Genomic DNA, 91,047 nt, shown 5'->3' with positions numbered 1-91,047 from the left:
GGAAGGCCTTTTTGCTATGGGCAGATTTTGTCCATTAAACCGCATGTTTGCACACAAAAGCTAACTCTTGCGATTGGGCTTTGTTGTTTCTAGCCGCTGCTGTGATTGATTTTTGTACCATCGATTTTGCTGTTTTCATTGTAATGTTTGCAGCTCGTTCTTTTTTATAGCTATACCAGCGGATTGTTGGTTGCTTAATGATCGATTCTGGTGGTGTACTTTTGGCCAAACGCTGGGGAGGGGGCGTGATTAGGGTTGTATCTCGCTTATAACTCGGTAGAGTAAGGGCATCTTGAGTTTGCCTTCCCTGCTCGGTGTTCGTTGGGATAAAGGTGTAACTTGGCCCGTTTTTATCAACCTTAAGCCAGTGGTATCGATATGGAACAAGTAAACAAATCTACTTTCAGTGATGTACTGGAATATGTGCGAATGTCCCGTCGTCAGAACAAACTCAAGCGTGAAATTACGGACAATGAGAAGAAGATCCGTGACAACCAGAAGCGTGTGCTGCTGCTTGACAACCTGAGCGATTACATCAAGCCAGGCATGAGTATTGATGATGTTCAGGCTATCATCGCCAACATGCGTACCGACTATGAAGAGCGGGTTGATGATCACATCATCAAGAATGCCGAGCTCTCCAAAGAGCGCAAAGAGCTGAGCACCAAGCTGAAGGGCATGAGCTCTCACAAATAAGCATTCAGCTTTCGCTTAAGAAACACCGGCCACTGGCCGGTGTTTTGTTATCAGCTCGGATCTCTGCCACTGCTGCAACAATCGGCTCCCCTTTTTAGAGTCGCCCTGTTACCATCACTACAAAGCGGTCAATAGTTTCAAGCCATTGACTTGAAAAGACTAAGCTTTAAACACAATAAATTGCGCAACCATGGTGGGGCTGATATGGGCGCATCAGAACAGACGGATTTGACACAAGTGGCATCTCAAGATTCATCTGTCCAGACCAAGGACGGGAACCCTAAACGCAAGCGTCGTTCTTGGTGGCGTTGGTTGTTTTGTTTTCTCTTTTTAGCGTGCCTGGGGGTGGTGATCTTCCTGGTGGGCTATGAGATGAAAACCTCAACGCTACAGTCTCAAGAGATATCCCGCTATGCCGCCAAACTGACCTATCAGGTCGAGCCAGGTCAGAGCAAGCAGATCGCTTTTCCCGGTGATGGCCCGTTCGACAAGCGGCTCGGCTATGTGCAACTGCCAATGATGCAGGAGCGTTTGCTGCAGCGGGGTTATGAGGTTAGCAGGCAGGTGCATTTCTCTGATGCCCTCTATGACTACGCTACTCGCGGTTTCTTTGTGCCTTATACCGAAAAGGTTCAGGCCGGACTGACGCTCCACGATTGCCGCGCGGAACCTTTCTACCAGTTCAAATACCCGACCCATCATTATCCTGACTTTGCCTCTATTCCGCCGCTGGTGATCCAGTCGTTGCTGTTTATCGAGAACCGGGAATTGCTGAGCAACGAGGAGCCGCTGGCCAACCCGGCTGTCGACTGGCCCCGGTTCGCCAAAGCAGCACTCTCTCAGGTCGGCAAGGCGCTGGATATGCAGGATCAATCTGCCGGTGGCAGTACCCTGGCAACCCAGGTGGAGAAGTATCGCCACTCGCCGGATGGTCTGACTCTGTCGCCAACCGAGAAGATCCGTCAGATGGCTTCTGCCAGTGTGCGGGCCTATCGTCTCGGGCCTGAAACGCTGGAGGCGCGCAAGCTGGTTGCCTGGGCCTACCTCAACTCAGTGCCGCTCTCGGCTGCGCCGGGATATGGTGAGGTGCATGGTCTGGGTGATGGTCTCTGGGTATGGTTTGGCGCCAATGTCGATGACGTGAACCGTCTGCTTGATCCCGCCCGTAACCAGAACGCGCCACTGGCCGAGCAGGGGCTTGCCCTGCGTCAGGTGGTCTCCCTGATGATTGCCCATCGTCGTCCCTCCTACTATCTGGCTCAGGGTCGCGCGTCCCTCGCAGACCTGACAGACAGCTACCTGCGCCTGTTTGTACAGGAGGGGATGATCACGCCGCCGTTGATGGAGGCCGCCCTCAAAGCCAAGATTAGCTTCCGTGATTTCTTGAAGTCCCCCGCTATCACCCGGGTGAACAATAACAAGGGGTTGCAGGTTGCCCGTACCCGCTTGAGCCGCCAACTCGGGGTGCAGCTCTATGATCTCGATCGGATGGATCTGACAGCAGATACCAGCCTCAACATGCCGTTGCAGAACGAAGTCTCTCGTTATCTGCAACAACTGGCCGACCCTGCGGTTGCAGCGCAAGTCGGGTTGTTTGGTGAGCGCTTGCTCTCCCCCGAGAAGACCGGTGATGTGCGCTATAGCTTCACGCTGTTCGAGAAGTCACCGGAAGGGTTCAAGGTGCGGGTGCAAACCGACAACACTGATCAGCCGTTCGATATCAACGAAGGATCGAAGCTGGAACTGGGCTCCACCGCCAAGTTACGGGTGCTGACCACCTATCTGGAGATTGTGGCTGAGCTGCACGATCACTATGCCAAGATGCCAGCGGAGAGCTTGCGCAAGCTGGCATCGGTCTCTCAGGATAATCTCAGTCGCTGGGCTATCTCCTATCTGATGAGTGCCAAAGACAAGAGCTTGCCGGTGATGCTTGAGGCGGCGCTGGATCGCACATATTCCGCCAGCCCTAATGAAGGCTTCTTTACCGGCGGTGGTATGCACACTTTCAACAACTTCCGCCGCGAGGATAACGGGCGTATTCCCGCCATCCGCGATGCGCTGCGCGAGTCCATCAACCTGCCATTTGTCCGGTTGATGCGCGATATCGTGCGTTACAGCCTCTATAAAGAGGGCAATCGCGCCCAGTTGCTCAAGGATGACAAGGATCCCCGTCGTCAGGAGTATCTGGCCAAATTTGCCGATAAAGAGGGGCAAACCTATCTGCTGCGCTTCTGGCGTAAATATCAAGGCAAGACCCCCGAGGAGCAGCTGGATACCTTCCTCGATGGTCTCAAGCCGAGCGCGGTGCGTCTGGCAGCGGTTCACCGCTACCTGATGCCGGAAGCTGACGAAGCGGCTTTTGCTGCCTTCCTGGCTGAACGGTTGCCGCGGGATAAGCTGAGCGCGAAACGGATCAATCAGCTCTATGTCAGCTATGGCCCGGGCAAGTATTCACTGCCGGATCAGGGCTACATTGCCCGGGTGCACCCGCTGGAGCTGTGGCTGCTGGCCTATCTCAAGGAGTTCGACAAGGCGACCTTTGCCGACGCGGTCGCGGCCAGCCGTGACGAGCGGCAAGAGGTCTACAGCTGGCTGTTCAAGACCCGTCATCGCAGCGCCCGAGACAGCCGGATCCGCACCATGCTGGAGGTTGAGGCCTTCCTCGACATTCACCAGCGTTGGGCCAAGCTGGGCTATCCGTTTGACCATCTGGTGCCATCACTGGCGACCGCCTTGGGCAGCTCAGGTGATCGCCCGGCTGCGTTGGCCGAGTTGATGGGGATTATCCAGAATGGCGGGATCCGCACGCCGACCCTGCGTATTGAGCACCTCTCGTTCGCCAAGGGGACGCCGTTCGAGACTGCGTTTGAGCCCTTGCATACCGAGGGAACCCGGGTGATGCCTGCAGAGGTTGCTGCCGCGCTGCGCAGTGCCCTCTCCAAGGTGGTGGAAGGGGGAACGGCCAGACGTATCGCCGGTGCTTTTGCATTGCCTGACGGCACTGTGCTGCAGATGGGGGGCAAGACAGGGACCGGTGATAACCGGATCGAGACGGTAGGTCGTTATGGCAATGTGACCAGTTCACTGGCGCGCAACCGCACCGCGACCTTTGTCTTTTTCATCGGTGAAGATCACTTCGGCACCCTGACCGCCTATGTGCCGGGCAGCCAGTCTGACAAGTTCCGCTTCACCTCGGCGCTGCCGGTGCAGGTGCTCAAGGGGATGGCTCCCTTGCTGATGCCATACCTGCAACCTGGCTCCCATACCCAGTGTCTGGCGAATCAGTGATACGAACGGATTACAGATAACATAACCAGGCAGATAACAAACGGGGAGGCTAATAGCCTCCCCGTTTTCTTTTCCTCATCGGGCGCAGCGGCGGCGCCCGATGGGATCAGACGTTCAGTACGAACTGCTCGATCAGCTGAGCGACGCCATCTTCATCATTGCGGGCGGTGATGTGCTGGGCCACTCCTTTGATCTCGTCAGTGGCATTGCCCATCGCAACCCCGAGACCTGCGTACTCGATCATGTGGCGGTCGTTGCCAGCATCCCCAACGGTGATCACCTGCTCAGGGGTCAGGCCAAGGTGCTCGGCCAGTGCCGCAACGCCGGTTCCCTTGTTGCTCTGCTTGTTCATGAACTCGAGGAAGAAGGGGGCGCTCTGTACCACGGTATAGCGCTCATAGAGCTCTGCTGGCAGTCGCTCGATAGCGCGGGAGAGCTGGGGCGGCTCGTCGATCATCATCACCTTCATGATCTGCTCGTCGGCAGCCAGGGTGGCGAAGTCGATCAGATTGATCGGCATGCCGATAAGGCGCGATTCATGTTCTGTGTAGGTGCTGACACGGGGACTGATCAGGCCACGGGTAACCGAGAAACCGTGAATGTTCACTTCCAGCTCGGCGGCCAGTTTGGCGATGGCGCTGGCGTCACTGCCACTCAGCAGCTGGCTGCGGATGATGCGCTGATCGGCCACCTGTTGCACCAGGGCGCCGTTGTAGCAGATGACGTAGTCATGCTCGGTGGTGAGGCCGAGCTCTTCCAGATAGCGGCTCATCCCTTCCAGCGGGCGGCCGGAGGCCAGCACCACGGTTACCCCTTTGGCGCGCGCGGCGCTGATGGCGGCGCGGGTGCGGGGAGTAATCTGGCCCTGCGGGTTGAGCAGGGTGCCATCCATATCCAATGCGATCAGCTTGTACATCTCTCACTACCTGAGTCTGGGTGGCCCGCCCGGTGGGGCCAAGGAAGTGGCGAGTGTAGCGAAAATCGGCGGCGGGATCACGAACGGTTCAGCGGTGGATCTGCGCCGGTTGACCTATTTGTGCGCCTCATAAGGGTTCATCAGCAGTTGATCTTCGCGGATGCAGAAGTGGATCGGGCCGTGTTCGATATCGACCCGGTTGTGGTGGTGAGCCATCTCCACCTCGATCCCCGGGAAGAGGTGCTGGGTAGCGATGATGTCCATTTCGGCCATCAGTTTTTGCAACTCTTCATGGTTGGCGGCCAGTTGTTCCTCCAGCTGGCGTAGCTCGAGTTGATGGCGTTCACGAATGGGCTTCAGTTTGCGCAGGGTATCCGGGTTGCGCTTGTCGCTGGGCAGTTGCACCAGCCGCATCACCAGTTCTTTGAGCTTCTCCAGCTGCTCCTGACACGCCTGTTGCTGCTGCTTGAGTTGATGTTCCTGCTCCTTGTGGGTGAAGTAACCACCGAGGATCTGCAGCTTGGTCTGATTACCGGCGGAGGCCCCCAGCACCGGCGAGATGATGAGACGATTGGCAATGCTGGTGCCCCCCAGCAGGTTGCCTTTACGCATCCCGCCGTCACCCACCTTGATATCCTGTCCACTGCGGCTGTAACAGTGGCTGAGCTGGCTCTGGATCTGGATATCGCCTCCTGCCTCCAGCTGGGCATACTGGGCGTAGCTGGCGTGGATCTCTCCTTGGGCATTGAGTTGGCAGAGGTACTCCCCCTGCTCGTTGCGCCTGCCTATGATGCCGTGGCGCACCGTGATGGTGCCCCCCGCCTCGATCCAGCCCCCTTCGATAAAGCCGCCGATGACGATGTCGCCGCTGACCGAGATCTTCATGCCCGGATTGACATCGTCATTGACGATCAAGCCCCCTTCAAAGGTGATATGGCCATGGCGTGCATCAACCCGTTTGACGCTGAGCACCTCGTCTACCTTCATGCCGGACTTCTCCTGACAGGGCAGCCCAGCGCGGCTGGCAACCAGCAGATCGGGATCGTCAGGGGAGAAGCAAGTGCCATCCCCTGCACTCATCGGACTGTCTTTGCCGTTCTTGGCAGGCAGATCCTGACCAGTCACGGTAAAGCCGGGCACCCCGACCGTGGCCGGGTGACGGCGCATCAGCCGGGCGCCCGCCTTGACGGTGACGATGGAGCCGAGATCCCGCAGATCGACCCGGTCATGATCCAGCTCCCTGGGTTTGAGGATCCGCTCGGCAGGGGTCTCCACCAAGCGTTCATAGCGGGTGTCCTGACCATTGACGGCAGGCTGGCCGCGGGCGATGACCAGTTTGAGCTGACTGCCGGGGGTGGCCTCCTTGGCCGACTGGATGGCGGTGGTGAGCAGAGGCTCGCTCACTCCCTGCTTGATTTCACTGAGGGAGATAGCCTCCTTCAACTGTTCGATAGATAGATACTTGCCACCCCAGTCAGCGGTGATCTGGGCGCTGGCGCTCATCCGATCTTTTTCCACCACTATAGTGACTCTGGCATCTTGCCGTTTGGCGATGGGAACCGGGTTGGCGGGTACGGGGGCGGCTGGGTTGGTTAGCAGGGTATTGAGCAGGCTGATGGCCTGTTTGATCCCCTCTGGCAGTGGCTGATAACGGCGACAGTTGGAGGCGAGCAGCAGAGCCTGAATATCCTGTTCCGTGACCGGCTTGGTGAGACCGGCTGCAATCCGCAGGCAAACCAGGTCCATGTCGCTTGATAGCAGCAGCCACTCTTTGCTTAACACCGCATCTCCTTGCCGGGTGAAAGGAGGGGCGATGGTTTCGTCCCTCTACTGTCATTTAATCTCTCAATGATGGATAAAGCGAATCGCAGACTTTGAGAGTGGGCAGTATTCAGATATTTCTGCTGAATGGTCAATGGATTGAGGTCAAATCGGTGATGACGGCCGGATAAATGCGGGAGCTGTTCGGAAATGGTGGGAAATGGTGCGCCGGATCGCAAGGGAACGCGCTGGCCAGCGACATGGATATCGCTGGCAGGAGGGTCACTGTGGTTATCAGCCGCGCTGGGCCGTTCTGGTCAGGGTCAGGTAATCGCCGAGTACCGGCTCCCCCAGCAGATGGCGGCGCAACATGTCGAGCGCGGCAAAGGCGAGGATCTTGCGGCGGCTCTCCGGGTCGGGATGGCTGACCTTGACCGTCTGGCCTATCTGTTTACCATCGGCGCAGAGCAGCAGTGGCACACCTTCTACCCCCTCCCGTCCTATGGTCAGCAGCAGGCCCGTATCGGCAGTCGGCAGCTGCGCCAGCTCATCGGCGAGGTGCGCGCTGAAGCGGGCCTCCAGCCGGGGATAGCCGTGACAAAGCGCCAGTAGCGCGCCGCCACTCTCCCCCTCCAGCAGAGCCAGTGGCCTGCCTTGCAGCAGCGCGAGGATCTGCTGCGCCGGTTCTGTATCCCCGCTGCCGACTAGCCAGGGGCGGATCGTGTTCAGCAGCCGGCTTTCGGCGCTTTCCATGTCAGCGGCGCTGGCGCCGTGACCGATCAGCTTCAGCTCGATAAGGGGCATGGAGGAGCGGTAACCCAGCTCGATGCCGGTGGGCCAGGGGGCGGCATCCAGCAGGTCGGAGAGCGCTGATTCCGAGACACCGAAGGTGTAAAAGCGGCGCAACTCGGTGTCGATCTGTGCCCCGGCTAGCTGTTTGAGGCGCGGCAAGATCTGCTCGCGCACCATCTGCTTGAACTCGAACGGCACGCCCGGGGTGAAGAAGAGCTGGCTCTGGCCACTTTGCACCACAAAGCCGCAGGCGGTGCCCACCGGGTTGTCGAGGATCTCGCACCCCTGCGGCAACCAGGCCTGTTTGGCGTTGCTTTGTGCCATGGGGCGGCCACGGCTGGCGTAGCGGGCCGTGATGGTGGCGAGCCAGTCGGGGAAGAGGGTGAGCGGTTGCTCGAAGGCTTCGGCTGCGGCCTGAGCGGTGAGGTCGTCGGCGGTGGGGCCGAGCCCGCCGCACACCAGCACCACCTCGGCGCGGCTGGCACTCTCTTGCAGCACCGTTTTCAGGTCGGCGAGGTTGTCCCCCACCGTCAGACGGCGGCGCACCTGCCACCCCTGTTCCAGCAGCAGGGCGCTGAGCCAGGCCGCGTTGGTATCTACCACCAGCCCCGTCACTATTTCGTCTCCGGTACTGATGATCTCGATACGCATGGCGGGCTCCTTGGGTTAAACGGGTGACAACGGTTGGCCTCGGGCCAGGGCAATCAGGATTTGGCTTGCTCGAAGTAGTAGCTGATCCGGGTGCGTGGATTGAGGTACTCGAACACAGCAGGTGGCAGCCGTTTGGGGTGGATCACCTTGGCAATCGACAGTTCAACCTGTTGCAGGTCAATGATGGCGGCCTCCTGACGGGGGATGCGTGGATCGTAGACCAGCACCGAAGGGTAGAGCAGGCGGGAGGCGTTGACCGACATCACCAGCCCCACCTGGCCGTTGGATAATTGCACCACGCTGCCGGGGGGGTAGATCCCCATCAACCGGATCAGCATGCTGAGGTACTCCGGATTGAACTGGGCCTTGCGCTGCTTGTAGAGGCCGCTCAGGGCCGAGTAGGGCACCTTGGCCTGCATGTGGCAGAGGTTATCGTACTCGTTGATCAGCGATACCATCTGGGTCAGCGGATCGAGTTGCCCCCCCTTGAGCCCTTCCGGGCCGCTGCCATCCAGATATTCGTGGTGATGCAGCACGATCCCCTTCGCCTCGGCCGGGAAATCCTTGGCCAGATTGAGCAGGTCGAGGCCGTAGCGCGGGTGCTGGGCCATCAGGTTCTGTTCCGGCTTGGTGAGGGGCTCGGTTTTGCGCAGGATCTGGCTCGGGATCTTCAGCTTGCCGATGTCGTGGAACAGCGCCCCCATGCCAATCTGGCGGATCTGGTCGGCCGACATGCCGCACTCCTTGGCCAGCAGCATGCAGAGCACGCTGACATTGAGGGAGTGGAAGTAGAGGTTGTTGTTATCATCGCTGTCGGAGACCAGATGAAGCACCATCTCATCCACGGCGAGCAGTTGCTCGGTCATGGCGTTGATCAGCTCCTGCGCCTCGCCAATGGCGTTGAGGGGGCGGGACTGGAGCTTGCTCATCACGCTGCGCACCTGCGCCAGCGACTGCTGGAACTGCTTCTCGCACTGCTGCAAGTCGCGACGATATTGCTGCAGTTGCTCGATGCGGCGATCTTTCTCCTGCTGCATCTGCGCCTGGCGTTGCGCAGTATCTGACGTTTCGGCCGGTTGCGGTTGCACCTGGCTGAGAGGCTTGGGGGGCGCATCGCTCTTGTCGGGAATGATGGTGACCAGTTTCAGGCCGAGACGGCGGATCAGTTCGATCTCTTCTTCACTTTTGATCTTGAAGCTGGAAAACAGGAACGGGTGTTCGCGCCACCCCAGTGGCAGGGATACAAAGTTGCCGACTTGTAGTCGATCTACGGAAATCTTGATACCAGTCATTATCTTGGAAGCAGGAGGCACACTGAGCCGTATGCTAGTCAAAGGCGAGGATGAATACAAAAGGTATCTGATGACAGGCTGGGGGCTTTATTATAGGCTTCTGGATGTCCAGACACTTTTACCGATGCAGTACAGGGAGTAAGCATGCCGATCAAAATCCCGGATCAGTTACCCGCCGCCGAAGTGCTGGGGCAGGAGAACATCTTCGTGATGACGGAATCCCGGGCCGTCACCCAGAACATCCGCCCGCTGCGGGTGTTGATCCTCAACCTGATGCCAAAGAAGATTGAGACCGAGATCCAGCTGATGCGGATGCTCTCCAACTCGCCATTGCAGGTGGATGTGGATCTGCTGCGCATCGACGATCGGGAGTCGAAGAATACGCCGCAGGCGCACCTCGAGAACTTCTATCACGACTTCGAGCAGGTGCGTGGCAATAACTACGACGGCATGATCATCACAGGGGCGCCGCTCGGGCTGGTGGAGTTCGAAGAGGTGGTCTACTGGCCGCGCATCGTCGAGATCATCGAGTGGTCCCATCAGCATGTCACCTCCACCCTGTTCCTCTGCTGGGCGGTGCAGGCGGCACTCAAGGCGCTCTATGGCATGGAGAAGCAGACCCACGGCGAGAAGCTCTCCGGGGTTTACCGCCATCATCGTCTCGACGAGCACGAGCCGCTGCTGCGCGGTTTTGATGACGAGTTTGTCGCCCCGCACTCCCGCTATGCGGCGTTCGATGGCGATCTGATCCGCGCCCATACCGACCTGCAGATTTTTGCCGAGTCAGCAGAGGCGGGAGTCTATCTGGCGGCGACCAAGGATTGTCGTCAGGTGTTCGTCACCGGTCATCCTGAATACGACACCCTGACCCTGGACGGGGAGTATCAGCGGGATCTGGCGGCAGGGCTCGACCCGGCCATTCCGGTCAACTACTACCCGAATAACGATCCGGGCAACACCCCGCGCGCCAGCTGGCGCAGCCATGGTCACCTGCTGTTTGCCAACTGGCTCAACTACTACGTCTATCAGCTCACCAGTTATCGGGTGGAGGATATCGGCAAGGTCTTTACCTACGGTCAGGGCGGCAAGTAGTCAGCCGCCCTGCTCCAGCCGCTTGGCCAGCTGGTCGAGCCACTGGCGGTGCGCGGCCAGGTTGAACGCTTTGGGTCTGTGGGCTTTGATGGCGGCCATGGCGTCTGTTTGTGGCTGGCCCAGAGTCATCAGCAGCGCGGCGGCGACCAGGCCGGTGCGGCCACTGCCCCCTTTGCAGTGGATGACCAGATGCTTGCCATCCCCAAGCAGCTCGCGCATTGCAGGCAGTGCTTGCTGCCAGGTCAGATCAAAGGCGCTATCGGGGGCCTGGTCATCCTCGATGGGTAGATGGAACCAGCGCATCCCTTCGCGCTCGACCTGCTGACCGAGTTGATCCAGTTCGAGTCGGGCCAACTCGGCAGTCGTCATCAAGGTCACCACGCCGTGGGCACCGGCAAACCTCAGTTGATCGAGCGCCAGGGTCAACGGCACCTGCTGGGTGCCGGGGCAGGGGGTCAGCAGCAGTTGGCCATCGACACGGGGGACTTCCTGGCTCCAGAAGGGATGAGACGAGTACATAAAAGTCCTTATGAGGCAGGTAGGGGCAAGACGAAACGGGCCAGGCCCGGATGCTGAGTGTGACAAAGGATAGGGCGCGTGGTCGCGATGTCAATCTGCGTTGTGTTCGGTCCGGTTTACGGGCAGAGTTTAAAAAAATTGTGTGGTTCAAGGAGTTAAGATGAGAAATCTGGATCAACTGGACCTGGATATCCTGGCCCATCTGTTTCGCGATGCGGGCATGACCAACAAGGATCTGGCCGCGCTGGTGGGGGTTGCTCCCTCCACCTGTCTGGAGCGGGTACGCAAACTGCAGCAGGACGGGGTGCTCAAGGGCGCGCACTGCGAAGTGGACTATCAGGCCCTCGGCGGCCACATTCAGGCCATGGTCTCCCTGCAGCTGGCCCGCCATAGTCGCCAGATCATCGATGCCTTCCGCGATGCCATTCTGGCGCTGCCCGAAGTGATCAGCCTGTTCCACATGGGGGGCAAGGATGATTTTCTGGTGCACCTGTGTGTCTCCGACACCGAGCATCTGCGTAACTTCGTGTTCGACCACTTCACCTCCCGCGAGGAGGTGGTACACCTCGAAACCTCACTGGTATTCGAACACAGATTCAGCCGTTCGCTACCCTGTTTTACCCAGCCATAACGGCGGGCGAGTCGCTCGGTTGAGCAGATAGAACAAACCGCCAGCTGGCGGTTTTTTCTATTCAACATGTTACCTTTTTGGCCTCATTGCTATCCGAAAGGGGACGCTTATTTGGCGACAGTACGCTCATCCTTTGCGGTCTGATAGAGCCCCTGCTGATAGGCCATGCTGCCCCAGAGCACCAGACCAAGCGCATCCTCTTTCATCGCGTCAGGTTGTGCGGCAGAGGTCAACTTTTCACTGGTCTGGTTATAGACAAATCCTTCCGCAGGTCGCTCTGGTTGCAGGATCACCACATCCTTACCGCGCATCAGGGCGAAGTTTTTGTCGTACTGCATGAGGGCGCGTCCCGGCCAGTCGGCGGGCATGCGGGTCAGATCCTTGCCCAGCATGGGGTGGTCGGCACTGATCCCCATCAGGGAGAGCAGGGTCGGTGCCATGTCGATCTGGCTGACGATGCGCGGATCCTTCTTCGGCGCTATGCCGTCACCGACGATGACCCCCGGAATATGGAAGCGGGGGATGGGCACCAGACTGGAGCCGCCGACCCGGCTGTCGTGATCGGCGATCACCAGGAACAGGGTGTCCTTCCAGTATTCGGACTGTTTCGCCTTCTTGAAGAACTCGCCGATGGCGTAATCCGCATACTTGGCCGCGTTGTTACGGGTCTGCTTGGGCTGCTCGAAGAGCTCGATGCGATTGTCCGGGAATTCGAACGGATCGTGGTTGCTGGAGCTGAACACCAGACTGAAGAAGGGTTTGCCCTCCTTGTGCAGCGCCTTGAAGGTCTCGTCGGCTTTGGCCATCAGATCTTCATCGGAAGCGCCCCATGAGCCCTTGCACACCGGATTGTCGAAATCCTTCTGCTCGACGATGGTGGTGAAGCCGTTGCCGAGGAAGAAGCTGCGCATGTTGTCGAAGTGGCTCTCGCCGCCGTAGATAAAGCTGGTGTCATAACCTCGCTGTTTGAGCAGATCGGCGATGGTGAAGAAGTTGGTCTGGCTCTTGCCGAGTTTGACCACTGCCTGCGCCGGGGTCGGCGTAAAGCCGGTCAGCACCGCCTCGATACCGCGCACCGAGCGGGTGCCGGTGGCGTAGAGCTGCTCGAAGGCCCAACCCTGTTGTGACAGGGCATCGATGTTGGGGGTGAGCGGCAGGCCGCCGAGGGAACCGACAAATTGGGCACCCAGGCTCTCTTGCAGCAAGATCACCAGATTCTTTGGTTTGCCCTGAAAGCTCGCTTGGTTGAAGGTCTGGCTGGGCAGCAGATCCGAGCTGAAATCACTGGCCGGACGGCCACTCTCCTGGCGCATGATCTCGAGCACTTTCTGCTCGGACATCTTGCCGTAAAACTGGCTGGCATCCTCTTCGGCACCCATCTGTTTGATGGCAAAGAAGAGGGAGTAGGCAGAGTTGACAGTGAGTGAGTTGATCAGCGGATCATCGGCAAAGGCGACCATGGCCGGGTTCAGGGCGCGATGGCCGAGACTGGATCGAGCGCCGAGAAAACCGATGGCCAGAATAAGCAGGGCAAACGCTGGACGCAGATACCAGCGGGGGAAGCTAAGGCCGCGCACCAGACGGCCACTCAGCCACCAGCCACCGGCCAGTACGGCGCCACTGAAGAGCGCCGCCAGCAACAGCTCGCCCTTGCGGCCCGCCCACAACATGGAGAGCACCTCCTTCGGATAGATGAGGTACTCCACATAGAGGCGATTGGGACGCACGCCATATTCGGTGACAAACGAGGGGGTGGAGATCTCGAGGAACAGCATCAGCCAGAGTCCGACGGTCAGCCACACTCGCATCAGTTGCAGCCAGCCCCGGCCGATGGCGTGGGGGCCTGCCAGCAGCAGGGTGAACATGGCGGGGACACCCCAAACCCAGCAGAGGGTGGCAAAATCGACCCGGATCCCTTGCAGCAGCATCTCCTGCCAACCGGCAACGGCATCCACCCGTTCCAGTTGCCAGAGGCCGAGGGCAATTCGACTGAAGGTGAGAGAGAGCAGGGCGAGCACACAGAAGATAGCGAAAGGCCAAAATGGGCCCAGTCGCTGTTTTAGGTTTGTCATGAATATTCCTGATAGAGCCTGTAAACGTCTGTCCACAGACGTTTTTTTATTTGTTGTGACCTTATGACAGGCAGATGGGGAGAAGGTTGCACTCTAGCTTGCCAAAAGGGGCAATTAACATATCGCCTATCAAAAGGTGTGATGGCGCGCAGCTAATGATTACAGAATAATCTGCTGGGTGAAATGTGAGCCGTGGCGTGTATGGATAGGGCTGCGGGTGTTTATAATTATCGCGAATTATCCCAATCGGAGCCGAGAGGATGCCGGTCTTTATCGATGTGGAGTATGTGCAGGGATGGCGTCTGTTTGTGGTGTTATCGGACGGTATCACAGGGGTGCTGGATCTGAACCCCTGGCGTGGTCAGGCGCTGTTTGCAAAACTGGAGAGTGAGCGCCAGTGCGCCCGGGTCTTCATCAACCGTCACCACCAATTGGAGTGGCCCGTCGGCTGTACCTTGTCAGCCCACGAGATTTATCACCTGATCTCCCCCATCGATGAACGGGAAGCCTTCAGTTAATCCCCACTTTTTGTGAGCAAACGCCAGATTCCTGTTGCTGGAATGTTTGCCCGTTTGCCTTTCTGAATCAACTTGGGTAAAACCTGCGCAACATTTTGCCAACCTGCCTTCAATTTACCTGACAGAGGCTTGCCGCTTTCGTGCCGCAGGCCTTTTTTGCGGCCTGATGGCAAACCTTTCCCCAGCTGAAAGGTTTGATTGGTTGAATGAAAAAAACAAAACAAACAAATACATAAGGAAAATGTATGGCTTGTCATATGCGCACACCCCTTGCCCTGCTGGTTGGCGGACTCGCCTGTCACGGCGCTGCCGGTCAGGAACAGGTTCAACAGCTGGATCCCATGGTGGTGGTGGCAACCCGCCCGGCCAGCACACTTGAAGTGACGCTGGATCCCAAGAAGCCCGGCTCACCCATGCCGGCGGCCGACGGCGCCGGTTATCTGAAGAATGTCACCGGCATGAGCATGGTGCGCAAAGGGGGGCTGGGTGGCGATCCCGTGCTGCGGGGGATGGGGATGTCCCGCCTCAACGTGCAGATGGATGGCGGCATGCTGGCTGGTGGCTGTGGCGGCCGGATGGACCCGCCCACGGCCTATGTGTTCCCCCAATCCTTTGACCGGATCCGGGTGCTGAAAGGGCCGCAATCCCTCGAGCAGGGGGCCACGCTGGCGGGCACCGTGCTGTTCGAGCGGGACAGACCCGAGTTCACCGCGCCGGGTCTCAAGGCCGATGCCTCTGCCCTCTACGGCAGCTTTGGCCGCGATGACCAGATGGTGGATATGACGGCGGGCTCGACCGACGGCTATCTGCGCGGTCAGTTCACCCACTCCGACAGCGATGATTACCGCGATGGTCACGGTAACGAGGTGCGCTCTTTCTATCGTCGCGAAAACGGCACCGCCCAGCTGGGCTGGACGCCGGGGGAACACACCTGGCTGGAACTCACCGCCGAGCGCAGCAATGCCCGCGCCGCCTATGCGGATCGCACCATGGATGGCCCCATGTTTGACCGCGAATCCTTCGGGCTGAAGCTCAAGCAGGAGCAGATCACCACTCACTGGCAGCGCAGCGAGCTGACCCTGTGGGACAACTACATCGACCACATCATGGACAACTTCAGCCTGCGGCAAAACAGCGGCATGAAGATGCTCTCCAACCCGGATCGCCTCAACACCGGCGGGCGCTGGGCCAACGACATCGCCTTACCAGCCGACTGGCTGCTGACCGCCGGATTCGACAGCAACCGGGATCAGCACCGTAGTCGGAGTGGGGTCGACTATGCCACCAAGGATCGCCAGCGCACTCTGCGTTTCGAGCAGCAGGGCGGCTTCGCCGAGCTGGGTCGTCAGCAGGGGGGCCACAGCTACAAGGGCGGTTACCGGCAGGATCGGGTAGAGACCACCCGCTATGGCGCCGGTGAACAGACCCTCTACAGCGATACCCTGAACCTGAACAGCGGGTTTGGCCGCTACGAGTATCAGTGGTCGCCCCGCTGGTCCAGCTATCTGGCGTGGGGGCAGGCTGAGCGGGCGCCGGACTACTGGGAGCGCAGCAAGGACAGCACCCCGTTCACCCTCAACCCGGAGCGCAGCCGTCAGTGGGATGCTGGTTTGGCCCTGCGCAGCCGCGAGCTGGATCTGACCCTCTCCCTCTTTAGCGCCGACATCAAGGAATTCCTGCTCTACAACAGCAAGTCGAACAAGGTGCGCAACATCGATGCCCAGACCCGGGGCGGCGAGCTGGAGGGGCGTTGGCAGTTTGCCGAGCAGTGGCGTCTCGATGGCGGTCTGGCGGTGGTGTATGGGGAAAACCGAAGCGACAACAAGCCGCTGGCCCAGATGCCGCCGCTCGATGGCAAGCTGGCGTTGGGCTGGCAGCCGGACGAGGCGCTGAGCTTCACCCTGCTGGGGCGCGCCGTGGCGGCGCAGGAGCGGGTGGACGTCGGTTCCGGCACGGTGGCCGGTCAGGATCAGGGGGAGACCCCGGGCTTCTTCACCCTGAACCTGAGCGGCGCCTGGCAGTTTGCCAAGGGGTGGCAGCTCTCGGCCGGGGTGGACAACCTGTTCGACACCTTCTACTACGAGCACCTCTCCAAGTCGGTACACAGCAGTCAGGCGGGCCTTGGCTATGAGCAGAGTGGCCGTATCCCCGAGCCGGGTCGCTCATACTGGCTCTCGGTCAACTACCGCTTCGCTTCCGACGGCGTGCTCTGAGCAAGATGAGCGGGTAACGTTTTCAGTCACAGACCCCTCTGCGAGCGCTCGCTATCATGGCGAAAAGCAGGTGCATTCAGACACTTGTGCTCACAGCGGGAACATAACAATGAAACAGGGAACGTTGCGCTATGGCGGCCTGCTCGGGGCCGCCCTGTTACTGGCTGCCTGCGGTGGCAGCAGCAGTTCTTCCGGTGGTGAAGTCATCCCACCGGCTCCCAACCGTACCGATCTGGTCAGCAACCGTGCCTGCTATGGCGATGATCAGCCCGCCTGCAACCTGCGCATCTATCAGGTGATGGTGGAATCCTTTGTCGATGGTGACGGCAGCGCCAACTACGGCGTCGGCTATGGCCCCTCCCGCCACAATGGCGATCTGCAGGGGATCATCGACAGCCTCGACCATATCAAGAGTCTCAACCTCAACGCCATCTGGCTCACCCCGGTGTTCGACTCCTGTGCGGGGCAAGGCGGCGACAACAAGCTCGATGCCACCGGCTACTTCGCCTGCGACTTTTTCACCGTGGACCCCAACTTCGGCAGCAATGCCAAGCTCAAGCAGCTGGTGGATGCGGCCCACCAGCGTGGCCTCTACGTTTTCCTCGACGGTGTGTTTGGCCACGTCAACAAGGTGGGGGTGAGCAAGCCCTCGCCAGAGGGGCGTCTGCCCGCTCTCACCGGCGGCGGTGCCGATTATCCCGGTCAGCTGGTGGATTACAGCAAGCCGGAGAGCCTCGCCTACTTCAAAGAGGTGGCCCGTTACTGGGTCGAGCAGTATGGCATCGACGGCTGGCGCCTCGATCAGGCCTATCAGCTCAATCTGGACGAGTGGCGTGGTATTCGCAGCGAAGTGGAACGGGCCAGTGCGACGCGCAAGGCCGCCGGTCAGCAGTGGGGCACCCTCGGCTACATGGTGGGGGAAGTGTGGAAGGGGGCTGACGATATTCGCGCAGAGGCTTACGGCAGCAGCGACAACCCGGCGCTCGCCTCGGCGTTCGACTTCCCGCTGCGCTACGGCATCGTACAGGCGCTGGCGGTGGAGGAGTCCGGCAAGGGCGGACAGGGAGCCAGCATGCTCGATGCCAGCTGGAACAAGGTGGAGAACTACCCGAATCACGCCATGCCCAACCTGATGCTGGGCAACCACGATCTGGTGCGTTTTGGCGATCTGCTGGAGCGCGGCCACTTCAATCCGGCGGAGTACTGGCAGCGCCACAAGGCGGCCTTCAGCTTCCTCGCTGCCCGCTCCGGCCCCATCACCCTCTACTATGGCGAGGAGTTTGGCGACGAGGTGCCGGGCTTTGCCGCCAAGGTCGGCGGCGACTGTGTGGCACAGGGGCTGTGCGACGATCACGTGGCTCGCAGTGACGGCAAGGTGCCCGCTGTCACCGGCTTTGTGCCGGGCGGCGAACAGGCAGAACTCAAGCAGTGGCTCAGCCAGCTGCTGGCCCTGCGTGCTGCCCACCCCGCCCTCTATCAGGGGGAGCGAGTCAAGCTGGTGGCCGACGGCAGCCTCTATGGCGACATCAAGCAGACGGCGGGGGAGCAAGTTGTCTACCTGCTCAACCTCTCCACCACGGCGCTCAGCTACAACCTGCCAGCGGGCAAGTTGCGCAGCGGCAGTGCGCTGGTGGATCTGCAAAGCGGCGAGAGTCTGGCCATCGGCGGCAGCAGCGTGACGGTGGAGCTTCCCCCCTTGAGCGGGCGTTTCCTGCGTCTGCAATAAGTCAGCGGCAACAAGCAGTGATACGAGAGAGGGCCCCATCGCGGGGCCCTCTCTGTCATTGTGGACGACAAGGTCATGGCGGGTTATGCAGTTGTCTGACCCCGATTCTCCAGCCGCTGGCGGAAGGCGCGGGCCAGCCGTTCGTAGAGATCCTGCGCCTCCTTGTCTTCGATATCACCGCGGATCCAGGGATTGTCGACGATCTCCAGCAGCACGCAGTCACGGCCCTGCTGGCGCAAGTCCAGCCCGTAGAGGCCATTGCCGAGTTGGTGGACGGCGCGACGTGCTGTTTGCAGCACTCGCTCCGGCACCTCGTTCAGCGGCAGCGCTTCGATGCGGCTCATGTCTAGCGGGTGCTTGCGGCGGCGGATGCGGTTGCCGGGCTCGGGCCGGTAGCGGCGACAGGCAAACAGCGGCGAGCCGTCGAGAAAGCCGATGCGCCAGTCAAACTCGGCGGGGATCCGGCTCTGCACCAGCAGCAGGGCGGATCGGCTGAGCCCCTCGTCCAGCAGCCGGGCCAGCTGCTGCTCGTCACTGGCCAGGGCGAGATCGCGCCCCTGCGCGCCATCGGGCACTTTCACCATCAGCGGCAGGCCGAGTCGCTGCACCAGTTCATCGACATGGTGGCGGCCGCGACGGGTCACCACCATGGTCGGCGGCATGGGCACGCCGCTGCGTACCATCAGCTCGTAGAGATAGAGTTTGTTGCTACAGGCGAGGATGGCGCGGGAGCTGTCGATCACCGGCATCTTCAGCTGTTCGGCGCGGCGGGCAAACTCGAAGGTGTAGTGGCCGACCGCGGTTTCGGCACGTAGCCAGAGGGTGTCAAACTCCGGCAGCCGCTCGATGGCGGAGGGGGGCAGGATCTCGGCCCGGATCCCCTGGGCGGCGGCAGCCCGGATAAACCGCTCCAGCGCCAAGCCATCGCTGCTAGCGCGACCATCATCGGGGTCTACCAGAATGGCAAGCTGGTAGAGCGGCGCCGCCTGCTCCTCGTCACCGGTGCCCACCAGTGCCTGAGCATGGTGCTGCATCAGTGCCTGTTCGCTTTGGCTCAGCTCCAGCGGTGACAGGCTCTGCTGCTGGCGCACCGACCAGCCGTGACGGCCGCGTTTCAGGGTCAGCTCCTGCAGCGGCAGCTGGCTCAGGCCGTAGTAGTAGCGGGCCAGCCCCGCCAGCTCGCTCTGTTCACACTGGCCGAAGATGGCGCGCACCCTGATCCGATCCTCGCTCTGCTGGGCCAGCCACCCCTGCGCCTTGCGCCATAGCTTGGCCGGTGGCTGCTGGGGTTGCAGTCGGCTGATGGCTTGCAGACCCGGCAGGCAGTGATGGCCACGAGCCTGGGCCAATAGCGAGCAGTAGTAGCCCGCGCTCAGGTGCTCCAGATTGCGGCAGAGGTTGATGATGCGGGGTCGGCCGCCGGTGGTCGGTACCCCATGTTGCAGGTAGGTGCGGGCGGTCAGCAGATAATCGGCATGGCAAGGCCAGTCGCCCAGCTCTTCGACGATGACGTAGGTACTCATATTTTCGGCTCCACAGATCAGACTGCCTGAACAGGCAGGATCCCCAGTGGGCTTCGATGCACCGACAAGCACGACAATGGCGCGAGGGGAAACAAGAGGTTACAGTGCCTCATATTCTGCTTTGGTCACTTGTGATACAAGTCGCATTTTTGGTGCTGAAGATAAATAACCGAACAAGGACTCCCTGTGTTGACCGTACGAGCGGCCCGAACCGATGATCTGGGCGCCATCGTTAATTTGGAACGCTACTGCTTTCCCCCTGAAGTCGCCTTTGGCCGCAGCCGCTGGCACTATCTGCTGACCCACGCCAAGGGACGTACCCTGCTGCTGCTGGATGAAAAAAATCTGTTGATGGGTTACCTCTGCCTGCTGGAACACAGAGGCTGGGATCGACTGGTCATTCAGGCGCTGGCGATCCGTTGGACGGTGCGCCGTCTGGGTTGGGCTCGTCGCCTGCTGGAGCAGGTGATCCGTGAGGGCAAGGCTGCCGGTTGGGGGGCGGTTCGCCTCGAAGTGGGGGATGCCAATGAAGAGGCGCTGGCACTCTATCAGGGGTTGGGATTTCGTCCCCAGCAGCGGCTGGCGAATTACTATGGCCGCGACCAGCATGCCCACCGGTTGGTGTTGCCGCTGGTGAGTGATGAGGAGATCCTGCTGCGGCGGCAGGCTCGCAAGCGGCTCTCGCAGGCGCGCTAGTTATGTTGAACGAGCAGAATCGAGGTGCAGGATGAGCTGCGACAACTGCCTTGCCACCGCCATCAGGGCCAAACTGGGGCGCTGCCCGGTCTGCGCTGGCCAGACTTTCGTCATCGGCCTGATCGGTTGGCTGGTCTGGTGGTGGTGTGGCGCCGACACTTCGGTCAACGCCCTCACCGGCCTGCTGTTCGCGCTGGGTGGCTCGGGCCTGTTGCTGCTCCATCTGGTGGTATTTGTCTGGCGCAAGGCGACCGGACGTGAATTGAGCGATGAATGAATCTGAATAGATTCAAACAGATAAATAACAATATCGGTGTAGATATGGAGGTTCAGATGATTGCAATGGTAACGGGCGCCTCGTCCGGTTTTGGTGAAGCCATCAGCCGCCAGCTGGTGCAGGCGGGCTACAAGGTGATCGGCACCGGTCGCCGCGCCGAGCGGCTGGCCGCGCTGGCTGACGAGCTGGGCGAGCAGTTCCTGCCGCTGGTGTTCGACGTGCAGGACAAGGCCGCCACTCGTGCCGCCATCGCCGGTCTGCCAGCCGCCTGGAGCGAGGTGGATTTGCTGGTCAACAACGCCGGTCTGGCGCTGGGGCTGGAGCCTGCCCACAAGGCGGATCTCGAGGATTGGGAGCAGATGATCGCCACCAACATCAGCGGTCTGACCCTGCTTACCCGCCTGCTGCTGCCGGGCATGGTGGTGCGCAATCGTGGTCACGTCGTCAACATCGGCTCCATCGCCGGCACCTATCCCTATCCGGGCGGCAACGTCTACGGCGCCACCAAGGCGTTCGTGAAGCAGTTCAGCCTCAACCTGCGCGCCGATCTGGCGGGCACAGCCATTCGCGTTACCAACGTGGAGCCGGGCCTGTGCGGCGGCACCGAGTTCTCCAACGTGCGCTTCCACGGTGACGACGCCAAGGCGGCCACTGTTTATCAGGGGGTGGAGGCGATCCAGCCGGACGATATCGCCAATACCGTGCTCTGGATCAGCCAGCAGCCAGCCCACGTTAACATCAACAGCATCGAGATCATGCCGGTGGCCCAGACCTTCGGCCCGCTCACTATCAGCCGCCGCTGATTGCAGATTTTGATGAAGCCAGCTTGATGAAATGAACAGAGGCACCCCGGGGTGCCTCTGTTCATGCTGTTCTATCAACCGAGCTGGTTACAGGCTCATGATCTTCTTGAACTCCTCCTTCCGAATACTTCTGCTCGCTGCTCTTGGTCAGATCTGTCATCAGCTTGTAGCGCAGCGCTTTGGCCATCTGATAGGTCTGCTCCAGCTGGCCGTAGGAGTAATCGGCGGCCAGCCCGAGCGCAGTGCTCTTGTCGCTGGCGCCAGCAGGCGGCGAAATGTGCCCAAACAGCGTGAGCCGGCAGCAGATGAGTCATGATTCTGACGCCTGTTTGCGTTGCATATCCGGTGAGAGCTGCCAGAGCGCGAGATCCCGCACCATCTGACAAGTTGGCCTGTAACTTGCTGGTTTAATTGATAATGGTGGGGCCTGACGCCCCATGTGACCGGATCAGCCAGTGCGTATTGCCACAGATGCGCAGCGAATTGGAGCCCCCATGGATATCAAACCCTACAGCCAGCAGCTTGCCCAGAGCTCGTCCAACAACCGTGCCCTCGCCACCCTCAACAGTGCCGGTGGCGGCCAGGGTGGTGGTTGGGAGGAGATGGTCAGCCTCTCCACCCAGCGCATGACCGGTCAGGCCCAGCAGGTGCTGACCTACGAACATCTGGCCAAGAACAATAAGCTGCCGCCAGCGCTGGATATGAGCTCCGACAAAGGGGGCGTGATGCAGCAGCTGGTGGACAAGGCGCTGGGCTTCGATCGCAAGCAGTTCAACGAGATAGAGGACAAGCTCAAGACGATCGCCGACAACAAGCAGCTGACCGCCGAAGAGCGGGCGGAGCAGAACAAGCCGCTCAACGAGCAGCGAGAGAAGATGCTCAAAGAGGCGATGGATCGCCTGACCGGCAAGAAGTAGGGGTAGCGATGTGCCGGATTGGCCGGCAAGCCGGGGCGAAGAGGCAAGATCTTGCCCTGAATGGTGGCTCGGGGAGTGAACGGTCTGGGTAAGGAAGGCGGGAGACAATATTGCCTCCCGCTTGATATGGTGGCCGCGCATGTGGCCGCGAGTCGGGCGTCATTACGCTTGCATGGCAGTTTGAGCAGCCCGGTCGGGACTATTCGCTAGCGACGATGCCGATCCCGATGGCTTTGGTCTGAACCGCCTTGAGCTGGTCGCCCTCTGCAATCAGGTTAAACTGCTCCGGGTTGTTGATCTTGATGGTCAGGGTCTCATCCACCCCTCTGACGGTGACCGTCTGCTGTTGTTTGTTCAGTCCGATGACATCGGCATAGATGGTCACCTTCATGCCGACACCGCCACCCGGTTTCTCATCTGCCCCGGCCCGTTCGCCATCCACTTCCACGATCCGTTTTCTGATGCCTGCGGTGCCTTTCAGCAGCTCTACATCGAGTATCTGCAGATACTTGAGCATGACCTTGTCCCCGACCTTGACGTTCGGCAGGTTGGCAACCTGCTCGCCAGCGACGATATCGAAGGTTTCACCCTCTGCGTTTTTCAGACTGACCTGGCGGGTCTCCAGGTCGATGGCGGTCACGGTGGCACTCGCCGTGAGCTCTTGCGCCAGGCTGGCTTGCCCAGGAGCGACGTCGACTCCTGCGATGACCTCGGCGGCTTGTACCAGAGTGGTCGAGAGGGTAAACAGACCAGCAATCCATGCATGCTTCAGTTTCATATTTCAGACCTTCCTGTATGACGAGGGATTGGATGAAAACTGACGGGGGTAGCAGGATGGGAAAGTGATGGGGAGTCTGATCACCTAGGTGCTACCCGCCCTCCTGACAGACCATAGCAGAGCCATACCTGAAAATGCCTCTGCAACGCCCGGCAATCTCCATTCTGATAACCAGCTCCCGTTTTTGACCTGACGTGATCGCAGGCGCACAATGTCCCCGCTCTGTTCAAGTCGAGGATCCCGCCGTGTACAACTTCCAATATGCCAACCCGACCCGCATCTGTTTTGGTGAGGGGCAGATCGCCAGCCTGCCTGAGCTCATCCCGCCCGGCAGTCGCCTGCTGGTGCTCTATGGCGGTGGCAGCATCAAGCAGAACGGCGTTTATGAGCAGCTGACCCGGGCGCTGGCAGGGGTGACGTGGCAGGAGTTCTCCGGCATCGGCGCCAACCCCAGATACGAGCTGTTGATGGAGGCGGTGGCGCTGGTGAAGCGCGAGCGTATCGACTTCCTGCTGGCGGTCGGCGGCGGTTCGGTGGTGGATGGCACCAAGTTTGTCGCGGCGGCGGCCTGCTATGAGGGGAGCGATCCTTGGGATATCTGCGGCAAACAGGCGAGCGTGCACCAGGCGCTGCCGATGGGCTGCGTGCTGACCCTGCCCGCCACCGGATCTGAGAACAACCCCACCTCTGTGGTGAGCCGGGGAGATGTGAAGATCTCCTTCAGAAGCCCGCTGGTGCAGCCGCAATTTGCGGTGCTCGATCCGGCGACCACCTACAGCCTGCCACCCCGTCAGACCGGCAACGGGGTGGTGGATGCCTTCATCCATATCACCGAGCAGTACCTCACCTTCCCGGTGGGGGGCGATGTGCAGGACCGGCTGGCGGAAGGCTTGCTGCAGGTGCTGGTGGAAAACGGCCCCAGAGCGCTGGCGGAGCCTGCCAACTATCAGGTGCGGGCCAATCTGATGTGGGCCGCCAGTCTGGCGCTCAACGGCCTTATCGGTTGCGGGGTGCCGCAGGATTGGGCCGCTCACGCAATCGGTCATCAGCTGACGGCGCTCTACGGGCTGGATCACGGCCAGAGTCTGGCGGTGGTGCTCCCCTCACTGCTCCGTGAGCGGGCGAGCCAGAAGCAGGACAAGCTGGCCCAGTTTGCCGAGCGGGTGTGGCATTCGACCCGCGAGGACAAGGCCCTGCGCATTGAAGAGGCGATCATCCGTACCGAGCAGTTCTTCCAGAAGATGGGATTGGGCACCCGGCTCTCTGACTATGGCCTTAGCGAAAGCTGCATTCCGGCTGTCTGCTCCAACCTCAAGCGGGTGGGGCGTACCGCGATCGGGGAACATCAGGATATCGACCCGGATCGGGTGGCGCGCATTCTCGCCCGGGCGCTATAAGCCGGTGTCGATTGGTTTCCACGAGTGATTCATTTCCCCAATAAAGAGGGCCGCTTGTTGCGGCCATTTTGCATGAGGGGTCAGCGGATCACTCGGTACGCGCCTTGAGATAACCGGCGTAATCCGGGATCTGCACGCTGAACGCCTGCTGCATGTGGGGGCTGTCCATGATGAAGTCGGCGGTCGCTTCATTGGTGGCAACCGGGATATTCCACACCGCCGCCAGCCGCAGCAGCGCCTTCACATCCGGGTCGTGGGGCACCGCATTGAGGGGGTCCCAGAAGAAGATCAGCACGTCGATCTTCCCTTCGGCAATCAGGGCGCCGAGCTGCTGATCGCCCCCCATGGGGCCGGAGAAGAGGCAGGTGATGGGCAGCTGTGCCTTCTTGCCGAGCATGGTGCCGGTGGTGCCGGTCGCATAGAGATGGTGGAGCTTGAGCTCCTCCTTGCGGCGCATCACCCAGTTCAGCAGCGGGGTCTTCATGTTGTCGTGAGCCACCAGCGCCACCCGCTTGTGGGCCGCCATCTCGCGTGCAATCTGTTCCATGGAAATCGTCCGTAGCATTGTTATTGGCAGAGAGCCGTATCCTAATCGAAAGCCATGACAGATGCTGTGTCGGGCGCATTAACTGTGATCTTGTCGAAAAGTTTTCGGGCTATCGTGGTCCAAATATGGCGCCCCAAATGAAGAGACCCGCGCTGGCGGGTCTCTTTGTTTGTTAGCCTGTTGGCTCAGGAGCCGTGGTGCAGTTGCGCCTGCAGGTAGTTCTCCAACCCGATGCGATCGATAAGGTCGAGCTGGGTTTCCAGCCAGTCCACATGCTCCTCCTCATCCTCCAGAATCTTCTGAAACAGGTCACGGCTGATGTAGTCCTGCACCGATTCGGCGTAGGCGATAGCGACTTTCAGGTCGGGGATGGCATCCATCTCCAGCAACAGATCGCAGCGCAGCATCTCCTCCACGGATTCGCCGATGCGCAGCTTGCCGAGATCCTGCAAGTTGGGCAGCCCTTCGAGAAACAGCACCCGCTTGACCAGCTCGTCGGCGTGTTTCATCTCATCGATGGACTCGTGATACTCCTTGTGCCCGAGCGCCTTGAGGCCCCAGTCATCGTAGATGCGGGCGTGCAGGAAGTATTGGTTGATGGCAATCAGCTCATTGGCCAGCACTTTGTTGAGGTGGGCAATGATCTTGGGATCTCCTTTCATCGGCTCTGCTCCTTGGTTCGTGCCTGAGGCTTCGATCGTTAGAGCTTAGTCGAGAAAAGTGACAACAATAGGTCTGGCGAGCCCACTCGCCCGAGAGGAAGGGTGACCCTGTTGGTGGGCAGAGTCAGAACAGGAGCGGTCCGGATCAGGCCACTTCGTAGTAGAGCACGGGTTGCTCCTGCTCCATCTTGTCGAGTTCGGCGGCAATGATCTCCATGGTCATGCGCACGCATTTGCCACATTGGGCGCCCACCTCGAGCGACTGCTTGAGCTGGCGGAATTCGCTTTTACCTGACTGCACCGCTTTGCGGATCTGGGTATCTGTGATGCCGCGGCACAAACAGACGTACATAGGATTTACCTCATGCTGGAGTTGAGTGAAATCTAAATAAGAATGGTTCGTGATGCAAATAACCATTAGTAATAAGATCCCTTGCTTGCCACTGTGCAACCCCTTGGGGACAATGCTGGCAACCAGAGGAGATCACCATGCTCAAGAAACTGTTCAGCGCCCTGTTCGGCGGCGAGCCGGCCAAGGCGCCGGAAGTCACCCCCACCGACTATGCTGGCTATCTCATCTATCCCGAGCCGATGGCGGAAGGGGGCCAATACCGGCTGGCGGGCCGCATCACCAAAGAGCTGGATGGGGTGCTGCAGACTCACCGCTTTATCCGTTCCGATCTGTTTGCCAACCCGGCCGATGCCGAGCGTTTCATGGTGCAGAAGGCCCACACCTTTATCGATCAGATGGGTGATCGCATGTTCGAACCCCGCAAACCGGTTGACCGCGCTGCGTCATGATTCCACAAGAGGTCACCCGGCTGCGCGAGGCGCTGGCCCGCGCCGGTGAACGGCGCCTGATCTGGCTGGAGGGGGAGGAGGCTGACTGTATTGCCCGCGCCCAATCCCTGCTCGGTGAGCGCATCTTCTGGCTGGGCGCAGGTCCCGAGTGCTATGCCCCGCAGCCTGCCGCCAAGGCGCTGCAGCGGCTCGGTCAGGAGTGCGACACGCTCGTCTTCAATGCGTTCAGCGGTTTTCACCCCGACGCCTTCGGTGCGTTGGCTGGTACCTTACGCGCCGGTGGCTTGCTGCTATTGCTGACGCCGCCCAGAGAGATCTGGCCCGCATGGCCGGATCCCGACCGGATCAGACTGGTGGCCCAGCCGGAGGAGGCGAGCCGTGCCGGTCACGGCTTTATCGCCCGGTTGGTGCAGCTGCTGGCGGGGGATCCTGCCCTTTCCCTGGCTCCGCCGGTTTGCCCGCAGCCGTGGCAGCCCATCGGGTCCGAGCGCGCATTGAGCTGCGATCAGGCCCGGGCGCTGCCCGCCATCCACAAGGTGTTGCACGGCCATCGCCGCCGCCCGCTGGTGCTGAGCGCCGACCGCGGCCGTGGCAAGAGTGCGCTGCTGGGGCTGGCTGCCGCCGAGCTGCTGCGTCAGCAGCCCGAGCTGAACATAGTGGTGACGGCCCCCTCGCAGGCGACGGTGGCAACCCTGTTTGCCCACGCCGCTCGCGGGCTCGATAGCACGCTGGAACACAAGCCGGAACAGCTGGCGGGACTGAGCTACTGCTCGCCAGATCGGCTGGTGCACGAAGCATTGCAACCTGACCTGCTGCTGGTGGATGAAGCGGCTGCCATTCCGACCCCGCTGCTTGAAGCCATGCTGGCTCGCCACAGCCGCATCGTGTTTGCCACCACCGAGCACGGTTACGAGGGGACGGGGCGCGGTTTTCACCTGCGCTTCAAGCGGGTACTGGATAGTCAGACGCCAGATTGGCAGGAGATCCACTTGGGTGAACCGATCCGCTGGAGTGAAAGCGATCCGCTGGAGCCGCTGATCTTCCGTCTGCTCGGCCTCAATGCCGAAGTGGCTGCGCCCTTGCCACCGACCAGCCCACGCTGGCGTCTGGTCAGTCAGGAGGCGCTGGCGAGCGACGAGTCACTGCTCAATCAGCTGTTCGGCTTGTTGGTGCTGGCCCACTACCAGACCACGCCGAGCGATCTCAGATCCCTGCTGGAGAGCCCGGATCTCGACATCCATCTGCTGGAGCAGGATGCGAGCTTGCTGGGGGTGGCGCTGGTGGCACGGGAAGGGGAGATAGATCCTGAACTTGCCGAGGCGATCTGGGCCGGGCGCCGCCGCCCGCGCGGCCATCTGCTGCCCCAGTCGCTGCTGGCCCACGCCGGTTTCAAAACGGCGGGGGCGCGCAGTTATGCCCGGGTGATGCGTATCGCCATCCATCCCGAGCTGCATCGCCACGGGTTGGGTTCGCAGCTGCTTGGCAAACTTGAGGAGCATTATCGTCAGGCGGGCATCGACTACCTCGGCTCTGCTTTTTCAGCCAGCGCCGATCTGCTCCCCTTCTGGCGCAAGGCCGGGCTGACGGTGCTGCGCATCGGTTTGCAGCGGGATGCCGCCAGCGGCTGCCACGCTGCCTTGCTGCTAAAGGCGCTGAAACCCGAGCATGAGCCCGAACTGGCCCAGTGGCAGCAGAGATTCGCACGCCAGCTGCCGACCCTGCTGGCGGGCGAGTTGAACGCGTTGGATCCAGAGTTGGTATGGCAATGCCTGCAAGGTTCTATCGTCACCGCGCCGGAGCTTGGCGAGTTTGAGCGCGATGAGATTGAATGTTTTGCCCTGCATCACAAGCCCTTCGAATTGTGCCAATTCAGCTTGCAGTTGTGGCTGGCGCGTCATCTGGCTGTGCTGGCTTCGCTCACCCCTGACGAGCGCCAAATGCTGATCGCCACCATCTGGCAATACGCAGACTGGGGAGTCTTGGCCGCGAGGTTGCAGCTGGCGGGCAAGCCCGCCGTGATCAAGGGATTGCGGGCGCTGCTGGCGCGTCTGTTGAGTTCCCCTACCACTCGATAGGTTTGCCCTGCCAGTCGAGAAAGCTCAGTGCGCCATCCGGTTGCAGCCGGTTCATCAGGTTAACCAGATGGTTGGCTACCTGCTCGGGACTCTGCACGTTTCCCGCCGGTACATTGGCGTGAAACGGGCGGGAGAGCGGGGTATCCGTGGTGCCGGGATGGAAGGCCAGCAATTTGACCCCGGGGGCCCGCCGAGCCAACTCGATGGCGGCAGACTTGAGCAGCATGTTGAGGGCGGCCTTGGATGCGCGATAGCCATACCAGCCGCCAGCGCGGTTGTCGCCAATGCTGCCGACCCGGGCACTGAGAACGGCCAGGGTGCAGGGCTCGCGGCCAAACAGCGGTAACAACTGACTGATCCAGCGCAGCGGTAGCAAGGCGTTGGTCTGGTAGAGCTGGGTCATGGCATCGAGATTGAGTGCTTCGAGCCGCTTCTCTGGCTGGATCTCTCCCTGATGCAGGAGGCCGTTGCAGATCACCAGATGACGCAAGTTGGGGGCCAGGGCGACAATTTGAGTGACGCAGTGGCTAATCTGCTGGTCACTGTAGTCACAAGAGAGCCAATGCAGGCGGGGATCAGCAAACCCGACGGGGGCTTGCTGACGACTGATGCCAATGACCTTGTTGGCTCCTGTGGCCAGCCATTGCGTCACCAGAGCTTGACCTATGCCACCCCCAGCTCCAATCACAACCACGCTTTGCGCCATATTCTGCTCCTGTTTCGACTGAGGTGGTGACCTTCACCATCGCATCTTTGTACTCTCCATCGCTGTTACGTTCCTTTTTGCTCGCGGGATCAAGTAGCTATCAAGGCTAAGTTGTGCGGATCTCTCCGGTCTAGGCGGATCCATTCCTATACTGAGAGAAAACCGCAGCGGTGTGCTGCCCGCGCAACCAGAATGAGAGTCACCATGATGTCCAAAGACGGGGAAGAGCGTAAATCCATCCTGACCGAGAGTGGCACCAACGAGCTCGAGATCATTGAGTTTCACCTCAAGAAGCAGTTACCGGACGGGCGTGAAAAGACCGCCTATTACGGGATCAACGTCGCCAAGGTGCGCGAGGTGATCCGGGTGCCGGATACCACCGATTACCCCAATGCCCAGCGCCATATGGTGGGGGTGTTCTCCCTGCGGGAGCGCCTGATCCCGCTGGTGGATCTGGCGGGTTGGCTTGGTATCAAGACCAACCCGGATCCCAGCCACAAGGTGGTGATCGTCACCGACTTCAACAAGATGGCCAACGGCTTCCTTATCGACAGCGTCAGCAGGATTCACCGGGTCTCCTGGGAGGATGTGGAGTCCCCCAGCCAGTTTCTGGAGGCGGGGGAGAACGACTGCGTGGTGGCGGTGGTCAGGCGCGATGGCAACCTCATTATGATCCTCGATTTCGAGAAGATCATCGCCGACATCAATCCCGAGCTCAGCATGGAGAAGTACGACGTTACCCAGGATCGCAAGGTGCTCATCGACGATCGCATGATGGCACTGCGTCAGGGCAAGACCATTCTGGTAGTGGACGACTCGGCCTTTATCCGCAAGATGATCGAGACCACCCTGCGTACCGCTGGCTTCAACGTGATAACGGCCAAGGATGGGGGGGAGGGGTTGGAGATGCTGACGGATTTCGACCGTCTGGCCCAGGAGGAGAGGATGCCGGTGTCTGGCTTCGTCAACGCGGTGATCACCGATGTGGAGATGCCGCGGATGGACGGTATGCATCTGCTCAAACGGCTGCGGGATACCCCCTCCTACAAGGAGATGCCCATCGTGATGTTCTCCTCCCTGATGAGCGATGATAACCGTCAGAAGGCGCTGCAACTGGGTGCCAACGATACCATTACCAAGCCTGAGATTGGCCGCATGGTAGGGATGATGGATCATATGTTGCTGGGGATTGCCCCTCCTTCCCCTGCCAACAATATCTGACCAGCCATTCTGGCCATTTACTGATCGGGCGGATCAAACGGCCACTCCCTGCCAGGGAGTGGCCGTTCTGTTTTGGCCGCGTGCCGTGATGTGATTCTCTCTTGTTTCCCGGATACAAGTCATGTAATGATAATTATTATCATTTATTGGCGTGGCGGATATGACAGCAACCTGGGTGAAAGGGTGGGTCGAGTCGACCGAAGGTGGCAGCAGCATGACTCACTGGAAACAGCAGACCAGAGAGGGCAACCGGCTGTTTGACTGTGGCGAATACCATCAGGCGCTGGCCCATTATCAGCAAGCGCTCTGGCTGGCACGCCAGCAACTGGCCCGGTGGCACGATGCCGATGAGGCGGTGGCGGCACTGGTGGTCGCCCATCACAATCTGGCGGATCTGCTGGTAGCCATGACCCTGCCCGATCGCGCTGCCGACCAGCTCTGCTATGTCCACGACTGCCTGCTGGCAACCTGTCACTCCCCCGCGACCTCACCCCGTTTGCGGGAGGCGGCCTTGCGCCACACCCGCACTACTCGTGCCGAGTTGCTGACGTTCGTTCAGCGCCACGGCAGCAATGCCGCGATCATCTGCTCGCTTGGCCAATGTCTGTGCCAGAGCGAATCTTCATCCCGACTCCATTAATCCGACCAGAGGTAATCATGAGCCATACCTTGCCAGCCCTGAACTATGCCTATGACGCACTGGAACCCCATATCGATGCCCTGACCATGGAGATCCACCACAGCCGTCATCACCAGACCTATATCAACAACCTCAACGCCTCGCTGGAAGGTACGCCGGAGCTGGCCGAACTGCCGGTTGATGAGCTGCTGCGCCGCTTCGCTACCCTGCCAGCCACGCAGCAGGGGGCGGTGCGTAATCACGGCGGCGGCCATGCCAACCACTCCCTGTTCTGGCTGGTAATGAGCCCGCAGGGTGGCGGTGAGCCGAGTGGCGAACTGGCTCTGGCCATCGAGCGGGAGTTGGGTGGCTTCGATGCCTTCAAGCAGGCCTTCACTCAGGCAGCCCTGAGTCGCTTTGGCAGCGGCTGGGCCTGGTTGGTGGTGGACAAGGCAGGCAGATTGCAGGTGGAGAGCAGTGCCAATCAGGATAGCCCCCTGATGCATGGCCATACCCCGATCCTGGGGCTGGATGTGTGGGAGCATGCCTACTACCTCAAGTACCAGAACAAACGTCCGGATTACATCGCGGCTTTCTATCAGGTGGTAGATTGGACCGAGGTGGCTCGTCGCTATCAGGCTGCGCGAGGCTGATCTGGCCGTAATAGAGATGTGGTATTGAGCGGTACAAGAGCGCAGCCGCAATCGGCAGTGCATGCAATACCAAACGACCCGCCAACTGGCGGGTCGTTTGTCTTGTTATTGGGCGGGCACGCTGGCGCTGGCGGCGGAGGGCTCCACCGGCAATGTTGGCAAAGTCGCAGTGGGGGGCTTGGCGGCGGCTTCAATTACTGGTTTGACGGGCGTGACCTGTTCAGGCGCTGCCGTTGCTGATACTGCCGGTGTGACCGGTTCAGTGACTGCAACTGCTGCGGGTACAGCAGTTGGCTTGATCTCAGCCACGGCCGGTTTGGGCTGTTTGAGGCAGGGTTGCAGGCTGCCGATGGTGCTCAGAGATTTACAAGGCACCGGCAGACCGATGGGCACCGGCTCCCCGAGAAACTTGGGTCCCTTGTCCAGAACATAGAGGTCGAGCAGCCCCATCAGGCGGGCAAAGACTTCCCGTACCCGGGTGCGGATCCCCTGATAAGCACTGGGGTCCTCGGCATTGAAGCCGACCGCGTCGATACCAAAATGACGGGCGATAAAAATGGCGCGTTCGTTATGAAAGCCCTGAGAGACCACGGTAAAACGATCCTGACCGAATACTTCTTTGGCTCGCACTACAGAGTCGAGGGTGCGGAATCCGGCAAAATCCATATAGATGGCAGAGGCGGGAATGCCCGCTTTGATCAGGGCTCGCCGCATCTGGCGCGGCTCGTTGTACTGCACGGTGGCGTTGTCACCGGATACGATAATGAAGTCCACCTTGGCATCGTTGTAGAGCTCGGCCGCCGCCTTGATGCGGTATTTGAAGTAGTGGTTGGGGCCGCCACCGGAGAGATATTTGGAGGTGCCCAGCACCACCGCAACCCGGTTGTAGGGCACCTGCTCCACCTGATCGTAGGTGTAGTGACGGGCATCCGAGACGATCCACTCGCTATAGGCCAGCAGCGAAGCAATCAGTGCCAGCAGCAAAACAAGGCAGGCGAGGAGGATTTTGGCAAACTTCTTCATGCGCGGTGCGGTCAGGATCTGAGGTGAGGAGTGGCTATCGCCATTCTATTACAACTCGGCCGCCGGCGTCAGGCTTGATGAGTGGGTACCGCTCTTTCGGGCAGAGGTTGCCGCATCAGATGAGCTGGCTAATACGTCGGGAAAAAGAGGAGCAGCCGTGGCTGCCCCTCGCGTCGTTATGATGGTTCAGTGGGCCGAATCATTGCCCTTGCAGATGTCAGACTCCTTGTTGGCTTGCCACCATGGCAACAGATCCCGGCTCAGCCACGCCTGATAGGCATCGCTGTCGTTGGCGATCAGCCGGTCCAGCTCCCCTTCAAAGTCGCTCATCGCCTGCTTTTGATCCGGATTGCGCAGCGCCTGTGCCAGCGTCAGCCAGCTGGCGCCGCGACCGGTGTCGTTAAGGAAGCGGTGCACGGTATAGGACCAGGAGTAGACCATCTCCCCTCCCTGCTCGTAATCGAGGTGGAGGATCGCCGCCAGTGTCGGGCGCTGGTTGGCGGGGCGGTTTGCCACGTTATCCAGACCCCGGGCAAAGCACTGGCCGTGGGCGATGTACTCTGCAATCCCCTCTGACCACCAGGTGGTGCGGTTGAGCGGATAGTGGCCGAAGCTGCCGTACTGGTTGAAGCGGCCATCCAGATAGTGAACGTACTCGTGGCGCAGGTTCCACACCTGGAAGGCAGGGCGCTTCCACTCCGCCTCATAGGCGAAGAAGCGCGCCTGATTGCCGGGGCGAGCTGGATCCCCCTCGATATAGATGCCGCCATTGTCGGTGGAGACGCCAAACAGCGCGCTGCCGTAGCGGCCCCAGTCGGCAGAGGAGTTGAAGATCACCAGCTCCAGCGCCTCGTTGTGATCATCGACCACCGGTTGCTCGCCAGTTTCCATCTGCTGGTGGAAGCGCTGCTCTTCGTCACCCAGCTCACGGCAGATCCCTTCGGCCTGAGCCTGGGTCAGATCCTGGGCGCGCAGACGCAGGGTGGGCGAGCAGGTGTGTTCGAACGACAGAATATCTTCCATGCGGATCGGGGTGCAGAGCCCGGCGAACTCGCCGCTGACGCAGGCTTCGCTGGTGCGATCTGTGTAGGTCAGGTAATAGCTGGAGAGGGTCAGGGAGACCTCTTCCAACATGGCTGCCGGATGTTGGCCACCCGGGACCAGCCCCTGCTGGCGCATGATGGTGATGACATCGCGATCCAGCTGCTGGCGATAGGCGATCGCCTTATCCGGGCTGGTGTGATGGAGGTAGAGCATCATCTGGTAGAGACGGCTATGGGCATCGAGGATGTTGTTGAAGATAAACAGATCCCGTGAGCCGTCGCGCTGTTTCCAGAGGGCCAGTTCGCTCAGGCCCAGTTGCAGCAGGCTCTGGCGCAATGCCGCCTCCTGTTGCAGCACCGCCGCACTGAAGTCTGCCTGCTGGCCGTAAGAGGCGCTCTGATCGACCAGATTGAGCAGCTCGAACAGACCATCGGCCCAGGGTTTGTGGCCATTGATTTGCGCCGCATGTTGCACCGCATAGTTAAGCGCCTGGTTGAGCTGGGCCAGCATTGGGGCGGCACTCTGACGGAAGGCGGCTTGTCCAAGTTGTCCCTGCGCCGCCACGCTCCAGGCTTCCAGCACTGTACCTGCCTGATCCTGCGGTTCGGCTCCCAGCAGCAGGGGGTGGTTGAGCAGATCAATCATCACTCCGGCCAGTGCCCGGGCGACCTGATCACTCTCTTTGCCAACGCCGCCGTGGTAGTTGTGGGCGCGCACATAGTAGAGCAGCTTGTCCATTGCCGGATGGGTCGGCTGGTTGGCCGCCAGCAGGGCTCGCATGCCGCGCACCACCGCCATCAGCTTGGCGTCATCGTGGCCGTAATCCGCCTGCCAGGCAGGACTGTTCTGGCCGCTCACGTCAGCCACCAGTTTAGCCGCATCGCTATCGAGCAGATCCACATCGGGCTGCTCGGGCTCGGAGCAGAGGCGACCGTTGGCGCGGCGGCACTCCAGTTGCTCCTCCTTGCTGGCCAGCACTATGGGGCGATTGAGCACCCGGCTCTCCTGCCACTCTTTGCTCTCTGGCAGGGGTTGCCACTCAACGCCTGCGACCGGGTATTGGTAGCCGCTATCTTGCAGCGTTACCTGAACCTCGCTGCCTGCGGGGATCACCTGACGGCAGATGCGATAGCGGATGGTGTTGCTCCCCTCCTTGCGCTCCTGCGGCTCATCACACTCCTGCTGCGGGGTCAGTTGATCCAGCTGCCACTGATAGCGACGCCAGACGTGGATCTCGCTTACCTGAGCGGCAGCCTGGCTGCCTGCAATCGGCTGCAGACGGAAGAAGATCTGCTCCAGCCGGCCATCCCGCTCGCTGGGGGTCTCTTCAAGTACCTGCAACTGCTGCCAATCCTGCGGCTGATAGTGCCACTCAGACTCGGCGCAGCGGCCTTGCGCGTTGAGTTCGCAGCGATCCAGCACCCTTTCACTCTGACCCAAGATGATGGCTTGCGGCAGCGGCAGACGATCCTGCCGCTGGGCGGTCGGCGTGCCTGCCAGCTGCTCCCAGCGACCCTGCTTGAGGCCGTAACCGAAGTCATAACTGCTGGCGGGTATGAGCTTGCCCGCCGGAATCCGATCTTCACAGCGAACGAAGCGGATCTGCCAGCCCGCATCCACCTTGAGCTGCGGCTCGCCACACTGCTGTTCGGCCAGTGCGCCGAGATCGCTGCTCTGCCAGTCGAAGCGGCGGTAGACCCGAAGCTGCTGATAGGGCGTGTTGCTGCTGCGAGCCTTGAGTTCGTAGGTGATTTCGGTGATGCGAGCGGCCAGTTGCCGGCTCGATTCGCCAGTCAGCTGATACTGTCGCCAGTCATTGGGGGAGTAGTTGGCTTGCGCCGAGGATGTAGCCAAAAGCAGGGGGCCTGCCAGCAGCAGCCACCCGGTACCCGAACGGTTCATTTTTATCCCTTTGTTGTTGTTTGTGTATTGTCTTGCGAGTAATCGCAAGGCAATCTACAGGGTTCCAAAGGGATATCAACGGTTTTTTAAATGACATATAAATCAATGAGATGGCGTTGATTTGTATGCTTGCGGATTCTGACCTCCTGGTGCCGTAGTGAGGGCTCACATGCGACTTTATTCAGGAAGCAGTTCGTTGTGTAAAGTGCGTGTCCGATCTCATTTCATCAATACGAGATATGCAGCAAATGGTAAGAGAAAAGCGGGATGTCCCAAGGGCTTAAACAGCATCAGCTGAACCGGCGAGGGCATCTTACCCAATCAGAGATGAAGTTATTTTGGTCGTGATGACTGGGGTGAGCTGGTATAGGCCGCCGGTATGGGTAGCACAGGCGACCTGATAAGAGCTTTTTCAACACCACCTGTTCATCTGTTTCGCGCCAATGCCAGCGAAACTACAGATGAAGCATCAGAGATAGCTAACGGTCACGATCGCCATGTTGCTGGCGTTTGCCACTTTGTAGCTGATAGTGCTGCTAATTGAGCTGATTTGGCCGGCTTGCTGCAAGTGAGCCAAGGGCATGGTCTGCTTGTTGATGCCTGAATAGCAGGTCACGCTGCTGTCGGAAAAATCACATGGAGATTCGTAGATAGCGCCAGTGAACGTCACTGAGCCATCAGCAGCAGAAGCGGTGGATGGCAACAAAGAGGTGCCAAGCAGCAAGGTAGTGCATACAGAGAGAACTGTTTTACGGACTAAACGGGAGGCGGTGTGTTGAGCTTTCATATCTATGTCCTTTTCGTCACAGGTGTTGTACGAAAAGGGCAACGCAATCAAAGAGTAATGCCATAAATTGGCAATGACATAACTCTTCTCAGATGGCAGCTCCGCTGTCTTAGGTATCAAAACCCTTAGACCGGTGGCTTTGCGTCCCGACCTTTCGACCGGTTTGCCCTTTACTCTATGTTTAGATGATAACACTCCACTTTGAGAAATCAATCGACATAAAAATCATGAGAGATGGATTACGGTCAGTCTGCGTAATTAATAACTTCTATATATTTGTGGCCTCAATTTTTGGCTGTGAACATTACTGGCGAGACTTGATTTATATCACTTTTGTTTATTCTTGATGCCTATGCTAAAGGTCGAATATAGCAGCAGTCCATTTGTGTATAGACCATTCTACAATGATTTAATTGCCTGATTGCCTGATTGCCTGGCATGATAAAAACCACCATTCTGAGTCGATAGAGATAGTCCTTTATGTTGCTCTTGTGCAAAAAGCAGGTGGCGTTATTACTCGCATGTGATGACATAAGGTGTCACGGATGTCTTTATGTCATTCCTGATGGTTTTCTATTATTTTAATATGTCAGCTTTATTTCATAAGCTGCTGATTTTTATGTGTTTATAAAAAAATTTATAAAAATCAAAATGTATTTGATGTGTATCAAATGTGTCGTTAATTTGTTCGCCAAGCAAAGATGAATGCATGATTTCTAGCACGCATTACAGGGATGTAAATCAGCCGCGTTAGAGATGCTGGGGTGGCGGGAACTACTCCAGAATCGATGTTGAATCTTTGCTTTAAAACAAAAGTTATTCGCATGTTGATCTTCATGGGATAGTTATTTTCATTGGCTTGATGAAAAGAGTTTTCCACGAAAAAGTGACTGCGTGACATCTCGCTTCATTATATCAGGCTGTGACTCCAGCATGGATTGAATGATGGAGTAAAACACACGTTAATGTAGGTATAAACGAATGAAAGCTAATAATATTCTGGTTGCTATGGGTGTTGGTTCCATGCTGCTGTGCGGCTCAGCGGTTGCTGCTGGCGGTGCCGGTTCCGGTTCCGGTAAAGTCACTTTCAACGGTGAAATTATCAATGCTCCTTGCTCTGTTGCTTCCGAGTCTGTTAACCAGGTTGTTGAAATGGGCCAGATCACCACCAAAGAACTGGTTAAAGGTGGGGAGTCCAACTCCCAGCCGTTCAGCATCAAGCTGTTGAACTGTGAAATCACCCCTGATGAAGACGCTGTAAAAGTAACCTTTAGTGGCATCAAGGATCCTGTAGAGCCTAGCCTGCTGGTTATCGGTGGTGGCCAAGCTGCTGGTGCTGGTATCAAGATGACTGCACCAGGTACTGGCGCAGCTATCGTTCTGGGTGAACCGACCGCGGCTTTTGGCTTGGTAAACGGTGACAACGAGCTGCCGTTCAGCGCCGTACTGAAAGGTTACGCCGATCAGACCGCCAACCCGCTGAAAGCTGGCGCGTTCACTGCAGTGACCAACTTTACTCTCTCCTACGAGTAATAGTCTGCCTTAACGTGTGACAAGGGTTGTGGTGGCGTCAGTCACCACAACTTCACATATCTTTTCTTCACTGCGGATATGGCTCATGAAAAGCGTATTTATGGTAGCGGCCGTACTGCCGATGGCGCTGATGGCGGGAGCCGTTTATGCCAATGAAATCACTGACGGGTTGGCTGAGTCAGCATGCACTTTGGATGTACAGCAAAACATCCCTTTGCAACAACCATATCATGGCTCTCTGAAACTAAGTGGCTGCCACATACCTGGGTCCGCAAGTGCATCACTTCCTTTTATTTCCATGTCTGTACGCGGTCCAATGATGGATGAACTTGGCATTATCGAGAATGGGCAATATCAGAATGTCTCGGGTGCTAATTTTATCATGTCAGACATTGTGAACAGCGATATGGAGTTTAAATTGGGTCTGCATGGTCGCAAGGTTTATTACCCAGACAGTACAGCATTATTCGAACTCAGTTATATGTAAGTAAATAGAATTGCTTAGTGTAGATACCTCATTATGTGAGACCGTTATGATATCCCTTGAGTGAATATATGAGCGTTTCAATATCAGACTCTGCTAGAAAGAAACATTATTCAAAAATGGCTTTTATGCTATGCGTACCATGCCTGTTGGCTGTGGCAGATTACGCATGGGCAGATACGGAGTTTAATATCGATGCGCTTGACCTGGATGAGCGAACCAAGATCGATCTGTCCCAGTTTGCTGACGAAGGGTATATCCTTCCCGGAGACTATTACCTCGAGATCGAGGTCAACAAAAACAAGCTTCCCCTGCAGAAGCTCCCTTTCTACGAAACCGAAACAGGCAAGGGAAAGGGTGGCGTGGCGTGTCTGCCACCTGCAGTGATCCCCAAGCTGGCGCTGACCGATGAGGCCATTGCCAAAATTGATACCTGGCATCAGGGCCAGTGCGCCAACCTTCTTGCGCTGGATGGGGTGGTGATCTCCAATGATATCGGCAATGGCTTGCTTCGGATTGCCGTGCCGCAAGCATGGATGAAATACAGTGATCCGAACTGGATCCCGCCGGAGCAGTGGGATGATGGGATCACGGGTCTTATGCTTGATTACAATATCAACGCCCAAGTCAATGAGGGGAGTGGCTACTCCAATAGCAACATCAGTAGTTACGGTACGCTGGGGGTAAACTATGGTCCTTGGCGCATGCGTGGTGATTATCAGGCCAACTCTTATTGGGGTGATGACGAACGGACTTCCGCGGAGCTGAACCGTATTTACGCCTATCGTCCGTTGTCAGCAATGGCAGCCAAATTGACAGTCGGTGAACAGCAGCTCAACTCCCAGTTGATTGATGGCTTCCGCTACACCGGGGTCAATTTGGCCAATGATGAACGCATGCTGCCCCCCAGTCTGCAAGGCTATGCTCCTGAAGTGAGCGGTATTGCCAAGACCAACGCCAAGGTGACTGTTTCCCAGTCTGGTCGAGTGATTTATGAAACCAACGTGCCTGCAGGTCCGTTCCGTATACAGGGACTGGACAGCTCGGTGCGTGGTCGCCTTGATGTACGGGTAGAAGAGCAGGATGGCAGTGTCAGCTCTTTTCAGGTGGATACCGCTACGGTTCCTTATCTAACTCGTCCGGGATATGTCAGATATAACCTCTCGGTTGGTGCTCCTTCTGAACTGGGTGATTCGGCTCATGATGTGCACGGACCCGGATTTGTGACGGGTGATTTTTCGTGGGGGGTTGCCAACTCATGGTCACTGTATGGTGGCACTCTTATTGCTGGTGAATATAACTCCATGGGATTGGGTATCGGGCGCGACTTGTATGCATTCGGTGCTATTTCTGCCGACTTGACTCAGTCCATTGCAAAATTACCAGGGCTTCCGACCAAGATTGGTCAGTCATTTCGCTTGAACTATGCAAAGCAGTTCGATGAATATAACAGCTCGATTACGTTTGCTGGTTACCGTTTTTCTCAGCATGATTTTATGACCATGTCACAGTTTTTGAATAACAAAGATCGGTTGGAGAAAAATGAGACAGCTTCAAATGATGATTACAACACTTGGGGAGATAAAGAGCTGTATACCATTACGGCCAATAAAACCTTTTGGGCCGATGATGCTGCCAAGGCATTAACCATTTATCTTGATTACACCCACAGGACTTATTGGGATCACGAAGCAGAAGATCGTTACGGATTATCCATCAACAAGAGTGTCAATATCGGCACATTCAAGGATATATCGCTTTATCTCTCTGCTTACAAAACCAAGACTGAAAATTATGAGGATGACAGAAGTGTCATGCTGACGGTCAGCATGCCAATTGGAGACAGAAAAAGTGCGGGATATAGCGTGCAATCCTCCAATGGCAAGGTCACTCATTTAGCGACCTATCAGGATTACAGCAGCCCAGATGATACCTATCAGCTGGGGGCGGGTGTGCAAAGCAATGGTCATGGCGTTGCTCGGGGTTATTACAACCATAACAGCGATATTGGTGCGGTCAGCCTCAATGCCTACAGCGTACAGAGTGAATACACCTCGTTAGGTGCCAGCATGCGGGGCGGATTGACGGCGACCGAACATGGCGCCGCGTTGCATCAGGCGACTCGACGGGGTGGTACACGGATGATGGTGGATACAGATAAGGTCTCTGGCGTTTCTTTCAACAATGGCCGTGCCGTGACAAACAGATTTGGTGTCGCGGTTATTAGCGATATGACGGACTATCGCAAGAGCGATACCCGCATAGATGTGGATCAGCTGGAAGATGATATTGATGCAATTAATGCGATCAAACAAGGTACCCTGACCGAAGGTGCGATTGGTTATAACCCATTCGAGATCGCTCAAGGGTTCAAGATGCTGGCTACTGTCAGGCTGCCTGATGGCTCCAATCCTCCATTCGGCGCCACTGTTATCAAGGATTCTGGACGTGTTCTCTCTGTCGTGGATGAGGATGGCCTGATCTATTTGACTGGGGTAAAGCCGGATGAATCGTTTGAACTTTCATGGGGCGGTTCCCGTCATTGCAAGATTGTGGCGCCGCGTGAAGTAACAGATCTGTCGATGAAGACTCTCACTTGCAAGTAATGGGATACCGATGAAAAAGCTACTCTCTTATACCTGTCTGGCCGTTCTGGGCATGACCTCTCTCAACGCCAGCGCTGCCATCGTGCTGGATCGCACCCGAGCCGTTTATCCCGGTGGTGCCAAATCTATCAGTCTGAATATCAAAAACGAGAACCAGAAACTGCCCTATTTGGCACAGGCCTGGATTGAAGATACCCAGGGGCAGAAGATCTCTTCACCGTTCGTGGTGCTGCCACCGGTACAGCGGGTAGATGCTAACCAGAAGTCGATTGTCAGAATTGCATCTGTGCCAGCAATTGAAAGCTTGCCAAAGGATCGCGAGTCTATTTATTACTTCAATTTGCGCGAAATCCCGCCCAAGAGCGAGAAGAGCAACGTAATGCAGATCGCGGTACAGTCCAAGATCAAGCTCTTCTATCGCCCCGAAGCCATTCTGCCGGAGCGGGGAGCCGTCTGGCAGGATCAGGTGACCATCACTAAACAGGGGGCAGCCCTCAAGCTCAATAACCCGACGCCCTATTTCATCACCTATGTCGGGCTTGCTCATCCCAAAGGGAAGGAGAAGAGTGCCATCAAGGGCTTCTCGGCCTTTATGGTTGCACCCAAGTCAGAGCTGAACGTCAATGTTCCAGAAGCACTGGGTAATGAATTTATTATCAGCTATGTCAATGATTACGGCGGATATATGGATGTCAAATATCAGTGCGCAGGAAATTCCTGTAAAGCTATCAAGAGTGAGTAACACTATGTTGCGTTCTGCTTTTTGTGTCAGTTCTATATTATTTTCCAGTATCGTGCTGGCAAATGGCTATGTGACACCTAACCCTACTCATGACTATTCTATCTCGCTTGATAAAGCAGACATCCAGAATAAGCCTGGGTTTATCACCAATGCGTTCACATGGAATTTGGGGGGGCAGTACTCAGGTATTGTGACTTGCCCAAATAAAACTATCCCACCGTCCTCGGTTTTTTACAAATCAACCATGAGTGATGGCTTAATTCAGTTGGCGGATAAATTTGTAAAACTGAATGATTTTCTGGATATGAAGGTTGAGATCTGGATTGCTGGTAATAAAAAGGAATATGTCGCCGCGCCATTCCCTAATGAGGATAATAAGTTATCAAATTATCGTTGTAATAAGGGGGGGGAAACCAGGATCAGTAACTTCGAAAGTGGTAGCCGGGGTAGAGTGACCTTTCGCGTCAGGAAGAAAATCATTAATGGGGTTCAAATATCTGATCGACAGGTTGTTGAGATGTTTGGCCGATTAGGTTCTACCGTCAGTGACTTCAACGGTTTGCCAATGTCTCGCATTACTATTACCTCCGCCATTCTTTATGTTCCGGAAAAGTGTGTGATTAATGGTGGGCAAACTATAGAGGTAGAATTTGGCGATCTGCCGGGCAGCGGATTGGATGGAAATAATCATGAAAAAACACTTCCATTGACTTTTCGATGCGAAGGCGGCGCATTTGAAGGTGACGCGTTAAAAGTAAATTTGGCTGTGTCCGGTCGGCCTGCTTCATTTAGCAGTGATTATTTACGGACGACAAAAGATGGTTATCAAGGTGGGCAGGTTATTAATGATCTAGGGATTAAGTTTAAGCAGCTTGATGGCTCGCAGTTGCAGATTAATAAATTTTATCCTGTCTCGATGCAGGGCAACATAGGGGATTGGGGCTTTATCGCTGCACCCGTATCACTAGCTGGGGCAGATATTCCAGCGGGTGATTTTTATGCAACTGCAACGATCGTTGCTGAATTTCAGTGAGGATGAGCATATGTTGCGAACATTGTGGATTGGATTGATACTTTTTCCAGGGTTGGTGGCCGCAGATGTCACTCGCGTTGGTGAAGATCTGGAACTGCTAGGAAATAAAGTCCAGCTGCATGGCCGAATTATTGACCAGCCGTGTGTGGTATCACCCGGATCGGCTGCTCAGTCTGTCGATATGGGAGTGGTTGATGTGAGAGAGCTTTACGCTTTGGGGACCAGTGCTCAAGTGCCTTTCACCATCAGGCTGACCAACTGCAAGCCAGGTATTTTCCGTATGGCAAAGGTAACTTTTACTGGTGCCGCTGATCAGCAGATCAAGGGTGGCTTGGCCTTTTCTGCAGGCTCAGCCAGGGGGGCCGGTATCAGGCTATATGATGTCAGCCAGGCTCCGCTGGACTTGGGCTCCCCTTCCCGTGGTTATATTCTGGGTGGTTCTAGTGAAAATGAGCTGCAGTTTTCTGCAAGAGTAGCGGGGCACCCGGATGCAATAGCCGCAAAAAATATTAAACCAGGCGATTACACTGCCGTGGCTAATTTTATCGTGTCCTATGAATAAACTAGTGGTTATTTTGTTGAACCACATTTAAATTCTTCCGGCCTGGCCAAGAGATAACGCCTCCCATATAGCTTGATAGATATATCCCGCCAGGCAGTTGAATGAATACTGATTTTTGTTTGGGGGGGGTCAGTGCGGCAACAAGAGTGGCCACCATACTATTATTGATTAATGATTTTTGATCAATAAAGTTGACTATGGTGTTTTTTACTTCTACCGAAATATCATTTTGATCTCGTTCTATATTCCCCACCGAGTCCAGATCAAACAAAGTTTGCCCCAAGTGGTCTGTTGCAATAACAGTAGCCACTACAATTTCTTTGTTCGTGGTAACAATAATTTTACTTTTTCTGGTTATTTCAACCCAATTATCCGGTGCTTGACAACTGGTATGATATCTAACTGTGGTATTGGGATTATTATAATAGTTATGAGTAACACTCTTTCCTTGCAGTGCTATGGTTGCCATCACACATTGCAGTTCTTCTGCAACTGGATGGTTGGCGCGAAGTAGAAAAACATTTTCAGATAACGTTCTGTTTTTATTGTCAATTGTGAAGTAGCTGATCGCTTCTGTTCCAATAAGAATTGATACATTCTCATCCCCATAACGAGGTATCCTCTGGGTAAGTGGCTTCAATGTGTCAATCTTTATATTAAAAGTGCTCTCGGTATCACTTGTCATATATAGGGAGACATGACTGAGATTTATTGCCCTCAGAGTATTACTATGACTGTAGTTATAAATAAATACGACCGCTGTGACGATAGATATAGCCAACAGCATGAATAACATGATGCGTTTAGAGTTAAAATAGCGGTCATATTTTCTGCGGGAATATTGCCGTCTTGCTTGTGGCAATGAGGCGGTTACTTCTACCGGATCTGCAGTGACATCAACCAGTTCGCCACTTTCTTCCCCGGCAAGCTCTGTCGGGGCACAAAACATGTACCCTACCCTTGGGATTGTATCTATCGCATCCAGTAAACCAAATGACTCAAGCTTTCTTCTCAGGGAGAGGATCTGGCGATTGAGATTGGTCTCCATATTATCCTGATTTGGCCATAACGCATCTTGTAACGTATTTCTTGCAATGACACGTCCTGCTTCATCACACAGCATTTCGAGTAGCTCAGCTTCCTTATTGCTGAGCTTGATGTCCTTATCTCCCTTTGAGAGCCTGAATATTGCAGCGGAGAAAAAAATATCCTCTGCAATTTTATAGATTTTGTTGCTCATCTGTGACTCACCTAACTACCAAGGAGTGCATTTTACCACCATGTTGGCATTGTTCAAATTATGATAAATAAACAATGTCCTTGTTTATCATATAGTTATTTCTATGTTTAAATACGTGACCATATCAATGACGTTTTAGGTTATTACGTTTGTTTAAAAAATAAGCAAAAAAGAGGGCGCAGTTATCGCTGTGTCCCATTAATGTGGCACAACGTCTCGATTTCAAGCCATTCAGGGGGTTCCTTTGAAGAACCTGGATGTAATGTGACCCTGTGGTGTCGAAAGTTGTCGCATGGGGGCTTAAGGGGCGAAGATAGATTGCTGATATTGTTTTCGTTGTGGCTTGAGATTGCCGCCGAGATCGGGCCAGGGGAGCCACTGGTCGGGCACCATAAAGCCGGGTAGCGCGCTGCGGATCCAGGCTGCCAGCTCGGGGTAGGGAACCGGCTCGCCGTGCCAGTCGATAAAGGCGGCGGGGCGCTGCCCCCACTCGTCGCTCGGCACCGGCACCACCAGCGCCTGGGCGACGGCGGGATGATCCACCAGTCGCTGCTCTATGGTCTCGGGCTGGATGTTTTCGCCCCCCGAGATGAAGAGGTTGTCGAGTCGCCCCTCCACCAGCAGTTCCCCTGCCGCAGTGAACCGCCCCTTGTCGCGGGTATGAAACCAGCCCTCGCCATCGAGGGGCAGATCCAGCCCGCCATCTCGGTAGTAACCGGCAAACAGGGTGGTGCCACGCACGCAGATCTCCTGCTCTCTGATGCACACCTCCCGTCCCGGCAGCGGCAGGCCGACTACACCCGCATCGCCGGGTACCGCGGTGCAGACCTGACTACCCATCTCGGAGAGGCCATAGCTCACCTTGGGTTCGAGCCCCATGGCGCAGAGGCGACTCACCAGCGGTTGCGGGATGGCGGCGCCACCGAGCAGCAGTTCGCGCAGGCAGGTGCGAGCGGGGTCAAAACCCTCTGCCAGCAGGCGCCAGAGCTGGGTCGGCACTAGGGACAAGTGAGTGATGGGCTGGCACTCCAGCCGCTCCTTGAGGGGCCGTTCACGCTGATCCAGCACCAGGGTAGCGCCTGCCAAAAAGACCCGAAACAGGATGGCGTAGCCGCCGACATGGAACAGCGGCAGGGAGAGTAGCCAACCGCAGGCCTCATCGAGGGGAATGAGGGTGGCAGAGCCGCGCGCCGAGGCAAGGTGGTTGCAGAGGCGATGCACCACAGCTTTCGGCGTGCCGCTGGAGCCGGAGGTGAGGATCATGTTGTTGAGCTGGGTCGATGCCAGCGGCCAGGTTTCCTCGCTTGCTGGCAGCTCGCAGGTGAAGTCGAGCTGCAAGGGTTGCCAGTTGCCTGCCGGGATCTCCCCTGCTGACCAGAAGGCACCTGCATCGAGTTGCACCGCCAGCTCATGCTGCTTTTCAATGGGGAAGGCGGGGTTGAGCGGGCAGAACACCACGCCGCTGCGCACGCAGGCCCACGCCAGCAGCACATCTTCCTGCGCCCCGCGCACCACCGCCGCCAGATGATCGCCACGGTGCATCCCGGCACGTTCCAGCTGTTGGCACAGGCTGTTGAGGCGGGCATCGAGCTGGCGGTAACTGAGGGGGGAGGCGGCGTGGATGGCAATGCGGTCCGGGGTGGTGATTGCCCGGTGGCGTACCGGGCAAGGCGTTTGTTCGGATGAGCAGGAGGGGTCAATCACGGTAATACAGTTGCTCCAGTTGGCTCAGGTCCGGTTTGCCATCTTCCCCCAGCAGATTGCCTGCCATCCAGCGGCGGGTATCCAGCCCCGGCGCCTGTTCCGGTGCCCACTCGCCTGCCAGATGAAAGAGCTGGTTCAGGCCCAGATCCGATTCGAAGCAGGAGGAGATGATCACCTTGAGCCGCAGTTCGTGGGCGCGGGCGATCAGCGCTTCGCAGTTGGCCAGCGAACCGAGCAGGGTGGGTTTGAGCACCAGTGCGCGCAGTTGCGGGATCGGCTCCCACGGCTTGCCTTGCGCCAGCAGCTCGTCCAGCGCCACCGGCATGCCGGTGCGGTTGGCGACAAAGGCGATGTCGGCAAAATCGGCACAGGGGTCTTCCAGATACTCGATGCGATTCGGATCGAGATGGCCGCAGAAGGTCCACGCCTCCTCGCGGGTCCAACCCTGGTTGGCATCCAGTACCAACTTGAGGGAAGGGAGGCGATCGCACAGCAGGCGGATCAGCGCCAGCTCGTCACGCATCGGGTAGCGCGCCACCTTCAGCTTGGCCTTGTTGGGGGTGCGGTGCAGCCAGGCTTTCCAGTTGCGCAGCAGCTCCTGGGGGGAGCCTTGAATGAGGGGATAGGGCTCCGGCAGCGGGTTGCGCTGCTCGGGCCATTTCCGGCGCGCGCAGTCGAGGCCAAATTGCACCGACGGCAGCACGGGGTTCGGAGTGTCGCCGGCGGCCAGGGCCGCCAGCGTGGCAAGGGCTTCTGCCTCTGCCTGTTGCAGGCTCTCTTTCGAGAAGCCGGGCAGGGGGGCAATCTCCCCCCAGCCGTCGTTGATGCGCACCAATAGCCCCTCTCGCGCCACCTCCACCTTGCCGTGAAAGGTCAGTGGCTGGGTAAAAGGCAGTTGATAGCGATACAGGGCTAGTGTCATCAGGGGTTCCGCTTGTATTTGGAGAAGTCGGGGCGACGCTTTTCGTTGAAGGCGTTGCGGCCTTCCTGACCCTCTTCGGTCATGTAGAACAGCATGGTGGCATTGCCCGCCAGCTCCTGCAAGCCCGCCTGACCATCACAGTCAGCGTTGAGGGCGGCTTTCAGGCAGCGCAGCGCCATCGGGCTGTTTTGCAGCATTTCGCGGCACCAGCGCACGGTTTCACGCTCCAGTTCGGCCAATGGCACGACAGTGTTGACCAGACCCATGTCGAGGGCTTGCTGGGCATCGTACATGCGGCAGAGGAACCAGATTTCGCGGGCTTTCTTCTGGCCGACGATGCGGGCCATGTAGGAAGCACCCCAACCGCCGTCGAAGGAGCCCACTTTCGGACCGGTCTGGCCAAACTGGGCGTTGTCGGCGGCGATGGTCAGGTCACACATCATGTGCAGCACGTGGCCGCCACCGACCGCGTAACCGGCTACCATGGCAACCACCGGCTTCGGGCAGGTGCGGATGTCGCGCTGGAAGTCGAGCACGTTGAGGTGGTGAGTCCCCTCGTCATCGCGGTAGCCACCGTAGTCACCACGGATCTTCTGGTCGCCGCCGGCGCAGAAGGCTTTCTCGCCAAAACCGGTCAGGATGATGGTGCCGATATGGTCGTCATAACGGGCATCGGCCAGTGCCTGCAGCATCTCTTTGACGGTGCGGGGACGGAAGGCGTTGCGAACCTGTGGACGGTTGATGGTGATCTTGGCAATGCCATCGTCGGACTTGTGATAGAGGATGTCCTCGTAACCGGCGGAGCAATCCTGCCATTCAACAGGAGCGTACAGTTCAGCTTCCGTCATTGCCTCAATCATGGTTTTTTCCTTCTGATCTGGGAGAGCACAGTTGAGCACACAGTTGAGCAATTTCGGCATGCGGAACGGGTGCGTACAGTTCCGCTTCCGTCATTGCTTCAATCATGACTCGTCTCTTCTTGTTGGTTGACCCACTCCGCGAGGAGTCGGGCAAAGTTATCAGGCTGATGGGCGTGCAGATTATGGCCGCCATCCAGCACCAAGTGGTTGATTTTGCGATGTTGGTTCGCCAGCTGGCAAGCTAGCTGATGGAATTTGTGATCCCGCTTGCCACTCACATAGGTGACCGGCAGCTGGCACTGCATTAGCCAGGGGGCGAGATCCGGCTGCTGGCCGAGCGAGGTGGCGCGCAGCATGGTGGCGATGGCGCAGCCATCATTGCCAAGGCGTTTGGCGATCTGGCGGGCCCGAGCCGCTTCGTCGAGATCGGCAAACACCCCTTGCCGGTACCAGTCGCCGAGCACCGAGGCGAGTTGCTCGCGCTCGAAGCGCTGCGCCCACAGTTCATCGTGCTGGATGCGGGCGGCCCGTTCACTGGCCGGTAGCCCCGGGTGGCAGTTCTCCAGCAGCAGCCCCTGCAGCCCGGCGGGCTCGCGGCTGGCGTGATAGAGGGCCAGTCGCCCCCCCAGCGAGTAACCCGCCAGCAGATAGCGTTGAATATTACAGCTGGCCAGTTCGGCAACCAGCCACTGGTGGCTCTGCTCAAAGTCGCTGACGTTGAGATTGCTATGCTGGCCGTGACCCGGCAGATCGAGGGCAATGCAGTGGATGGCAGGCAGTTGGTCGATCACCGGTTGCCAGTCGCCACTATCCCCCAGCAGGCCGTGCAGCAGCACCAGCGGCACATTGGCATATTTATTTGCCACGGATAGCGGCCCCCAGCGCCTTGAGATCATCGGCTACCTGCTCGCTCGGTACCCGGATCTCGATCAAGGTAACGCCATGTTTGAGGGCGGCGCGGTAATCGTGCTCGAACTCGGGCAGGGTGGTCGGTGCGCGATAAGCGAGGCCAAACATGGCGGCGGCATGTTCAAAACCGAGCCCGTGGGGCAGCCGGTAGTAGCTCTCCAGCAGCTCCCCTTCGGTGGGTACCGGCAACATACGGAAGATGCTGCCGCCATCGTTGTTGAGCAGGATCACCACCAGCGGTCGGCTCGCCTTGCCAAGCAGGGCGAGGCTGTTGAGATCGTGCAGGGCGCTGAGATCGCCAAGCAGCAGGGTCGTTGGCTGGTCGCTCGATTGGGCAAACCCGTAGGCGGTGGCGATGAGGCCATCGATGCCGGAGGCGCCGCGGTTGGTCATCACCCGGCTCGGCCCCTTGCCCGTTTCACCGAGCATATCCATCAGTCGGGCCGGCATGCTGTTGCCGACAAACAGTTGCCCTTCGATCAGGCGGTTGAGTCGATGGCAGACCCCGAGCTCCGAGAAACCCTCGCAGGCGGCGGCGATCTGCTGGCTGGCGTTGTGTTGCAGCTCGGCCAGCCGGTGCCAGGGGGCTTGAGCGGTGGTGACCGGATGGGCCGCAGCAAAGGCGCTGGCGCTGCAGAGCAGCCGGTTGCGCAGCCGGTAGTCGGGATCGAGCCGCGCCGGTTGCGGGTCCACCAGCCAGTAATCCTGCCATGAATGGTGTTTGATGAACTGGCCAAGCCGCTTGGAGATAAGCCGCGCGCCAAATTGCAGCAGCACCTCGGCGCGGCCCAGCTCGGCGACGAATTCAGGGTCGTTGAGCGCCAGATCCATGTGGATGAGGTTGCGACTATCGAAGCGGATCTGGCTCTGCAGATCCGCCAGCAGCGGCCAGCCGAGTTGCTCCGCCAGCGTGGCGACCGCCTGTGCCTGTTCGGGATCCGTGATCCGGCCAGCCACAATCACCCCGCGCTTGTGCTGCCACTCGCGCCACTCGGGTTGCGGCGGGCAGGTCGGTTCGATCGCGAGCCACGGGCTCCATGGCCTGTGCGAGCCGAGCCAGTCGCCGAGGGGGGCCAGATAGTCGGAGAAATCCTGATAGTGCTCGCCCGGGTAGAGGGGCTCTGGGTACATGCAGTTGAAGTGCACCACCCCGGGAGTGAGCGCCTGTTTGGCCAGCGCCGGATCCACCGAGCTCAGCACGAAGGCGGCCGGAATGGTCGGGGTGGGGCTCGGCAAGTTCTGCTGATAGACGGGGTAGCGGCCGAAGATCCCCTGCTGGTCGATCGCCTGATTGGCGCCGTTGTCGATAAGCTCGTGAGGGCGATCGGCGGAGAGAATAATCAGCGGCACGCCGGTGAGCTGGGCCTCTGCCACGGCAGGCCAGAGGTTGGCTACCGCGGTGCCGGAGGTCATGATCACCGCCACCGGCCGGTTGCTCCCCTTGGCCAGCCCCAGCGCCATAAAGCCGAGACCGCGCTCGTCAAAGTGCAGGTGACGGCGAAAGCCCTGATGGGCCGCCGCCGCCATGGTCAGCGGCGCGGAGCGGGAGCCGGGGGCCAGCGCGATGTCGCGTACTCCGAGGCGAAAGAGCTCCTCCAGCAAGAGGGAAGACCAGACGTGGTTGAAGGTGGCGTGCTGGCTCGAAAACGGGGGGCAGGCAAACTCTTCGCTGGCAGGCTCTTTACGGGTGGGCATAGGGGCTCTCGCGGGTTGAAAAGGGGTCATGGCTATCCCAGCAGGGAGAGCACATTGGCAATCTTGTTGTCGAGTTCGGCCCACTCGGCGACAGGCTCGGAACCGGCGACAATGCCGGCACCGGCAAACAGGGTAACGCTGCCCGGCTGAATGCGGGCGCTGCGAATGGCGACCGAGAACTCGGAGGTCTCCCGGCTCAGCATGCCGCAGGCACCGGCGTACCAGCCCCGATCATAGGGCTCGAACTCGCGGATGAAGGCCAGCGCCGCTTCGCGCGGGGCACCACCCACCGCCGGAGTGGGGTGGAGGGCGTCGAGCAGTTGCCAGTCGCAGACCCCCGGCTTGAGCTCGGCTTCGATATCGCACTTGAGGTGCTGCAGCAGCCGCAGTTTGAGAATGCGCGGCTCGGTCAGGGTGGCATCGTGGGCCAGTGGCGCCAGTCGGCTGAGGATGTCGGCGTGTACCAGCCGGTTCTCCAGCCGGTTCTTGTTGTCGGCCAGCAGCTCGGCGGCCAGTTGGGCATCGACCTCCTCATCGCCGGAGCGGCGGATGGTACCCGCCAGCGCCTCGGTAAAGAGGTGGCTCCCTTCCCGGCGGTAGAGCCGCTCGGGGGAGCAGGCGATAAAAGCCTGCTCGGGGGAGAATTGAAAACCGAAGTGGAAGCAGTCCTGCGCGTGGCGGGCCCACTGGTCGAGCATGGCCCAGGGGCACACATCTTCACCTCCGGAGCCATCGCTGTGCTGGCGGGTCAGTATGCTCTCCCGCGACAGCACCACCTTGGGAGTGTGGGCCTGAAAATCGGGGGCCGTGACCCGTTCTACCAGAGTTTGCCACTGGGCGGGGCCGGGGCAATCCTGTCGCTGCCAGGGCTGTTTTTGCAGGGCGGGCAGCGGGGCTTCTGGGCGCAGGGCATCGAGGGCCGCTTCGGCAGCCTGCAGTTCGGCCTCGAGATTGTGGTCATCCAGCCAGAGGTTGAGGCAGAGGCTGACGCACTCGCCACGGCGCACCAGCTCGATGCGGGGCAACACGAAACGGCAGGGGCCAAACCCTTGCCAGCCGGATTGGGCCGGATCGAACGCCAGTCCGCCATAGTAGCGGGGGCTGTCGTCGTGATGCTGGCTGGCCGTGTTGGCGCACACCCGCTTGATGGCGTGTGGCTCGGTCAGTTCATGGATAGCGCCCAGCGCGACATACTCTGGACGATCCTGTCCACGGGCCTGCCAGTAGATGCGGGGATAGAGGGTTTGCGCCGCGAGCCAGCCCAGAAAGGAGCGGATTTCGATCGCCACTCGCAACCGTACGAAGCCGCTGACGTTGCTGTGACGCAGGGCGTCCAGTTGTTGCTTGATATGGGTCTGAGCCAACATGGATTCTTTTCTGAGCCGGATAGTAACGACTGATCCTGCAGTGATGGGTGCCGGGTTGCACCGATCTTTATGTAGGTTTCAGTGGGTTTATGCCAAAGGGCGAGGATTTCCTATATATTATCCGTCCATTCGTCCATGTAAATCGCCCGAGGGTGTTTCACTCTCTGGGGCCAAGTATACCCAAATCCGGTTCGATAACCCTTAACACGATCAATATCCGATTGTTTGGCCATCACAATATGACAAATACCTTCTCTGTTTGGTTACTGGCGGCGCGTTTGCGAACACTGCCACTGGCCTGCTCTTCCATCCTGCTGGGCGCGGGACTGGCTGCTAACCGTGATGCCTTCGATGGCACCATCATGGTGCTCTCGCTGCTGACCGCCATCCTGCTGCAGATCCTCTCCAATCTGGCCAACGATTACGGTGATGCGGTCTCTGGCGCCGACAACGGCGAGCGGATCGGCCCGCAGCGGGCGGTGGTCTCCGGCCTTATCACTCAAAAGCAGATGTGCGTGGCGATGGCACTGACCGCGCTGGCGGCGGTGGCCAGTGGCCTGCTGTTGCTGGGCTGTGCCTTCGGTGGCCAGTGGCTGCAGATCTTGGCATTTGTGGTGTTGGGTGGCGCGGCAATCGTCGCGGCGGTGACCTATACCGTGGGCAAGACCCCTTACGGCTATCGCGGGTTTGGCGATATTTCGGTGTTCCTGTTCTTCGGTCTGCTGGGGGTGCTCGGCTCCTACTACCTCTTCACCAAGACGCTGGAGTGGGATCTGCTGTTGCCTGCCACCGCCTGTGGCTTATTGGCGACCGCCGTGCTCAATATCAACAATGTGCGCGACATCGAGACCGACGCAGCCAGCGGCAAGATCACCCTGGCGGTGCGCCTTGGCCGCAACCGTGCCATCGCCTATCACTGGGTGCTGCTGGGGGCGGCGCTGTTAACCACCATCGCCTTTATCCTGACCCAGCCCGCCAGCTTCTGGCCGTGGATCTTCCTGCCTGCCATGAAGCCCCTCAGCGATGCAGCCAAGACCCTGCGCGAGAGCTTTGATGGCGAGGTGTTGACTGGCGCGCTCAAGAAAACCGCCATCAGCGCGTTTCTGTTCAGCTTGCTGCTCTCCATCGGGTTGGCACTCTCCTGATGAGCGGCCAGCTTGTTGTTATGTGAAACGGGCTCCCGAGGTGGGAGCCCTTTTTGTGTGCCGACGAGACGTGTTGGCACTGGATAGGCCAGACAGGAACACCACCATGCGTGCATCACTCAAACAGAAAATCATTCAGGTATGCCAGCAAAAAATCGCCCAGAAGGGGGAGATGGTCGGGCTCTCCTTTTATGCCTTCTTTGCCAATCGCAATGACGATCCCGATTTGCTGATGGAGGCAGCGACCTGGTGGATCCAGACCCACAAGCTCGATCACTTCGAGAAGGCCAAGAAAATTCTCCTGCTGGTCGAGCAGGAGTGAAAGCCGGTTGCAATGAAACACAATGAAACAGAGAGGGCTCCCAAGCGGGAGCCCTCTCTGTTGGTGGATGATGCTATCGACTAGCTGGCGCGCGCCACCTTGAGGGGGCGGCGGGAGAAGAGCAGGGTATCCAGCAGCCAGATGGCAACCATGGAGGCCCCCACCAGCGGGAAGGCGATCCCCAGCAGGATCAGCAGGGCGATAGCACCACGCATCGGCGGGAGTTTGGCGGGCAGCGGCGGCGCGGCGAGACGACCCTGCGGACGGCGGCACCACCAGATCCACAGGCCGCTCACGGCGCTGGCCAGCACCATCAGGCAGATGATCAGCATGGCCAGCTGATGGGGCCAGCCGTAGAGCTTGCCCATGTGCAGCATGACGCCGCTCTCCACCGTCTTGGCGACCAGGCCATAATCCTGCCAGCGCACATCGGCCAGCACCTTGCCGCTGTATTGATCGATATGCAGGGTGGCGTCGTTGCGTGGATCGTCGGCAAACAGGGCGATGGTGTAGACGCCGGTGTCACCGACCGGCGGGGTGATGCTGTAACCCGGTTTGACTCCCCGTTCACTGGCTGTCTCGACCACCTGTTGCAGCGCAATGCGCTGGCTCGCCATCACCATCCCCTCATGCTCGCCGTGGTTCATGGCGCCGTGATCGTGCGCTTCATCGACCGGCTGCGAGCTGGGCATAGGAGTGTTCTCCACCGCCCAGGGAACGGTCTGCTCATGAGCCTGATTCAGGCTGCGGGCCAGCGGCGCCGATTTGGGCACCTCGTTCCACATGGCGGCGGGGAAGCGGTTCCAGACCGCGGCAAACTGATCGCCCCAGAAACCGGTCCAGGTCATGCCGCTCAGCAGCAACAGCAGCAGGAAACCGGCTCCCCAGAAGCCGACTACGGCGTGCAGATCCCGCCACCAGAGGCGTCCGCGCTGGCTTATTCTGGGCCCGAGGATGCCGCCCACCCCGGGCCCCTTGCGTGGCCACCAGAGGTAGAGACCGCTCAGCAGCAGCACCAGACCCCAGCCTGCCGCCAGTTCGATCAGCCGATCCCCCGTGGTGCCGAGCAGCAGGTCGGCGTGCAGGGAGCGGGCCACCGCTTGCAGATTCCACTTGTTGTCCATGGTGCCGAGCAGGGCGCCGCTGGCGGGATCCATAAACAGGGTCAGCTCCTGTTCACCCCGATTGACGATGAACTGGGCGCTCTGATCGGGAGCGGCAGGTGGCAGGTATTTACGCAGGCTGGCATCGGGCATGGTCATCATCGCCTTGGCCAGCAGCTGGTCGGCACTCAGGGTCTGGCTGGCGGGGGTGACCTTCATCAGCTCGGGGTACATCAGGTTGTCGAGCTGGGGTTTGAACAGATAGACGATCCCGGTCAGCGACAGCAGGATCAGGAAAGGGGCAACAAAAAGACCGGCGTAGAAGTGCCAGCGCCAGATCCGTTGGTAATGACTCGAGTCCCTGTTTTTCATTGCGCATCCTTGTTGGGTTGCCAAACCTTTCGGTTGGTGGAATGTTGGTGGCGCGGATAATAGCAGTAACTTTTTATTAACTGCAATCACACATTTCGTTGCGGCTGATCCGGTGCGGGATGGCGACAGTGTGAAGGTATGAGAAGGTTTTTCTGGCTAGCCAGATGAGGCGTCTGCTCTTCATAAGGAAAGGTTTTTTGCTGGACTTTTCTTTATAAATTATTACCTTATGATAACAATTTGCAGGCAGTTGCAGCGCAAGGGAGCAAGGATGCAGCCACACGGGCAATTCGAGATGGTGCGCCGGGGTCAGATGCTGATCTGTCGGCCAAATGGTGCCTTTAATCTGGCGGGCGCCATGGCCTATGAGGCTGACTTTCGCGAGGAATTGGTCGAGCTGATCGGCCTGCCTTGGGGGATTGTGGAGGTCGCGACCGAGTTTGAAGCCGCCGGGCCCGAGGTGCTAGCCCGTTTTCGCCGCCAGTTTGGCTGGTGCGCCAGCAGTGGCTGCCGGTTTCTGGCGGTGGTGCTAGAGGGTGGTTTCAAACGTTATCTGGCAGATAACCTCTTCAGGGATCTGCCATTCAGGGCGGTGCGTTATTTCGAACAGGAGGCGGCAGCGATCCACTGGCTGGAGCAGCAGCTCACCCCCGATCCCTGCGATATCACAGTGGCAGGGCTTACGCCAAGCTGATAAACCACTTGTCCCGCTCGTCAACGCAGTCGGGTTCACCCATTTCGAATTCACGGCAGATCAGCGGTCGCACCTCGTAGATCCGGCACATCATGGCGGGGAGTGCGATCGAGCGCCCGGGTCAGGCCAGCGTGATAAACCACTTGTCCCGCTCATCCACACAGTCGGGCTCGCCCATTTCGAATTCACGGCAGATCAGCGGTCGCACTTCATAAATGCGGCACATCATAGTGTTGCGATCGAGGGCAGCACACCAGCCATCTTCCAGCCGGTGCATCACCGGCACCTGACCTTCGATATCATCGACGTAGCGATCCGGCACACCGGTATCAGTAAACAGCATCACTTCAAGGCGACAGCAGCAGGCTTCGCAGTTCTGGCAGCTGACCTCGACTGGGGTTTGTTGGTTCATCTATGTTGTCCATGCCATGAAATAGCACATTTTTGATAAAAAACAGGCGCCTGCAAAGGCGCCCGTATTGCGGTCAACCGTGAGTCGGGCAGCCAGGCTACCCATCTTCAGGTTTAGCCCAGTTTGCGGGCGCGGTAGGTGCGCCCCTTGATTTTGCCTTCTTGCAGCCGCTTGAGGGCGGCACTCGCCACACTGCATTTGACTGCGACGTAGGAGTATTGCTCGGAGATCTGGATCTTGCCGACATCGGCGCCGGCAATGCCGCCTTCGCCAGTCAGGGCGCCCAGAATATCTCCGGCTCGCACCTTGGTTTTGCGGCCCGCATCGATGGAGAGGGTCACCATTTGTGGCGCAATAGGCTTGATGTCACGACCAATCAGCGCGAGGTCGCCCTGCGGCATCGGGGCCTGCTGGTACTCTTCGATAAAGTTGACGCGCTGGGCTTCGTTCGGCTGATAGAGGCTCAGAGCCAGACCCTGCTGGCCAGCACGACCGGTACGACCGATGCGATGAACATGGATCTCCGGGTCATAGGTCAGCTCGTAGTTGATGACGGCGCCCAGCTCTTTGATGTCGAGGCCGCGGGCTGCCACGTCGGTGGCCACCAGAATGGTGGCACTGCCGTTGGCAAAGCGCACCAGCACCTGATCCCGCTCGCGCTGTTCCAGATCGCCGTTCAGTGCCAGCGCCGAGAAACCTTTGGCGGCCAGATGATCAGCCACGTCGTTGCAGGCGCGTTTGGTGTTGCAGAACACCACGCAGGAGGCTGGCTGATAGTGGCTCAGCAACCAGGTGAGGGCGTCGAGGCGCTCTCCAAATGGCACTTCATAGAGCTTCTGCTCGATGGCGCTCCCTTCATGAAGAGACTCGACACTCACCTCGACCGGATTGCGCTGCACACCGCGGCTCATCTGGGCGATCCCTTCCGGGTAGGTGGCGGAGAAGAGCAGGGTCTGGCGCTGCTGGGGAGCATAGCTGATGACCCGGTTGATCTCTTCGCCAAAGCCCATGTCCAGCATCCGGTCGGCTTCGTCCAGCACCAGGGTTTTAAGGCCAGACAACTCCAGGGTGCCTTGCTCCAGATGCTTGAGGATGCGGCCCGGGGTACCGACAGCGATGTGGGCGCCAAAGCCCAGCGTGGCCGATTGGGGTGCAGTCTGGGTGCCGCCGCACAGGGTCACCAGCTTGACGTTGGGCAGGGCGCGCGCCAGCCGACGGATCTCCTGCGCCACCTGATCTGCCAGTTCGCGGGTCGGACAGAGCACCAGCGCCTGCACTTCGAGACGATGGACGTTGAGCTGGGCCAGCAGGCCAAGGCCGAAGGCGGCGGTCTTGCCGCTACCGGTTTTAGCCTTGGCGATCAGGTCTTTGCCATCGAGCACCAGGGGCAGACTCTGGGCCTGGATCGGTGTCATCTGCAGATAACCCAGGCTGATGAGGTTCTCTTGCAGGGCGGGGGAGAGATTGAGGCTGCTAAATTCGCTGTTGTTCACAAAAAGACTCTATTTCGAAGAAAACGGGGATGCGCACGAGCGCTAAGGCCGCGCATCATACCAGAATGTGGCAGTGGATGTGGCGGAAATTTGAACGGTTGACCATAGGGGCGCGCAGGCAGGGTTCATTTGTTGCCAAACAGATCGCTGGCAATAACTGACAATGCGATAAGGACTATTTTTCAAACACTCATCTAATTATTTATCGCGGATAAACGTTTTCCATTTTCGGTATTTCAATATAATCACTGAAAAATATTCTACGAGCAGTCGTTACGCCACAGGGAATGTTGCGAAAATGCTGCTCGAATATTTTCAAAAACATGAAAACGGCGTCTGCATTGCCCAACATGATGTTTTAAAAGGATTTATGTTATCTATGTTGTGTGATTAATATCAGTTCATTGCGTAATTAATTTAAAAACGTTTGTATTATCCTGCATGCATATTATTGAGCGGGATTGTGATGGCTATCTGATTTTTAAATGTGCAAATGTCTATGATGGCGCCGGTCAAAAATTACAATTTACTCAGGTGCTACAGGTATGGAATACGTTCACTTTGTGCTCGGACTGGTCATGGTCCTCGCTCTCTCTCTGCTGGCTAACCGCCACAACTGGAAACAGATCAAGCTGCGTTATATTGGCCAACTGCTGGTGGTCGAACTGGCGCTGGCCTGGTTCATGCTGAACTCCGAAGTGGGTCTGGCAGTGGTGGGGGGCTTCGCGGCTGGCTTCACCAAGTTGATGGAGTTTGCCAAACAGGGTACCGACTTCGTGTTCGGTGGTCTGGTCAACGAAGGGGCCTTCTCCTTCTTCCTGATGGTGCTGATGCCCATCGTCTTCATCTCGGTGCTGATCGGGATTTTGCAGTACATCCGTCTGCTGCCTATCGTCATCCGCGGTATCGGTACAGTGCTGGCCAAGATCAACGGCATGGGCAAGCTGGAGTCTTTCAATGCCATCAGCTCGATGATCGTCGGCCAGTCCGAGAACTTCATCGCCCTCAAGAACACCCTGCCGCACCTGAACGAGAAGCAGATGTACACCCTGGCAGCGACGGCTATGTCCACCGTTTCCATGTCCATCGTCGGTGCCTACATGCAGCTGATCGAGCCACGTTATGTGGTTGCCGCACTGGTGCTCAACATGTTCAGTACCTTCATCGTGCTGTCACTGATCAACCCGTACGAGCCGGATAACTCGGTGACCGACCTGAAAGCCATCACCGAAGGTGACGAACACCACACGCCGAAGAAAGAGAACTTTTTCGAGATGCTGGGCGAGTACATCATGGCCGGTTTCACCGTTGCGGTGATCGTGGGGGCCATGCTGGTGGGCTTTATCGCGTTGATTGCGCTGGTGAACTACCTGTTCGAGATGGCGTTTGGCGTCAACTTCCAGTTCGTGATGGGCTACCTCTTCTACCCAATCGCCTGGATCCTGGGTATCCCGAGTGGTGAAGCGTTGCAAGCGGGCTCCATCATGGCGACCAAGCTGGTAACCAACGAGTTCGTGGCCATGATGGATCTGGGCAAAGTTGCTGCCGAGCTCTCGCCGCGCACTGTCGGTATCCTCTCCATCTTCATGGTGTCGTTCGCCAACTTCAGCTCCATCGGCATCATCGCCGGTGCGGTAAAGGCGCTGAACGAAGAGAAAGGCAACATGGTTTCCCGCTTCGGTCTGAAGCTGGTCTACGGCTCTACCCTGGTCAGCCTGCTCTCTGCGGTTATCGCTGGCATCATGATCTAATCCTCTAGTGGCATCACCACTGGCAGGCCCCGGACTCAGGTTCGGGGCCTTTTTTGTCTCTGCGTTATATCAACCAGCCGCACCACCAGCCAGCAACCAGCAGGGTGAGGGTGCAAAAGCCGGTTTCCAGAGGGCCACCGCTTTTGAGCGGCCAGCCCGGCAGCCGGAAGCGGCGCTTGATGGGCCAGAAGAGCGGAATGCCCGCCGGGGTGAGCCAGTCTCCCAGCAGATGACTGAGGTAGCCGACGATAAGCGCATCTTTGACCCCGACAGGCACAGACCCGGCAGGCAAGCTCTGGTTTAGTCCCCAGATGGCGATGGCTACCGCTAGCAGGCTGTGGGTGAAGCCGCGATGGCCGCACAGTCGCGACAGGGGTTTCGAGATCCATGGCAGTCGTTGTCCCAGCACCGATTTGGGATGATCGAGGTCGGGCAGCAGCGCACTGGCCAAGGCGGCAGGAATGGTCTGCCACAGGCTGGCATCGGCCAGGGCCGGGGTGAGCTGTAGTTTGTGGGCGAGCAGGGCGCAGGTAACAGAGAAGAGCAGGTGCCCTTGGGCGGTCATGATGATTACTGTGTGGAGAAAGGGCGGCGCATCTTATCAGGCCGCTGGCGTTGGTCAGCTGTTATTTTAAAAATCAGGATGTTACGGTGAAAAAGCGCCCAAGCTGGGCGCCTTTAGGGTCTCTTTACAACTTGCCTTTGACCAGCCACTTGTCGAGGGCGTTGGCGAAGCATTGCTTGTCGGCAGAGTTGAAGGGGGCGGGGCCGCCAGTTTGCACGCCAGCGGAACGCAGCTCCTCCATGAAATTACGCATCCCGAGCCGCGCCTTGATGGTCTCGCGGGTGTAGATCTCGCCGCGGGGATTGAGCGCCTCGCCACCGGCGTCGATCACCCAGGAGGCGAGGGGGATATCACCGGTGATCACCAGATCGCCGGGCTGAACCTGCTGGGCGATGACATGATCTGCCACATCGAATCCCTTCTCCACCTGCTGGGTCTTGATATAGGGAGAGGGGGGAACCCGCAAGCCCTGATTGGCCACCAGCGTGGTGACGACCCGAGCGCGGTGGGCGGCGCGGTAGAGGATCTCCTTGACCGGAATAGGGCAGGCATCGGCATCAACCCAGATGGGCATGGCATGGTTTCCTGTGGTTAAAACGGGGGAATACGAAGGCAGGCATAGTAACACAGGCGACCGCTGTCCGCCGTGGGGCTGAGTCGGCCCCGCCTTTGGTGTAAGCTGGGGGCCGTTGGCGAGAATCAGAAGGAGACGATATGGATCGGGTGCCCGGTGAAGTAATTTATGCCCTGACCCTGGATGGCAAGGGGGGCATGGCGCCGCTGACGGCGGGAAGCGACATTCCGGGGGATAGCCCGGCCTGGCTGCATCTGGATTACGGCCATCCCGATTCGGCGCGCTGGTTGCTGCAAACCCCGCTGCTGGGCGAGGCTGCCAAAGAATCGCTGCTTGGCCAGAGCAATCGTCCCAAGCTGGTGCGGATGGGGGAGACTGTGCTGCTGATCCTGCGCGGCATCAACCACAACAAGGATCACAGGCCGGAAGAGATGGTGGCGCTGCGCATCTTCATCACCCCGGATCTCATCATCAGCAGCCGTCGTCGTCCGCTGCTCTCCGAGCAGGATGTGTTCAACCAGCTCAAGCTGGGGGGCGGCGCGGATACCCCGGCTGACTGGCTGGTGGAGATCTGCGATGCCCTGACCGACCGCGCAGGGGAGTTTGTTGAAGAGCTGCACGACAAGATCCTCGATCTGGAGGAGATGGTGCTGATGCGCGACATGCCCGCCAATGGCCGCTTGGCGCTGATCCGCAAGCAGCTCATCATGATCCGCCGCTACCTCTCTCCCCAGCGGGATCTGGTGGCGCGTCTCGCCAACGAGAAGATCAGCTGGTTGGATGAGGATGACCGCCGCCGCCTGCTCGATATCGCTGACCGGCTGCGGCGCTGGCTCGATGATCTCGATGCCGGGGTGGCCCGCACTGCTGTGCTGGCAGACGAGATCAACAATCTGATGGCGGAGGCGACTAACCGTCGCGCCTACCAGATGTCGGTGATGGCGCTGCTGTTTTTGCCTGCCAGTTTCCTGACCGGCCTGTTTGGCATCAACCTCGGCGGTATGCCCGGGGCCGAGAGCCCGACCGCCTTCTGGGTCTTCTGCGGATCCTTGGTGGCGCTGGCAAGCGGGCTGGCAGTCTGGCTCAAGCACCGACGCTGGTGGTAAGGAGGCATAACCCATGTGGCAATCAATTGGCCTGACCCTGCTGCTGTTGCTGGGTCACACCCTGATCCGGCGGCTTATTCACAAGAGCCTGCTGGCGCTCGGCCAGAGCAGGCAGGTGAGCGAGAACCGGGTGCTCTACGTGGCCCATGTGTTCCACTTCCTGCTCGGCTGCGCCACCTTGCTGGTGCTGGCTGGGGTGTGGGGGCTCGATTTCTCCCGACTGGTGGTGCTCGCCTCCTCCTTCTTCGCAGTGCTGGGGGTCGCCATGGTGGCCCAGTGGTCGATCCTCTCCAACATCACCGCCAGCATCACCATCTTCTTCGCCTTTCCCTATCGGATTGGCGATCGGATCCGCATCCTCGACAAGGATGATTCGGTCACCGGTGTGATCACCGAGATCGGCCTGTTCTACCTGCGGGTGCGGGATGACAACGGCGATCTGGTCACCTATCCAGCCAACCTGATCCTGCAAAAGCCGGTCAGGAAGCTGGAGGGCAAGGTGGCGGAACCGCTGCAACCGGAATAGAAAGTAACCGGAATTGAAAAAGGCTCCTTGGAGCCTTTTTGCTGTGCGGTGTCTGGCTGGTGCTGCGTTAGCGTTCGAAGAAGCGGTAGAGGTATTCCACCTGGATTGGGCAGTCGGCCACCAGATGGACGTGGTCGCGGGCCTGCTCGACCGTGCCGAAACTGACCGGGCAACCAAGGGTATCGGTCATTTCATAGAGGGTGCCATCCTTGCCTCTGAACTCGATGAGCCAGCCGGGAACCGCGATGTCATGGATAAGTTCAGCTTCCATGAGGAGCTGTTGTTGATAGAGCTTACGAAGTTCACTGACTGTCATGATGCTCTCCTTTCCTTTGGGGAATATCCACTTTCAGTCTATGCCGGTCACAGAGGGGCAGCAACGGGATCATCCCCGCAGGTACTCCCAGGCCCAGCGGATGCGGATAAAGGTCTCGGCATCGCCACCCCGGTCCGGATGGTGCTGCAGTGCTAGCTCCCGCCAGCGGCGGCGGATCGCCTCCTGACTTGCCTTTTCATCGAGCTCGAACAGCGCCAGCGCTTCCTCTTTGTGTCCCTCCCCGTCATAGGCGCGCCAGAAGCGGTTGAGCAGGGTTTCTACCTCTGCCCGATCCGTCTGCCAGAACACCTGCCAGTCGAGATAGTAGCTGCGCAGATTTTCGCTGAGGGCAAAGGCGTGGCTGGCCTTTGATTTGTCGGCCAGCGGTTCGAGCCGGATATCCAGGGTGCTGATCACCAGCCACCACCCCTCTTGCCAGAGCTCGGCCTGCAACTGGTAGAGGGCGTTCATGATCAGAAAGTTGACCCGAAATAGCTGCAACTGCTCATCGTCTGCCAAGGGCGGGATTGCCCCCTGCTGGCGCAGGTCGGCCATCAGCTCGTGCACCTTGTAGCTGCCCGCCGCCTGTTGCAGCAGGGCCAGCAGCGGGGCGATCAGCGGATTGTGGGTGGCCTCGCTCATTCGGCGCCCTGCTCTCTGGCTGGTTGCAGGGCGATCAGCAACTCACCCGCCTGCGGGGTGACGGGGCCGGTGACGATGTGGGGTTTGCCCTTGACGTCCATTACAAACAGCGGGATGGCGCCGGGATTGGCGGCCTGATATTGGGCCCAGTCGAACGCTTCGCTCAGGCGGGTGGCCTTGATCTGGCCACCCCGGCTTAGCAGACCGCTCAGCTTGGCATAATTGATGTCGGGGCCGAACAGGTTCTGGCGGGCGCGGAAGGTGGCGCTCTCCCGGTTGGCCTTGCCGTGCTGCTCGCTGGAGCGCAGGGAGTAGACCTGCTCCTCGCCGTAGAGGTGGGCGAAGTGCAGTACCCCGAGGGCGTTGTTGTGGCGGTTGGGGGAGAGTGCCAGCACGGTACTGATGCTGGTGAGCGGCAGGTGCAGCTCGGCATGCTCCGACTGGGGGTTGCCGAAGTAGCAGGGCAGGTTGCTCATCCGCGCCTGTTTGCAGAACTCCCAGGCGGGATCGCAGAGTTGCACCGGCACCCCCTGATCCGCCAGCGCCTTGCCGATTGCCCGCGCCACCGAGTTGGCGCCGATGATGAGCCAGGTGTTGGGGGCGCTCTGGCGCATCTTGAGCAGGCTGGCCAGCGGCGCCGAGGTGAGGCTCTGCAACACCACGGTGGAGATGATCACCGCAAATACCAGCGGTACCAGCTTGTCAGCATCGGGGATCTCTGCCTGATGCAGGCTGATGGCGAACGAGGCGCTGACCGCCGCCGCGACGATGCCGCGCGGTGCAATCCAGCTCAGCAGGGCGCGAGCCCGCCAGGAGAGATCCGAGCCCCAGGTCGAGACCAGAATGCAGAGCGGGCGCGCCACGAACTGCACCACGCAGAGCAGTGCCAGCACCATGGGGCCGAGTTGCCAGAGCTGGGCCAGATCAAGGCGGGCTGCCAGCAGGATGAACAGGCTGGAGATAAGGATGACCGCGAGATCTTCCTTGAACGCCAGCACCTCCTCCAGATCCAGCCCCTCCTGATTGGCGAGCCAGATGCCGAACACGGTCACCGCCAGCAGGCCCGATTCGTGGCTGAGCCAGTTGGAGAGGCTGAAGGTGACCAGCACCAGCGCCAGCACCCCGAACTTGTGCAGGCTGACCGGCAGCCAGTCCTTGCGAATGAGCAGGGTAGTTAGCCAGCCTGCCGCCACCCCGATGAAGGCGCCGACCCCCACTGTTTTGGCCAGTGCCAGCAGGGTGTGGCTGATGAGATCCCCCTGACTGCCGAGGCGCACTGCCTCGAACACCAGCACTGCAAACAGGGCGCCGATGGGGTCGATGACGATCCCCTCCCAGCGCAGGATCCTGTCCACCTCCCGGGTGGGGCGGATCACGTTGAGCATGGGGGCAATCACAGTGGGGCCCGTGACCACCAGCACAGCGCCGAGCATGGTGGCGACCCGCCAGTCCAGCCCCAGCAGGAAGTAACCGGCGCTGCCGATGACGGCGAAACTGACCAGCATGCCGGTGGAGCAGAGGTTGCGCACCACCTTGCCGATCCCCTTGAGTTCGGCCAGATGGAGGGTCAGCGCCCCCTCAAACAGGATGATGGCCACCGACAGGGAGACCAGCGGAAACAGCAGATCCCCGAGCAGGGCATCAGGGTCGAGCAGGCCGCTGACCGGGCCCAGGGTCAGGCCGGTGAGCAGCAGAAACAGGATGGCGGGCACCCGCAGTGACCAGGCGAGCCATTGGGCCAGCACGGAGACCAGGGCGATCCCGGCCAGGGAGAGGGCAATCATGCAGACCTCGATTCAGGCTGTGAGTATGGAGCTAGTGTAGTGGGTAAGTTGGTCAGATTGACACCGGAAGGAGCGGCGTCGGGGCTGGGATGGGGAGATGTGCGACAGTCGGCGTCATGGTGGCTGGCGGTGGTGTGACGGGCGCCAGCCAGACGCCAACCGTGGTGATGGGGTGGTCTTGGGGCCGGATTAGATGGGGCTCTCCTTGTGGAGCTCGCCGATACAGTCGGCCAGCGCCAGTACCAGTGCGGAGCGCACCATCTGATCGAGCCGGTTGAGCTGCATCTGGTAGAAGGCCCAATCCTCTTCGCTGGTGGGGGGCTCCAGCTTCATCATGCCGCCCTGATTGACCCCGTGCAGGCGGTCGAGCAGATCGCGGATCGGCTTGTCGCTGAAGCGGTAATCCTTGGGGTCGCGCACCAGAAAGTCGCGGATCTTGATATAGGCTTCGATATCCTGATAGCGCTCGAGGGAGATGAGGCCGAGGGCGAAGATGAGCTTGAGGCGCACCTCCAGCTGGCCGAGGGGGCCACTCTGGTTGAGCAGGGGTTCGATGGCGTATTTGACGGCATACTCCTCCTGACGGAACGCGCGTCGCATCAGGGAGTCGACCGCCTCTTCCAGGATGGTCACGGCTTCGAGAAAGAAGCCGCGGGGGCCATCCTGCTCGTTCAGTCGTTCCAGTACTTCATCTTCCTGGTGTGTGGTCATAGGTGTATAGGGTCCAGCTGACAGGGAGAGAGTGGACCTCTCTCCCGGTTTTTATCATATGGGGCACATTCCCTTGCCATTCAAGCGCTTGGCGCGCTATTAGTGGTGGCTGAATGTGCCGCAAGCAGGGTCATTACAGGGTTTCGTAACGGGCGACGATGGCGCGAACCACCTCGCTCTCTTCATCCAGCCCGGTGACGCGGGCCAGTGCTTTGGCCGAGCCCAGCTCCGCCAGCAGGGCTTGCAGCTCCACCGCCTGCGGGTCATCGGCGTTGCGATAGTGCAGCGCTGCGGCGATCCCCTCCTGCAACTGCTCGTTGGGCAGGCCGTATTCCAGGGTGCCGAGCAGCGGCTTCACCAGCCGATCCCCCGCCGCCAGCTTGCGCAGTGGCTGACGACCGACCCGATCAATTTCGTCCACCAGATAGGGGTTGGCGAAGCGGGAGAGGATCTTCTCGATGTAGGCGGCGTGCAGGCGCGGGTCGAAGCCGTAGCGTTTCACCAGCACGGCACCGCTCTCCTCCATGGCGCGGCGAACCTTGCTGCGGATCACCGGATCTTCGATCGCTTCGCGCACTGTGCGGTAACCCCGTAGCTTGCCGAGGTAGGCGGTGACGATGTGGCCGGTGTTAAGGGTAAACAGCTTGCGCTCGACGAAGGCCATCAGGTTGTCGGTGGGCTCCATGCCCGCCACCTGGGGCAGCTCACCCTTGAACTGGGTCTGGTCGACGATCCACTCGCTGAAGCTCTCTACCGTCACTTCCAGCGGATCATCGTTGGCGGCCGCGGCGGGCGGCACGATGCGATCCACCGCCGAGTCGACGAAGCCGATGCAGGTTTCGAGCGTGGCATGATACGCGACTGGCAGGTACTTGAGTACCTCCTGCTTGAGGTGGCTGGTGCCGCGCACCATGTTTTCGCAGGCGATGACGTTCAGCGGTGTCAGGTTGCCAGCATCGAAGCGGGCCTGCAGCCCCTTGGCCAGGGTGCTGGCAATCTTGTCCAGAATGTTGGGGCCAACCGCAGTGGTGACCAGATCGGCGGTGATGATGCGGGCGATCACCTCGTGACCGGCGGAGCTGACCGCTGCCACGTTGCGCACCACGTCCAACTTCTGATCCGCTCCCACCACATGGACCTTGTACTCCTGACGGTGATTGAGCTGATCGATAAGCGTGTCGTTGACGTCGGCGAAAGTGACCTGATGGCTGGCATCTGCCAGCAGTTTGCCGATAAAGCCGCGACCGATGTTACCAGCACCAAAATGCAATGTTTTCATGATATTAACCTCTTGAACCAAAGACGATGAAAGATGATTACGCAGCCTGTTCGGCACCCAGCAGATCCAGGAAAGCCTGGGGATCCGTGGTGCTGGCCAGTCGGTCGATGAGACCGGGTTCATCCAGTGCATTGGTCAGGCGGGTTATCACCTGCATGTGTTCGTCGTTGCGGGCGGCAATGCCGATCACCAGTCGCGCTACCTCGTCCGCCGCTTCACCAAAGGCGACTCCGGCCGGGTACTGGCAGATGACGATGCCGGTACGCTTCACGAACTTCTTGGCGGCGATGGTGCCGTGAGGCACGGCGATGGACTCGCCGAGGTAGGTAGAGACCAGCTGCTCGCGCTCCAGCATGGCGTTGACGTAGTCGGGTGCCACGTAGCCGCGCTCTGCCAGCAGTCGGCCTGCGGTCAGGATGGCGGCCTCCTTGTTGTCCGCTTTCAGCCCCAGATGCACGTCATGACGGCTCAGGATAAAGACCTCGGCTGCTTGCGGCTCGTAGCTGTCGTCGTTAGCCGCCACCAGCAGTTGCGGGTTGGCGACGTCATCGTTGGCGGCGCGGGTCAGGCTCTGTACCAGCTCCTGATAGAGGCCGTTGTCGAGGAAGTTGGTGAGCGAGATATGGTGAGCATTCGGCGCATGGCGACGGGCCCGCTCGGTCAGATCCTTGTGGGTGATGACCCAGTCCACCTGATCGTCGAGCTGATCGATGGCGCGGTTGGTAACGCTGATATCGAGCCCGGCGGCCTGCACCCGCTTGCGCAGCATGCCGGCACCCATGGCGCTGGAACCCATCCCTGCATCGCAGGCGACCACGATATTGCGCACTGCCATCAGCTCGCCGCCCGGCTTCTTGGCCGCTGCGGTTTCAGGCTTGCCGCCCTTCATGGCTTTCATCTTGCGGGTGGCTTCACCGAGGGCATCGGCCTCGTCGGCTTCCGGCTGCTGGGCGCGAACGAATACGGCAGCTACCAGGAAGGAGACCAGAGTGGCGCTGATGATGGAGAGGGCGACCCCGATCAGGGAGGCTTTCGGTGTCATCAACAGCACGGCGAAGATGGAGCCTGGTGAGGCAGGGGAGACCAGACCAGCGTTGAACAGGGTCAGGGTAAAGACCCCGGTCATGCCACCGGCGATCACCGCCAGAATGAGGCGCGGGTTCATCAGCACGTACGGGAAGTAGATCTCGTGGATGCCGCCGAAGAAGTGAATGATGGAGGCGCCAGCTGCGGATTGCTTGGCCGCACCACGACCGAACACCATGTAGGCCAGCAGCACACCCATGCCCGGGCCCGGGTTAGCTTCAATCAGGAAGAAGATGGAGCTGCCATGCTCGGTCGCCTGCTGGATCCCCAGCGGCGAGAAGATGCCGTGGTTGATGGCGTTGTTGAGGAACAGGATCTTGGCCGGTTCGACGAAGATAGAGGTGAGCGGCAGCATGTGGTTTTCCACCAGGAAGCCGACGCCACCGGCCAGCAGGCCGGAGAGCACCTTGACGAAGGGGCCAATCACGAAGAAGGCGAGGATGGCCAGCAGCATGCCGATAAGGCCGGCGGAGAAGTTGTTGACCAGCATCTCGAAGCCGCTCTTGACGCGACCGTCCATCGCCTTGTCGAAGCGCTTGATGGTCCAGCCACCGAGCGGGCCGACCATCATGGCGCCCATGAACATCGGGATGTCGGTCCCCACGATGACGCCCATGGTGGTGATGGCGCCGACCACGCCGCCGCGCTCACCGCCCATCAGCTTGCCGCCGGTGTAGCCAATCAGCAGCGGCAGCAGGTAGGTGATCATGGGGCCAACCAGCTTGGCCAAGGTTTCGCTTGGCAGCCAGCCGGTGGGGATAAAGAGTGCAGTAATAAAGCCCCAGGCGATGAAGGCGCCTATGTTGGGCATGACCATATTGGACAGGAAGCGTCCAAAATTCTGTATCTTGACTTTGGTATCCGGTGATAACATGTCGGGACCCCGTTTTAAGCCTGTTTGATTAAAAGTGGTAGTCGGGATGGCCGGTTTTGCCGAACCGCCATCCCGGTCGTCTAAGCAACTTCAATCTACCAGCTTGCGATCATATTAGGCTGAAAACGGGGTGTCTTGTGATCTACCTCTCAGATACCCCGCCATACCCCCTCCCCAACCAGTGATCTGGGTCACGTTCTGATGCTGTAATTCGGCTACTTTTCGATCCTTTCTGTTTTGAGTGACCTATTTTTGTGATGAAAGTCACCAATGCTGGTTTGCTGCACTCGGACGAAAAGGTGATTTTTGTCACAAATTCAGCTTTTGTATTCAAATGGAGCATGTCGCTCAATGACTCATCAGCGGGTAGTGACGATGGATTTATCGAAATAGCCTCTTGGTTATCAATGAATCAATAAGTTTGTAACCCGCTTTCAGCTTTATGGTCGGCGATGAGGGCTCTTTTGCGGCTGGCTGATGGAGATAGGTAGGAAAAAACAGGGTGTGATTGTGCGGCTGACGCTCGGGGATCTTGTTTGCCGCGCAGGGATGAACGCAGATAAAAACAAACCGCCAGCAGGCGGTTTGTCGGTTTTTGCGATATGGCCCCTGTCGGGTGCGGCTGCTTAGTAGAAGCTGGCATCCTCGGGGGAGGGGCGGGTCTTGAAGCGGCGATGGAGCCACATGTACTGCTCCGGCGCCTTGCGCACGGCGGCTTCAATCTCGCGGTTGGCGCGGGCGGCATCGACCATCTCGTCACCGCTGGGGTAGTCGGCGAGCGGTGCCCCGATATGCAGGGTGTAACCCTCGCTGGTGCGGATGTTGTAGCAGGGCAGAGTGACGGTGTTCTTCACCCGCGCCAGGGTGGCGGTGCCGGAGATGGTGGCCGCCTGCTCGACGGCGAAGTAGGGCACGAACACGCTGGCGTGGCTGCCGTAGTCGTGATCCGGCGCGTACCAGAGGGCGTCGCCGTTGCGCAGCGCCTTGATCATCCCCTTCACGTCCATCCGGTCCACCAGATATTTGTTGGAGGCGCAGCGACCGTGGTACTGGGCATACTCCAGCACCGGATTGGTGTTGGGGCGATAGACCCCCACCCCGGGGCGTACCAGACCGAAACAGCGGGCGTTGAGTTCCAGGGTCAGGAAGTGGCAGGAGAGCAGCAGCATGCCATGACCTTTTTCCATGGCGGCGATGACATGCTCTTCCCCTTCCACCTTCATCAGGTTGCGCATCCGCCAGTCTGGCCAGAACCAGGCCATGCCCACCTCGAACACGGCGCAGCCCACGCTCTCGAAGTTTGCTTTCAGCAGCGTCTCCCGCTCATCCCGGGTCAGCTCCGGCAGTGCCAGTTCCAGATTGCGACGGGCAATCTTGACCCGGGACTTCAATATCCTGGCGGCGAGGCGGCCGAGCTGGCGGCCCAGCCACATCTGGCTGCGCCACGGCAGCAAGGTCAGCAGCCAGAGCAGGGAGAGGCCGAACCAGCTGGCCCAGTAACGGGGATGAAACAGGCGGGGCTCGAGGCGAGGAGCGTTGTCATGGGCCATGGATAATCTCTTGTTCGCAAACACAATCGGGGGATTCTAGCCGAAAAGGGGGGGCGGGGGCGAATGGCTGTGTGCTGGTCAGAGGGGTAGCCTGCGTCCGGTTAGCGTGACAGCGGCGGCAACGGCGGTCGGCTTTTTCTCCACCCAATAAAAGAGTGTGATAAAATCGTCCGCTGATTTTTCAGGTTTTGAGAGCCGATACAGATGAAGATCACCCTGCCCGATTTTGAAAAAGCCCGCGTGCTGGTCGTTGGCGATGTCATGTTGGACCGTTACTGGCATGGCCCTACCGGCCGGATCTCCCCCGAGGCGCCGGTACCCGTAGTCAAGGTTGAACACATTGAGGAGCGCCCCGGTGGCGCGGCCAACGTGGCCCTCAACTCCGCCGCTCTTGGCGCCCACGCCGTGCTGCTTGGCCTGACCGGTCAGGATGAAGCGGCCGATGCGCTGGCCGGTCAGATGGCTGGCGTCAAAGTCGCCTGTGATTTCGTTCGTCTGGCCGACTACCCGACCATCACCAAGCTGCGGGTACTGTCCCGCAACCAGCAACTGCTGCGTCTGGATTTTGAAGAGCCCTTCCACTCCGTCGATGCCAGCCTGCTGATGAGCAAGGTCGAGCAGGCATTGCCGAGCTGCGACGTGATGATCCTCTCCGACTATGGCAAAGGCGCCCTCAACGACGTGCCCGGCATGATCAAGCGGGCCCGCGCTGCGGGTATTCCGGTGATGGTCGATCCCAAGGGGACCGATTTCGAGAAGTACCGTGGTGCCACTCTGTTGACCCCCAACATGTCCGAGTTCGAGGCAGTTGTTGGCAAGGTGAAGAGCGAAGAGGATCTGGTCGCCAAGGGGCTGGAGCTGGTCAAGCGCTTCGAGCTGGATGCCCTGCTGGTCACCCGTTCTGAAAACGGCATGACCCTGATCCGCGAAGGTCAGCCCGAGCTGCACCTGCCGGCCCAGGCTCACGAGGTTTACGATGTGACCGGTGCCGGTGATACCGTGATATCTACCCTGGCCACCTCACTGGCGGCTGGCAAGAGCCTGGACGAAGCCTGTGCGCTGGCCAATACCGCAGCCGGTATCGTGGTCGGCAAGCTGGGTACCTCTACCGTCAGTCCGGTCGAGCTGGCCAACGCCCTCTATACCGAGCAAGAGACAGGTTTCGGTGTGATGTCTGAAGCCCAGCTGAAAGTGGCGGTCCGTGCCGCCCGTCTGCGCGGCGAGAAAGTGGTGATGACCAACGGCTGCTTCGACATCCTGCACGCCGGTCACGTCTCCTACCTGGCCAATGCTGGCAAGCTGGGGGATCGCCTGATCGTGGCGGTCAACACCGATGAGTCGGTCCGCCGTCTGAAAGGGCCGGGTCGTCCGGTCAACCCGACCGAGCGCCGCATGACGGTGCTGGCGGCCCTTGGTGCCGTCGCATGGGTGGTGCCCTTCAGTGAAGATACCCCGCAGCGCCTGATCGCCGAGATCCTGCCGGACCTGCTGGTCAAGGGTGGTGATTACAAGCCGGAGGATATCGCCGGTTACGCTGAGGTGACCGCCAATGGCGGTGAGGTGCGAGTGCTCAATTTTGAAGATGGCTGCTCCACCTCCGACATCATCAAGACTATCCGCGAGCGCGGCTAACGCTCAGCTGGCCCAGCAATCTGGCGGGGCCAACTACGGCCGGAGCAAGCCGACAGAAATCCGGATAACAAAAAGGCGACCTTGCGGTCGCCTTTTTCATTCCCGATAACGGCTATCAGGCTTTGGTTTTTGCCGTGGCAGGCATCAGACCCTGGTTCACTTCTACCAGATCCTGCGCTTCCAGCACACCGGCAGCCTGTTTCAGGCTGAGGATGTTGAGGATGTAGTTGTAACGGGCGGCAGAGAGTTTCTGCTTGGCATCGTACAGCTTGCGGGTGGAGTCCAGCACATCGACGATGGTGCGGGTGCCCACTTCGTAACCGGCTTCGGTCGCTTTCAGGGCGCTATCGGCGGAGACCACGGACTGGCTGTAGGCGCGTACCGAGCCGATGCTGGCGTTCACGTTGTTGTAGGAGGAGCGCACCGTACTCTGTACCGAGCGGAAGTTTTTCTCCAGCAGTTCGCTGGCGGCCACATAGTTGAATTGGGCCTGCTTCACTTTGGACGTAGTGGCACCACCGCTGTAGATCGGCAGCTTGAAGGTCAGGCCAATGTTGCCTTGCGAGTTTTCACTGCTCATGCCCGGAGTGTCGTTCTTGTAATCGGTGTTGCTGCTCTGCAGACCGGCACCCAGATCCAGAGTCGGCTCATGACCTGTCTTGGCCAGATCGATCTGCTCTTTGGCGATGTCCTTGGTGATGCGGGCGTTATGCAGTTGCAGGTTCTTGTCCAGCGCCAACTCCAGCCACTTGTCGGAGCCAAAGGTGGTTTTTTGCGGCGTGAAACGATCGGTGTTCAGCACATCCAGATTGCGGTGATCGATACCGGTCAGCTCGCGCAGGGTTTCGTAGCTGTTGGCCAGCTCATTCTCTGCATTGATCTCGTCGGCCAGCGCCTGGTCACGGGAGGCTTCAGCTTCATGAACGTCGGTGATGGCGGTCAGGCCCACTTCAAAACGCTGCTGGGTCTGTTCCAGCTGACGCTCTACGGCTACTTTGTTGGCCTGCACGAACTCCAGGGTATCCATCGCCTTGAGCACGTTGAAATAGGCCTGGGCGCTGCGCAGCATCAGGTTCTGGATTTCGAGGTTATAGCTCACGTCAGATTGGGTCGCGCTCTTCTCGGTCAGATCCAGATTGATCCAGTTGCTACGGCGATAGATGGATTGATCCAGTGAGAGGTTGCCGCTGGCGGTAGTACCAGTCTGGGTATCACCCTTGTTTTGCAGGTAGTTCAGGCCAGCACCCAGATTGATTTGTGGCAACAATGAGGCGCGAGATTCGTTGATCTTCTCGAATGCCTGGTCACGCACAGCTTTGGATTGCAGCAACTGCGGGTCTTTGAGCTGGGCTTGTTGATAGATGTCGAGCAGGTTTTCGGCATGGGCACCGGCACTGACGCCCAGCAACACCATGACGGACAAAAGTGTTCTTTTCATAGATCGATTTAACCTTGTGTAGTAATCCAAACGGGTTGCTGGAGAGGGTAAATATTGTCACCGACCAAGCTTAATTGCAGCTTAATCACTCTACTATAAGCAAATTTTAATGCGAAGAGTCTCGGGTCCGGTAACGGGAACGTCAAGAACTGGAAGCAGTTTTCTCCCCACGCGCCTAGCCAAATGGTCTGTGGCTGCTAAAATCCACCCCTCATTACCATGGCATACCGAGTGAATGAACGTTCATTCATGTTTCTCGGATTTTATGGTCAAACTGATACAAGTCAAGCTGACGGGAGTCCCGGATGTCGCAGCAACCCTTGCCACAAGATCGTCACTACGCCACCAATGATGTAAAAATCATCGAAAAATCAGCTGGATATAACGGCTTCTTCAAGGTGAACGTCTATCGGCTACAGCACAGGTTATTTGCCGGTGGCTGGAATGAGCCCATTGTGCGCGAGCTGTTCGAGCGCGGCCATGCTGCGGCGCTGCTGCCTTATGATCCGGTGCGCGATCAGATAGTGCTGGTGGAGCAGTTCCGGATCGGCGCTATGGAGACCTGCCCGACCCCCTGGCTGCTGGAGCTGGTAGCCGGCATTATCGACGAAGGTGAAACTGCCGAGGCGGTGGTGCGGCGGGAAGCGGTGGAAGAGGCGGGGATCGAGGTCGCCCGCTGCGAGCACGCCATCAGCTATCTGGTGAGCCCTGGCGGCAGCACCGAGCGGATCGAGGTCTATGTGGGCGAGGTGGATGCCAGCAAGGCTGAGGGGCTGCACGGTCTGGCGGACGAGGGGGAAGATATCCGGGTGCATGTTGTGAGTCGCGAGCAGGCCTATGCCTGGCTCAAAGAGGGGCGCATCGACAACGCCGCCTCGGTCATTGCCCTGCAGTGGCTGGCCCTTAACCATGGCGAGCTACGAGCCCGCTGGCTGGCAGATCGCTAAGATGGCGCTGACCCTGCAACAGCGCAAGCGTCATGTGCCAGATTTGATGGCCTTGCAACGTACTTGCGAGGTTAATTATATGGCCTTGATGAAGTTGCTACCCCCGGAAGGGGTGGTGGGCGCGGTGCGCCGCTATCGGGTCGGTAACGATTTGCAATTTGAGCTCACCATCAGTGGTGACAGCCGTTTCACCAGTCAGGTGATCCTGAGCCAGCACAATCCCGAATTGCCCGAATACCTGCAGGCTCAAATCGAGATTCGTTTGTATCATGACGTGCGGATGGCGGAAGTGTGTGCAGCGCAACAGATTTCCCGCTTGCAACCAAGTTATGATTATCCCAATAAAAAGATGCACCAGCGGGATGAAAAGGAGCAGGTAAATCTGTTTCTGGCCGAATGGCTAAAATTTTGTCTCAGACATGGTACCAGCCCGATCAATATCTCCAGTTGAACAAATAACAAGAAGCGTGATTTTGGAAACAGATCTCCCCCAGGCGCAGGACGGTAGTCTGCGCCTGTTGCAAATTACCGATACCCACCTCTTTGCCAGTCAAGAGGGACGGCTATTGGCTGTGCGCACCGCAGAGAGTCTGGCCGCCGTGCTGGAACAGGTGCAAGCCAACCCGCATCCTTATGACGTGATCCTGGCTACCGGCGATCTGTCGCAGGATCACAGTCCGGAATCCTATCAGCGTTTTGCTTCCATGATGGCGCCCCTTAGCCGCCCTATCTACTGGTTGCCCGGCAACCACGACGACAGCCCGCTGATGACCGAATACCTCCATGCCGCCGGGATCAGCGAAGCCAAGCAGCTGGTGGGGGATCACTGGCAGGTGATCCTGCTCGATACCCAGGTGCGCGGCAAACCCCACGGCGTGCTCGGTGATCACCAGCTGGCGGCCCTCGACCGCGCACTGCGCCAATATCCCGATCGCCATGCCCTTATCACCCTGCACCATCAGGCGGTGCCGGTGGGCTGCGCCTGGCTGGATCAGCACAATCTCAAGAATGCCGATGACCTGTTTGCCGTGCTGGCCCGTCACCCGCAGCAAAAAACCATCCTGTTCGGCCACGTCCATCAGGAGTTTGACGAGGTGCACCACGGGGTGCGGCTGATTGCCAGTCCCTCCACCTGCATCCAGTTCAAGCCCCTCTGCGATGGCTTTGCGCTGGACGAGTCGGGCCCGGGTTGGCGCTATCTCACCCTCTATCCGGATGGGCGGGTGGCCAGCGAGGTGTGGCGTCTGCCGGTGGGGCAGTTTGTGCCCGACCCCAACGCCACCGGTTATTGAGGAGGATTGCATGAAGTCGGTTCTCCTTTATCTGCATGGGTTCAACTCCTCTCCGGGCTCCGCCAAGGCGCAGCAGATGGCGGCTTGGGTGGCAGCCAACCGGCCTGACATCGAGGTGATCATCCCGGCCCAGCCCAATACCCCTGCGGCGGCCTGGGCGGCTATCGAGCAGACCCTCGCTGATCTTGCCGCCCGTTATGGTCGCGGGTTCAAGCTCGGTGCCGTGGGCAGCTCCCTCGGCGGCTTTATGGCAACCCGGATCAGCGAGCAATACGGTTGCCGCGCCGCGCTGATCAATCCGGCTGTACGCCCTCATGAGTTGCTGTGCGACTATATTGGCCCCCAGACCAACCCCTATACCAACGAGCAGTACCAGCTGCTGCCAGCGCACATCGATGAGCTGCGTGGGTTGGCGGTGCCGGTAACGGCCCCCGAGCGGCTCTGGATCCTGCAACAGCAGGACGATGAAGTGCTCGACTATCGCAAGGCGCTGGAAGAGTATCGCTTCGCTCGCCTGTCGCTGGAGTGCGGTGGCAACCACGCCTTTGTGGCGTTTGAGCGCTATCCCGCCCAGATCATCCGCTTTCTGGGGTTGTAGCAATGCGGGGCAGCCTCGTGCTGTCCCTCTCCAGATCAAGCTTTCGGCGCGGGGAGTTTGTTCTGCTCCCGCCTAGCAGTTAAGATTCCCTCCAAACGTCAATTCGCAAGGCCCTCCATGTCTACTCAATACAATGCGGATGCCATTGAGGTCCTCAATGGCCTTGAACCGGTGCGCCGTCGCCCCGGCATGTATACCGACACCACCCGGCCCAATCACCTCGGTCAGGAGGTCATCGATAACAGCGTCGACGAGGCGCTGGCGGGTCATGCTCGTACCCTGGAGGTGACCCTGTTTGAAGACCAGTCCCTCGAGGTGATCGATGACGGCCGCGGCATGCCGGTCGATATCCACCCGGAGGAAGGGGTGTGCGGTGTGGAGCTGATCCTCTGCAAGCTGCACGCGGGCGGCAAATTCTCCAACAAGAACTATCAGTTTTCCGGCGGTCTGCACGGGGTGGGCATCTCTGTGGTGAACGCCCTTTCCGATCGGGTCGAGGTGACGGTGCGTCGCGACGGTCAGGTCTATGACATCGCCTTCGAGCGTGGCGACAAGGTGCAGGAGCTGACCATTACCGGCACCTGTGGCCGCCGCAACACCGGCACCCGGGTGCGCTTCTGGCCGCAGGCGAGCTACTTCGACTCGCCCCGCTTTTCGGTCACCAAGCTGGAGCACCTGCTCAAGGCCAAGGCGGTACTCTGCCCCGGCCTCACCATCAAGTTCCTCGACAAGAACACCGGCATCAAGCTGGAGTGGTGCTACGAGGATGGCCTCAAGGATTATCTGGTCGATGCGGTCAAGCAGTTCACCTGCCTGCCGGAGCAGCCCTTTATCGGCGCCTTCAGCACCGAACAGTCCGCCGTGGACTGGGCACTCTGCTGGCTGCCGGAAGGGGGCGAATGCCTCGCCGAATCCTATGTCAACCTGATCCCCACTGCCCAGGGCGGTACTCACGTCAACGGTCTGCGTCAGGGGCTGCTCGACGCCATGCGCGAGTTCTGCGAGTTCCGCAACCTGTTGCCGCGCGGGGTCAAGCTGACCCCGGAAGATATCTGGGATCGCTGCGCCTACATCCTCTCCGTCAAGATGCAGGATCCGCAGTTTGCCGGTCAGACCAAGGAGCGGCTCTCGTCACGCCAGAGTTCTGCTTTTGTCTCCGGCGTGGTGAAGGATGCCTTCAGCCTTTACTTGAACAGCAACACCGAGCTGGCGGAGCAGATCGCCGAGATCTGCATCAGCAGTGCCCAGCGCCGACTGCGCGCCGCCAAGACGGTGGTGCGCAAGAAGATTACCCAAGGCCCGGCGCTGCCCGGCAAGCTGACTGACTGCAACTGTGCCGACCCCATGCAGGGCGAACTGTTCCTGGTGGAGGGTGACTCCGCGGGCGGCAGTGCCAAGCAGGCGCGGGATCGCGAGTTTCAGGCCATCATGCCCCTGCGCGGCAAGATCCTGAATACCTGGGAAGTGGAGGCCGGTCAGGTGCTCGCCTCGCAGGAAGTGCACGATATTTCGGTGGCCATCGGGCTCGATCCCGACTCCGAAGATCTCAGCGGCTTGCGCTACGGCAAGGTGTGCATCCTCGCGGATGCGGACTCGGACGGTCTGCACATCGCCACCCTGCTCTGCGCCCTGTTTGTGAGGCACTTCCGCACCCTGGTCAACAAGGGCCACGTCTATGTCGCCATGCCGCCGCTCTACCGGATCGATATCGGTAAAGAGGTCTACTACGCCCTCGACGAGGACGAGAAGAACGGTGTGCTGCAGCGGGTCGAGGCAGAGAAGAAGAAAGGCAAGGTGATGGTGACCCGATTCAAGGGTCTGGGTGAGATGAACCCGAAACAGCTGCGGGAAACCACCATGGATCCCAATACCCGCCGTCTGGTGCAGCTCACCATGGATGAGCAAGGGGAAGAGACCCTGCAACTGATGGACATGCTGCTAGCCAAAAAACGCTCCGGCGATCGCCGTGAGTGGCTGGAAGAGAAGGGCAACCTTGCCATCATCTAGCGCAGGTGGTGACCCGATGGCCGCAACCACGGCTATCTGCTCCCCGTTCAGGGGAGCTGTGGCTGGCAGGTTATCCGCCCTTTATCCGCAGCACGCCGTTCTGCCCCCTTCTCCCCTTGCGGGAGAAGGGCTGGGGATGAGGGGGAGAGGTGACACCATAGTCCCTGCTTTCAAACAGTCGGCCACCTGCCGACCTGCATTTCAGGCGCGTCCTGTGAGGGCGCACCATAGCAAGAGAAAAACATATGAGTGATGCTATCGAGCTCAGTCTGGACGGGGTAGAGCGCCAGCCAATGCGCACCTTTACCGAACAGGCTTACTTGAACTACTCCATGTACGTCATCATGGATCGGGCCTTGCCGCATATTGGCGATGGCCTCAAACCGGTGCAGCGGCGCATCATCTACGCCATGAGCGAGTTGGGGCTGTCGGCCCTCTCCAAGCACAAGAAGTCCGCCCGTACCGTGGGTGACGTGCTGGGTAAGTACCACCCCCACGGTGACAGCGCCTGTTATGAAGCCATGGTGCTGATGGCTCAGCCCTTCTCCTACCGCTACCCGCTGGTGGACGGTCAGGGTAACTGGGGTGCGCCGGACGATCCCAAATCCTTCGCCGCCATGCGTTATACCGAGGCGCGGCTGTCGCGCTTCTCCGAGCTGCTGCTCTCGGAATTGGGCCAAGGCACTGTGGAGTGGACGCCGAACTTTGACGGCACCATGAAAGAGCCGGTAGTGCTGCCTGCCCGCCTGCCCCATATCCTGCTCAACGGTATTACCGGTATCGCGGTGGGGATGGCGACCGACATCCCGCCCCACAACGCGCGGGAAGTGGCCTACGCCTGTGCCGAGCTGCTCGACAACCCCGATGCGGGGTTGGACGTGCTGATGTCGCACATCAAGGGGCCGGACTACCCGACCAATGCCGAGATCATCACCCCGCAGGGCGATATTCGTAAAATCTACGAGACCGGTAAGGGCTCCATCAAGCAGCGGGCGGTCTGGAGCGAGGAGGATGGCGACATCGTCATCACCGCGCTGCCCCATCAGGCCTCCGGCGCCAAGATCATGGAGCAGATCGCCGCCCAGATGGTGGCGAAAAAGCTGCCAATGGTCAGTGATCTGCGCGATGAATCGGACCATGAGAACCCGACCCGTCTGGTGATCATCCCCCGCTCCAACCGGGTGGATGTGGAGGGGCTGATGGCCCACCTGTTCGCCACCACGGATCTGGAGAAGAACTACCGGGTCAACCTCAACATCCTCGGCCTCGACAACCGGCCGCAGGTGAAGACCCTCAAGATGATCCTCTCCGAGTGGATCATCTTCCGCCGTGAGACAGTACGTCGTCGCTTGCAGTATCGCCTCGACAAGGTGCTGGCTCGCCTGCACATCCTCGAAGGCTTGCTGGTGGCCTATCTCAATATCGACGAGGTGATCGAGATCATCCGCACCGAGGATGAGCCGGGCAAGGTGATGGTGGAGCGCTTCAATATCAGCGAGACCCAGGCCGAAGCGATCCTCGAGATCAAACTGCGCCATCTGGCCAAGCTCGAAGAGTTCAAGCTGCGCGCCGAGCAGGATGAACTGGCGATTGAACGGGACAAGCTGCAACTGATCCTGGGCTCCGAGCGCCGCCTCAATACCCTGCTCAAGAAAGAGCTGCTGGCGGATGCCGAGAAGTACGGCGACGATCGCCGCACCCCCCTGGTGGAGCGCGCCAGCGCGGTAGCCCTGACTGAAAAAGAGCTGACCCCGAGCGAGCCTGTCACCGTCATCCTCTCCGATAAAGGTTGGGTGCGCGCCGCCAAGGGCCATGATGTGGATGTGGCGGGCCTCTCCTACAAGGCGGGGGATAATTATCTGGCCCACGCCTGTGGTCGCAGCAACCAGCAGGCGGTGTTCCTCTCCACTTTGGGTCGAACCTACGCCCTCGAATCCCACACCTTGCCATCTGCCCGCAGTCAGGGCGAACCGCTCACCGGCCGCTTTGCGCTGGGGGCGGGGGAAGAGGTGCGCCATCTGGTGATGGGCAATGAGGGTGAGCCGTATCTGATCGCGAGCGATGCCGGTTACGGCTTTGTCTGCACCTATGACGATCTCATCGGCAAGAACAAGAACGGCAAGGCACTGCTCACCGTGCCGGAAGGGGGTCAGGTGATGGCACCCCAGAAGATTGGCTCGCCAGAGACCGATCTCTGCATGGCCATCTCCAACGAAGGGCGCATGCTGCTGTTCCCGCTCAACACCCTGCCGGTACTCGGCAAGGGCAAGGGGAACAAGCTCATCAGCATTCCGTCGGCTCGCGTGAAAGCGCGGGAAGAGTTTATGGTGATGGCCGCCATTATCCCGCAGGGGCAATATGTCACCCTGTTTGCCGGCAAGCGTAAGCTGACCCTCAAGCCCTCGGATCTCGACTACTACCGCGGCGAGCGCGGCCGCCGAGGCGCCAAGCTGCCCCGTGGTTTGCAGCGCGTCGATCGCATCGAGATAGAACCCGCAGCCGGTGCCGAGCCGGTGGCCGGGGAAAATCAGGAAGGGTAATTAATAATAATGAAGGGCGCGAAATCGCCCTTCTTCTAAAAGGGGCTGTAGATAACACCTATTCTTTATCTTAACTGCACAGCAACTGCGTCTATATCTAACAGTGTTAACTTCCCACCCCCCATAAATAATGACTGGAATCTCTCTCCTAATGCTGTTAATTCCATCTTAGATGGAACAATATCAGACCATCCTAGTAGAGCTGAGTATCCATTACCATCATTAGTTCTGCAGCCAACGAGCCCTAGCTTATCTAGTTCAAAAACTTCTTGAAGTAAAATAGCCTTGGTGGCTAGCATATTGTTGTTATAGGTTCGATAATCGTTATCTCTAAGGTTTTGGAAGTCAATATGGTATGGTTTCATGAAAGCGAGACAGACAATACAAAGTTGACGATATGTGATTGTGTCAAAAAGTCTTAAATAATAATTGGCTTCATCTACACTGACACCCGACGAATAAGCTACGTTTGCATAAAAATTTCCTAGAAACTCTAATTTTTTCTCTTCGTACTCGTCTCGAGCTTTTTTTAGTGTTCCTTCAAGGATCTCTTCTGATTGGCTACGGGCGCTATTGTTTGAGCTGAAAAATTCATCTGCCCTTGGTTTTAATCCTGCTTGATTATTTTTATTTATCTTATCAAAAGCGATTGCTGCGGTTGCTCCAACTCTTATTTTTTCCCTATCAGACATAACACGATCTGCAATATCCCCTAATAATTTTGCACCTGCTTTAGCTAAAACAACACCAAGTGACCCTGCTCCTGCAGCACCTATTGGGCCTGCAGCAAAAAATCCAATAGCGCCGCCTACTGCAGCACCTGCTATTTCTGAGCCTGTAGATATTAGTTGTTTGGTTTTTTCAACATCATTATTCTCATTGGACATATTTACACCAGTTTTCAACTTTCGAATTTAAAGGGGTATCGTGTAATTTTAATATTTTTGTTTGTTTGAATATGTGACGGGTTAAACATTATTTGCATATCAGGGCCGTAGGTTTGATTAGCGAAGCGTAATCAGACTTTCGCGAGAGCCGGTTGCCGCAATATGGCTGGTAATTACTTCTTTTGCTCCCGCTAATCCCCAGCCCTTCTCCCCTTGTTTATGGCAAAGAGTGGGAGAAGGGGGCGCAGATCGCAGCAATTTTGGAATGGCGAGACAGCTACGGTTGCAGGTTGGCAGGCACTTGTGCCCTCTCCCCTTGGGAGAGGGCTAGGGTGAGGGGAGGTAACCGTAGGGTGCAATGAACAAGGTGAATTGCACCGTAATTGACCCCGTGAGGTTGCCGGTGCAATGCGCTTCGCTTATTGCACCCTACGTCCTTTCTCTTTTGCTTGCTCGCGACCGGATAACCGGTGCGGCCGATTACGCTTCGCTAATCGACCCTACTGGCCTCGGTGTTATTTGACGCGCTGCTGCTTGTTGATGGCTTCCGCTGTGATGGCTTGCTCCCCCTCATCCCCGACCCTTCTCCCCTTGTTTATGGCAAAGAGTAGGAGAAGGGGGCGCTGGAATTACTGCCGGTGATGGCATGACCACCACGGCCCGAGGTTGGCAGATACTTGTCCCCTCTCCCCTTGGGAGAGGGCTAGGGTGAGAGGAGGTAACCGTAGGGTGCAATGAACAAGGTGAATTGCACCGTAATTGACCCCGCGAGGCTGCCGGTGCAATGCGCTTCGCTTATTGCACCCTACGTCCTTTCTCTTTTGCCTGCTCGCGACCGGATAACCGGTGCGGCCGATTACGCTTCGCTAATCGACCCTACTTGCCTCTGTGTTATTTAACGCTCTGCTGCTTGTCGATGGCATCATGGCAATAATGGGAGCATGATTTCGCCTGCATGGCGCTATCGCTAACTAACAAGGAAGGGGTTCGATGGTAAATATTGGGATGCATTTTGAGATTCCGGTAACGGATATGCAGCGAGCAATCGCCTTCTACTCTGCCGTTTTTGAAATCGAGTTCGAACGTGCACAGATTGATGGCAATGAAATGGCGCTATTCCCGTTTATTGATGGCGCGAAAGGCTGTTCTGGTGCGTTGGCCAGAGGGGAGAGTTATGTTCCGAGTCTGGATGGCACGCGGATTTATCTGACGGTGAACAATATTGAGCAGGTGATGGCGGATGCGCTGTTGGCAGGCGCCAAGTTGCTTTATCCCGTGACTCTGGTGGGTGAAGCCATCAAGGTGGCCGAGTTTCAGGACTCTGAAGGTAACCGGATTGCCTTGCTGGATAAGGCGATTTGCGCTGATTAGCGAAGCCTGAACAGGCGTTAGACAATCGGTGCGGGCCATCAAATCTGCCAAAAAGCGAGGGCCCCGCCATCTATGATGGCGGGGCCCTTTGCATTATCAGCCGCGTTGCTGATTCAACCGTTCACGCTGGCAGGGGCCAATAAAATGGCTGGCCCGAACCCGATCAGACGGGAATGGCAGTGGCCGCTGGTGGCGGGGTGATCTTGGAGGCGATCAACTGGCGCAGGCGGGGCACCAGCAGTAGCAACACCACGCCGCCAGCCAGCGAGCCCCAGCCGAGCATATTGAATACCGAGCTGTAACCCGGGTTGGTGGCGACCGGGGTGCTGCCGATATTTTGCGGCATGGCGCCGGAGACATACCCCGCCAGCACCGAGGCAACGCCGGTCACCATCATCCAGCAGCCCATCATCAAGCCTTGCAGGCTGGCGGGGGCCAGCTTGCCAATCATGGCGTAGCCGATGGGGGAGATCAGCAGCTCGCCCAGACTCTGCAGCACATAGCTGATGGCGATCCACTTGAAGGCGACCAGCCCGTCGGCGCCCGCCAGATGGATGCCGATCGGCAGCACCAGCATCCCCAGTCCCATGCAGAACAGCGAGGCGGCAAACTGGGAGGGGATGTCGATGTTCCAGCCCTGCTCGCGCAACCGCTTGAACAGCAGCGCCATCAGTGGGCCGCCGATGACGATGACGCTGGTGTTGATGTTCTGGATCCACTGGGGGGCGACCCGCAGCCCGAACACGTTGAGGTTGATGTTGTGCTCGGAGAAGAGCATCAGCCCCATCGGCGCCAGCTGGTAGAGTGACCAGAAGATCAGGGAACCGAGGGCGAGGATCAGATAGGCCACCATGCGGCTGCGCTCGGCGGCGTCCGGGTGGCGGGCGGTCATCACGCAGAGCAGCACCAGCACCACGGCTCCCAGCATCAGCACGAAGCTGCCGCTAAAGCTGGCGTGGGTCAGCAGCAGGCGCAGGGCGGGCACCAGCAGCGCCAGAATGGCGAGGCCGCCGAGCATCCGCAGGTAGAAGCCGCGCCCCTTGATGTGGCGCAGCGGGGTGTTGATATCCGCCAGAATGGGCCAGAAGAACAGGGTGGCGATGATGGCCAGCACGTTGCCGAGGGTGGCGAACAGGAACAGGGTGCGGTAATCCTCGGTGAGCTGGAAGTAGCCCGCCACCGAGAAGCCCATAAAGAAGCCCAGATTCATCCCGGCGTAGTTCCACAAGAAGGCGCTCTCGCGGCGGTGATCGTCCGGGGCGAAGCGCTGGGTCAGCATCATGTTGAGGCAGGTGACGTTGAGGCCGCTGCCGGTGAGGAACATGGCGAGCCCCCAGTAGAGGCCGGTGATCCCCATCTCGGCGATGAGGTAGCAGCCGATCACCTGCAAGACCATCCCCATCACAAACAGGTTGCGGTTGCTGAGGAAGCGTCCGCCGAGGTAGCCGCCAAACAGGTGCAGGCCGTAGTTGAAGGCGCCGAAGATCCCCATCATGGCGTTGGCCTGGGATTCGCTAAAGCCGAGCCGCTTGGTGGCGTAGAGCACCAGAGTGGAGTAGAGCACGGCAAAACCCAGGGTGGCGAAGGTCTGGATAAAGAACAGGGCGCCTGAGCCGGGTGGAACGGCGGCGTGATGAGGGTGTGGTGCTGAAGCGCTCACGGTTTGTCTCCTGTGAGAAGAGAAAATCACAACTCATCCTGAGAGTGTGCCAGTCAGTGACCGGCTAGCCTTTGGCGCTTCCATACTGCTTTAAAGACTGGTTTGTCATTTAGCGTTCAGCGCGATTAAATTGCCAGATCTTAAATTTAATCAGGCGCGATTAATTGCTTTTTATTGATCTATTTCGCCTTTTTATGCGCTTCCTGCTGTCGCTATCCCCTTGTTACCTGCTCGGTAGTTGCGGGTTATATGTGATCTTGTTGGCCATCTGGCGCTATGGTTGGCTCGGTTGCACGATCCATATCCGATTTTTACCCTGTCTAGTCGCCACGGTATGACAGTGAGGGCGTTGGCTATTTATTCACCTTGGTAAGTTGCGTGAATAAATATTGGGGGAGAGGGGCGGTAGCCGTAGGGGCAATAAACAAGGTGAATTGTACCGCCAGCGTTGTCGGTGCAATGCGATAGGGGCAAATGCTACAGGTGCAATGCGCTGCGCTTATTCCACCCTTATTGTTTGCAGGTGCAATGCGCTGCGCTTATTGCACCCTACTTGCTGGTTTGAAGCTGGCAGGTATTTGTCCCCTCTCCCCTTGGGAGAGGGTCAGGGTGAGGGGATGTGTTTGTCGCCGGATATAACAACGCCCGGCGAGCCGGGCGTTGTGCAACGACTGAACGGGCGGCGAAACGCGCCTTAGAAGTCGTGGTAGAGCGGCCAGCCGAGCAGCGGATGGCGCAGACCGGCGCGCATCTCGACGTTGTCGAGCTTCTCCGGCGAGGCGTGCTCTTTTTGCAGCAGCTGGTACTGGCGCACAAAGCCGAGGGTGTGCAGCAGGTTGGCGACAAACCCCTTGCTGAGCTCCTGCCGCAGACCGGCGATCAGCTCGCTTGGCAGTTCCGCCAGCAGCAATGTCAGCTGGGTGGCCAGATAGCCGGTGTCGTACCACTCCTCTTGCAGCACGATTTCCCGCGCCAGTTTGCGCTTGAGATCCTGCTTCACCTTCAGTGGGGCCGCGCCGCTGCCATTGCCGCACAGAATGCGATAGAGCAGCGCTTCGGCCAGCTTGTCTTCCATGGTCGGGTGGTCGTTTTCACAGGCGAAGAAGTGCTGATCAATCAGGCTCATCAGCCGGACCTTGTTATGCTCCACCTGGGCTTTTTCGTACTCCTGCCACCCTTGCCACTCCTCCACATCGGGGGGGCTGGAGATCTTGTCCAGCAGACGGGCATCTACCTCGCCATAGAGGCTGTTGCCGCCGGTGCTGACCGAGATCAGCATCGACCAGCCCTTCTGGAACGGCTTGATGGGCCCTTCCGGTGCCTGCAGCAAGGCGAGCGCTTTGGCGGTGTCGCGCTGGGAGAGCTCCAGCAGGCCGAGGCTCACTACCCCGATCACGTCGTGGGCGGCCTGCTCCAGCAGGTGCATCTTGTACTTGTTGTAGTACTTATCGGCAAACTTCAGGCTCATCAGTCCGGCCTTGCCCTTGATGGCGGCCAGTTGCTGATCGCTCAAGCGTTCGTTTTCGCGGCCAAAGCGCAGTACCTGCGTGAGGAATGGGCCCTGATTGACATCGCGTATAACCAGTTGCATGACGGGGTCCCTTAATCCAGAAAGCTGAACATGTCGTCGACTTCGGCGTACTCGTCCTCGACCTTGTTCTTCTCTTTGGCTTGCATCACCAGCTCGCTGGCGAACTTGCTGATGATCCCTTCCCAGCTGGAGTGCTCATTGCGCAGCAGTGCCTTGATCGCCTTCTCCACCTCAGGGGTCAGCTCGCGGATCAGCATCAACAGGCTGCGCGGATCATCGAGTGAGTAGTCGTGAGCATTTTCACTCTGCTGGCGATTGCTGTAGGAGAGCGCCTCTTCCAGATCTTCCTCTTCGGCGTGCAGCACGTCGTGCGAGCCCTCTTCATCGTCGATGCACTCACCGCGGTAGAACTCGATAAAGGGGATGGAGAGATAGAAAAGACCGGCCGGATCGTCGGCGATGCACTCCAGAATTTCAGTCTGCTTGGCTTCGCTGTCCTGGGTGCGGATCAGGTAGTTGAGAAAGTCGAAGGTGTGCTGTTGCAGCTCGTCGGCGTTGTTCTTGATCGCCTCTTCCCAGTAGAGGGGTTGCTGGCAGACGATGTCGCGGATCCGCTCCGGGGTCATCAGTTCACAGATGATCGACGGGAATGACATGTCATGCTGGCCATTGATTTGGGTCAGGGTGACGATATCAATCTGCTCAATCACTTCTGCCAGCTGGTCGTCAGACATGGTTTGGGCGATCAGTTCGAACCTTTCGCTGGCCTGTTTCGGCTCGATCACGGCCAGCTCTTTGATCTCGATGGCGGTAATTTCTATCAGACTGTTGTTCATGCGTTGCCCCAATTAGAAACGTACTTCGTCGTGCATATCCTGATCGCCGTCGTCGTCACTATCACCGTTATAGTCGGCGTCGGCATCTTCCCCGTCTTCATCTTCGTCGTCACGCAACTCGTAGTCGTCATCGGCACGGTGGCCACCGCGCGGCAGCGGGTTGTCGAGCTGGAACAGCACGGCGCAGGCTTCGATCAGCTGATCTTCGCTTTGGGCGCGAACTGCTTTGACCAGCGGCAGGTCGGCATTGTTGAACGCCACCGATACCTTGAACTCGTCCCATGAGGGTTGTACGCCGCTGGTGAGCCAGGTGACCCACTGCTGCTTTGCCTGGGGCGCAAATTGCACCCGACCATAGAGCGCCAGCGGCAGGTATTCCGGCATGAACTCCAGCATGCTCATGTCGGCCAGCAGCAGGGTCTTCATCTTGCCGGTGAACTGCTCAAGCGCCTTGGGCTGATCTTGATCCCGATAGGATTCAATGTTTTCGCTGGCATCACTCATCAGCGCTTTAATCCGCGCCTGGTCCCATTTTTTTTGCATAGTCACTCTTTTGGCTGGTGCATCAGGGGTAGAACTGGTCCCACATATCCTGCATGGCAGCAGCGGGATCGGTCACGATGACGTTGTTGAAATCTTTGATAAATGCGGCCCGTCGTTGCGGGTCTGACAGCACTTCATAGGCTTGCTTTACCTGGTGCAGCTTGCTTGCTGCCAGTTCTCGTTCTTCTTCGCTCGCCCCTAACAGCTTATCGGGGTGGTACTGGTTCGACAGCCGGCGATAGGCTTTTTTGATGTCGTTTTCGTTGGCATTGGACTTGACGCCCAGTACCCGAAAGTAGTTGTTCATGGCAGATCCTGCATCACTGGCATCATAGGATTCACACTGCGGGTGCCTGAGGGTGGGGATTGGAAACCCGGGCACGGTAAAAACCCGTCATTTTAACGGAAACGCCCCCCTAAAGCGATGAATTGAGTGACGAGTTAAGGGGCTGAGTGAAGAGGGGCAGTTGCAGGGCTATTGTTGCCAGTCGGCCACGACAGTACAAGGGCCATCTAGCGGTAGGCGATGAAAAAATGGGCAGGGGGGAATTGGAAGGTGAAATGGGGCGGCAGCCGCTATGCCGCCGCCGGGGTTACTGCTCCCAGAAGGAGGCGGAGGTGTGGTAGATCATCTTCTTGCTCATCCCGCCATCGACCACCAGATTGGCACCGTTGATAAAGTCGTTGCGGGGATCCGCCAGAAAGAGGCAGGCGCGGGTGATGTCGTCGGGGCGACCGACCCGGCCGCTCGGGTGCTGGCGGTGATCCGCCTCGGTCAGGGTGTGGTAATCCTCCGCCTGGATCCAGCCCGGACTGATGGCATTGACCGTGATGGGGGACTCGGCCAGCGAGTTGGCGAGGGACTGGGTGAGGGCCACCAGCGCCCCTTGGAGGCGCCATAGGCATCCCAACCCGGTTCGTTCTGCTGCCAGCGGGTGGAGGCAATATTGATGATGCGGCCATAGGGCTGCCCGCGGTTGGCCTGCACGAAGGCGCGGGCGCAGAGCATGGCGCCGCGCACATTGACCGTCATCACCTGATCGAACTGGGCTGTGCTCAGATCCTCGAAGCGGGTGTGGAACTTGCTGATGGCGCCGTTGTTGATCAGCAAGTGGATGCCGCCATGCTGCGCGCGCACCTCGGCAAAGAGGCGCGCGATGGCCTGCTCGTCACGCAGATCGAGCGGGTGAAAGTGGATCTCGGGATGGTCGAAAGAGTGCGGGGCCAGATCGGTGGCGATCACCCGATAGCCCGCCTCGGCCAGCCCGATACAGAGTTGGCGGCCAATCCCGCCAGCGGCGCCGGTGACCAGTGCAATTTGCGGTTGGTGGGTCAGCTCGTTCATTGTGCCGCTCCGTTGCGCGCCCGCAGCACCTTGATCAGGGCCGACACCTCCTGCTGGCCAAACCCTTGCGCCACCCCCTCTTCAAACAGATCAGCGGCAAAGCGCGGGAAGCGGCTGTCGATTCCGGCCTCGGTGGCATGACCGGCGAGGCGGCTGATGGCGGCGCTCCAGGTTTTCAGGCTGGCGTAGGGGTGATCGAAATCGCCACTCGCCAGCGTCTTGCCAAGGTGGGCCACATCGCCCCCCAAGATCGGCGACAGCTCGCTGAACTGGGCGCACACCTTGGCTACCGGCAGTCCTTCCGCCTCGCAGATCAGCGCGCCGTGCAGAGCACCGAGCAGACCACCGGCAAAGTAGGCGGCGACGGCACAATCTTGCGCCGCAGCGGCGCCCACCGCCTCGGCCACATGGTCGAGGGTGGGGGCGAGCAGGCGCAGCACCGGCTCTGCTTCGCTAAAGGCGGCGCTGGCCCCTGAGCAGATGATGCTGGCGTCGCTGGTGCCGATCTGATCCGGGAAGCAGAGAATGGCGCCATCAAGATAACGGGCGCCGCGAGCGTGGCTCCAGCTCTCCAGAGCTCTGGCCCCCTGCGGGCTGCCGGTGGAGAGCTGCACCAGCAGCTTGCCCGCCACCGCATCACTCGCTTCGTCCAGCAACTGCTGGCTGACGGCGTAGTTATCGACGCAGATCAGGGAGATGTCTCCCGCGGCAATGGTCTGGCCAACCGAGGGGGCGAGTGTCGCACCCAGCGCCTGCAGCGGGGCGGCCTTGGCGGCGCTGCGATTCCAGACGGTGACCGGATGGCCCGCCTTGAGCAGGGTGGTGGCGAGGGCGGAGCCCATGGCCCCGAGGCCGATGACAGAGAGATGGCGCATGATGGCTCCTGGCTGTGTTGATAGACGTTGATATAGAAAATTGGGATGCCTTGTGGCAGGTGAGCCACTATATTGCCCCCATGTCGCCGTGAAAAATGGCTTTTATGACTGTCTGATATAGGTGAATTCTATGGATGTGCGAACTCTGCGTGCGTTTGTGGCTGTCTTCGAGGAGCGCAACATCACGGCGGCGGCCACTCGCCTCTTCATCACCCAGCCCACCCTTTCCACCACCATCAAGGCGCTGGAGGATGAGCTGGGGGTGAACCTGTTTGTTCGGCAGGCGCGCGGGGTGGAGGGGACCGAAGCGGCGCACCGGCTCTATCCCCGCGCCAAGCGGCTGATCGCCGACACCGACTCCCTCGCCCGCGAGTTTCGTGAAACTTCCCTCTGCCTCGAGGTGACGGTGGGGATTGAGGCAGACCTTGGCGATGGCGTGGTGGGGGCGCTGGTCAACGGGGCACTCGCCCACCAGGAGATCCTGCTGACCCTGGAGGAGGGCTGCTGTGGCGATGTGCGGCTGGGGTGTGAATCCCTGCGCTGTGGCGATGAGCTCTTTATCCCCCTGCTGGAGGAGGAGTTTGTGCTGGTGCTGCCGCCGGATCACCCGCTGGCGGGCAAGGAGGCGCTCACCCCGGCGGCGCTGGCGGACGAGCCCTGGGTCACCTGTCCGCGTCACGACTCCCACCTGCGGCTGATCGCCATCCTCGGAAATCAGGCGCCCCTCTATCCTCGGCGGGCGGGGTCGTTGCGACTGGCGGCAACTATGGTGGCCGCAGGGGCGGGGATTGGCTGGTTGCCCCGTTCACTCTGCCCGCCCGGCTGTGGGGTGGCCGAGCTGGCGGCATCCTCCTTCAAGCGGCGGGTGGGGCTCTGCTACGCCCCCGATGCATTGCGCTCGGCGGCGGTGACCGCTCTGCTGGAGCAGATGCGCGGAATGCAGCCCCCCGCCTGATGTCGGCATAAAAAAGGCTATGTCCCAATT

81 protein-coding genes, 3 pseudogenes and 1 riboswitch are annotated in these 91,047 nt (G+C 58.9%); of the genes and pseudogenes, 38 read left to right on the top strand and 46 right to left on the bottom strand.

Translation table 11 applies throughout. From position 1 onward, the window contains the following. Positions 1-378 precede the first annotated feature (378 nt). Both tmaR and BN1135_RS17245 read left to right on the top strand, forming a co-directional pair. A complete protein-coding gene (gene tmaR, locus BN1135_RS17250; RefSeq protein ID WP_042023151.1) occupies positions 379-696 on the top strand; it encodes a PTS system regulator TmaR in 318 nt (105 codons plus the stop codon). Positions 697-900: 204 nt separating this feature from the next. Next, positions 901-3,984: a transglycosylase domain-containing protein gene (locus BN1135_RS17245; RefSeq protein ID WP_042023149.1), complete on the top strand. Its 3,084-nt coding sequence runs from the start codon at positions 901-903 to the stop codon at positions 3,982-3,984. Between the two features lie 106 nt (positions 3,985-4,090). On the opposite strand, the gene yidA is transcribed toward BN1135_RS17245, so the two are convergent. From yidA to BN1135_RS17225, 4 genes are all read right to left on the bottom strand, one after another. Further along, the gene (gene yidA, locus BN1135_RS17240; RefSeq protein WP_042023148.1) at positions 4,091-4,900 is read right to left on the bottom strand and encodes a sugar-phosphatase; all 810 of its coding nucleotides are present in this window, start codon (positions 4,898-4,900) and stop codon (positions 4,091-4,093) included. 114 nt (positions 4,901-5,014) lie between these two features. Then, a complete protein-coding gene (locus tag BN1135_RS17235; RefSeq protein WP_082186826.1) occupies positions 5,015-6,682 on the bottom strand; it encodes a DUF342 domain-containing protein in 1,668 nt (555 codons plus the stop codon). 273 nt (positions 6,683-6,955) lie between these two features. Continuing rightward, positions 6,956-8,104 (bottom strand): CinA family nicotinamide mononucleotide deamidase-related protein, encoded by a 1,149-nt coding sequence (locus tag BN1135_RS17230; RefSeq protein WP_042023145.1) that lies wholly within the window; start codon positions 8,102-8,104, stop codon positions 6,956-6,958. A gap of 53 nt (positions 8,105-8,157) precedes the next feature. Next, positions 8,158-9,396 (bottom strand): cyclic di-GMP phosphodiesterase, encoded by a 1,239-nt coding sequence (locus BN1135_RS17225; protein ID WP_042023143.1) that lies wholly within the window; start codon positions 9,394-9,396, stop codon positions 8,158-8,160. Between the two features lie 144 nt (positions 9,397-9,540). On the opposite strand from BN1135_RS17225, the gene metA reads away from it, so the two are divergent. Beyond that, a complete protein-coding gene (metA, locus tag BN1135_RS17220; protein ID WP_042023141.1) occupies positions 9,541-10,488 on the top strand; it encodes a homoserine O-acetyltransferase MetA in 948 nt (315 codons plus the stop codon). On the opposite strand, the gene BN1135_RS17215 is transcribed toward metA, so the two are convergent. Further along, positions 10,489-11,007, bottom strand: a complete 519-nt coding sequence (locus BN1135_RS17215) for a cyclin-dependent kinase inhibitor 3 family protein (RefSeq protein ID WP_042023136.1) — start codon at positions 11,005-11,007, stop codon at positions 10,489-10,491. A gap of 160 nt (positions 11,008-11,167) precedes the next feature. Here BN1135_RS17215 and BN1135_RS17210 point away from each other — a divergent pair, with 160 nt between their 5' ends. After that, the gene (locus BN1135_RS17210; protein WP_042023133.1) at positions 11,168-11,638 is read left to right on the top strand and encodes an Lrp/AsnC family transcriptional regulator; all 471 of its coding nucleotides are present in this window, start codon (positions 11,168-11,170) and stop codon (positions 11,636-11,638) included. Positions 11,639-11,745: 107 nt separating this feature from the next. Here the strand turns inward: BN1135_RS17210 and BN1135_RS17205 are convergent, their stop codons facing one another. Further along, the gene (locus tag BN1135_RS17205) at positions 11,746-13,710 is read right to left on the bottom strand and encodes an LTA synthase family protein (RefSeq protein WP_042023131.1); all 1,965 of its coding nucleotides are present in this window, start codon (positions 13,708-13,710) and stop codon (positions 11,746-11,748) included. 260 nt (positions 13,711-13,970) lie between these two features. On the opposite strand from BN1135_RS17205, the gene BN1135_RS17200 reads away from it, so the two are divergent. Further along, a complete protein-coding gene (locus BN1135_RS17200; RefSeq protein ID WP_042023128.1) occupies positions 13,971-14,228 on the top strand; it encodes a DUF2442 domain-containing protein in 258 nt (85 codons plus the stop codon). Here the strand turns inward: BN1135_RS17200 and BN1135_RS22235 are convergent. Then, on the bottom strand, positions 14,225-14,485 hold the full coding sequence (locus BN1135_RS22235) for a hypothetical protein (RefSeq protein ID WP_139245232.1): 261 nt from the start codon (positions 14,483-14,485) through the stop codon (positions 14,225-14,227). The genes BN1135_RS17200 and BN1135_RS22235 overlap by 4 nt on opposite strands. Between BN1135_RS22235 and BN1135_RS17195 the strand changes: the two genes are divergently transcribed. Then, positions 14,474-16,441 (top strand): TonB-dependent copper receptor, encoded by a 1,968-nt coding sequence (locus BN1135_RS17195; RefSeq protein ID WP_042023126.1) that lies wholly within the window; start codon positions 14,474-14,476, stop codon positions 16,439-16,441. The two genes, BN1135_RS22235 and BN1135_RS17195, sit on opposite strands and share 12 nt — an antisense overlap. A gap of 109 nt (positions 16,442-16,550) precedes the next feature. Beyond that, positions 16,551-18,167, top strand: a complete 1,617-nt coding sequence (locus BN1135_RS17190; RefSeq protein WP_042023125.1) for an alpha-amylase family protein — start codon at positions 16,551-16,553, stop codon at positions 18,165-18,167. An 83-nt stretch (positions 18,168-18,250) separates the two neighbouring features. Here the strand turns inward: BN1135_RS17190 and BN1135_RS17185 are convergent, their stop codons facing one another. Beyond that, positions 18,251-19,690, bottom strand: a complete 1,440-nt coding sequence (locus tag BN1135_RS17185) for a RimK family protein (RefSeq protein ID WP_042023124.1) — start codon at positions 19,688-19,690, stop codon at positions 18,251-18,253. 186 nt (positions 19,691-19,876) lie between these two features. Between BN1135_RS17185 and BN1135_RS17180 the strand changes: the two genes are divergently transcribed. The 3 genes from BN1135_RS17180 to BN1135_RS17170 are packed head-to-tail and all read left to right on the top strand — an operon-like array spanning position 19,877 to position 21,466. Then, positions 19,877-20,386, top strand: coding sequence for a GNAT family N-acetyltransferase (locus tag BN1135_RS17180; RefSeq protein ID WP_042023121.1), 510 nt, complete (start codon positions 19,877-19,879; stop codon positions 20,384-20,386). A gap of 31 nt (positions 20,387-20,417) precedes the next feature. Further along, entirely contained in the window at positions 20,418-20,663 is a 246-nt protein-coding gene (locus tag BN1135_RS17175; RefSeq protein ID WP_005363187.1) for a DUF3624 domain-containing protein, read from the top strand. Between the two features lie 56 nt (positions 20,664-20,719). After that, entirely contained in the window at positions 20,720-21,466 is a 747-nt protein-coding gene (locus BN1135_RS17170; RefSeq protein WP_042023160.1) for an SDR family oxidoreductase, read from the top strand. Between the two features lie 87 nt (positions 21,467-21,553). On the opposite strand, the pseudogene BN1135_RS22230 reads toward BN1135_RS17170, so the two are convergent. Continuing rightward, positions 21,554-21,731, bottom strand: a pseudogene (locus tag BN1135_RS22230) (C69 family dipeptidase); the annotation flags it as partial. Positions 21,732-21,960: 229 nt separating this feature from the next. Between BN1135_RS22230 and BN1135_RS17160 the strand changes: the two are divergent. After that, positions 21,961-22,383 (top strand): hypothetical protein, encoded by a 423-nt coding sequence (locus tag BN1135_RS17160; protein ID WP_042023118.1) that lies wholly within the window; start codon positions 21,961-21,963, stop codon positions 22,381-22,383. Positions 22,384-22,582: 199 nt separating this feature from the next. Here the strand turns inward: BN1135_RS17160 and BN1135_RS17155 are convergent, their stop codons facing one another. Next, positions 22,583-23,161 carry a hypothetical protein gene (locus BN1135_RS17155; RefSeq protein ID WP_042023117.1) on the bottom strand — a complete coding sequence of 193 codons (579 nt, stop codon included), beginning with the start codon at positions 23,159-23,161 and terminating at the stop codon, positions 22,583-22,585. Positions 23,162-23,406: 245 nt separating this feature from the next. Between BN1135_RS17155 and BN1135_RS17150 the strand changes: the two genes are divergently transcribed. Next, on the top strand, positions 23,407-24,558 hold the full coding sequence (locus tag BN1135_RS17150) for an iron-containing alcohol dehydrogenase (protein WP_042023116.1): 1,152 nt from the start codon (positions 23,407-23,409) through the stop codon (positions 24,556-24,558). An 88-nt stretch (positions 24,559-24,646) separates the two neighbouring features. Here the strand turns inward: BN1135_RS17150 and BN1135_RS17145 are convergent, their stop codons facing one another. The 3 genes from BN1135_RS17145 to BN1135_RS17135 form a co-directional block, all read right to left on the bottom strand. After that, the gene (locus BN1135_RS17145) at positions 24,647-25,105 is read right to left on the bottom strand and encodes a methylglyoxal synthase (RefSeq protein ID WP_042023112.1); all 459 of its coding nucleotides are present in this window, start codon (positions 25,103-25,105) and stop codon (positions 24,647-24,649) included. 185 nt (positions 25,106-25,290) lie between these two features. Continuing rightward, on the bottom strand, positions 25,291-25,767 hold the full coding sequence (gene bfr / locus BN1135_RS17140; RefSeq protein ID WP_042023110.1) for a bacterioferritin: 477 nt from the start codon (positions 25,765-25,767) through the stop codon (positions 25,291-25,293). A gap of 145 nt (positions 25,768-25,912) precedes the next feature. After that, entirely contained in the window at positions 25,913-26,119 is a 207-nt protein-coding gene (locus tag BN1135_RS17135; RefSeq protein ID WP_005335965.1) for a bacterioferritin-associated ferredoxin, read from the bottom strand. Between the two features lie 137 nt (positions 26,120-26,256). Here BN1135_RS17135 and BN1135_RS17130 point away from each other — a divergent pair, with 137 nt between their 5' ends. Continuing rightward, positions 26,257-26,568: an HlyU family transcriptional regulator gene (locus BN1135_RS17130; RefSeq protein WP_042023108.1), complete on the top strand. Its 312-nt coding sequence runs from the start codon at positions 26,257-26,259 to the stop codon at positions 26,566-26,568. Beyond that, entirely contained in the window at positions 26,565-28,643 is a 2,079-nt protein-coding gene (locus tag BN1135_RS17125; protein ID WP_042023105.1) for a tRNA(Met) cytidine acetyltransferase TmcA, read from the top strand. Before BN1135_RS17130 ends, BN1135_RS17125 begins: the two co-directional genes overlap by 4 nt. Here the strand turns inward: BN1135_RS17125 and BN1135_RS17120 are convergent. Then, complete coding sequence (locus BN1135_RS17120; protein WP_042023103.1) at positions 28,630-29,349, bottom strand: SDR family NAD(P)-dependent oxidoreductase; 720 nt, start codon at positions 29,347-29,349, stop codon at positions 28,630-28,632. The genes BN1135_RS17125 and BN1135_RS17120 overlap by 14 nt on opposite strands. Positions 29,350-29,553: 204 nt before the next feature. On the opposite strand from BN1135_RS17120, the gene BN1135_RS17115 reads away from it, so the two are divergent. The 3 genes from BN1135_RS17115 (at position 29,554) to BN1135_RS17105 (ending at position 31,842) form a co-directional block, all read left to right on the top strand. Next, positions 29,554-30,570 (top strand): chemotaxis protein CheV, encoded by a 1,017-nt coding sequence (locus tag BN1135_RS17115; protein ID WP_042023100.1) that lies wholly within the window; start codon positions 29,554-29,556, stop codon positions 30,568-30,570. 160 nt (positions 30,571-30,730) lie between these two features. Beyond that, the gene (locus BN1135_RS17110) at positions 30,731-31,210 is read left to right on the top strand and encodes a tetratricopeptide repeat protein (RefSeq protein ID WP_082186825.1); all 480 of its coding nucleotides are present in this window, start codon (positions 30,731-30,733) and stop codon (positions 31,208-31,210) included. Between the two features lie 17 nt (positions 31,211-31,227). Continuing rightward, the gene (locus BN1135_RS17105) at positions 31,228-31,842 is read left to right on the top strand and encodes a superoxide dismutase (protein ID WP_042023098.1); all 615 of its coding nucleotides are present in this window, start codon (positions 31,228-31,230) and stop codon (positions 31,840-31,842) included. Between the two features lie 105 nt (positions 31,843-31,947). On the opposite strand, the gene BN1135_RS17100 is transcribed toward BN1135_RS17105, so the two are convergent. From BN1135_RS17100 to BN1135_RS17090, 3 genes are all read right to left on the bottom strand, one after another. After that, on the bottom strand, positions 31,948-32,865 hold the full coding sequence (locus BN1135_RS17100; RefSeq protein ID WP_042023096.1) for a SanA/YdcF family protein: 918 nt from the start codon (positions 32,863-32,865) through the stop codon (positions 31,948-31,950). A gap of 186 nt (positions 32,866-33,051) precedes the next feature. Next, positions 33,052-35,811 carry a collagenase gene (locus tag BN1135_RS17095; RefSeq protein WP_042023094.1) on the bottom strand — a complete coding sequence of 920 codons (2,760 nt, stop codon included), beginning with the start codon at positions 35,809-35,811 and terminating at the stop codon, positions 33,052-33,054. A 469-nt stretch (positions 35,812-36,280) separates the two neighbouring features. Next, positions 36,281-36,598, bottom strand: coding sequence for a hypothetical protein (locus tag BN1135_RS17090; RefSeq protein WP_042023092.1), 318 nt, complete (start codon positions 36,596-36,598; stop codon positions 36,281-36,283). A 91-nt stretch (positions 36,599-36,689) separates the two neighbouring features. Beyond that, positions 36,690-36,776: riboswitch (cyclic di-GMP riboswitch) on the bottom strand. Positions 36,777-37,579: 803 nt separating this feature from the next. On the opposite strand from BN1135_RS17090, the gene BN1135_RS17085 reads away from it, so the two are divergent. From BN1135_RS17085 to BN1135_RS17060, 6 genes are all read left to right on the top strand, one after another. Next, a complete protein-coding gene (locus BN1135_RS17085; RefSeq protein ID WP_042023091.1) occupies positions 37,580-38,131 on the top strand; it encodes a fimbrial protein in 552 nt (183 codons plus the stop codon). Between the two features lie 85 nt (positions 38,132-38,216). Next, entirely contained in the window at positions 38,217-38,618 is a 402-nt protein-coding gene (locus tag BN1135_RS17080; protein ID WP_042023090.1) for a hypothetical protein, read from the top strand. A 68-nt stretch (positions 38,619-38,686) separates the two neighbouring features. Then, positions 38,687-41,221, top strand: coding sequence for a fimbria/pilus outer membrane usher protein (locus BN1135_RS17075; RefSeq protein WP_042023088.1), 2,535 nt, complete (start codon positions 38,687-38,689; stop codon positions 41,219-41,221). 10 nt (positions 41,222-41,231) lie between these two features. Then, positions 41,232-41,963: a fimbrial biogenesis chaperone gene (locus BN1135_RS17070; RefSeq protein ID WP_042023086.1), complete on the top strand. Its 732-nt coding sequence runs from the start codon at positions 41,232-41,234 to the stop codon at positions 41,961-41,963. 4 nt (positions 41,964-41,967) lie between these two features. Then, a complete protein-coding gene (locus BN1135_RS17065; protein ID WP_042023085.1) occupies positions 41,968-42,996 on the top strand; it encodes a fimbrial protein in 1,029 nt (342 codons plus the stop codon). Between the two features lie 10 nt (positions 42,997-43,006). Beyond that, positions 43,007-43,558, top strand: coding sequence for a fimbrial protein (locus tag BN1135_RS17060; protein WP_042023084.1), 552 nt, complete (start codon positions 43,007-43,009; stop codon positions 43,556-43,558). 1 nt (position 43,559) lies between these two features. Here the strand turns inward: BN1135_RS17060 and BN1135_RS17055 are convergent, their stop codons facing one another. The 7 genes from BN1135_RS17055 to BN1135_RS17025 form a co-directional block, all read right to left on the bottom strand. Continuing rightward, positions 43,560-44,798 carry a winged helix-turn-helix domain-containing protein gene (locus BN1135_RS17055; RefSeq protein ID WP_042023083.1) on the bottom strand — a complete coding sequence of 413 codons (1,239 nt, stop codon included), beginning with the start codon at positions 44,796-44,798 and terminating at the stop codon, positions 43,560-43,562. Between the two features lie 300 nt (positions 44,799-45,098). Then, positions 45,099-46,502, bottom strand: coding sequence for an AMP-binding protein (locus tag BN1135_RS17050; protein WP_042023082.1), 1,404 nt, complete (start codon positions 46,500-46,502; stop codon positions 45,099-45,101). Next, positions 46,495-47,424 carry an o-succinylbenzoate synthase gene (gene menC, locus BN1135_RS17045; RefSeq protein WP_042023081.1) on the bottom strand — a complete coding sequence of 310 codons (930 nt, stop codon included), beginning with the start codon at positions 47,422-47,424 and terminating at the stop codon, positions 46,495-46,497. Before menC ends, BN1135_RS17050 begins: the two co-directional genes overlap by 8 nt. Continuing rightward, entirely contained in the window at positions 47,424-48,284 is an 861-nt protein-coding gene (gene menB / locus BN1135_RS17040; protein ID WP_042023155.1) for a 1,4-dihydroxy-2-naphthoyl-CoA synthase, read from the bottom strand. Before menB ends, menC begins: the two co-directional genes overlap by 1 nt. A gap of 98 nt (positions 48,285-48,382) precedes the next feature. Continuing rightward, the gene (gene menH / locus BN1135_RS17035; RefSeq protein ID WP_042023080.1) at positions 48,383-49,180 is read right to left on the bottom strand and encodes a 2-succinyl-6-hydroxy-2,4-cyclohexadiene-1-carboxylate synthase; all 798 of its coding nucleotides are present in this window, start codon (positions 49,178-49,180) and stop codon (positions 48,383-48,385) included. Then, positions 49,140-50,888: a 2-succinyl-5-enolpyruvyl-6-hydroxy-3-cyclohexene-1-carboxylic-acid synthase gene (menD, locus tag BN1135_RS17030; RefSeq protein ID WP_042023079.1), complete on the bottom strand. Its 1,749-nt coding sequence runs from the start codon at positions 50,886-50,888 to the stop codon at positions 49,140-49,142. Before menD ends, menH begins: the two co-directional genes overlap by 41 nt. A gap of 32 nt (positions 50,889-50,920) precedes the next feature. Beyond that, a complete protein-coding gene (locus BN1135_RS17025; protein ID WP_042023078.1) occupies positions 50,921-52,255 on the bottom strand; it encodes an isochorismate synthase in 1,335 nt (444 codons plus the stop codon). Positions 52,256-52,494: 239 nt separating this feature from the next. Between BN1135_RS17025 and BN1135_RS17020 the strand changes: the two genes are divergently transcribed. Both BN1135_RS17020 and BN1135_RS17015 read left to right on the top strand, forming a co-directional pair. Further along, the gene (locus BN1135_RS17020; RefSeq protein ID WP_042023154.1) at positions 52,495-53,400 is read left to right on the top strand and encodes a 1,4-dihydroxy-2-naphthoate polyprenyltransferase; all 906 of its coding nucleotides are present in this window, start codon (positions 52,495-52,497) and stop codon (positions 53,398-53,400) included. A gap of 106 nt (positions 53,401-53,506) precedes the next feature. Continuing rightward, on the top strand, positions 53,507-53,722 hold the full coding sequence (locus BN1135_RS17015; RefSeq protein ID WP_042023077.1) for a DUF6500 family protein: 216 nt from the start codon (positions 53,507-53,509) through the stop codon (positions 53,720-53,722). 80 nt (positions 53,723-53,802) lie between these two features. Here the strand turns inward: BN1135_RS17015 and BN1135_RS17010 are convergent, their stop codons facing one another. Then, positions 53,803-55,197: a PepSY-associated TM helix domain-containing protein gene (locus BN1135_RS17010; protein ID WP_042023076.1), complete on the bottom strand. Its 1,395-nt coding sequence runs from the start codon at positions 55,195-55,197 to the stop codon at positions 53,803-53,805. 271 nt (positions 55,198-55,468) lie between these two features. Between BN1135_RS17010 and BN1135_RS17005 the strand changes: the two genes are divergently transcribed. Then, positions 55,469-55,891 (top strand): hypothetical protein, encoded by a 423-nt coding sequence (locus BN1135_RS17005; RefSeq protein ID WP_042023075.1) that lies wholly within the window; start codon positions 55,469-55,471, stop codon positions 55,889-55,891. On the opposite strand, the pseudogene BN1135_RS22485 reads toward BN1135_RS17005, so the two are convergent. From BN1135_RS22485 to dbpA, 3 genes and pseudogenes are all read right to left on the bottom strand, one after another. Beyond that, positions 55,878-55,985, bottom strand: a pseudogene (locus BN1135_RS22485) (YkgJ family cysteine cluster protein); the annotation flags it as partial. The gene BN1135_RS17005 and the pseudogene BN1135_RS22485 overlap by 14 nt on opposite strands. A 27-nt stretch (positions 55,986-56,012) precedes the next feature. Continuing rightward, the gene (locus BN1135_RS17000; RefSeq protein ID WP_042023074.1) at positions 56,013-56,303 is read right to left on the bottom strand and encodes a YkgJ family cysteine cluster protein; all 291 of its coding nucleotides are present in this window, start codon (positions 56,301-56,303) and stop codon (positions 56,013-56,015) included. A 113-nt stretch (positions 56,304-56,416) separates the two neighbouring features. Continuing rightward, positions 56,417-57,796, bottom strand: a complete 1,380-nt coding sequence (dbpA, locus tag BN1135_RS16995) for an ATP-dependent RNA helicase DbpA (protein WP_042023073.1) — start codon at positions 57,794-57,796, stop codon at positions 56,417-56,419. A 545-nt stretch (positions 57,797-58,341) separates the two neighbouring features. On the opposite strand from dbpA, the gene BN1135_RS16990 reads away from it, so the two are divergent. Beyond that, positions 58,342-59,547: a NupC/NupG family nucleoside CNT transporter gene (locus BN1135_RS16990; protein WP_042023072.1), complete on the top strand. Its 1,206-nt coding sequence runs from the start codon at positions 58,342-58,344 to the stop codon at positions 59,545-59,547. A 64-nt stretch (positions 59,548-59,611) separates the two neighbouring features. On the opposite strand, the gene BN1135_RS16985 is transcribed toward BN1135_RS16990, so the two are convergent. Both BN1135_RS16985 and BN1135_RS16980 read right to left on the bottom strand, forming a co-directional pair. Beyond that, the gene (locus BN1135_RS16985) at positions 59,612-60,112 is read right to left on the bottom strand and encodes a metal-dependent hydrolase (protein WP_042023071.1); all 501 of its coding nucleotides are present in this window, start codon (positions 60,110-60,112) and stop codon (positions 59,612-59,614) included. A 124-nt stretch (positions 60,113-60,236) separates the two neighbouring features. Then, complete coding sequence (locus tag BN1135_RS16980) at positions 60,237-60,686, bottom strand: YaiI/YqxD family protein (RefSeq protein WP_042023070.1); 450 nt, start codon at positions 60,684-60,686, stop codon at positions 60,237-60,239. A gap of 140 nt (positions 60,687-60,826) precedes the next feature. Here BN1135_RS16980 and zntB point away from each other — a divergent pair, with 140 nt between their 5' ends. Both zntB and BN1135_RS16970 read left to right on the top strand, forming a co-directional pair. Beyond that, a complete protein-coding gene (gene zntB, locus BN1135_RS16975; protein ID WP_042023069.1) occupies positions 60,827-61,792 on the top strand; it encodes a zinc transporter ZntB in 966 nt (321 codons plus the stop codon). Positions 61,793-61,805: 13 nt separating this feature from the next. Beyond that, positions 61,806-62,318, top strand: a complete 513-nt coding sequence (locus tag BN1135_RS16970) for a mechanosensitive ion channel domain-containing protein (protein WP_042023068.1) — start codon at positions 61,806-61,808, stop codon at positions 62,316-62,318. Positions 62,319-62,385: 67 nt separating this feature from the next. Here BN1135_RS16970 and BN1135_RS16965 read toward each other — a convergent pair whose 3' ends face one another. The 7 genes from BN1135_RS16965 to lpxL all read right to left on the bottom strand — a co-directional run bounded on the left by BN1135_RS16965 (position 62,386) and on the right by lpxL (position 70,560). Continuing rightward, complete coding sequence (locus BN1135_RS16965) at positions 62,386-62,634, bottom strand: hypothetical protein (RefSeq protein ID WP_042023067.1); 249 nt, start codon at positions 62,632-62,634, stop codon at positions 62,386-62,388. A 69-nt stretch (positions 62,635-62,703) separates the two neighbouring features. Beyond that, positions 62,704-63,276: a DNA-J related domain-containing protein gene (locus BN1135_RS16960; RefSeq protein WP_042023066.1), complete on the bottom strand. Its 573-nt coding sequence runs from the start codon at positions 63,274-63,276 to the stop codon at positions 62,704-62,706. After that, positions 63,273-65,060: a cation:proton antiporter gene (locus BN1135_RS16955; protein ID WP_042023065.1), complete on the bottom strand. Its 1,788-nt coding sequence runs from the start codon at positions 65,058-65,060 to the stop codon at positions 63,273-63,275. The genes BN1135_RS16960 and BN1135_RS16955 overlap by 4 nt, the downstream gene beginning before the upstream one ends. A 189-nt stretch (positions 65,061-65,249) precedes the next feature. Further along, positions 65,250-65,771, bottom strand: coding sequence for an MltR family transcriptional regulator (locus BN1135_RS16950; protein WP_042023064.1), 522 nt, complete (start codon positions 65,769-65,771; stop codon positions 65,250-65,252). Positions 65,772-65,904: 133 nt separating this feature from the next. Continuing rightward, the gene (locus tag BN1135_RS16945; RefSeq protein ID WP_042023063.1) at positions 65,905-67,050 is read right to left on the bottom strand and encodes a mannitol-1-phosphate 5-dehydrogenase; all 1,146 of its coding nucleotides are present in this window, start codon (positions 67,048-67,050) and stop codon (positions 65,905-65,907) included. Between the two features lie 37 nt (positions 67,051-67,087). Then, positions 67,088-69,010, bottom strand: a complete 1,923-nt coding sequence (locus BN1135_RS16940; RefSeq protein ID WP_042023062.1) for a PTS mannitol transporter subunit IICBA — start codon at positions 69,008-69,010, stop codon at positions 67,088-67,090. Positions 69,011-69,636: 626 nt separating this feature from the next. Continuing rightward, a complete protein-coding gene (gene lpxL / locus BN1135_RS16935) occupies positions 69,637-70,560 on the bottom strand; it encodes an LpxL/LpxP family Kdo(2)-lipid IV(A) lauroyl/palmitoleoyl acyltransferase (protein ID WP_042023061.1) in 924 nt (307 codons plus the stop codon). A 204-nt stretch (positions 70,561-70,764) separates the two neighbouring features. Here lpxL and hldE point away from each other — a divergent pair, with 204 nt between their 5' ends. Beyond that, positions 70,765-72,192, top strand: coding sequence for a bifunctional D-glycero-beta-D-manno-heptose-7-phosphate kinase/D-glycero-beta-D-manno-heptose 1-phosphate adenylyltransferase HldE (gene hldE / locus BN1135_RS16930; RefSeq protein ID WP_042023060.1), 1,428 nt, complete (start codon positions 70,765-70,767; stop codon positions 72,190-72,192). 115 nt (positions 72,193-72,307) lie between these two features. Here the strand turns inward: hldE and tolC are convergent, their stop codons facing one another. Next, the gene (gene tolC, locus BN1135_RS16925) at positions 72,308-73,630 is read right to left on the bottom strand and encodes an outer membrane channel protein TolC (RefSeq protein ID WP_042023059.1); all 1,323 of its coding nucleotides are present in this window, start codon (positions 73,628-73,630) and stop codon (positions 72,308-72,310) included. Positions 73,631-73,935: 305 nt separating this feature from the next. On the opposite strand from tolC, the gene nudF reads away from it, so the two are divergent. The 6 genes from nudF to parC all read left to right on the top strand — a co-directional run bounded on the left by nudF (position 73,936) and on the right by parC (position 81,014). Beyond that, positions 73,936-74,577: an ADP-ribose diphosphatase gene (nudF, locus tag BN1135_RS16920; protein ID WP_042023058.1), complete on the top strand. Its 642-nt coding sequence runs from the start codon at positions 73,936-73,938 to the stop codon at positions 74,575-74,577. Between the two features lies 1 nt (position 74,578). Then, positions 74,579-75,028, top strand: a complete 450-nt coding sequence (locus BN1135_RS16915; protein ID WP_042023057.1) for a DUF1249 domain-containing protein — start codon at positions 74,579-74,581, stop codon at positions 75,026-75,028. Positions 75,029-75,050: 22 nt separating this feature from the next. Continuing rightward, positions 75,051-75,869, top strand: a complete 819-nt coding sequence (gene cpdA, locus BN1135_RS16910; RefSeq protein WP_042023056.1) for a 3',5'-cyclic-AMP phosphodiesterase — start codon at positions 75,051-75,053, stop codon at positions 75,867-75,869. 10 nt (positions 75,870-75,879) lie between these two features. After that, entirely contained in the window at positions 75,880-76,467 is a 588-nt protein-coding gene (locus BN1135_RS16905) for a YqiA/YcfP family alpha/beta fold hydrolase (RefSeq protein ID WP_042023055.1), read from the top strand. A 117-nt stretch (positions 76,468-76,584) separates the two neighbouring features. Continuing rightward, a complete protein-coding gene (gene parE / locus BN1135_RS16900) occupies positions 76,585-78,474 on the top strand; it encodes a DNA topoisomerase IV subunit B (RefSeq protein ID WP_042023054.1) in 1,890 nt (629 codons plus the stop codon). Positions 78,475-78,719: 245 nt separating this feature from the next. Continuing rightward, positions 78,720-81,014, top strand: a complete 2,295-nt coding sequence (gene parC / locus BN1135_RS16895; protein WP_042023053.1) for a DNA topoisomerase IV subunit A — start codon at positions 78,720-78,722, stop codon at positions 81,012-81,014. A 65-nt stretch (positions 81,015-81,079) separates the two neighbouring features. Here parC and BN1135_RS16890 read toward each other — a convergent pair whose 3' ends face one another. Continuing rightward, positions 81,080-81,901: a hypothetical protein gene (locus BN1135_RS16890; protein WP_042023052.1), complete on the bottom strand. Its 822-nt coding sequence runs from the start codon at positions 81,899-81,901 to the stop codon at positions 81,080-81,082. Positions 81,902-82,891: 990 nt separating this feature from the next. Between BN1135_RS16890 and BN1135_RS16885 the strand changes: the two genes are divergently transcribed. After that, the gene (locus tag BN1135_RS16885) at positions 82,892-83,272 is read left to right on the top strand and encodes a VOC family protein (RefSeq protein ID WP_042023051.1); all 381 of its coding nucleotides are present in this window, start codon (positions 82,892-82,894) and stop codon (positions 83,270-83,272) included. 163 nt (positions 83,273-83,435) lie between these two features. Here BN1135_RS16885 and BN1135_RS16880 read toward each other — a convergent pair whose 3' ends face one another. The 7 genes and pseudogenes from BN1135_RS16880 to BN1135_RS16850 all read right to left on the bottom strand — a co-directional run bounded on the left by BN1135_RS16880 (position 83,436) and on the right by BN1135_RS16850 (position 90,062). After that, positions 83,436-84,932 carry a peptide MFS transporter gene (locus BN1135_RS16880; RefSeq protein WP_042023050.1) on the bottom strand — a complete coding sequence of 499 codons (1,497 nt, stop codon included), beginning with the start codon at positions 84,930-84,932 and terminating at the stop codon, positions 83,436-83,438. Positions 84,933-85,626: 694 nt separating this feature from the next. Continuing rightward, positions 85,627-86,523, bottom strand: coding sequence for a cold adaptation protein AtcC (atcC, locus tag BN1135_RS16875; protein WP_042023049.1), 897 nt, complete (start codon positions 86,521-86,523; stop codon positions 85,627-85,629). An 11-nt stretch (positions 86,524-86,534) separates the two neighbouring features. Next, positions 86,535-87,299 (bottom strand): cold adaptation protein AtcB, encoded by a 765-nt coding sequence (atcB, locus tag BN1135_RS16870; RefSeq protein WP_042023153.1) that lies wholly within the window; start codon positions 87,297-87,299, stop codon positions 86,535-86,537. 12 nt (positions 87,300-87,311) lie between these two features. Further along, positions 87,312-87,842 (bottom strand): cold adaptation protein AtcA, encoded by a 531-nt coding sequence (gene atcA, locus BN1135_RS16865; RefSeq protein ID WP_042023048.1) that lies wholly within the window; start codon positions 87,840-87,842, stop codon positions 87,312-87,314. A 22-nt stretch (positions 87,843-87,864) separates the two neighbouring features. Then, positions 87,865-88,149 carry a cold adaptation protein ActJcold adaptation protein ActJ gene (atcJ, locus tag BN1135_RS16860; RefSeq protein ID WP_042023047.1) on the bottom strand — a complete coding sequence of 95 codons (285 nt, stop codon included), beginning with the start codon at positions 88,147-88,149 and terminating at the stop codon, positions 87,865-87,867. A 286-nt stretch (positions 88,150-88,435) separates the two neighbouring features. Next, positions 88,436-89,187: pseudogene (locus BN1135_RS16855) on the bottom strand (SDR family NAD(P)-dependent oxidoreductase). Then, positions 89,184-90,062, bottom strand: coding sequence for an NAD(P)-dependent oxidoreductase (locus BN1135_RS16850; RefSeq protein ID WP_042023046.1), 879 nt, complete (start codon positions 90,060-90,062; stop codon positions 89,184-89,186). The pseudogene BN1135_RS16855 and the gene BN1135_RS16850 overlap by 4 nt, the downstream one beginning before the upstream one ends. 130 nt (positions 90,063-90,192) lie before the next feature. On the opposite strand from BN1135_RS16850, the gene BN1135_RS16845 reads away from it, so the two are divergent. Further along, positions 90,193-91,017, top strand: coding sequence for a LysR family transcriptional regulator (locus BN1135_RS16845; protein ID WP_042023045.1), 825 nt, complete (start codon positions 90,193-90,195; stop codon positions 91,015-91,017). Positions 91,018-91,047: the final 30 nt, after the last annotated feature.

This window comes from Aeromonas sobria, assembly GCF_000820145.1.
Classification (GTDB): domain Bacteria; phylum Pseudomonadota; class Gammaproteobacteria; order Enterobacterales; family Aeromonadaceae; genus Aeromonas; species Aeromonas sobria.
This window is presented reverse-complemented; position numbering and strand designations above follow the sequence as displayed.

Bases quoted from the DNA above. Each gene is read 5' to 3' on its own strand.
- tmaR (WP_042023151.1), top strand. From the start codon at position 379: ATGGAACAAGTAAACAAATCTACTTTCAGTGATGTACTGGAATATGTG.
- BN1135_RS17245 (WP_042023149.1), top strand. From the start codon at position 901: ATGGGCGCATCAGAACAGACGGATTTGACACAAGTGGCATCTCAAGAT.
- yidA (WP_042023148.1), bottom strand. From the start codon at position 4,900: ATGTACAAGCTGATCGCATTGGATATGGATGGCACCCTGCTCAACCCG.
- BN1135_RS17230 (WP_042023145.1), bottom strand. From the start codon at position 8,104: ATGCGTATCGAGATCATCAGTACCGGAGACGAAATAGTGACGGGGCTG.
- BN1135_RS17225 (WP_042023143.1), bottom strand. From the start codon at position 9,396: ATGACTGGTATCAAGATTTCCGTAGATCGACTACAAGTCGGCAACTTT.
- metA (WP_042023141.1), top strand. From the start codon at position 9,541: ATGCCGATCAAAATCCCGGATCAGTTACCCGCCGCCGAAGTGCTGGGG.
- BN1135_RS17215 (WP_042023136.1), bottom strand. From the start codon at position 11,007: ATGTACTCGTCTCATCCCTTCTGGAGCCAGGAAGTCCCCCGTGTCGAT.
- BN1135_RS17210 (WP_042023133.1), top strand. From the start codon at position 11,168: ATGAGAAATCTGGATCAACTGGACCTGGATATCCTGGCCCATCTGTTT.
- BN1135_RS17205 (WP_042023131.1), bottom strand. From the start codon at position 13,710: ATGACAAACCTAAAACAGCGACTGGGCCCATTTTGGCCTTTCGCTATC.
- BN1135_RS17200 (WP_042023128.1), top strand. From the start codon at position 13,971: ATGCCGGTCTTTATCGATGTGGAGTATGTGCAGGGATGGCGTCTGTTT.
- BN1135_RS17195 (WP_042023126.1), top strand. From the start codon at position 14,474: ATGGCTTGTCATATGCGCACACCCCTTGCCCTGCTGGTTGGCGGACTC.
- BN1135_RS22235 (WP_139245232.1), bottom strand. From the start codon at position 14,485: ATGACAAGCCATACATTTTCCTTATGTATTTGTTTGTTTTGTTTTTTT.
- BN1135_RS17190 (WP_042023125.1), top strand. From the start codon at position 16,551: ATGAAACAGGGAACGTTGCGCTATGGCGGCCTGCTCGGGGCCGCCCTG.
- BN1135_RS17185 (WP_042023124.1), bottom strand. From the start codon at position 19,690: ATGAGTACCTACGTCATCGTCGAAGAGCTGGGCGACTGGCCTTGCCAT.
- BN1135_RS17175 (WP_005363187.1), top strand. From the start codon at position 20,418: ATGAGCTGCGACAACTGCCTTGCCACCGCCATCAGGGCCAAACTGGGG.
- BN1135_RS17170 (WP_042023160.1), top strand. From the start codon at position 20,720: ATGATTGCAATGGTAACGGGCGCCTCGTCCGGTTTTGGTGAAGCCATC.
- BN1135_RS17160 (WP_042023118.1), top strand. From the start codon at position 21,961: ATGGATATCAAACCCTACAGCCAGCAGCTTGCCCAGAGCTCGTCCAAC.
- BN1135_RS17155 (WP_042023117.1), bottom strand. From the start codon at position 23,161: ATGAAACTGAAGCATGCATGGATTGCTGGTCTGTTTACCCTCTCGACC.
- BN1135_RS17145 (WP_042023112.1), bottom strand. From the start codon at position 25,105: ATGGAACAGATTGCACGCGAGATGGCGGCCCACAAGCGGGTGGCGCTG.
- bfr (WP_042023110.1), bottom strand. From the start codon at position 25,767: ATGAAAGGAGATCCCAAGATCATTGCCCACCTCAACAAAGTGCTGGCC.
- BN1135_RS17135 (WP_005335965.1), bottom strand. From the start codon at position 26,119: ATGTACGTCTGTTTGTGCCGCGGCATCACAGATACCCAGATCCGCAAA.
- BN1135_RS17130 (WP_042023108.1), top strand. From the start codon at position 26,257: ATGCTCAAGAAACTGTTCAGCGCCCTGTTCGGCGGCGAGCCGGCCAAG.
- BN1135_RS17125 (WP_042023105.1), top strand. From the start codon at position 26,565: ATGATTCCACAAGAGGTCACCCGGCTGCGCGAGGCGCTGGCCCGCGCC.
- BN1135_RS17120 (WP_042023103.1), bottom strand. From the start codon at position 29,349: ATGGCGCAAAGCGTGGTTGTGATTGGAGCTGGGGGTGGCATAGGTCAA.
- BN1135_RS17115 (WP_042023100.1), top strand. From the start codon at position 29,554: ATGATGTCCAAAGACGGGGAAGAGCGTAAATCCATCCTGACCGAGAGT.
- BN1135_RS17110 (WP_082186825.1), top strand. From the start codon at position 30,731: ATGACAGCAACCTGGGTGAAAGGGTGGGTCGAGTCGACCGAAGGTGGC.
- BN1135_RS17105 (WP_042023098.1), top strand. From the start codon at position 31,228: ATGAGCCATACCTTGCCAGCCCTGAACTATGCCTATGACGCACTGGAA.
- BN1135_RS17100 (WP_042023096.1), bottom strand. From the start codon at position 32,865: ATGAAGAAGTTTGCCAAAATCCTCCTCGCCTGCCTTGTTTTGCTGCTG.
- BN1135_RS17095 (WP_042023094.1), bottom strand. From the start codon at position 35,811: ATGAACCGTTCGGGTACCGGGTGGCTGCTGCTGGCAGGCCCCCTGCTT.
- BN1135_RS17090 (WP_042023092.1), bottom strand. From the start codon at position 36,598: ATGAAAGCTCAACACACCGCCTCCCGTTTAGTCCGTAAAACAGTTCTC.
- BN1135_RS17085 (WP_042023091.1), top strand. From the start codon at position 37,580: ATGAAAGCTAATAATATTCTGGTTGCTATGGGTGTTGGTTCCATGCTG.
- BN1135_RS17080 (WP_042023090.1), top strand. From the start codon at position 38,217: ATGAAAAGCGTATTTATGGTAGCGGCCGTACTGCCGATGGCGCTGATG.
- BN1135_RS17075 (WP_042023088.1), top strand. From the start codon at position 38,687: ATGAGCGTTTCAATATCAGACTCTGCTAGAAAGAAACATTATTCAAAA.
- BN1135_RS17070 (WP_042023086.1), top strand. From the start codon at position 41,232: ATGAAAAAGCTACTCTCTTATACCTGTCTGGCCGTTCTGGGCATGACC.
- BN1135_RS17065 (WP_042023085.1), top strand. From the start codon at position 41,968: ATGTTGCGTTCTGCTTTTTGTGTCAGTTCTATATTATTTTCCAGTATC.
- BN1135_RS17060 (WP_042023084.1), top strand. From the start codon at position 43,007: ATGTTGCGAACATTGTGGATTGGATTGATACTTTTTCCAGGGTTGGTG.
- BN1135_RS17055 (WP_042023083.1), bottom strand. From the start codon at position 44,798: ATGAGCAACAAAATCTATAAAATTGCAGAGGATATTTTTTTCTCCGCT.
- menC (WP_042023081.1), bottom strand. From the start codon at position 47,424: ATGACACTAGCCCTGTATCGCTATCAACTGCCTTTTACCCAGCCACTG.
- menB (WP_042023155.1), bottom strand. From the start codon at position 48,284: ATGATTGAGGCAATGACGGAAGCTGAACTGTACGCTCCTGTTGAATGG.
- menH (WP_042023080.1), bottom strand. From the start codon at position 49,180: ATGATCTCAAGGCGCTGGGGGCCGCTATCCGTGGCAAATAAATATGCC.
- menD (WP_042023079.1), bottom strand. From the start codon at position 50,888: ATGCCCACCCGTAAAGAGCCTGCCAGCGAAGAGTTTGCCTGCCCCCCG.
- BN1135_RS17025 (WP_042023078.1), bottom strand. From the start codon at position 52,255: ATGTTGGCTCAGACCCATATCAAGCAACAACTGGACGCCCTGCGTCAC.
- BN1135_RS17020 (WP_042023154.1), top strand. From the start codon at position 52,495: ATGACAAATACCTTCTCTGTTTGGTTACTGGCGGCGCGTTTGCGAACA.
- BN1135_RS17015 (WP_042023077.1), top strand. From the start codon at position 53,507: ATGCGTGCATCACTCAAACAGAAAATCATTCAGGTATGCCAGCAAAAA.
- BN1135_RS17010 (WP_042023076.1), bottom strand. From the start codon at position 55,197: ATGAAAAACAGGGACTCGAGTCATTACCAACGGATCTGGCGCTGGCAC.
- BN1135_RS17005 (WP_042023075.1), top strand. From the start codon at position 55,469: ATGCAGCCACACGGGCAATTCGAGATGGTGCGCCGGGGTCAGATGCTG.
- BN1135_RS17000 (WP_042023074.1), bottom strand. From the start codon at position 56,303: ATGAACCAACAAACCCCAGTCGAGGTCAGCTGCCAGAACTGCGAAGCC.
- BN1135_RS16990 (WP_042023072.1), top strand. From the start codon at position 58,342: ATGGAATACGTTCACTTTGTGCTCGGACTGGTCATGGTCCTCGCTCTC.
- BN1135_RS16985 (WP_042023071.1), bottom strand. From the start codon at position 60,112: ATGACCGCCCAAGGGCACCTGCTCTTCTCTGTTACCTGCGCCCTGCTC.
- BN1135_RS16980 (WP_042023070.1), bottom strand. From the start codon at position 60,686: ATGCCCATCTGGGTTGATGCCGATGCCTGCCCTATTCCGGTCAAGGAG.
- zntB (WP_042023069.1), top strand. From the start codon at position 60,827: ATGGATCGGGTGCCCGGTGAAGTAATTTATGCCCTGACCCTGGATGGC.
- BN1135_RS16970 (WP_042023068.1), top strand. From the start codon at position 61,806: ATGTGGCAATCAATTGGCCTGACCCTGCTGCTGTTGCTGGGTCACACC.
- BN1135_RS16965 (WP_042023067.1), bottom strand. From the start codon at position 62,634: ATGACAGTCAGTGAACTTCGTAAGCTCTATCAACAACAGCTCCTCATG.
- BN1135_RS16960 (WP_042023066.1), bottom strand. From the start codon at position 63,276: ATGAGCGAGGCCACCCACAATCCGCTGATCGCCCCGCTGCTGGCCCTG.
- BN1135_RS16955 (WP_042023065.1), bottom strand. From the start codon at position 65,060: ATGATTGCCCTCTCCCTGGCCGGGATCGCCCTGGTCTCCGTGCTGGCC.
- BN1135_RS16950 (WP_042023064.1), bottom strand. From the start codon at position 65,771: ATGACCACACACCAGGAAGATGAAGTACTGGAACGACTGAACGAGCAG.
- BN1135_RS16945 (WP_042023063.1), bottom strand. From the start codon at position 67,050: ATGAAAACATTGCATTTTGGTGCTGGTAACATCGGTCGCGGCTTTATC.
- BN1135_RS16940 (WP_042023062.1), bottom strand. From the start codon at position 69,010: ATGTTATCACCGGATACCAAAGTCAAGATACAGAATTTTGGACGCTTC.
- lpxL (WP_042023061.1), bottom strand. From the start codon at position 70,560: ATGGCCCATGACAACGCTCCTCGCCTCGAGCCCCGCCTGTTTCATCCC.
- hldE (WP_042023060.1), top strand. From the start codon at position 70,765: ATGAAGATCACCCTGCCCGATTTTGAAAAAGCCCGCGTGCTGGTCGTT.
- tolC (WP_042023059.1), bottom strand. From the start codon at position 73,630: ATGAAAAGAACACTTTTGTCCGTCATGGTGTTGCTGGGCGTCAGTGCC.
- nudF (WP_042023058.1), top strand. From the start codon at position 73,936: ATGTCGCAGCAACCCTTGCCACAAGATCGTCACTACGCCACCAATGAT.
- BN1135_RS16915 (WP_042023057.1), top strand. From the start codon at position 74,579: ATGGCGCTGACCCTGCAACAGCGCAAGCGTCATGTGCCAGATTTGATG.
- BN1135_RS16905 (WP_042023055.1), top strand. From the start codon at position 75,880: ATGAAGTCGGTTCTCCTTTATCTGCATGGGTTCAACTCCTCTCCGGGC.
- parE (WP_042023054.1), top strand. From the start codon at position 76,585: ATGTCTACTCAATACAATGCGGATGCCATTGAGGTCCTCAATGGCCTT.
- parC (WP_042023053.1), top strand. From the start codon at position 78,720: ATGAGTGATGCTATCGAGCTCAGTCTGGACGGGGTAGAGCGCCAGCCA.
- BN1135_RS16890 (WP_042023052.1), bottom strand. From the start codon at position 81,901: ATGTCCAATGAGAATAATGATGTTGAAAAAACCAAACAACTAATATCT.
- BN1135_RS16885 (WP_042023051.1), top strand. From the start codon at position 82,892: ATGGTAAATATTGGGATGCATTTTGAGATTCCGGTAACGGATATGCAG.
- atcC (WP_042023049.1), bottom strand. From the start codon at position 86,523: ATGCAACTGGTTATACGCGATGTCAATCAGGGCCCATTCCTCACGCAG.
- atcB (WP_042023153.1), bottom strand. From the start codon at position 87,299: ATGAACAACAGTCTGATAGAAATTACCGCCATCGAGATCAAAGAGCTG.
- atcA (WP_042023048.1), bottom strand. From the start codon at position 87,842: ATGCAAAAAAAATGGGACCAGGCGCGGATTAAAGCGCTGATGAGTGAT.
- atcJ (WP_042023047.1), bottom strand. From the start codon at position 88,149: ATGAACAACTACTTTCGGGTACTGGGCGTCAAGTCCAATGCCAACGAA.
- BN1135_RS16850 (WP_042023046.1), bottom strand. From the start codon at position 90,062: ATGCGCCATCTCTCTGTCATCGGCCTCGGGGCCATGGGCTCCGCCCTC.
- BN1135_RS16845 (WP_042023045.1), top strand. From the start codon at position 90,193: ATGGATGTGCGAACTCTGCGTGCGTTTGTGGCTGTCTTCGAGGAGCGC.